The organism is Mycobacterium toneyamaense (genome assembly GCF_055384815.1).
Genome location: NZ_AP040333.1, coordinates 1296698 through 1408487 on the forward strand (window position 1 = coordinate 1296698; position 111790 = coordinate 1408487).

The 111790-nt window shown below is 67.3% G+C and carries 106 protein-coding genes (2 of these 106 cut by a window edge); 57 read left to right on the plus strand and 49 right to left on the minus strand.

Annotated features, from left to right (window positions below; translation table 11 throughout):
- On the minus strand, positions 1-65 hold the 5' portion of the coding sequence (locus tag ACZ5IQ_RS06385; protein ID WP_464480984.1) for an SDR family NAD(P)-dependent oxidoreductase. It extends 766 nt beyond the left edge of the window; only the first 65 of its 831 coding nucleotides appear in the window; the start codon lies at positions 63-65; its stop codon lies beyond the left edge, outside the window.
- Between the two features lie 29 nt (positions 66-94).
- Positions 95-931, minus strand: a complete 837-nt coding sequence (locus ACZ5IQ_RS06390; RefSeq protein ID WP_318986603.1) for an SDR family NAD(P)-dependent oxidoreductase — start codon at positions 929-931, stop codon at positions 95-97.
- A gap of 242 nt (positions 932-1173) precedes the next feature.
- Between ACZ5IQ_RS06390 and ACZ5IQ_RS06395 the strand changes: the two genes are divergently transcribed.
- Positions 1174-2085: a TIGR04222 domain-containing membrane protein gene (locus ACZ5IQ_RS06395; protein WP_318986602.1), complete on the plus strand. Its 912-nt coding sequence runs from the start codon at positions 1174-1176 to the stop codon at positions 2083-2085.
- Complete coding sequence (locus tag ACZ5IQ_RS06400) at positions 2082-3197, plus strand: MbnB/TglH/ChrH family RiPP precursor modification enzyme (protein ID WP_464480985.1); 1116 nt, start codon at positions 2082-2084, stop codon at positions 3195-3197. Before ACZ5IQ_RS06395 ends, ACZ5IQ_RS06400 begins: the two co-directional genes overlap by 4 nt.
- Here the strand turns inward: ACZ5IQ_RS06400 and ACZ5IQ_RS06405 are convergent.
- Positions 3172-6843, minus strand: a complete 3672-nt coding sequence (locus ACZ5IQ_RS06405) for a multifunctional oxoglutarate decarboxylase/oxoglutarate dehydrogenase thiamine pyrophosphate-binding subunit/dihydrolipoyllysine-residue succinyltransferase subunit (RefSeq protein ID WP_464481433.1) — start codon at positions 6841-6843, stop codon at positions 3172-3174. The two genes, ACZ5IQ_RS06400 and ACZ5IQ_RS06405, sit on opposite strands and share 26 nt — an antisense overlap.
- 207 nt (positions 6844-7050) lie before the next feature.
- Complete coding sequence (locus ACZ5IQ_RS06410) at positions 7051-7821, minus strand: hypothetical protein (RefSeq protein WP_464480986.1); 771 nt, start codon at positions 7819-7821, stop codon at positions 7051-7053.
- Positions 7822-7981: 160 nt separating this feature from the next.
- Here ACZ5IQ_RS06410 and ACZ5IQ_RS06415 point away from each other — a divergent pair, with 160 nt between their 5' ends.
- Both ACZ5IQ_RS06415 and ACZ5IQ_RS06420 read left to right on the plus strand, forming a co-directional pair.
- Complete coding sequence (locus ACZ5IQ_RS06415) at positions 7982-9268, plus strand: multidrug effflux MFS transporter (protein WP_371824521.1); 1287 nt, start codon at positions 7982-7984, stop codon at positions 9266-9268.
- Positions 9269-9453: 185 nt separating this feature from the next.
- A complete protein-coding gene (locus ACZ5IQ_RS06420; protein ID WP_464481434.1) occupies positions 9454-11205 on the plus strand; it encodes a DHA2 family efflux MFS transporter permease subunit in 1752 nt (583 codons plus the stop codon).
- A 94-nt stretch (positions 11206-11299) separates the two neighbouring features.
- Here the strand turns inward: ACZ5IQ_RS06420 and ACZ5IQ_RS06425 are convergent, their stop codons facing one another.
- The 4 genes from ACZ5IQ_RS06425 to ACZ5IQ_RS06440 are packed head-to-tail and all read right to left on the minus strand — an operon-like array spanning position 11300 to position 17222.
- Positions 11300-11893 carry a hypothetical protein gene (locus tag ACZ5IQ_RS06425; protein ID WP_464480987.1) on the minus strand — a complete coding sequence of 198 codons (594 nt, stop codon included), beginning with the start codon at positions 11891-11893 and terminating at the stop codon, positions 11300-11302.
- 48 nt (positions 11894-11941) lie between these two features.
- Positions 11942-13294, minus strand: a complete 1353-nt coding sequence (locus ACZ5IQ_RS06430; RefSeq protein WP_464480988.1) for an FAD-binding oxidoreductase — start codon at positions 13292-13294, stop codon at positions 11942-11944.
- Complete coding sequence (locus ACZ5IQ_RS06435; RefSeq protein WP_464480989.1) at positions 13291-13806, minus strand: hypothetical protein; 516 nt, start codon at positions 13804-13806, stop codon at positions 13291-13293. The genes ACZ5IQ_RS06430 and ACZ5IQ_RS06435 overlap by 4 nt, the downstream gene beginning before the upstream one ends.
- Positions 13803-17222: a TM0106 family RecB-like putative nuclease gene (locus tag ACZ5IQ_RS06440; protein ID WP_464480990.1), complete on the minus strand. Its 3420-nt coding sequence runs from the start codon at positions 17220-17222 to the stop codon at positions 13803-13805. The genes ACZ5IQ_RS06435 and ACZ5IQ_RS06440 overlap by 4 nt, the downstream gene beginning before the upstream one ends.
- Positions 17223-17233: 11 nt before the next feature.
- On the opposite strand from ACZ5IQ_RS06440, the gene ACZ5IQ_RS06445 reads away from it, so the two are divergent.
- On the plus strand, positions 17234-17614 hold the full coding sequence (locus ACZ5IQ_RS06445; protein ID WP_464480991.1) for a DUF2200 domain-containing protein: 381 nt from the start codon (positions 17234-17236) through the stop codon (positions 17612-17614).
- A gap of 51 nt (positions 17615-17665) precedes the next feature.
- Here the strand turns inward: ACZ5IQ_RS06445 and ACZ5IQ_RS06450 are convergent, their stop codons facing one another.
- Both ACZ5IQ_RS06450 and ACZ5IQ_RS06455 read right to left on the minus strand, forming a co-directional pair.
- Positions 17666-18343, minus strand: a complete 678-nt coding sequence (locus tag ACZ5IQ_RS06450; protein WP_464480992.1) for a DUF6461 domain-containing protein — start codon at positions 18341-18343, stop codon at positions 17666-17668.
- 51 nt (positions 18344-18394) lie between these two features.
- Positions 18395-18934, minus strand: a complete 540-nt coding sequence (locus tag ACZ5IQ_RS06455; RefSeq protein ID WP_464481435.1) for an LppP/LprE family lipoprotein — start codon at positions 18932-18934, stop codon at positions 18395-18397.
- A 111-nt stretch (positions 18935-19045) separates the two neighbouring features.
- On the opposite strand from ACZ5IQ_RS06455, the gene ACZ5IQ_RS06460 reads away from it, so the two are divergent.
- Together ACZ5IQ_RS06460 and ACZ5IQ_RS06465 are read left to right on the plus strand one after the other, a co-directional pair.
- Positions 19046-20977: a DEAD/DEAH box helicase gene (locus tag ACZ5IQ_RS06460; RefSeq protein WP_212812597.1), complete on the plus strand. Its 1932-nt coding sequence runs from the start codon at positions 19046-19048 to the stop codon at positions 20975-20977.
- A complete protein-coding gene (locus ACZ5IQ_RS06465) occupies positions 20974-22074 on the plus strand; it encodes an acyltransferase family protein (RefSeq protein WP_212812596.1) in 1101 nt (366 codons plus the stop codon). The genes ACZ5IQ_RS06460 and ACZ5IQ_RS06465 overlap by 4 nt, the downstream gene beginning before the upstream one ends.
- Here ACZ5IQ_RS06465 and ACZ5IQ_RS06470 read toward each other — a convergent pair.
- Entirely contained in the window at positions 22071-23174 is a 1104-nt protein-coding gene (locus tag ACZ5IQ_RS06470; RefSeq protein WP_464480993.1) for a DUF5685 family protein, read from the minus strand. The two genes, ACZ5IQ_RS06465 and ACZ5IQ_RS06470, sit on opposite strands and share 4 nt — an antisense overlap.
- A gap of 97 nt (positions 23175-23271) precedes the next feature.
- On the opposite strand from ACZ5IQ_RS06470, the gene ACZ5IQ_RS06475 reads away from it, so the two are divergent.
- Positions 23272-23997: a siderophore-interacting protein gene (locus ACZ5IQ_RS06475; RefSeq protein ID WP_464480994.1), complete on the plus strand. Its 726-nt coding sequence runs from the start codon at positions 23272-23274 to the stop codon at positions 23995-23997.
- Here ACZ5IQ_RS06475 and ACZ5IQ_RS06480 read toward each other — a convergent pair.
- The 9 genes from ACZ5IQ_RS06480 to ACZ5IQ_RS06520 form a co-directional block, all read right to left on the minus strand.
- Positions 23982-24566, minus strand: coding sequence for a TetR/AcrR family transcriptional regulator (locus tag ACZ5IQ_RS06480; protein WP_464480995.1), 585 nt, complete (start codon positions 24564-24566; stop codon positions 23982-23984). The genes ACZ5IQ_RS06475 and ACZ5IQ_RS06480 overlap by 16 nt on opposite strands.
- On the minus strand, positions 24566-25813 hold the full coding sequence (locus ACZ5IQ_RS06485; protein WP_464480996.1) for a cytochrome P450: 1248 nt from the start codon (positions 25811-25813) through the stop codon (positions 24566-24568). Before ACZ5IQ_RS06485 ends, ACZ5IQ_RS06480 begins: the two co-directional genes overlap by 1 nt.
- A gap of 91 nt (positions 25814-25904) precedes the next feature.
- Positions 25905-28169: a transketolase-like TK C-terminal-containing protein gene (locus tag ACZ5IQ_RS06490; RefSeq protein ID WP_464481436.1), complete on the minus strand. Its 2265-nt coding sequence runs from the start codon at positions 28167-28169 to the stop codon at positions 25905-25907.
- A gap of 68 nt (positions 28170-28237) precedes the next feature.
- Positions 28238-30058 carry an FAD-dependent monooxygenase gene (locus ACZ5IQ_RS06495; RefSeq protein WP_464480997.1) on the minus strand — a complete coding sequence of 607 codons (1821 nt, stop codon included), beginning with the start codon at positions 30056-30058 and terminating at the stop codon, positions 28238-28240.
- A gap of 3 nt (positions 30059-30061) precedes the next feature.
- Positions 30062-30745 carry a VOC family protein gene (locus tag ACZ5IQ_RS06500; RefSeq protein ID WP_464480998.1) on the minus strand — a complete coding sequence of 228 codons (684 nt, stop codon included), beginning with the start codon at positions 30743-30745 and terminating at the stop codon, positions 30062-30064.
- Between the two features lie 16 nt (positions 30746-30761).
- Positions 30762-31721 (minus strand): fumarylacetoacetate hydrolase family protein, encoded by a 960-nt coding sequence (locus ACZ5IQ_RS06505; RefSeq protein ID WP_464480999.1) that lies wholly within the window; start codon positions 31719-31721, stop codon positions 30762-30764.
- 111 nt (positions 31722-31832) lie between these two features.
- Complete coding sequence (locus tag ACZ5IQ_RS06510; RefSeq protein WP_464481000.1) at positions 31833-33131, minus strand: PucR family transcriptional regulator; 1299 nt, start codon at positions 33129-33131, stop codon at positions 31833-31835.
- An 83-nt stretch (positions 33132-33214) separates the two neighbouring features.
- A complete protein-coding gene (locus tag ACZ5IQ_RS06515) occupies positions 33215-34195 on the minus strand; it encodes an NmrA family NAD(P)-binding protein (protein WP_464481001.1) in 981 nt (326 codons plus the stop codon).
- A gap of 58 nt (positions 34196-34253) precedes the next feature.
- Positions 34254-35063 carry an SDR family NAD(P)-dependent oxidoreductase gene (locus ACZ5IQ_RS06520; protein ID WP_464481002.1) on the minus strand — a complete coding sequence of 270 codons (810 nt, stop codon included), beginning with the start codon at positions 35061-35063 and terminating at the stop codon, positions 34254-34256.
- A gap of 117 nt (positions 35064-35180) precedes the next feature.
- On the opposite strand from ACZ5IQ_RS06520, the gene ACZ5IQ_RS06525 reads away from it, so the two are divergent.
- A complete protein-coding gene (locus ACZ5IQ_RS06525) occupies positions 35181-35900 on the plus strand; it encodes a TetR family transcriptional regulator (protein WP_464481003.1) in 720 nt (239 codons plus the stop codon).
- A 123-nt stretch (positions 35901-36023) separates the two neighbouring features.
- Here the strand turns inward: ACZ5IQ_RS06525 and ACZ5IQ_RS06530 are convergent, their stop codons facing one another.
- On the minus strand, positions 36024-37436 hold the full coding sequence (locus tag ACZ5IQ_RS06530) for an FAD-binding oxidoreductase (protein ID WP_464481004.1): 1413 nt from the start codon (positions 37434-37436) through the stop codon (positions 36024-36026).
- Between ACZ5IQ_RS06530 and ACZ5IQ_RS06535 the strand changes: the two genes are divergently transcribed.
- The gene (locus ACZ5IQ_RS06535) at positions 37413-37838 is read left to right on the plus strand and encodes a hypothetical protein (protein WP_464481005.1); all 426 of its coding nucleotides are present in this window, start codon (positions 37413-37415) and stop codon (positions 37836-37838) included. The two genes, ACZ5IQ_RS06530 and ACZ5IQ_RS06535, sit on opposite strands and share 24 nt — an antisense overlap.
- On the opposite strand, the gene ACZ5IQ_RS06540 is transcribed toward ACZ5IQ_RS06535, so the two are convergent.
- Complete coding sequence (locus ACZ5IQ_RS06540; RefSeq protein ID WP_244872639.1) at positions 37825-38463, minus strand: TetR/AcrR family transcriptional regulator; 639 nt, start codon at positions 38461-38463, stop codon at positions 37825-37827. The two genes, ACZ5IQ_RS06535 and ACZ5IQ_RS06540, sit on opposite strands and share 14 nt — an antisense overlap.
- Positions 38464-38543: 80 nt before the next feature.
- On the opposite strand from ACZ5IQ_RS06540, the gene ACZ5IQ_RS06545 reads away from it, so the two are divergent.
- The 3 genes from ACZ5IQ_RS06545 to ACZ5IQ_RS06555 are packed head-to-tail and all read left to right on the plus strand — an operon-like array spanning position 38544 to position 41407.
- Positions 38544-39491 (plus strand): oxygenase MpaB family protein, encoded by a 948-nt coding sequence (locus tag ACZ5IQ_RS06545; protein ID WP_406804211.1) that lies wholly within the window; start codon positions 38544-38546, stop codon positions 39489-39491.
- Positions 39492-39523: 32 nt separating this feature from the next.
- Positions 39524-40351: a uracil-DNA glycosylase gene (locus tag ACZ5IQ_RS06550; RefSeq protein WP_464481437.1), complete on the plus strand. Its 828-nt coding sequence runs from the start codon at positions 39524-39526 to the stop codon at positions 40349-40351.
- Positions 40352-40354: 3 nt separating this feature from the next.
- Positions 40355-41407 (plus strand): LLM class flavin-dependent oxidoreductase, encoded by a 1053-nt coding sequence (locus tag ACZ5IQ_RS06555; RefSeq protein WP_464481006.1) that lies wholly within the window; start codon positions 40355-40357, stop codon positions 41405-41407.
- Here ACZ5IQ_RS06555 and ACZ5IQ_RS06560 read toward each other — a convergent pair.
- Genes ACZ5IQ_RS06560 through ACZ5IQ_RS06570 form a run of 3 tightly spaced genes read right to left on the minus strand, consistent with a single transcriptional unit; the run spans position 41404 to position 42785 of the window.
- Positions 41404-41850, minus strand: a complete 447-nt coding sequence (locus ACZ5IQ_RS06560) for a nitroreductase family deazaflavin-dependent oxidoreductase (RefSeq protein WP_212812586.1) — start codon at positions 41848-41850, stop codon at positions 41404-41406. The two genes, ACZ5IQ_RS06555 and ACZ5IQ_RS06560, sit on opposite strands and share 4 nt — an antisense overlap.
- Positions 41847-42293 (minus strand): HIT family protein, encoded by a 447-nt coding sequence (locus ACZ5IQ_RS06565; RefSeq protein ID WP_464481007.1) that lies wholly within the window; start codon positions 42291-42293, stop codon positions 41847-41849. The genes ACZ5IQ_RS06560 and ACZ5IQ_RS06565 overlap by 4 nt, the downstream gene beginning before the upstream one ends.
- Before the next feature lie 24 nt (positions 42294-42317).
- Complete coding sequence (locus ACZ5IQ_RS06570) at positions 42318-42785, minus strand: VOC family protein (protein ID WP_318986582.1); 468 nt, start codon at positions 42783-42785, stop codon at positions 42318-42320.
- Between the two features lie 27 nt (positions 42786-42812).
- Between ACZ5IQ_RS06570 and ACZ5IQ_RS06575 the strand changes: the two genes are divergently transcribed.
- Both ACZ5IQ_RS06575 and ACZ5IQ_RS06580 read left to right on the plus strand, forming a co-directional pair.
- Positions 42813-43640: an AraC family transcriptional regulator gene (locus ACZ5IQ_RS06575; protein ID WP_464481008.1), complete on the plus strand. Its 828-nt coding sequence runs from the start codon at positions 42813-42815 to the stop codon at positions 43638-43640.
- Between the two features lie 17 nt (positions 43641-43657).
- A complete protein-coding gene (locus tag ACZ5IQ_RS06580; RefSeq protein WP_464481009.1) occupies positions 43658-45034 on the plus strand; it encodes an amidase in 1377 nt (458 codons plus the stop codon).
- Here the strand turns inward: ACZ5IQ_RS06580 and ACZ5IQ_RS06585 are convergent.
- Together ACZ5IQ_RS06585 and ACZ5IQ_RS06590 are read right to left on the minus strand one after the other, a co-directional pair.
- A complete protein-coding gene (locus ACZ5IQ_RS06585; protein WP_464481010.1) occupies positions 45031-45993 on the minus strand; it encodes an esterase family protein in 963 nt (320 codons plus the stop codon). The two genes, ACZ5IQ_RS06580 and ACZ5IQ_RS06585, sit on opposite strands and share 4 nt — an antisense overlap.
- Before the next feature lie 76 nt (positions 45994-46069).
- Entirely contained in the window at positions 46070-46558 is a 489-nt protein-coding gene (locus ACZ5IQ_RS06590; RefSeq protein ID WP_406801830.1) for a DNA-deoxyinosine glycosylase, read from the minus strand.
- A 42-nt stretch (positions 46559-46600) separates the two neighbouring features.
- Here ACZ5IQ_RS06590 and ACZ5IQ_RS06595 point away from each other — a divergent pair, with 42 nt between their 5' ends.
- Both ACZ5IQ_RS06595 and ACZ5IQ_RS06600 read left to right on the plus strand, forming a co-directional pair.
- The gene (locus ACZ5IQ_RS06595) at positions 46601-47680 is read left to right on the plus strand and encodes an adenylate/guanylate cyclase domain-containing protein (protein WP_406801829.1); all 1080 of its coding nucleotides are present in this window, start codon (positions 46601-46603) and stop codon (positions 47678-47680) included.
- A gap of 67 nt (positions 47681-47747) precedes the next feature.
- On the plus strand, positions 47748-48548 hold the full coding sequence (locus tag ACZ5IQ_RS06600) for a glycoside hydrolase family 16 protein (RefSeq protein WP_212812578.1): 801 nt from the start codon (positions 47748-47750) through the stop codon (positions 48546-48548).
- On the opposite strand, the gene ACZ5IQ_RS06605 is transcribed toward ACZ5IQ_RS06600, so the two are convergent.
- Together ACZ5IQ_RS06605 and ACZ5IQ_RS06610 are read right to left on the minus strand one after the other, a co-directional pair.
- Positions 48549-50660: a heavy metal translocating P-type ATPase gene (locus tag ACZ5IQ_RS06605; protein WP_212812577.1), complete on the minus strand. Its 2112-nt coding sequence runs from the start codon at positions 50658-50660 to the stop codon at positions 48549-48551.
- Positions 50657-50860 carry a cation transporter gene (locus ACZ5IQ_RS06610; RefSeq protein ID WP_212812576.1) on the minus strand — a complete coding sequence of 68 codons (204 nt, stop codon included), beginning with the start codon at positions 50858-50860 and terminating at the stop codon, positions 50657-50659. Before ACZ5IQ_RS06610 ends, ACZ5IQ_RS06605 begins: the two co-directional genes overlap by 4 nt.
- 110 nt (positions 50861-50970) lie before the next feature.
- Here ACZ5IQ_RS06610 and ACZ5IQ_RS06615 point away from each other — a divergent pair, with 110 nt between their 5' ends.
- The 4 genes from ACZ5IQ_RS06615 (at position 50971) to ACZ5IQ_RS06630 (ending at position 52872) form a co-directional block, all read left to right on the plus strand.
- Positions 50971-51183, plus strand: coding sequence for a hypothetical protein (locus tag ACZ5IQ_RS06615; protein ID WP_212812575.1), 213 nt, complete (start codon positions 50971-50973; stop codon positions 51181-51183).
- A 79-nt stretch (positions 51184-51262) separates the two neighbouring features.
- Entirely contained in the window at positions 51263-51814 is a 552-nt protein-coding gene (locus ACZ5IQ_RS06620; RefSeq protein WP_212812574.1) for a hypothetical protein, read from the plus strand.
- Positions 51815-51879: 65 nt separating this feature from the next.
- The gene (locus ACZ5IQ_RS06625; protein ID WP_318986572.1) at positions 51880-52353 is read left to right on the plus strand and encodes a glucose-6-phosphate dehydrogenase; all 474 of its coding nucleotides are present in this window, start codon (positions 51880-51882) and stop codon (positions 52351-52353) included.
- Positions 52354-52356: 3 nt separating this feature from the next.
- Positions 52357-52872, plus strand: coding sequence for a methyltransferase family protein (locus ACZ5IQ_RS06630; RefSeq protein WP_212812572.1), 516 nt, complete (start codon positions 52357-52359; stop codon positions 52870-52872).
- 23 nt (positions 52873-52895) lie between these two features.
- Here the strand turns inward: ACZ5IQ_RS06630 and ACZ5IQ_RS06635 are convergent, their stop codons facing one another.
- Positions 52896-53885, minus strand: coding sequence for an IS481 family transposase (locus tag ACZ5IQ_RS06635; RefSeq protein ID WP_212812571.1), 990 nt, complete (start codon positions 53883-53885; stop codon positions 52896-52898).
- 367 nt (positions 53886-54252) lie between these two features.
- On the opposite strand from ACZ5IQ_RS06635, the gene ACZ5IQ_RS06640 reads away from it, so the two are divergent.
- Positions 54253-55491, plus strand: coding sequence for an HNH endonuclease (locus ACZ5IQ_RS06640; RefSeq protein WP_212812570.1), 1239 nt, complete (start codon positions 54253-54255; stop codon positions 55489-55491).
- A 151-nt stretch (positions 55492-55642) separates the two neighbouring features.
- Here ACZ5IQ_RS06640 and ACZ5IQ_RS06645 read toward each other — a convergent pair whose 3' ends face one another.
- Together ACZ5IQ_RS06645 and ACZ5IQ_RS06650 are read right to left on the minus strand one after the other, a co-directional pair.
- Complete coding sequence (locus tag ACZ5IQ_RS06645; protein ID WP_212814926.1) at positions 55643-57598, minus strand: ABC transporter ATP-binding protein; 1956 nt, start codon at positions 57596-57598, stop codon at positions 55643-55645.
- A 20-nt stretch (positions 57599-57618) separates the two neighbouring features.
- Positions 57619-59352, minus strand: a complete 1734-nt coding sequence (locus ACZ5IQ_RS06650) for an ABC transporter ATP-binding protein (RefSeq protein ID WP_212812569.1) — start codon at positions 59350-59352, stop codon at positions 57619-57621.
- A gap of 147 nt (positions 59353-59499) precedes the next feature.
- Here ACZ5IQ_RS06650 and ACZ5IQ_RS06655 point away from each other — a divergent pair, with 147 nt between their 5' ends.
- Together ACZ5IQ_RS06655 and ACZ5IQ_RS06660 are read left to right on the plus strand one after the other, a co-directional pair.
- A complete protein-coding gene (locus ACZ5IQ_RS06655) occupies positions 59500-60012 on the plus strand; it encodes a DUF3558 domain-containing protein (RefSeq protein WP_212814925.1) in 513 nt (170 codons plus the stop codon).
- Positions 60009-60548: a DUF3558 domain-containing protein gene (locus ACZ5IQ_RS06660; RefSeq protein ID WP_212812568.1), complete on the plus strand. Its 540-nt coding sequence runs from the start codon at positions 60009-60011 to the stop codon at positions 60546-60548. The genes ACZ5IQ_RS06655 and ACZ5IQ_RS06660 overlap by 4 nt, the downstream gene beginning before the upstream one ends.
- On the opposite strand, the gene ACZ5IQ_RS06665 is transcribed toward ACZ5IQ_RS06660, so the two are convergent.
- Positions 60545-61048, minus strand: a complete 504-nt coding sequence (locus ACZ5IQ_RS06665) for a SixA phosphatase family protein (RefSeq protein ID WP_212812567.1) — start codon at positions 61046-61048, stop codon at positions 60545-60547. The genes ACZ5IQ_RS06660 and ACZ5IQ_RS06665 overlap by 4 nt on opposite strands.
- 52 nt (positions 61049-61100) lie before the next feature.
- Here ACZ5IQ_RS06665 and ACZ5IQ_RS06670 point away from each other — a divergent pair, with 52 nt between their 5' ends.
- Genes ACZ5IQ_RS06670 through ACZ5IQ_RS06680 form a run of 3 tightly spaced genes read left to right on the plus strand, consistent with a single transcriptional unit; the run spans position 61101 to position 66404 of the window.
- Positions 61101-62240 carry a metallophosphoesterase family protein gene (locus ACZ5IQ_RS06670; protein ID WP_212812566.1) on the plus strand — a complete coding sequence of 380 codons (1140 nt, stop codon included), beginning with the start codon at positions 61101-61103 and terminating at the stop codon, positions 62238-62240.
- A complete protein-coding gene (locus ACZ5IQ_RS06675; protein WP_212812565.1) occupies positions 62237-64861 on the plus strand; it encodes an AAA family ATPase in 2625 nt (874 codons plus the stop codon). The genes ACZ5IQ_RS06670 and ACZ5IQ_RS06675 overlap by 4 nt, the downstream gene beginning before the upstream one ends.
- A gap of 37 nt (positions 64862-64898) precedes the next feature.
- Positions 64899-66404 carry a GMC family oxidoreductase gene (locus ACZ5IQ_RS06680; RefSeq protein WP_464481011.1) on the plus strand — a complete coding sequence of 502 codons (1506 nt, stop codon included), beginning with the start codon at positions 64899-64901 and terminating at the stop codon, positions 66402-66404.
- 3 nt (positions 66405-66407) lie between these two features.
- On the opposite strand, the gene ACZ5IQ_RS06685 is transcribed toward ACZ5IQ_RS06680, so the two are convergent.
- Positions 66408-67610 carry an acyl-CoA dehydrogenase family protein gene (locus ACZ5IQ_RS06685; RefSeq protein ID WP_318986564.1) on the minus strand — a complete coding sequence of 401 codons (1203 nt, stop codon included), beginning with the start codon at positions 67608-67610 and terminating at the stop codon, positions 66408-66410.
- Between the two features lie 78 nt (positions 67611-67688).
- Between ACZ5IQ_RS06685 and ACZ5IQ_RS06690 the strand changes: the two genes are divergently transcribed.
- Entirely contained in the window at positions 67689-68945 is a 1257-nt protein-coding gene (locus tag ACZ5IQ_RS06690; RefSeq protein WP_464481012.1) for an alpha/beta hydrolase, read from the plus strand.
- On the opposite strand, the gene ACZ5IQ_RS06695 is transcribed toward ACZ5IQ_RS06690, so the two are convergent.
- From ACZ5IQ_RS06695 to ACZ5IQ_RS06710, 4 genes are read right to left on the minus strand one after another with little or no spacing between them, the layout of a single operon-like run.
- Positions 68932-70608: an ABC transporter family substrate-binding protein gene (locus ACZ5IQ_RS06695; RefSeq protein WP_406775634.1), complete on the minus strand. Its 1677-nt coding sequence runs from the start codon at positions 70606-70608 to the stop codon at positions 68932-68934. The two genes, ACZ5IQ_RS06690 and ACZ5IQ_RS06695, sit on opposite strands and share 14 nt — an antisense overlap.
- On the minus strand, positions 70608-72443 hold the full coding sequence (locus tag ACZ5IQ_RS06700) for a dipeptide ABC transporter ATP-binding protein (protein ID WP_212812560.1): 1836 nt from the start codon (positions 72441-72443) through the stop codon (positions 70608-70610). The genes ACZ5IQ_RS06695 and ACZ5IQ_RS06700 overlap by 1 nt, the downstream gene beginning before the upstream one ends.
- Complete coding sequence (locus tag ACZ5IQ_RS06705) at positions 72440-73345, minus strand: ABC transporter permease (RefSeq protein ID WP_212812559.1); 906 nt, start codon at positions 73343-73345, stop codon at positions 72440-72442. The genes ACZ5IQ_RS06700 and ACZ5IQ_RS06705 overlap by 4 nt, the downstream gene beginning before the upstream one ends.
- Positions 73342-74316 (minus strand): ABC transporter permease, encoded by a 975-nt coding sequence (locus ACZ5IQ_RS06710; protein ID WP_212812558.1) that lies wholly within the window; start codon positions 74314-74316, stop codon positions 73342-73344. The genes ACZ5IQ_RS06705 and ACZ5IQ_RS06710 overlap by 4 nt, the downstream gene beginning before the upstream one ends.
- 223 nt (positions 74317-74539) lie before the next feature.
- Between ACZ5IQ_RS06710 and ACZ5IQ_RS06715 the strand changes: the two genes are divergently transcribed.
- The 7 genes from ACZ5IQ_RS06715 to ACZ5IQ_RS06745 all read left to right on the plus strand — a co-directional run bounded on the left by ACZ5IQ_RS06715 (position 74540) and on the right by ACZ5IQ_RS06745 (position 82855).
- The gene (locus tag ACZ5IQ_RS06715; RefSeq protein ID WP_212812557.1) at positions 74540-74785 is read left to right on the plus strand and encodes a hypothetical protein; all 246 of its coding nucleotides are present in this window, start codon (positions 74540-74542) and stop codon (positions 74783-74785) included.
- Between the two features lie 186 nt (positions 74786-74971).
- Positions 74972-75220: a hypothetical protein gene (locus ACZ5IQ_RS06720; RefSeq protein WP_212812556.1), complete on the plus strand. Its 249-nt coding sequence runs from the start codon at positions 74972-74974 to the stop codon at positions 75218-75220.
- A gap of 126 nt (positions 75221-75346) precedes the next feature.
- Complete coding sequence (locus ACZ5IQ_RS06725) at positions 75347-76051, plus strand: response regulator transcription factor (protein ID WP_212814924.1); 705 nt, start codon at positions 75347-75349, stop codon at positions 76049-76051.
- Positions 76029-77633: a sensor histidine kinase gene (locus ACZ5IQ_RS06730; protein ID WP_212812555.1), complete on the plus strand. Its 1605-nt coding sequence runs from the start codon at positions 76029-76031 to the stop codon at positions 77631-77633. Before ACZ5IQ_RS06725 ends, ACZ5IQ_RS06730 begins: the two co-directional genes overlap by 23 nt.
- A 14-nt stretch (positions 77634-77647) precedes the next feature.
- Entirely contained in the window at positions 77648-79546 is a 1899-nt protein-coding gene (locus ACZ5IQ_RS06735) for a glycosyltransferase family 39 protein (RefSeq protein WP_406775632.1), read from the plus strand.
- 94 nt (positions 79547-79640) lie between these two features.
- Entirely contained in the window at positions 79641-80897 is a 1257-nt protein-coding gene (locus ACZ5IQ_RS06740; protein WP_212812553.1) for a bifunctional glycosyltransferase family 2/GtrA family protein, read from the plus strand.
- A 59-nt stretch (positions 80898-80956) separates the two neighbouring features.
- Positions 80957-82855, plus strand: a complete 1899-nt coding sequence (locus tag ACZ5IQ_RS06745; RefSeq protein ID WP_371824522.1) for an ArnT family glycosyltransferase — start codon at positions 80957-80959, stop codon at positions 82853-82855.
- Between the two features lie 91 nt (positions 82856-82946).
- Here ACZ5IQ_RS06745 and ACZ5IQ_RS06750 read toward each other — a convergent pair whose 3' ends face one another.
- Positions 82947-83360 (minus strand): PaaI family thioesterase, encoded by a 414-nt coding sequence (locus tag ACZ5IQ_RS06750; RefSeq protein WP_110772304.1) that lies wholly within the window; start codon positions 83358-83360, stop codon positions 82947-82949.
- Positions 83361-83603: 243 nt separating this feature from the next.
- Here ACZ5IQ_RS06750 and cysD point away from each other — a divergent pair, with 243 nt between their 5' ends.
- Genes cysD through ACZ5IQ_RS06765 form a run of 3 tightly spaced genes read left to right on the plus strand, consistent with a single transcriptional unit; the run spans position 83604 to position 87146 of the window.
- Positions 83604-84554 (plus strand): sulfate adenylyltransferase subunit CysD, encoded by a 951-nt coding sequence (cysD, locus tag ACZ5IQ_RS06755; RefSeq protein ID WP_212812552.1) that lies wholly within the window; start codon positions 83604-83606, stop codon positions 84552-84554.
- 1 nt (position 84555) lies between these two features.
- Positions 84556-86403: a sulfate adenylyltransferase subunit CysN gene (gene cysN / locus ACZ5IQ_RS06760; protein ID WP_346416910.1), complete on the plus strand. Its 1848-nt coding sequence runs from the start codon at positions 84556-84558 to the stop codon at positions 86401-86403.
- The gene (locus ACZ5IQ_RS06765; protein ID WP_346416909.1) at positions 86400-87146 is read left to right on the plus strand and encodes a 3'(2'),5'-bisphosphate nucleotidase CysQ; all 747 of its coding nucleotides are present in this window, start codon (positions 86400-86402) and stop codon (positions 87144-87146) included. Before cysN ends, ACZ5IQ_RS06765 begins: the two co-directional genes overlap by 4 nt.
- A 251-nt stretch (positions 87147-87397) precedes the next feature.
- Here the strand turns inward: ACZ5IQ_RS06765 and ACZ5IQ_RS06770 are convergent, their stop codons facing one another.
- Together ACZ5IQ_RS06770 and ACZ5IQ_RS06775 are read right to left on the minus strand one after the other, a co-directional pair.
- Positions 87398-88552, minus strand: coding sequence for a DUF7802 domain-containing protein (locus ACZ5IQ_RS06770; RefSeq protein WP_346416908.1), 1155 nt, complete (start codon positions 88550-88552; stop codon positions 87398-87400).
- Entirely contained in the window at positions 88545-89471 is a 927-nt protein-coding gene (locus ACZ5IQ_RS06775; RefSeq protein WP_212812548.1) for a metal-dependent hydrolase, read from the minus strand. Before ACZ5IQ_RS06775 ends, ACZ5IQ_RS06770 begins: the two co-directional genes overlap by 8 nt.
- Before the next feature lie 109 nt (positions 89472-89580).
- Here ACZ5IQ_RS06775 and ACZ5IQ_RS06780 point away from each other — a divergent pair, with 109 nt between their 5' ends.
- Positions 89581-90195 carry a TetR/AcrR family transcriptional regulator gene (locus ACZ5IQ_RS06780; RefSeq protein ID WP_318986551.1) on the plus strand — a complete coding sequence of 205 codons (615 nt, stop codon included), beginning with the start codon at positions 89581-89583 and terminating at the stop codon, positions 90193-90195.
- A gap of 45 nt (positions 90196-90240) precedes the next feature.
- The gene (locus tag ACZ5IQ_RS06785; protein WP_212812546.1) at positions 90241-90519 is read left to right on the plus strand and encodes a hypothetical protein; all 279 of its coding nucleotides are present in this window, start codon (positions 90241-90243) and stop codon (positions 90517-90519) included.
- A gap of 38 nt (positions 90520-90557) precedes the next feature.
- Here the strand turns inward: ACZ5IQ_RS06785 and ACZ5IQ_RS06790 are convergent, their stop codons facing one another.
- On the minus strand, positions 90558-91058 hold the full coding sequence (locus ACZ5IQ_RS06790) for a hypothetical protein (RefSeq protein WP_346416904.1): 501 nt from the start codon (positions 91056-91058) through the stop codon (positions 90558-90560).
- Between the two features lie 42 nt (positions 91059-91100).
- Here ACZ5IQ_RS06790 and ACZ5IQ_RS06795 point away from each other — a divergent pair, with 42 nt between their 5' ends.
- A complete protein-coding gene (locus tag ACZ5IQ_RS06795; protein ID WP_406775631.1) occupies positions 91101-91697 on the plus strand; it encodes a cysteine hydrolase family protein in 597 nt (198 codons plus the stop codon).
- Between the two features lie 27 nt (positions 91698-91724).
- On the plus strand, positions 91725-92195 hold the full coding sequence (locus ACZ5IQ_RS06800) for an Rrf2 family transcriptional regulator (protein WP_212812542.1): 471 nt from the start codon (positions 91725-91727) through the stop codon (positions 92193-92195).
- 127 nt (positions 92196-92322) lie between these two features.
- On the opposite strand, the gene ACZ5IQ_RS06805 is transcribed toward ACZ5IQ_RS06800, so the two are convergent.
- Positions 92323-92943: a TetR/AcrR family transcriptional regulator gene (locus tag ACZ5IQ_RS06805; RefSeq protein WP_406775630.1), complete on the minus strand. Its 621-nt coding sequence runs from the start codon at positions 92941-92943 to the stop codon at positions 92323-92325.
- A gap of 77 nt (positions 92944-93020) precedes the next feature.
- On the opposite strand from ACZ5IQ_RS06805, the gene ACZ5IQ_RS06810 reads away from it, so the two are divergent.
- Both ACZ5IQ_RS06810 and ACZ5IQ_RS06815 read left to right on the plus strand, forming a co-directional pair.
- Positions 93021-93911 carry an alpha/beta hydrolase gene (locus ACZ5IQ_RS06810; RefSeq protein ID WP_346416901.1) on the plus strand — a complete coding sequence of 297 codons (891 nt, stop codon included), beginning with the start codon at positions 93021-93023 and terminating at the stop codon, positions 93909-93911.
- The gene (locus ACZ5IQ_RS06815; RefSeq protein WP_346416900.1) at positions 93911-94567 is read left to right on the plus strand and encodes a maleylpyruvate isomerase family mycothiol-dependent enzyme; all 657 of its coding nucleotides are present in this window, start codon (positions 93911-93913) and stop codon (positions 94565-94567) included. Before ACZ5IQ_RS06810 ends, ACZ5IQ_RS06815 begins: the two co-directional genes overlap by 1 nt.
- Here the strand turns inward: ACZ5IQ_RS06815 and ACZ5IQ_RS06820 are convergent.
- Positions 94539-94928 (minus strand): VOC family protein, encoded by a 390-nt coding sequence (locus tag ACZ5IQ_RS06820; protein WP_346416899.1) that lies wholly within the window; start codon positions 94926-94928, stop codon positions 94539-94541. The two genes, ACZ5IQ_RS06815 and ACZ5IQ_RS06820, sit on opposite strands and share 29 nt — an antisense overlap.
- A 75-nt stretch (positions 94929-95003) precedes the next feature.
- On the opposite strand from ACZ5IQ_RS06820, the gene ACZ5IQ_RS06825 reads away from it, so the two are divergent.
- A complete protein-coding gene (locus tag ACZ5IQ_RS06825; RefSeq protein ID WP_346416898.1) occupies positions 95004-96017 on the plus strand; it encodes a nitronate monooxygenase in 1014 nt (337 codons plus the stop codon).
- Between the two features lie 20 nt (positions 96018-96037).
- Positions 96038-96535: a DUF4232 domain-containing protein gene (locus ACZ5IQ_RS06830; protein ID WP_212812536.1), complete on the plus strand. Its 498-nt coding sequence runs from the start codon at positions 96038-96040 to the stop codon at positions 96533-96535.
- Here ACZ5IQ_RS06830 and ACZ5IQ_RS06835 read toward each other — a convergent pair.
- From ACZ5IQ_RS06835 to ACZ5IQ_RS06845, 3 genes are read right to left on the minus strand one after another with little or no spacing between them, the layout of a single operon-like run.
- Positions 96522-97403, minus strand: a complete 882-nt coding sequence (locus ACZ5IQ_RS06835; RefSeq protein ID WP_346416897.1) for a DUF4097 family beta strand repeat-containing protein — start codon at positions 97401-97403, stop codon at positions 96522-96524. The two genes, ACZ5IQ_RS06830 and ACZ5IQ_RS06835, sit on opposite strands and share 14 nt — an antisense overlap.
- A 20-nt stretch (positions 97404-97423) precedes the next feature.
- A complete protein-coding gene (locus ACZ5IQ_RS06840) occupies positions 97424-98068 on the minus strand; it encodes a response regulator transcription factor (RefSeq protein WP_212812534.1) in 645 nt (214 codons plus the stop codon).
- On the minus strand, positions 98056-99369 hold the full coding sequence (locus ACZ5IQ_RS06845; protein ID WP_406775629.1) for a sensor histidine kinase: 1314 nt from the start codon (positions 99367-99369) through the stop codon (positions 98056-98058). The genes ACZ5IQ_RS06840 and ACZ5IQ_RS06845 overlap by 13 nt, the downstream gene beginning before the upstream one ends.
- Before the next feature lie 184 nt (positions 99370-99553).
- On the opposite strand from ACZ5IQ_RS06845, the gene ACZ5IQ_RS06850 reads away from it, so the two are divergent.
- Together ACZ5IQ_RS06850 and ACZ5IQ_RS06855 are read left to right on the plus strand one after the other, a co-directional pair.
- Entirely contained in the window at positions 99554-100450 is an 897-nt protein-coding gene (locus ACZ5IQ_RS06850) for an LLM class flavin-dependent oxidoreductase (protein WP_406775628.1), read from the plus strand.
- Positions 100447-101694, plus strand: coding sequence for an amidohydrolase (locus tag ACZ5IQ_RS06855; protein WP_212812531.1), 1248 nt, complete (start codon positions 100447-100449; stop codon positions 101692-101694). The genes ACZ5IQ_RS06850 and ACZ5IQ_RS06855 overlap by 4 nt, the downstream gene beginning before the upstream one ends.
- Here ACZ5IQ_RS06855 and ACZ5IQ_RS06860 read toward each other — a convergent pair.
- On the minus strand, positions 101634-102125 hold the full coding sequence (locus ACZ5IQ_RS06860; protein WP_212812530.1) for a hypothetical protein: 492 nt from the start codon (positions 102123-102125) through the stop codon (positions 101634-101636). The genes ACZ5IQ_RS06855 and ACZ5IQ_RS06860 overlap by 61 nt on opposite strands.
- A 180-nt stretch (positions 102126-102305) precedes the next feature.
- Between ACZ5IQ_RS06860 and ACZ5IQ_RS06865 the strand changes: the two genes are divergently transcribed.
- Positions 102306-102947 carry a DUF1942 domain-containing protein gene (locus tag ACZ5IQ_RS06865; RefSeq protein WP_244872636.1) on the plus strand — a complete coding sequence of 214 codons (642 nt, stop codon included), beginning with the start codon at positions 102306-102308 and terminating at the stop codon, positions 102945-102947.
- 94 nt (positions 102948-103041) lie between these two features.
- On the opposite strand, the gene ACZ5IQ_RS06870 is transcribed toward ACZ5IQ_RS06865, so the two are convergent.
- On the minus strand, positions 103042-103293 hold the full coding sequence (locus tag ACZ5IQ_RS06870; RefSeq protein WP_212812529.1) for a hypothetical protein: 252 nt from the start codon (positions 103291-103293) through the stop codon (positions 103042-103044).
- Between the two features lie 183 nt (positions 103294-103476).
- Here ACZ5IQ_RS06870 and ACZ5IQ_RS06875 point away from each other — a divergent pair.
- The 8 genes from ACZ5IQ_RS06875 to ACZ5IQ_RS06910 all read left to right on the plus strand — a co-directional run.
- Positions 103477-104747 (plus strand): IS3 family transposase gene (locus ACZ5IQ_RS06875; RefSeq protein WP_110783669.1). Its coding sequence is split into 2 segments (ribosomal slippage): positions 103477-103750 and positions 103750-104747, totalling 1272 coding nucleotides; the frame shifts between segments, so codons are not numbered across the junction.
- A gap of 157 nt (positions 104748-104904) precedes the next feature.
- Positions 104905-105822 carry a hypothetical protein gene (locus ACZ5IQ_RS06880; protein WP_406776388.1) on the plus strand — a complete coding sequence of 306 codons (918 nt, stop codon included), beginning with the start codon at positions 104905-104907 and terminating at the stop codon, positions 105820-105822.
- 360 nt (positions 105823-106182) lie between these two features.
- Positions 106183-107274 carry a tyrosine-type recombinase/integrase gene (locus ACZ5IQ_RS06885; RefSeq protein ID WP_212812527.1) on the plus strand — a complete coding sequence of 364 codons (1092 nt, stop codon included), beginning with the start codon at positions 106183-106185 and terminating at the stop codon, positions 107272-107274.
- 333 nt (positions 107275-107607) lie between these two features.
- Positions 107608-107814 (plus strand): helix-turn-helix domain-containing protein, encoded by a 207-nt coding sequence (locus tag ACZ5IQ_RS06890; RefSeq protein WP_212812526.1) that lies wholly within the window; start codon positions 107608-107610, stop codon positions 107812-107814.
- The gene (locus ACZ5IQ_RS06895) at positions 107811-108134 is read left to right on the plus strand and encodes a DUF732 domain-containing protein (RefSeq protein WP_212812525.1); all 324 of its coding nucleotides are present in this window, start codon (positions 107811-107813) and stop codon (positions 108132-108134) included. Before ACZ5IQ_RS06890 ends, ACZ5IQ_RS06895 begins: the two co-directional genes overlap by 4 nt.
- 151 nt (positions 108135-108285) lie before the next feature.
- A complete protein-coding gene (locus ACZ5IQ_RS06900) occupies positions 108286-110214 on the plus strand; it encodes a hypothetical protein (protein WP_464481013.1) in 1929 nt (642 codons plus the stop codon).
- Between the two features lie 259 nt (positions 110215-110473).
- Positions 110474-110698 carry a hypothetical protein gene (locus ACZ5IQ_RS06905; RefSeq protein ID WP_464481014.1) on the plus strand — a complete coding sequence of 75 codons (225 nt, stop codon included), beginning with the start codon at positions 110474-110476 and terminating at the stop codon, positions 110696-110698.
- A gap of 23 nt (positions 110699-110721) precedes the next feature.
- Positions 110722-111790, plus strand: the 5' portion of a protein-coding gene (locus ACZ5IQ_RS06910) for an IS630 family transposase (RefSeq protein ID WP_036429724.1). It continues 23 nt past the right edge of the window; 1069 of the gene's 1092 nt are visible here — the first part of the coding sequence; the start codon lies at positions 110722-110724; the stop codon falls past the right edge of the window.

Genomic DNA, 111790 nt, shown 5'->3' on the forward strand with positions numbered 1-111790 from the left:
AGCGCCTGACCGATACCCGACCCGGCTCCGGTGATCACACAGACCTTGCCGGCGAATCCCTCCATGACCGCTCCTTTGCGTTGGGTGGTGGGTGTCAGTGCGAGCGCGACGGCATCACGCGGGACGTGACGCGGGAGAACAGATCCTGGTACGCGCCCGAGCCGGTGGCCCGGATGATGAGGTCCAGCAGCTTGGCGTCCGGTCCGACGAGCACGCGGGCGTGGCCCTTGCGGACGGCCTCCAGGATGATCTTGGCGGCGCGTTCGGGCGTGGTCTTGGCCAGCTTCGCGTCGAAGGTCTTCGCCAGTTCCTTCGGGTCGATGCCTTCGACCGCGGTGGAGTTGCGCGCAATACCGGTCTTCACGCCGCCGGGGTGCACGGTGGTGACCTTGACGGGGTGGCCGGCGAGCTTCATCTCCTGGCGCAGCGCCTCGGTGAAGCCGCGGACGGCGAACTTGGAGGCGTTGTAGGCGGCCTGGCCGGGGACGGCGAACAGGCCGAAGACGCTCGAGACGTTGACGACGTGCCCGTCGCCGGAGGCGATGAGGTGCGGCAGGAATTCCTTGGTGCCGTTGACGACGCCCCAGAAGTTGACGTCCATGACCCGTTCGATGTCCTTGAACTGGCTGACCTCGATGTCGCCGGTGAAGGCGATGCCGGCGTTGTTGTAGATCTGGTTGACCTTGCCGAAGTGCTCGGCGACGGCGTCGGCGTAGAGGGCGAAGGCCTCGCGCTCGGTGACGTTGAGGCGGTCGGCTTTGACGGGGGCGCCGATGGCCTTGATCCGCTCCTCGGTCTCGGCGAGGCCCTCCGTGTTGACGTCACTGATCGCCAGCTTGGCGCCCGAGCGGGCGAGCTCGATGGCGAGGGCCTGACCGATACCCGATCCGGCTCCGGTGACGACACAGACTTTCCCGGCGAAGCCCGACATGTTCACTCCCTTGTGGTCGATGCGCGTGCTGCTAGCGACAGTAGCCGGTACCGCCGGTGTCGGATAGCACCGGGTGGCGCTGCGAGAGCTGCGGTACCAAACGGTACCAAACCGCCCTCAACCTGTGAATCATGCTAGGAAATGGCCGGTGCGGGCCCATTTTCATCGACGCACGCCGCCCCTGCCGCGACGCTCGCTGCATTGCTTCTCTTCTTCGACCCGACGGCAGGGAGTTGATTCCGATGACAGCATCGTGGGGCCTGACCGGACCGCAGTTTCTGGGCGTCTATCTCGTCACGTATCTGCTTGCGCTGGCGTTGATGTACGGCTTCCGGGCCGTGTTGACGCGCTCGGGAACTGCGGAAACCGATGCCCCGAATCCGCGACCGCTACTGGACCCTTATGAGACCGCATATCTGGCCGGCGGGCCGGGCCGTACCGTCAGCACGGCGATCGCGAACCTGGCCTTGAGCGACCGGCTTCTGGTTTCCCGCGGCGGCACGCTCACCGTCGCCGCCGGCGCCACGCTGATCGACGACGTGGACGCTGCCGTCGCCGACGGCGTGTCCGCCACGCACCGCCGGAAGACGGCGATGAAGCGGCTGCGCAAGCATCCCCGGATCGTGGCGATCGGTGAGCGGTTGCGTGCCCGGGGCCTGCTTCTCGACAGCGGGTCGACCACCATCCTGCGGGCGTGTGCGCTGCTGCCGTGCGCGGTGTGGGTCGTCGGTGTGCTCCGGTTGATCAACGGCATCGAGCTGCACCACAAGGTCCTTCTGCTGTTCGTTTTCCTGGTGGCAACCGGTCTGTCGACACTCGTCCTGGTGCGCGCGTTCCTTGCCGATGCGGCACACCGCCCGTCCGCCGAAGGGCAACTCGCCCTGCAGGGCATGCGCAACCGGTATGAGTCCGGGGTGGCCCTGACCGAACCTGCGGCTGAGACCGGACGCACCGATGCGGCCCGTCAGGCACAGGTGGTCGGCGTCGCGCTGCTCGGGTTCGTCGCGCTGACCGACGACGATCTGCGTACCTCGTTGCTCGGCAGCGTCGGTGTCGCGGGCGGCGGCGGTTGCGGCAGCGGCAGCAGCTGCGGCGGTGGTGGTGGGGGATGTGGCGGCGGTGGCTGTGGCGGCTGCGGCGGGTGCGGCGGATGACCACCGGAGCTTCCGGGCCTGCCATCGGTATCGGCTGGCGGCCCGAGATCGACCTCACCATCGAGCGACTGCCCGGTGTCGAGTTCATGGAGGTGATCGCCGAAGGCATCCGGCCCGGCGCCCTGCCGGCTTCGCTGGAGGCGGTGCGTAGTCGCGGAATTCCCGTTGTGCCACATGGAATTTCGCTCTCGTTGGGCGGCGCGGAGCGTCCCGACCGCGCCCGGCTCGAGCACCTCGGCGACTGTGCGGCGGCCCTGGGTGCCCCGTTGGTCAGCGAGCACATCGCCTTCGTGCGCGCCGGAAACCGCGAAGCCGGGCATCTCCTGCCGGTGCCGCGCAGCCGTGCCGCGCTCGACGTCGTCGTGGCCAATGTCCGGATCGCTCAGGACGCGTTGGCCGTCCCGCTGGCCCTCGAACACGTGGCCTCCGTCGTGTCCTGGCCCGACGACGAGTTCACCGAAGCGCAGTTCCTGTGCGAGATCATCGAGCGCACGGGCGCGCTCCTGCTGCTGGACGTGGCCAACCTGTACACGTCCGCCGTCAACTTCGGCGCCGATCCGATCGCTGCGCTCGATACGTTGCCATTGGATCGGATCGCCTATGTGCACGTCGCCGGGGGAGCCTTGCGCGACGGCATCTGGCACGACACCCACACCGCCGACGTCGCCGAGCCGGTCCTGGATCTGCTCGCCGAGCTCGCGAGCCGAACCGTGCTGCCCGCCGTCATGCTGGAACGCGACGGCGCCTACCCGGCGCCCAGCGTGCTGACTCGGGAGTTGGCCGCCATCAGGTCGGCTGTCGGACGAGTCGGCGATGACGTGGTGCGGCCCTGGGTCGCGGGACCACAGCGGCGACCCGGTCGAGTGGGGGCCGAGCCGTCGGACCTGACCCGGCATGCGTTGGCCGATGCCGAGGACACGCTGCTGCAGGCACTGCTGGGGCTGTCCGGCCCGCCGGCGGGATTCGATGCCGACCGTGTTGCGGTGGCCGGCGCTGCATTGGCCCACAAGCGAGCCCATACTCAGCCGAAAATGAGCTTGGGTGCGAAATTCCGGCGGAAGTTCGCACCCAAGCTCAGGTTCGACGCTACGGGGCGAACGCCTCGTCGATGATCGCCTGCTGCTCGATGGCGTGCACCTTCGAGCTGCCCGACGACGGCGCGCTCATGGCCCGGCGGGAGATGCGCTTGATGCCGGTCAGCTTCTCGGGCAGCAATTCGGGCAGGCTCAGGCCGAAGGTCGGCCAGGCGCCCTGGTTGGCCGGCTCTTCTTGCACCCAGAAGTACTGCTGCACGTTCGGGTACTGGTCCAGCGTGGCGTTGAGCCGGCGCTTGGGCAGCGGGTACAGCTGCTCGATGCGCACGATCGCGATGTCATCGCGCTTGTCCTTGGCTTTGCGCGCCACCAGCTCGTAGTACAGCTTGCCGCTGGTGAGCAGCACCCGGGTGACCTTCGACCGGTCGCCGACGCCGTCTTCGTAGGTCGGCTCCTCGAGCACCGAGCGGAACTTGATCTCGGTGAAGTCCTTGATGTCGCTGACCGCGGCCTTGTTGCGCAGCATGGACTTCGGGGTGAAGACGATCAGCGGGCGGTGGATGCCGTCGAGACCGTGCCGGCGCAGCAGGTGGAAGTAGTTGGCCGGGGTCGACGGCATGGCGACCGTCATCGAACCTTCGGCGCACACCTGCAGGAACCGCTCGATGCGGCCCGACGTGTGGTCCGGGCCCTGGCCCTCGTGGCCGTGCGGCAGCAGCAGCACGACGTCGGACAGCTGGCCCCACTTGGCCTCGCCGGAGCTGATGAACTCGTCGATGATCGACTGCGCGCCGTTGACGAAGTCACCGAACTGGGCTTCCCACAGCACCATGGCGTCAGGGTTGCCCACCGAGTAGCCGTACTCGAAGCCCACCGCGGCGAACTCCGACAGCGCCGAGTTGTAGATCAGCAGCTTGCCGCCGGTCGGGGTGCCGTCGGTGTTGGTGGCCAGCAGTTGCAGCGGGGTGAACTCCTCGCCGGTGACGCGGTCGATGAGCACCGCGTGCCGCTGCGTGAAGGTGCCGCGCTGCGTGTCCTGTCCGGAGAACCGGATCAGCCGGCCCTCGGCGACCATCGAGCCCAGGGCGAGCAGCTCGGCGAACGCCCAGTCGATCTTGCCTTCGTAGGCCATCTCGCGGCGCTTCTCCAGCACCGGCTTGACGCGCGGGTGGACGTTGAAGCCCTCCGGCACCGCCAGGTGCGCGTCGCCGATGCGGGCCAGCAGCGACTTGTCGACCGCCGTCAGCAGGCGCTGCGGGATGGTCTGGTCGGTTTCCACCGACTCGCTGGGCGCGAGCTCGTGCTTCTCGAGCTCGCGGACCTCGTTGAAGACCCGCTCCAGCTGGCCCTGGTAGTCGCGCAGGGCGTCTTCGGCCTCTTTCATGGAGATGTCACCACGGCCGATGAGGGCTTCGGTGTAGGTCTTGCGGACGCCACGCTTGGTGTCGATGACGTCGTACATGTACGGCTGGGTCATCGACGGGTCGTCGCCCTCGTTGTGACCGCGGCGGCGGTAGCACAGCATGTCGATGACGACGTCCTTCTTGAACGCCTCACGGAAGTCGACGGCGAGGCGGGCGACCCAGGCGCAGGCCTCGGGGTCGTCGCCGTTGACGTGGAAGATCGGCGCGCCGATCATCTTCGCCACGTCGGTGCAGTATTCGCTGGAGCGCGAATCCGTTGGCGCCGTGGTGAATCCGATTTGGTTGTTCACGATGATGTGGACGGTGCCGCCCGTGCGGTAGCCCTTGAGCAGCGCCAGGTTGAGGGTCTCGGCGACCACACCCTGGCCGGCGAACGCGGCGTCGCCGTGCAGCATCATCGGCATGATCGAGAAGCGGCCATGGGCGTCGCTGTCGTCGTGCTCGTCGCCGACGAGCAGGTCCTGCTTGGCGCGGACCAGACCCTCCAGGACCGGGTCGACGGCCTCGAGGTGGCTGGGATTGGCGACCAGCGACACGTCGATCTCGTTGTCGCCGAACATCTGCAGGTAGTGGCCGGTGGCGCCGAGGTGGTACTTGACGTCGCCGGAGCCGTGCGCCAGCGCCGGGTTCAGGTTGCCCTCGAACTCGCTGAAGATCTTCGAGTACGGCTTGCCGACGATGTTGGCCAGCACGTTGAGGCGGCCGCGGTGCGGCATGCCGATGACCACTTCGTCGAGGTTGTGCTCGGCCGCCTGGTCGATGGCGGCGTCCATCATCGGGATGACGGCCTCCGCGCCCTCCAGCGAGAAGCGTTTCTGCCCAACGTATTTGGTGTGCAGGAAGGTCTCGAAGGCCTCGGCGGCGTTGAGCTTGGACAGGATGTACTTCTGCTCGCCGACCGTGGGCTTGTCGTGCTTGACCTCGACGCGCTCCTGCAGCCACTTCTGCTGCTCGGGTTCGAGGATGTGGGTGTACTCGACACCGACGTGGCGGCAGTAGGCGTCGCGCAGCACCGACAGCACGTCGCGCAGCTTCATGAACTGCTTGCCGGCGAAGCCGTCGACCTTGAACTCGCGGTCCAGGTCCCACAGCGTCAGGCCGTGGGTGTTGACGTCGAGGTCGGGGTGGCTGCGGAAGCGGGTCTTGTCCAGCCGCAGCGGGTCGATGTCGGCCATCAGGTGGCCGCGGTTGCGGTAGGCCGCGATCAGCTCGATGATGCGGGCGTTCTTGTGGGCGATCGAGTCCGGGTTGTCGATCCGCCAGCGCACCGGCTCGTAGGGGATGCCCAGCTCGCGGAAGATCTCGTCGTAGAAGTCGTCGTCGAGCAGCAGATGGTGCACGGTGCGCAGGAAGTCACCGGACTCGGCGCCCTGGATGATGCGGTGGTCGTAGGTCGACGTCAGGGTGATGAGCTTGCCGACGCCGAGCTCGGCGATGCGCTCTTCGCTCGCGCCCTGGAACTCGGCCGGGTACTCCATGGCGCCGGCGCCGATGATGGCGCCCTGGCCGCGCATCAGGCGCGGCACCGAGTGCACGGTGCCGATGGTGCCCGGGTTGGTCAGCGAGATGGTGACGCCGCTGAAGTCCTCGGCGGTCAGCTTGCCGTCGCGGGCGCGCCGGACGATGTCTTCGTACGCGGCGATGAACTGGCCGAATTGCATTGTCTCGCAACGCTTGATGGCCGCGACGACGAGCTGGCGCGAACCGTCCTTGTTCTGCAGGTCGATGGCCAGACCGAGGTTGGTGTGCGCCGGTGTGACGGCCGTCGGCTTGCCGTCGACCTCGGCGAAGTACCGGTTCATGTTCGGGAACTGCTTGACGGCCTGGACGATCGCGTAGCCCAGCAGGTGGGTGAAGCTGATCTTGCCGCCGCGGGTGCGCTTGAGGTGGTTGTTGATGACGACGCGGTTGTCGATCATCAGCTTCGCGGGGATGGCGCGCACGCTCGTGGCGGTCGGCACGTCCAGCGACGCGTTCATGTTCTTGACGACGGCGGCCGCGGCACCGCGCAGCGTCTGCGTCTCGGCGTCCTCCGCGGGCGCGGGTCCGGCGACGGCCTTGGCGGGGGCAGCCTTGGCAGGGGCGGCCTTGGCAGGCGCGGCGGCCGGGGCGGCCGGAGCGGCAGGGGCCGCGGCGGGAGCCGGCGCGGCCGCCGGAGCCGCGGGTGCGGCGGCGGGCGCCGGGGTTGCCACGGTTACGGAATCCGTTGTGTCCGTGATGGGTTCGGGGTTGTAGTCACGAAGGAAGTCGTGCCAACTCGGGTCCACCGAGGACGGGTCCTCACGGAATTTGCGATACATCTCTTCGACCAGCCACTCGTTCTGACCGAATGGTGAAGGTGATGTGCTCACGGCCGCTATTCGCCTCGTTTCCTTCTGTCCGACGAGCGCCGGACCTCAGCCCGGCGTACCCGCCCTCTGTTGTGTTGGCGGTCGCCCGCCCCCGTGCCGCCTAAGGCTAACCCGTCGGCCGATTCCGCGGACGGCGGAAGCCCACCTATTGGTGGATCAATCTGTGGAGGGTTTGCTATCCCGCGCCTCGGGCAGCACGAGCAGCGTCTGGCGCCACCGCGCGGGGGCGGGCCCGAACGCCGCGCGGGCGTTCTCGATGATCTTCTTGCTCATCAACCGGTTGCCGACGCCGCCGATCACCGCGCCGACGCCCACCGGCAGCAGCTTGCCGAAGGCGATGGCGCCGCGCTTGAGTGTGTACTTCTTCACGAAGAACTTCAGCAGCCGCGAATTCAATTGCGAGACAGCCGGTAGCGGTACGGTCGCCGCGCCGTCGGCCAGCCACGCGCCGCTGGTGCGGCCGGTGCCGAGCAAGTCTCCGATGGCGTGCTTGCCTTCATCGCCGACGAGAACGGCGAGCACCAGCGCGCGACGACGCTCCCGCTCGGTGACCGGGATGCCGTGCACTTCGGCCACCGCGAGGGCGAACACCGCGGTCGCTTCGAGGAACACCACGGTCTCGCCGGCAACCGCCGACATCGCGACGAGCGTGCCGATGCCGGGGAACGCCGCAGCCGATCCGACGGCGGCACCGCTGGCCATGGTCGCGGCCATGTAGTGCTTCTCGAGCTTGGTGATGATCTCGGCCGGGGTGGCACCGGGGTTGTGCTCCCGTAGCCGGTTCACGTAGGCGGCCACAGCCGGCGCCTGCACCCGGGCCCCGCCCTCGAGGATGTGCGAGAGCGCCTTGGCGGCAGCGCCAGGGTTCTCGGTGTGGGCGTCATGCTTCACAGGCAACTGCCCCTTCATGCTGGAGCGAGCACTCATCGGCCGGCCTCTCCATCTCCGTACACAGGAATTCAGGCTAACGCGTGGTCAACGATCGGCGTGCCATCTGAGTGCCCGGCACCAGCTGAGCCGGCGATCACATCTGAATGCTGCCGATTTGCCGGGAAGAAAAAACCGGTATGCATTGCTAACCATATTCATGGCAGCATCGCCCCTTGTGGATCTGACAGCGGTAGGCGACGCCACCGATAGTGGCGTGCCCGCCGAGGCCCCGGAGGTACGTCCGGCGCCGAGCCGTACCCGGATGATCGTGGTGCTGGGCCTGTTGGTCGCACTCGGCCCGCTGACCATCGACATGTACCTGCCGGCGTTGCCCCGCATCGCCTCTGAGCTGGGGTTGTCGTCGTCGGTCGCGCAGCTGACGCTGACCGGGACGCTGGGCGGCCTGGCCCTCGGCCAGCTGATCGTCGGTCCGCTGTCGGACGCGCTGGGTCGTCGGCGCCCGCTGGTCGCCGGCATCCTGCTGCACATGGCGGCCTCGCTGCTGTGCCTGTTCGCGCCGAACATCGAGGTGCTGGGCATCGCCCGCGCACTGCAGGGTGTGGGTGCCGCCGCGGCATCTGTGGTGGCCGTCGCTGTCGTGAGTGACCTGTTCGAAGAGTCGGTCGCGGCCGTCGTGATGTCGCGGTTGATCCTGGTCCTGGGCGTGGCGCCGGTGCTGGCGCCGTCGCTGGGCGCGGCCGTGCTGCTGCGCGGTTCGTGGCACTGGGTGTTCGCCGCGCTCGCCGTGCTGGGCGGCGCGATCCTGGCGGTGGCAGTGCTGGCCCTGCCCGAGACCCTCGCCGTCGCCGACCGGCGCCCGCTGCAACTGCGCGCCATCCTGCGGACGTACGTCGAGGTGCTGAGCGATATCCGTTTCGTGGTGCTGGTCCTCGTCGGTGCCCTGGGCATGTCGGGCCTGTTCGCGTACATCGCGGGGGCCGCGTTCGTGCTGCAGGGCCGCTACGGCCTGGATCAGCAGACCTTCGCCCTGGTGTTCGCGGCCGGTGCCATCGCGCTGATCGGTTCCACGCAGTTCAACGTCGTGCTGCTGCGCCGGTTCGAGCCGCAGAAGATCGCTGTGGTCGCCCTGATCGCCGCGTCGGTGTTCGGCCTCGTGTTCGTCGCGCTGGCCGTACTGCATGTGGGCGGGCTGGCCGGTTTCCTGATCCCGGTGTGGGCCATGCTGGCCGCGATGGGGCTCGTGATTCCGAACACACCTGCCGTCGCGCTGGCTCGTCACCCGGATGCCGCCGGCACCGCTGCGGCCGCGCTGGGTGCCGCCCAGTTCGGGCTCGGCGCGGCAGTGGCGCCGCTCGTCGGCGCGCTGGGCAACGGTGAGTTGGCGCTCGCGGGCGTGATGACGACGGGCGTCGTGGTCGCCCTGTTCGCACTGCTGGCCGTCGGCGACAAGGGCGAATCGGGACACGAACGCCACCGCCATTAGGTCTGTGGTCGCGGCGCCGAACTGCTGACTTGTTCGGATCCGCGACTGTCCGTAGCGTCGAAGTCGAGACCGGCACATCGGCCGGCCACCAGACTTGATACCGACTGCATGCATACGTTGATTTCCGCCGGAGTTCGTCGGTGAGTGCTGCGCAAGTGAGTCGGCCGTGGCATGCCCTCTGGGCCATGATGTTCGGCTTCTTCATGATCCTGGTCGATTCCACGATCGTTGCCGTCGCCAACGTCGTCATCATGCAGAAGCTCGGCACCGACTACGACGGTGTCATCTGGGTGACCAGCGCTTACCTGCTGGCGTATGCGGTACCGCTGCTCGTCGCGGGCCGGCTCGGTGACCGCTTCGGGCCCCGCAATTTGTACCTGACGGGCCTGGCGGTGTTCACGCTGGCGTCGTTGTGGTGCGGTTTGTCCGGCAGCATCGGGATGCTGATCGCCGCACGCGTCGTGCAGGGTCTGGGCGCGGCGCTGTTGACGCCGCAGACCCTGTCCACGATCACGCGAATCTTCCCGCCCGAACGCCGGGGCGCGGCCATGAGCGTGTGGGGTGCCACGGCCGGGGTGGCGACGCTGGTCGGCCCGCTGGCCGGTGGCGTCCTGGTCGACCACCTCGGCTGGCAGTGGATCTTCTTCGTCAACGTGCCGATCGGCATCGTCGGCCTGGCGCTGGCCTGGGTGCTGGTCCCGCAGTTGCCGACCGAACGGCACCGCTTCGACATCCTCGGCGTGGTGCTGTCGGGCGTCGGCATGTTCGGCATCGTGTTCGGCCTGCAGGAGGGGCAGACGCACGACTGGGCCTGGTGGATCTGGCTGGTGATCCTTGCCGGTCTGGGCTTCATGGCCGCCTTCGTGTACTGGCAGTCGGTCAACCCGGACGAGCCGCTGATCCCGCTCACGGTGTTCCACGACAACGACTTCTGCCTGTCCAACGTGGCCGTGGCCACCATCGGCTTCTGCGTCACCGCGATGATCCTGCCGGTGATGTTCCATGCTCAGGCCGTCCTCGGCCTGAGCGCGACGGAGTCGGCTCTGCTCACCGCGCCCATGGCGGTGGTGTCCGGGATGCTGGCGCCGCTCGTGGGCAAGCTCATCGACCGCTACCCGCCGCAGCCGATCGTCGGATCGGGCTTTTCGGCGCTGGCGATCGGGCTGACGTGGCTGTCGTTCGGGCTGACCCCCGATACCCCGCTGTGGCAGCTGGTGCTGCCGTTCATCGCCATGGGCATCGGCATGGCGTTCATCTGGTCGCCCTTGGCGGCCACCGCCACCCGCAACCTGCCGCCGCGGCTGGCCGGCGCCGGATCCGGCGTCTACAACGCGACGCGGCAGGTCGGTTCGGTACTCGGCAGCGCCGGCATGGCTGCCTACATGACGTCCCGGATCAGCGCCGAGATGCCGGCCGGCGGACGGCCCGTCGCCGGCGAAGGCACACCGGTGACCCTGCCGCCGTTCCTGCACGAACCGTTCGCCACCGCGATGTCGCAGTCGCTGCTGCTGCCGGCGTTCGTCGCGTTGTTCGGTGTCGTCGCCGCGCTGTTCCTGCGGGGTCAGGCGACGGCGGCGCCGCTGGTGCGGCCCCGGACCTCCGTGCCGGAACCGCCCGAGCCCAACTACTTTCCCGACGACGACGACTACGTCGAATACACCGTCGATCGCACCGAGTTCGACGCCGTGGACGATTCCGACCCGTGGGACTGGTACGACGCGCCCGCCGAACCCGACGAGGACTACGCGCACTACGAGTCCGAAGACCCCGACGAGCCGCGCACCTCACCTATCCCGATGCGCGTCGACCACTGGCACAGCCCGCGTCGGCCGGAGGCCATGAAGGCTGAGGCGCCTTCGGCACCGGGCCGGGGGCGGCATTACCGCGAAGACGACGAGGCCGACGACCCAGGCGTCTACGGTTTGCATTCGATGTAGTGCCGCACGGGGTGGCACCGGCTCGCGAACGTAACCGCAGGGCGATTTTCGGCCATCATTTGCGCCGTGGCGTTACCGTCGCGGCCGGCAGTGCTCAGTAGACGTGGCTGCCCTGCGCAGACAGCACGAAACCGTGGGTCTTCCTGTCCTGGCCCCAGGCCTCGCCGGGATTCTGGATTTCACAGGTGAGGGCGCCGTCGCCCGCCGTCGCGCACACTTCGTCGTTCTCGTCGACCGAGCCTTTGGCACCGGGGACGACGATCTTCTGGCCGGGGGCCAGCTCCCGGTAACTGGCCGGGTCGACGGGCATGCCACCGTTTTGCGTTTCCTTCTGCTTCACATCGGCCTGGCCGAAACTCGCCACGCTGCCGGCCGCGACTTCCACCTGGGTCACGTCCGCGGGTACGCCCGGCAGCTTCCCCCAGCACGTGATGCTGGAGTAGTACTGCCACGAGTTCGGTCCGTCGTACAGCTCGCAGTGCACGCCGCCGGCGGTCTTGAACCGGTACGACGACCAGCCGTAGTGCTTGGGCCCGGCGTAGTCGCAGAGGTGCACCGCGGCGTAGCCGTCGAACCCGGTGATGACCGCGGGCGCGCGGCTCGGATCGGTGGTGCCGCATGCCGGGGCGGCGTGGCCGTCGGGTGCTGAGGTGATCGCGAGCAGGGGCAGTCCGAGAGCAACAACCATGGCGAATCGGCGCACCATATTGACGCTACCGGAGCCTCTGGGACCGGATCAGCGGAACAGCACCGCGGGGTTGAGGTACCCGGTCGGGTCGAACGCCGCCTTCACCGTGCGCATGGCCGCGACGTCGGCGTCGGTGCGCGACATGGTCAGGTAGTCGCGCTTGCGGGTGCCGACGCCGTGTTCGGAGCTGACGTTGCCGCCGCAGTCGGCGATCAGGTTCATCATCGCGGTGTAGAGGGCTCGTTCGGTTTCGCCGGAGACGTTGCAGCGCACCAGGTTCAGATGCAGGTTGCCCTCGCCGATATGGCCGAACAGTACGGGGATGGCCTCGGGCGCGTGCGCTTCGGTGACCGCCACCGCCGCACGGGCGAACCGTGCGACCGAGGAAAGTGGCAGCGACACATCGAATTTCAGTGGCGGGCCATACCAGCCCAGCACCTCGCCGATCGATTCGCGAACCTGCCACAGCCGCTGGCTTGCGCCGGCATCGACGCCCACCGCGGGATCACCCGTCAGTTCGGCATCGCTCAACACGTCGGCCAGCAGGTCGGTTTGGTCTGCCTCGCCGGCCATTTCAACCAGCAGCTGCCAGGCGCCGCCGACGGCGGCGTGCACACCGAGGTGCTCCGCGGTCAGGGCGCTGGCGCGTGCGTCGACGAGCTCCAGTGCCGCGATGCCGTCGATGTCCCGGAGCCGTCGCCCGGTGGTGATCAGGGCGTCGAGGTCGTCGAACCCGGCCACCGCGGTCACCCGATGGGGCGGGACGGGGTGCAGCCGTAGGTCGAGGCCGGTGATGACCCCGAGTGTGCCTTCCGCGCCGACGAACAACGAGGTCAGGTCGTAACCGGTGTTGTCGCTGCGCACCTGGCTGTGCCGCCGCACCAGTGTGCCGTCGGGCAACGCCACCTCGAGGCCCAGAATCTGTTCGCGCATATTGCCGTAGCGCACGGTCCGCAGGCCGCCGGCATTGGTCGACGCCATGCCACCGACGGTCGCCGAATCGCGGGACGCGAGGTCGACGCCGAACACCAGGCCTGCGGCGGTCGCGGCGTGCTGTACGGCGGCGCAGGTCGCTCCGGCGCCGACCCGGATGCGACGTTCCGCGGTGTCGACAGCTCCGACCGCCGACAACCGTTCGGTGGAGAGCAGGATGTCGTCGTGCTCGGGAACGGTGCCGGCCACGAGTGACGTCCGCCCGCCCTGCACCGTGACGCAGGCGCCCGCATCGCGGCACGCACGCAGCACTGCGGCAACCTCGTCCTCGCTGCCGGGGCGGACCAGCGCCTGGGCGTGGCCGCGGTAGCGCCCGGTCTGGTCGACGACGCGTCCGGCGAGCACGTCGGGATCGGTCGTGACGTACCCGGTGCCGACGATCGATGCGAGCTGATCCAAGAGCGTCATGGCCGTGACACCGGCCGTCGACGGGCGATCTGGCCGGCGGCGTATGCGACAGCCGGTGGCGGGACGAGCGGCGCGGGGATGCCGATGCGGCCGGTCTTGGTCTGGAGGGTCACCATCGCGGCGGAGGGCCGGATCGCGATGACCGAACCCCAGTCGAGCGTCACCGTGCCGGTCGGGGTGGCCAGCATGAACCCCTGGTCGTTGAACCCGGAGGCCCACTGCGCGCCGGGAAACATGTTGTGGCCCAAGGCTCGATAGCTGCGGAACCAGGTCATCGCCGTGATGAGCCCGAAGAACACCAGCAGCAGGACGACCGCGATGCCAATGGCCGCCGGTATGGACCCGGCGCCGGCTGAGACTAAACCGATGCCGACGACGATGATCAACCACAGCTGCCACCGGGTCAGGGCTCGCTGGGTGGAGAGCCACGTGAAGCGCCGGCGATCGGACGGTCCCGCGGTCCAGACGTGGTGAACGGGCGGCACCGGTATGCCCGGCTGCGGCATGGTCATGCGGTCACCGACAGGAACGCGCCGAGTTCGATCATCCCGTCCGGCGTCGAGGGGAGATAGTCGGTCAAGAGCGCCGAGCGCACCACGTACGCAGCGTATTTGGCGCGGCTGATCGCCACGTTGAGCCGGTTGCGGTTCAGCAGAAAGCCCATGCCGCGGGGCACCTCGGCGATGGACGACGCCGTCATCGAGACGAACACCACGGGGGCCTGCCGCCCCTGGAATTTGTCGACGGTACCCACCTGGACGTCGCCGTAGCCCGCCGCGTCCATCCACTCGCGCAGCAGCACCACCTGCGCGTTGTACGGCGCCACGATCAGAACATCTTCGGGGCCAAGGGTTTTCGTGCCGTCCTCGTCGGTCCACTGCCTGCCCACGAGGCCGCCGATGGCGGTGATGATCGCCTCGGCCTCCTCGGGACTGTCGGTCGCATTACCCTCGTGCTCGACGGTCATCAGGTGCACGCCGGGTTCGATACCGGCCAATCGCCGTGCGCCGCTGACACTTTCGGCCGCCAGCAGCCGATTGTCGTAGGACAGCGCCGATACCGGGGCGCACACCGCCGGGTGCATCCGGTACGACACGTCGAGGAAATAGCCGCGTTCGGCGGGCAGGGTGTGGCGGCCCTCGACCAGCCAGCTCAGCGCCGACTCGTCGACCGGCTCGGGGTGGGTGCCCTGGCTGACCTGCGGCAGCTGCTGCGGGTCGCCGAGCAGCAGCAGATTGCTCGCCGCGGGTGCGACGGCAATGGTGTTGGCCAGGCTGAACTGGCCGGCCTCTTCGATGACGAGCAGATCCAGGCTGCCGCGCGGGACCCGGCCGTCGTTGGCGAAATCCCAAGCGGTCCCGCCGATCACGCAGCCGTTGTTGTCCTCGATGAAGCGCGCGTACTGGTTGTCCGGCACGTCGCTGAACGGTGCGCCCTCGGGGGCACGCTTCTTGCCGACGACCCGGCCGTCCACCCCGGCCTTGACCACGCTGCTCAGCACGTTCTCCACGACGGCGTGCGCCTGCGCCACGACGCCGATGCGCCAGTGGTCGAGGTTGACCAGGTCGGCGATGACCTTCGAGGCGGTGTAGGTCTTCCCGGTGCCCGGCGGGCCGTGCACGGCAAGGTACGACGAGTCCAAATCCCGCAGGGCGGCGACGATATCGCGCGCTGCGTCGCCGGTGCGGGGGAGCGGGCCGGTGGACCGGGTGCGCGGGGCGGACCGCAGCAGGATGTCGAGCGGCGCATTGGGCGGCAGCGACGGCAACCCGGCGGCGAGCTCGGCAGCCGTCGTCTCGATCGAGGTCCGCAGCGGTTTGGTGTTCGGCGGCGGACCCGGCGTCAGGGCGAAGGGCAGTTGGCCGAACTCGTCGCCGTCCTTGCCGGTGCGGTGCACGATCAGCACCTCGGTGCCGTCCTCGTTGCAGTCCACCACCGTGGCGGTACCGGCGGCGCGGATGTCGGGATCGTCGGAAAGTCCTGCCGGAGAAGGTGGCTCGTAGAGTGCGAACACCTCGGCGCCGGGCCGGAGCGAGCCGGCGGCGATCTCGCCGCGCAGCAACACCTGGCGCTGCGGCTTGCGGGCCTTGGGCGGAATGTTCCAGTCGACGGCGACGTGCGGGGTTGCCGTGGACACGAAAACGTCTGTGCAGTCGGCCCATTCGTCCACCGGGTTGTTGAGCCGGTCGAAATGCTCCCACCAGAACGGCTTTTCCTCGCGCTGGTGGTATCCGCGGGCGGCCGCGATCATGGCGACGGCCTGCTGCTTGTCCGAGCGAGCCGTGGTGCCGTCGCCCGCGTACTTCGCCAGCGCACGCTGAGTGGCGTCGTCGGCCGGCGCGGCCGCCTCCGGTTGCGCGGGGCCACCGACTGCCGGGCCGCGCGGCGCGATGCCCGCGGCCCATGCCACGCCGAGCAGCCACTCGCGCAGCCGCAACGTGGAGCGGCAGTCGTAGTGGTTGTAGTCCTCGATCTCCTTGAGGACGGTCGCGGCTTCCTCGTGTTCGCCGGCCGCCTCGAGTTCGGTGTAGCGCGCGTACTGCGTGATGGAGTCGGTGGCCTTGGTGACCTCACCGACACGCAGCTCACCGCCCATGTACAGCGGCTCCAGGTACTTGATGCTGTAGCTCTCGGTCCCGACGCGAATACTCTTGCGCACCAACGGCAGCAGGTCGACCAGCACACCGCTGCGCAGCAACTCGTCCACCTCGGCCTCGCCGACGCCGTAGCGCCCGGACAGCCGCAGCAGCGTGCTCTTCTCGTAGGCCGCGTAGTGGTAGATGTGCATGTTCGGGTACCGCTTGCGTTGCTTGCGTACCAGCGCCAGGAAATCGATGAGCGCCTGCCGTTCACTGGTCCGGTCGTGCGCCCACAACGGGTGGAACTGTCCCGTCGCGGTCAGGGTGCCCCACAGGTATTCCAGGCCCCAGTCCCGGCCGTTCTCGGTCCACAGCGGGTCGCCTTCGTAGTCGAAGAACAGGTCGCCGCGGTCGGGTTCGGGCAGCGCGGTGAGTGGCTGTGGGTCGATGACCTCGAACTGCGGCTTGTCGTCGATCGGCGGCGCGACCTGCAGCCGCGCCTGCCCGACGAGATTGGCCACGATGCGCGACGAGAGCCCCGGCACCGCGCCGCTGTGCTCGGCCAGCTGGTGCATGGTGGTGATGCCGGCGTCGAGCAGCCGGGCCCGCTGGCTCACCCGCATCCCGGCCACCAGCAGCAGGTCGTCCCGCTCGCGGACTTGGACTTCGCAGTCCTCGCACTGGTGGCAGGCCCGCAGCGTGGGCGTCTCCCAGGACACCGGTGTTCCACCGGTGCGGTGCTCGTCGAGCAGCCGCTGCAGCGCCGCGCGCCGCGGGAGGTAAACGGGAAGCAGCTCGGCCACCGGATAACTGGCGATGGTGCCGTCGCCGAGCACCAGATCCACCTCGGGGGCCACCGGCACGCCGGCCTGTGTCAGCGCGTCTGCGTAGGCCGCCAACTGCAGGAGCGCCTCGACCTTCACCGACCGGGCCAGCTTCGTGTCCCGCAGGCGGTAGCGGCCGTCCTCCAGGATCAGGAAGTCGGCGAATCCCAGGAAACGGCCGTCGAACATCGCGGCCTGATAGATCACCGGTGCCCGGCGGTCGACGGCGGCCCGGGTGGCTTCGGCCGCGGCCAGCAGCCCGGCGACGGTGTACGGGCGCGGCCGGCCGATCATCGTGACGTTGTCGCCGGACGCCTCCCGCAGCTGGTCCAGATGCCGCTGCTCATGCGCGTCGCCCAGTTCGGCGGTGCGGGCCAGCAGGTCGTCGTCCACGACGGCCTTCGGTCCCCAGCCCAGCAGCCCGTCGAACCGGCGCAGCAGCGCGTACTCGCAGCGCGCCGCGGCCGCGAGATCCGATGCGCTGTAGATGACCGGCGCAGCGTGATCGGTCGGACTGAGGAACACGTCGCCACCATATGGCAGCCCGCCGACAGACCGGGGTTACCTTGGCTGGAGTGAGCAGGATTTTCACCACGAGCGTCGCGTCGGTCTATCCCCACTACGTCAACAAGGTGGAGAAGAAGGGGCGCACGACCGCCGAACTCGACCAGGTCATCTGCTGGCTGACCGGATTCGACCAGGCCACCCTGGCTGAGCACCTGAAAGCAGAGACGACGTTCGAGGACTTCTTCGCCGCGGCGACACTGAATCCGAATGCCACCCTGATCACCGGTCTGGTGTGCGGCGTCCGCGTCGAGAACGTCGAGGACCCGTTGATGCGGAAAATCCGCTACCTCGACAAGCTGGTCGACGAACTGGCCAAGGGCAAGGCCATGGAGAAGGTGCTCAGGGCCTGATCCGGCCGGGCGTCATCTGGTTCCCGCAGGTTGGTGCCTCCGCACCGGGAATCACCAGCTCGCCGGGTGGCGCCACGAGGTTCGGAGAGCAGCTCCGTATCGTTGCTCCTCCTCGGTGCCGGGTGTCGCCACCCGCGCCACCGCGAAGTTGCTGCGCTCGAACAGGTCCGGCGTGCACCGTACGTCGGTGAGACGCTCGGCAAGCGCAAAACCGGCCGCGCCCAAGTCGATTCCGGCGAGCTCCACCGGGTCGGCATCCACCGGCACGCCTATCGCAGCAAGATCGTCACGTACTGCCTCCGGATCGGCGCCGAACCGCTCGGCCGGAAACAACAGGTCGAAATCGACCACGAGTTCCCCGTCGCGCCACCAATGGAACCGGCGGACCGCGTTGATATTGCTGAAGTGCGAAACAATCGTTCGGCCGGGGGACAGGGGTCCGATCAGTCGCTCGGTGACCCCGACGAAGCCGTTGATCTCGGCAATCAGCGTCCACGCGCCGCCGATCTCGGTCACGCCGATGAGGCCAGGGTCGAAACCACCGGCCTCATCGGCCACAGCCAGTTCGTAGAGCGCATCGATGCCCTGCACCGAATCCAGCACGTCGGCGCCGAGACGGTTGACGACCTCCGCCGCAGTGATGTCGCCGACGAGCGTCAGGCAGTGCGCCTCAGCCCAGTCGGGACGCCAGGTCTTCCACCACGAGTAGTCGTCGGCTGTGGCAGTCACTTCGTACCTCCACCCCACCTCTCGGCACAATTGTCTTCCTGGTGAGCGCAGCTAGTGCGTGTTGCCGATCAACTCGACACCGTTGCCGTTCCAGTGGAACCGCACGATGCTCTTGAGCCCGCTGCCCGGGTTGGTGTAGCTCAGGGCGACGGTGTCGCCGGTGGTCTGGGCGAGGTCGATGCCGTTGAACCCGTAGGTGTCGGGCACCCCGGTCGGGATCAACTGGCCCAGGTGGAACATCACGGCGCGGGTGTTCGGCTGTTCGGCGTTGGTGTTCGCTTTCACAATCACCACCGACAGTGGTGCGCACTGGTTGTAGTTCCCGGCCAGCGGTTCGGGGCTCCAGCCCTGCTTGCTGCGCGGGTCGGCAGGCAGCGTCGACACCGCTTTGGCGATATCCGGCGCCGTGAGGCTGACAGCACAGGGGTCGGCCGGGGCCGCGCTGGTCTTCGGACCTGCGGCGACGGTCGGCGCGGCGGTTTTCTTGGCGGCGGCCGGCGCGGTCGGCTCGGGGGTCTTGGAGGCGGTGGAGTCACCCGACCCACAGGCGGACAGGCTTGCCGCCGCGAGTGCGGCCACCGCGATCGTCATCAGTTTCGGTTCGGCGCAGCGCACCCGGCCACCCTATAAGGCGGACCAGGGGGAGTCCGGTCAGCCATGCTGGGCGTACCTGGCCTGATAACCCTCTAGACTCCTTGCATAATGACGACGTCTTCGCCCGAGGCCGACCCGGATTCGGGCGGCCCCAACACCACAGCTGATCCCGCTTCAGAAACCTCCGCCGAGACCGGCGCCGAGGTCACTTTCGCCGACCTGAACATCCGTCCGGAGGTGCTGCGGGCGCTGACCGATGTCGGCTACGAATCTCCGTCGCCCATCCAGGCCGCGACCATCCCCGCGATCCTGAACGGTTCCGACGTCGTCGGCCTCGCCCAGACCGGTACCGGCAAGACCGCCGCGTTCGCGGTGCCGGTGCTGTCCAAGATCGACCCCGCCAGCCGCAACACCCAGTGCCTGGTGCTGGCCCCGACGCGTGAACTCGCGCTGCAGGTGGCCGAGGCGTTCAGCAAGTACGGCGCGCATCTTAACGTCAACGTACTGGCGATCTACGGCGGCTCGTCCTACACGCCGCAGCTCGCGGGCCTCAAGCGTGGCGCGCAGGTCGTGGTGGGCACGCCGGGCCGCGTCATCGACCACCTGTCGAAGGGCAGCCTGGATCTCTCGCACCTGGACTACCTGGTGCTCGACGAGGCCGACGAGATGCTGCAGATGGGCTTCGCCGAGGACGTCGAGCGCATCCTCGCCGACACCCCCGAGTACAAGCAGGTCGCGCTGTTCTCCGCGACCATGCCGCCGGCCATCAAGAAGATCACCGCCCGGTACCTGCACGACCCGGTCGAAGTGACCATCAAGGCCAAAGCGCAGACCGCCGAGAACATCACGCAGCGCTACATCCAGGTGGCCGGCCCCCGCAAGATGGACGCCATCACCCGGCTGCTCGAGGTCGAGCCGTTCGAGGCGATGATCGTCTTCGTCCGCACCAAGCAGGCCACCGAGGAAGTTGCCGAAAAGCTCAGGGCCCGTGGCTTTTCCGCGGCCGCGATCAACGGTGACATCCCGCAGGCCGTCCGCGAGCGCACCATCAACGGGCTCAAGGACGGCTCGATCGACATCCTGATCGCCACGGATGTCGCGGCGCGCGGCCTGGACGTCGAGCGCATCTCGCACGTGCTGAACTACGACATCCCGCACGACCCCGAGTCCTACGTGCACCGCATCGGGCGCACCGGTCGCGCGGGTCGCTCGGGCACCGCGCTGCTGTTCGTCACCCCGCGCGAGCGGCACCTGCTCAACTCGATCGAGCGCGTCACCCGCAAGAAGCTCATCGAATCCCAGCTGCCGTCGGTCGACGACGTCAATGCCCAGCGCGTGGCGAAGTTCCGCGATGCCATCACCGACTCGCTCAGTGCGCCGGGCATCGAGCTGTTCCGCCGCCTGATCGAGGACTACGAGCGCGACAACAACGTGCCGCTCGCCGAGATCGCGGCGGCGCTGGCGGTGCAGACGCAGGGTGGCGAAGAGTTCCTCATGAAGGAGCCCCCGCCGGAGAAGCGGCGCGAGCGTCCGGACCGTGACGACCGCGGGGACCGTGGCGATCGCGAGCGCAAGCCGCGCTCGACGCGCGACGACCTGGCCACCTACCGCATCGCGGTGGGCAAGCGGCACAAGGTGATTCCGGGTGCCATCGTCGGCGCCATCGCCAACGAGGGCGGTCTGAACCGCAGCGACTTCGGGCACATCAGCATCCGGGTGGATCACTCACTGGTCGAGTTGCCCGCCAAGCTGAGCAAGGACACGCTCAAAAAGCTGGAGAACACCCGCATTTCGGGCCAGTTGATTCACCTGGAGCTCGACAAGGGTGGACGTTCCGGCGGTTACGAGGATCGTGGCGGACGCCCCGACCGGGGTTCGTACTCGGACCGCGGTGGTCGCCAGGACCGCGGCTCGGACCGGGGTTCGTACTCCGACCGTGGTGGCCGTCAGGGCGGACCGCACAAGGGCCGGGGCCGTGATGACGACCGGCGCGGTGGACACGGCGAAGGTCGAGGAGAGGGCAAGCGTAAGTACAAGTGACCCGGGTTGATTCGCTCACCGGGGTTCGTGCTGTCGCCGCTCTGCTGGTGGTCTTGACCCACGCGGCGTTCACGACCGGTAAGTACACCCAGACGTACATCGGACTGATGTACTCGCGCGCGGAGATCGGTGTGCCGATCTTCTTCGTACTGTCGGGCTTCCTGCTGTTCACCCCGTGGGTGAAGGCGCTGGCTCGAGCCGATGCCGAAAAGCCTTACGACGCACCGTCGGTGCGGCGTTACGCGTGGCACCGGGTGCGACGGATCATGCCCGCCTACGTGGTGACGGTGCTGGCGGCCTACGCGCTGTATCACTTCCGCACCGCCGGCCCCAACCCCGGACATACCTGGCTGGGGCTGCTCCGCAACCTCACGCTGACCCAGATCTACACCGACAACTACCTGTTCTCCTGGCTGCATCAGGGCCTCACCCAGATGTGGAGCCTGGCGGTGGAAGTTGCTTTCTACGTTGCCCTTCCGGTGTTGGCCTACCTGCTGATGGTGGTGCTGTGCCGGCGGCAGTGGCGGCCGGGCCGGCTGCTGGGTGCGCTGGGCGTCTTTGCCGCATCGAGCCTGGCGTGGCTGACGCTGGTGCACACCACGGATTTCCTGCCCGACGGCGCCCGGCTCTGGTTGCCGACCTACCTGATCTGGTTCGTCGGCGGCATGCTGCTCTCGGTGTTGTCCGTGATGGGGGTGCGGGCATACGGATTCCTGTGCATCCCACTGGCTTTGGTCTGCTACCTCATCGCGTCGACGCCCATCGCCGGTGCCCCGACGACCTCGCCCGCCACGCTGCCGGAAAGCCTGTGGAAGGCGGTGCTCTACGCCGCCATCGCCACGCTGGTCGTCGCGCCGCTGGGCCTGGGGAACCGTGGCTGGTACGCGTGGCTGCTGGGGAGCCGGCCGATGGTCTTCCTCGGTGAGATCTCCTACGAGATCTTCCTGGTGCACCTGGTCATCATGGAACTGGTCATGGTCGAGGTGATGCGCCAACACATCTGGACGGGGTCGACCTTCGCGTTGTTCACCTGGACGATGCTGTTCACGATCCCGGTGTCGTGGCTGTTGCACCGGTTCACGCGGGTGCGGAGCTAGGAACAGTCGCAGCAGTCGCAGCAGCCATCGCAACAGCAGCCGTCGCATTCACAGCAGCCATCGCAGTCGCAGCAACAGCCGCTGCAGTCGCACGCGAAGCAGCCGTCGAACCAGCCGGCCCTGCGCTGGACCTTCTCCTCGGGATTCTCTTCGCCCGTTTCGATCCCGACCAGGTCGTCCAGCGGAGCTTCGCCGAATGACGCGACCGGTGGCTCGGCGTCGGGAGGTACCTCCGTCGCCCGGTATCCCGCGTCGCTGAAGGTCCGGGACACGGCCCGCCGCAACTCGCGCGTCAGCAGCCGGTGCACCAGCCGCCCGTCGGTGAACTGCACGTCGGCCAGGGCCAGCTCGATGCCGAGCACCGCGTCGTCACACATGGTTCGGACGTCGCCGACCGGTGTCGCGGTGGCGGCCACCGGATTCCACTTTCCGTGCACCGCGTCGTCGTGCAGATCCTCGACCGCGTCGAGCAGGTGCGCGACCCGACCGAACAACTGGCCGACCTCGCGCAGCGGTGCGACATTCGCCGGCCGGCCGGCCAGGACCGCGGTGTGGCCGAACGCGGCGGCGACGGACGTCTCGGTGGGTTCGGTGACCGCGAGCAACGAACCACCCGGTGCCGCAGCGGCTTCCAGCGCCGCCTGCCGCCTGATCGCTTCCATCAGCACGCCGGTATCGAAGCCCAGCGCGGTACCGACATCCGTGCCTTGGCGCTCCCACCGGTCGGCGATCCGTCGGGCCGCGGGCCGCACTCCTGCTGCGGCGAACACCCCGTCGCCGTCATCGACGTGATCGCGCACCCGTGCCGCCGCGAGCACCAGGGAGACGACGGCCGCCAGCCGAACCGATTCGCCTACCGCGACATCGGCCTTGCGCATGCCGCGCAGCGGACAGCGGCCGGCCTCCCGGCGGCCGGGCGCCGCGGTGGACTGCGCCTCCACCAACGCCGACACGACGAGGCCGTCGTAGTTGGTGGCGACTCGGCCGCCCTGACCGTAGTCATCGCGAAGCGCGAGACAAAGGCCGCACAACTGGGCGGTCCAGACGGCCGCAAGTTCCTCGCCGAGCCGATGCCGGCAGGGCCGGAGGATGCCGAACACGGCTCGAAGATAGCTGTGGCCAGCACAAACCGCAGGCAATCAACCAACACCATCAATTAGGTTATGCTGCCCTAAGAGTCCAATCGGAGGGTGCAACATGACCGAGTCGAAGCCGTCGCGCGGAATCCAGGGCGCGCTGGTCAAACTGTGGCGGGGCGGCGATTACGAGCTGACCGTCACCGGCCGCACCCAGATCACCCCGCACTACCTGCGGCTGCATTTCACCACCGGAAACCTGCTCGCCGAGCGACCGGTGCACCCGACCATGTGGGTCCGGGGCTGGTTCCCCGACGGCGACAAGGCGCACCAGCGCGGCTACACGCTGGTCAACCCCGATCCGGTGGCCGGCACCACGGACATCGACTTCGCGCTGCACGACGGTCTCGCCACCCGCTGGGCGCAGGACGCCAAGCCCGGTGACACCCTCGAGGTGACGCTGCTCGGCAGCAGCTTCGAGCTGCCCGAGCCCGCGCCGGCCGGATACGTCCTGGTCGGTGACACCGCATCGCTGCCGGCCATCAACTCGCTGCTGCAGGCGATCGGCGAGGCGCCCATCCAGGTCTATCTCGAGGCGGGTCACGACGACGACCGCGATCTTCAGGTGGGCACCGGTGCGCCGGGGCTGACCGTCACGTGGGTCGACCGCAAGAACAACGGCGAGGCTCTGGTCGAGACCGTGCGGGCGTCTGCGTTCGACGCCTCCGATCACTTCGGCTGGGTGGCGTGCGACAACCGGACCACCCGCTCGGTGGTCAAGGTGCTGCGCGAGGGCTACCAGATTCCGAAGAAGGCGATCAAGGCGCGCGCCTACTGGGAAGCCTGATCGCTCGGAACCAGCTGGGACACAACGAATTCGTCGATCATCGCGCGTTCGTCGCCTTCGTCGGCGCCGGGGAACATCAACAGCGATACCAGGATCCGGACCAGCCAGCCGGCCCGGCGGTGCGCGGCTTCGGTCTCCAGCTCGGGCCACGACGCCGACAGGAACGCCGCCACCAGTCCGGTGATGACGTCGGACTGCGCGGCGACCTCGCCACCGATCGGTCGCTGGGTGGCGACGAACCACGATGACAGCGCCGGACTTTCCCGCACACTGCGCAGCGCGATCGCGACGCCGTCGAGCAGCCGGGTGCGCGGGTCGGTGATGTCGGCGATCTGCTCGCCGACATGGGCGAACACCCGGAACGCCTCGCGGTGCACGTAGGCCAGGTGGAGCACGTCGCGGTTCTCGTAGTACCGGTACAACGTGGCGCGGGAACACCCTGCCGCCCTGGCGATTTCGAGCATCCCGACGGTCGCGGCGTCCTGCTCGGCGAACAGGCGGTCGGCGGCGTCCAGGATGGCCTCCGCCGCGACCTCGGTGCGGCGGCCGGCCAGCCAGTCGTTTGCCATCAGCCGATCGTAAACGGCACCGATAGTGGGCGTCGCACGTAGCTGCCCCCGGCCCACTCGATGTTGTCCTCATCGACGGTGAATTCCGGTATCCGGGAGAGCAGTTCGGTCAGTGCGACGCGGGACTGCATCCGTGCGGCCGCCGCGCCCAGGCAGTGGTGCGCACCGTGGCTGAACGTCAGGATGTTGCGCGGGGCACGCGTCACGTCCAATTCGCCTGCGTTGGGGCCGTATTGGCGTTCGTCGCGGTTACCGGAACCGTAGAGCAGCAGAGCCTTGCGGCCGGCGGGGATGGTGGTGTCGCCGATGGTGACGTCGCGGGTAGTGGTGCGGGCCAGGCCCTGGACCGGTGAGGTGAGCCGGAGCAGCTCGTCGACGGATTCGGTGATGAGGTCCGGGTTCTCCACGAGCAGCCGGCGCTGATCGGGGCGCCGATGCAGTAGTTGCACCGAGCCGCCCAGCATCCCGGTGGTGGTGTCATTGCCGCCGGTGACCATGGTGAACGTGAACGCGAGGATCGACAGCACGCCGCTGATGTCGCCGTCGGCGCCGATGCCCGCGGCGACCAGGTGCGACACCGTGTCGTCTTCGGGCTCCTTGCGACGGCGCTCGATCAGCGCGGTGAAGTACCCCATCATGTCGCCGAGCGCGCTGCCCAGCGTCTCGAGCGCGCCGCCGAGGCCGCCCTCGGCGGTGTTGGCCGCGACGATGGCCTCGGTCCAGCCGTCGAACTGGTCGCGGTCGGCTTCGGGCACGCCCAGGTAGTGCGCGACGACCATCGACGGCAACGGCTTGAACAGCTCGGCCACGATGTCACCGCCACCGGCGGCCTTGAGCTTCTCGAGTCGCTGCACCACGAACTCGCGCACCTTGGGCTCGACGGCCTCCACCTGGCGCGGCGTGAAGCCTCGTGACACCAGCTTGCGGAATTCGGTGTGCACCGGCGGGTCCGTCATCACCATCGGCGGGTTGTCTTGCAGGCCAATGAGTTCCAGCTCGCCGTAGTTGACGGTCAAGCCCTGCGCCGAGGAGTACGTCTGGTGATCGCGCGCCGCGGTCCAGATGTCGGCGTGCCGGGACAGCACGTAGTAGTCGGCGCCGGGATTGTCGGCGGGCACGACATGGTGGACGGGGTCGTGGTCGCGCAGCGAGCGGTACATCGGCCAGGGATCGACCCACCCGGCGGAATCGGCAAGCTGGAACGCCACGGGGGAGTCGGATGTCTCGTGAGACAAAATCGCCGTCATGTCTTATGTGTACGTCGGCGGACCTGATGTGTCAATCCTTTTCCGGCTAGTGCCACCACAACTAGCGTGCTTGAATCGACGACGCACGGCACTAGGTATGGATGTCGAGTGCTGCGCGCACGATGCTGTCGGTATCGATGCCGTGGTAGCGATAGACCGATTCGAGGTCTCCCGCCTGTCCAAACCTGCTGACGCCCAACGACTTGCAGCGCACCTGGTTGATGGTCGCCAGGAAGGTCAGCGTATGGGGATGCCCGTCGAGGACGGTGACCATCGGCGCGGCACGCTCAGCCGGGAATACCTGATCGAGGATCCAACTGGGTGCGTCGTCGAGTCCGTCCCGGCTCTGCAGGGCTCGGTGGAGCAGGTCGGGGCTCGTCACGCACACGACTTCGGCGTCGACACCCATGTCGGCGAGCCGCTCGGCAGCCGCAATCGCCTCAGTGGCCAAGGCGCCCATCGTCACCATGCATACCGCGGGCCTGGTGACCGGCCGCAATGTGTACGCGCCGCCTATCACCTGCCGGCGACGCCGTTCGCGGGCGGCGGGGTCGGCAGGGATACCGGCCAACTCCTGACGAACGGGTCGCGTGGACAGCCGAAGGTAGGACGATGTTCCATCGGGCCGGCCCAACCGGCTGATGCAATGCAGCAGGATCCATTCGACTTCGGTCGCGAACGCCGGTTCATAACTGACGCATCCGGGTTGCTCAAGCCCGATCGACGGGGTCTTGATCGACTGATGCGCGCCGCCTTCGGCGGCCAGCGTGACCCCAGACGGCGTTCCAACCAGAATGGACTGGCCGCCGGCGTAGATTCCGAACGACCACGGCTCCAACGCGCGTTCGACGAACGGGTCGTAGAGGACGCCGATAGGAAACAGTGGCTGACCCCAGCGGCTCCAGGTCGTGCCCAACTCACCAAGCAGGCCAACCAGATTGACCTCGGCGATGCCGAGCTCCATATGCTGCCCCGTCGGGTGCTCACGCCAGTGCATGATGGTCTCGGTGTCGTCGGCGAACCAGTCGGGTCGCTCCGTCGGCGACCACACGCCCACTTTGTTGAGCCATCCGGCGAGGTTGGTGCTTGAACTGACGTCGGGGCTGACGGTCACGACACGCTGCGCAACCTCGGGGGCCTCTCTGGTCAGATCGAGCAGGGTGCGTCCGAGGGCGCTCTGGGTGTTCGAGACCGCCGGCGCGGTACGCCCGAGATTTATTGGCACCGAAGGTGGTTGGTGGCTCGGAACATCGACTCGATGCAGTCGTTCGGCGACTTGCCGGCACAACTGCCCAGCTGGCGATTGGGGATCGAAACGCCTGAACGGCCGGCGCGGATCCTCGCCCAGATTCTGGGCCAGCGCAGTGAACTGTTGGTCGGTCAGCAGCGACGAGTGATTCTGTGGATGCCCCTGGATCGGCAGGCCGTATCCCTTGACGGTGTATGCGAGGATGACCGTCGGTCTGGCGTCGTCGATCTGCGCGTAGGCCTCCTGCAACGCGGTGATGTCGTGCCCACCGAGGTTGCCGATTGCCTGCAGCAGGGTGGCGTCATCGACATCGGCGATCACGGCGCTCACCCCAGCGGCATGAACTCCGTTTCCGGGCAGCCGATCCCGCAATTCCCTACCCGAACAACGCAGTAGGCGTTGGTATTCGGGGTTCGGCATGGTGAGGATCCGGTTGCGCATGGCGTCGCCGCCGGGCCGGGCGAACAGCTGCTCCAGCAGCATGCCGAATTTGACGGTCAGCACCTGCCAGCCTGCGGCGGCGAACATGTCGTGCAGCCGCCCTGCCGCGATGTGGGGCACGACCCGGTCCAGGGATTGGCGGTTCATGTCCACGATCCACACGATTTCCCCCAGTTCCTGCACCGTGGGGTCCATCACCGCTTCCCAAACCGCCCCTTCATCCAGTTCGGCGTCACCGATGAGGGAGTACTGGCGTCCCGATCCGGTGGCACCGAATGCCGCGTCGACGTAGCGACGGGCGAGACCCGCCCAGATCGGTGCGGTCGCGCCTATCCCGACCGACCCCGTGGAGTAGTCGACCGGGTCGGGGTCCTTGGTGCGACTCGGATAACTTTGCACACCGCCGAACTCCCGCAAGGTCGTCATGTGTCTCTCGTCGAGAGCACCGAGGAGATAATTGATGCTGTGCAGCACCGGAGAGGCATGCGGTTTCACGGACACTCTGTCGCCGGCTTGTAACTGACTGAAGTACAGCGAGGTCATGATGTGCACCATCGATGCCGAAGATGCCTGGTGCCCGCCGACTTTCAAGCCGCTTGGGTTTGCTCGTACGCGATTGGCGTGGTGCACCATCGCGGTCGCCAACCACAGGACGCGCGACGCGATCGCATCGAGATCGGCTGTGGCTGTTCGGTAGTCCGCGCCGGAGAGCGATGCCGGCGGCTGTGGGTCCGTCACGATGTCTCGAGTCTCCTTTGCTCAGTCGGGCCGTTGGCCGGCGTCGGCACTGGCACGGGATACACGTCACTCCACGCCCGCTCGATGAACGTTCGTAACTGCTCTACCGTTTGCGGACCGGCGTCGGTGCGCCATACCACGTGGCCGTCCGGCCGTACCACGACGGCGCCACGGTCCCCGACCTCGAACAGAGCGCTGGCGGTTCGGTCATCGTCGCTGTTGCTGATCAGCGCAACGACGGTGAGAGGTATGGAGATTGACGTGCTTGCCAGCGCGTCGGCCCACCCGCTTGCGTCGGCGGTGAAAACCGTGAGGCCTCTGCGCGCGATCACATCATGGGTGGACAGCGCCGAACCGTCGGATCGACGGATGAACGTATGCGGTAACCGTGCGCCGGGATGGGTGGTAGGGCGATAGAACGCGACATCTCCTGCCGGGCACGGCCCTTCACCGGTGTCGATCAACGGACTGGCGTAGGCGTAGCCGAACTCCAACCCGCTGGCCACAAAATGTTCTTCTTGCCCCGGAATGGCGGCGGCCATCCGCTCGCGCAGGCGACGGCTGCGGGTACTGCTGCGCAGCAGGCGTCGCGTCCGCGATGTCTGAGCCGTGGTCAGGGCGTCCGCAACGCGAGCGATCACCGAATCGGGGACGCGATCCAAGGGCAGCTTGCCGATGAGTTCGGTCGCCTTGTTGAGCGAGCGGTTCGTCACGCCGAGCGGCGCGGTGACGTCATCGAGTTTGAAGTGGTTCTGGGTGCTCTGTTCGGCGAACCGTGTGACAACGGGACGCCGTTCGACCTCGTAAGTGTCCAGCAGTGCATCGCAGGCTCCGTCCTGCAGAACTGCGGCGAGCTTCCAGGCCAGGTTGTGGGCATCCTGCACACCGCTGTTGAGGCCGAAGCCACCGGTATGCGGGAATCGGTGAGCCGCATCTCCGATGAGCAGCAGTGATCCGGACCGGAAGCGGTCGGCGATCTGTTTGGTCATGGTCCAGGTTCCGGTCGACCGAATCCGATACTCGGAGGACCCGATTACATTGGGCAGCATACGGTTCCAGAAACGACGAGCGTCGCCGGCGATTGACTGAGCCGCATGCAGATAGGGCGTCATCAGGACGTAGTCGTCGTCGGCGTGGGCGATCATCACCCCGCTGAAACGCGGGTGGTAGATCCAACTGAGCAGCGGCCGGGGAGCGCCGTCGGGGTAAAGCCCGGGCGCGTGGAAGAAGACGCTGCCCATGTTGGCCAGCATCGGGCCGGTCATCGCGATGCCGGCGGCGCCCCGCAACGCGCTGTTTGCGCCGTCCGCAGCGATGATGAATCGAGGTGAGACGGTCACCGGATCGCTGCCCTGCCTTCGCAAGGTCAGGGCCTTGCCATCGTGGCCGGCACGCCACCCCCTCCTGAAGTCGATGAGGGGGTCGTCCTCGAGAGCTTTCCAGAGCTCGGGCATCAGCAGGTGTTGACCGATGTGGGAGATGAGATAGGGACTGTGCGTACGTACTTCAGCGAGCCGATCCGGTTGGGAGAGCAGATCGATCTCGCCGATGGGCGCCGATCGCACATCGGTGCACCACCGGATGACATTCACGGTGTCGATGGGCGGCGTAATCGACGCCAACGCGCGCCCCAGCGTGGGTGAGGCTTGGTTCCATATCTCCAGGGTGCGGGCGTTGATGACGTGTGCCGCCGGATGTAGGCGCGTTTCCGCACGCTCCTCGATGACGACGGTCGGAATGTCGTATCGTGCCAGCAACAGGGCAAGAGTCGATCCCGAAGCGCCGGCACCGACGATGACGATCGATTCATCGGTCATGTCTCACAACGTCTTCCATGTGATGGCGCGCTTGTTCGATCGTGGTTTGGTGCCCGGGCGGGTACCGGCTCCGCGCTTGAGCAGCTGTTCTCGATGCACCCCCGCGCGTAGCTGTTCGAGTAGATAGTCGGGGTCGATGTTCATGCCGATCGGGTTCTGGTCGAAGTCGGTGCTGTTGAAGTAGTCAGCGGTCTGCTGTGCCGTGGGGAAGTTCTCGGTCTGGAACTCCAGTCGGATGCCTTCTGGATCCTCGTAGTAGAGGCTCGTCGTGGGACCGTGGTTGATGGACCAGACCGGTGTGATGCCAACCTTCTTGAGCCGTTCATAGGTCAGCAGCAGCCCCTCCACCGAGGTGAAGGTGAAGGCGAGGTGGTCGATGCCGTAGGTCTTTCGACGCCATCGCGACAGCGGGAATATGTACCGCAGAGGCGGCGGCAGCTTGACCAACGCCAGCCGATGACTCTCGTGATCCCATGCGAGGAAGGCGATTTGGGCGTCTTCGTGGACGACGCGGGCCCCGAAGACCTGCCCATACCACTCGATCATCTCGGCGCTGCGCGCGGTCTTGACGACCCAGTGCGCGATGAAGTCGGGTACCAGGCGGTCGGGAAGTTGGTCCAGATCCGGTGCGGAGTTGGGGCTGTTTTCCTGGTCTGGCGGTTGCGATGGGCTCGGTGTGGTGCTCACGAGTTGTCCTCTGTTGTCAGCGTATTGGGGCGACGATGGTGTTTCGTTGGGTGCCCAGGTCGAGCGTTCCGGCCGCGTTCCGGATGGAGGCGGTCACGACATCGCCGGGCCCGAGGTAGGGCTTGCGCTGGTTGACCTTGACAAATGCCGCCCATAGCTTGTCCTCGGGGAGCAGAGCCGTGGCCAGGCGTCGGACGACGGGAGGCGGCGAGCCCGCCACGATGCCGTGTGGTGTCCCGGTCAGCAGTACGTCACCGGGATCCCAATTGCAGAACTCGCTCAGTTCGGTCAGAGTCTCGGCCGGTCGGTAGAGCATGTTCGCGGTGTTGTCGGCTTGCCGCAGCGATCCGTTGACCTCCAGGCGCAATTCGAGATCGTCGAGCAGCCGCAGATCCTCGGGTTCGAGGACGGCCAGCACGGGGCCCAGCGGGCAGAACCCGCGGTAGCTTTTGCCTTTCAGAAACTGGCCTTGTGGCAGCTGCACGTCTCGGGCGGACAGGTCGTTGCCGATGGTGACGCCGAAGACGTACTCATGCAAGTTCTCGGTGGTGACCGTCGTGGGCGCGTGCACTGTTCCGCGCAGAACCAACGCGAGCTCGATCTCGTAGTCGAGCAGAGTGACGTGAGCCGGTCGGGTGACCGGGTCACACGGACCGGTGACCGCAGCGTCGGTCTTGTCGAAGAACAGGTTGAAGGTGCGCCGGTCGGGGTCCATCCCGGACTCGATCGCATGTTGGCGGTAGTTGGCACCCTGGCACATCACCCGACACGGTGTGGTTATCGGTGACAGCAGTCGGACTTCGGCCGGCTTCACATTGCCGGGCGTTGTCGCCGCCGCTGTCCAATCGGACCTACCGCCGTCGATGAGGTCAGCGGTGCTGGGGTAATCGCCGGAGAGCGGCGAAATGACATCACCGGCGAGCACACCCCACGAGATTCGCTCGTTGTGCTCGTATCGGACGAGATGGACGACCATCGACAACTCCCGTGTCTGCCCGTCGTTTGACGGGCTCTGTGATGAGTCAACTGCCCGACGGCAACGCCACACCTGGTCCTGAGTCCAGAATTCGTGGGTCGCGGCTGGACTTCAGTCCGACTTCGGGTTCGCTGCTCCCAGAACGGCATCGCCGAGTTCCTCTGCGAGGGTGAGTGCGGCGTGTAGTTGCAGGCGGCGAACCGTCGCGGGACGGCCTCGAAGTAGCTCGGCGCGTTGCACGCGATAGGCGACGGTGTTGCGGGCGATGAGGAGGTCGGCTGCGGTGCCGGCCAGGCTTCTGTCGAGGTCGAGGTAGCGCTTGAGGGTGCGACGTACCGTGGCGACGGACTCGATGGTGTCGACCAAGCCGCCGAGTTCGCGGGCGACGAAGGCACGGGCTGCGGGCAAGTCAGTGCTGAGCATCGCGACGATATCGAGATCCTGGTACGAGAACGACGACGTGTCGCGGGTTGACATCGCGCCGACTCGCGCCGCCTCGGCGGCTTCCCGATGGCTGCGGCGGAACCCATCGACGCCGGCTCCCGCCGTCCCGATGGCGATACGAACGCCGGAAATCGGAGGCTCCGTCGGGACGGCCGGCTCCGGTGCGTGCGACGTCCGCGAACCCCACGCCCAAACACGTTGGGCCCCAACGGGAAGTGTGAGTGTCGCGGTGCACCCGGCAGCGGCGAGGGCCGCGGAGGCCGCGGTCCTGAGATGAAGCGGCTCGCTCGGCACGGTCGGGGAGGTCCAGGCGATCACCGCCACATGCCAGCGGTTCAGGTCGTAACCCAGGATCCGGATTGCCCGGTCCATCGGTACCGCGGTGCCCTGCAGAATGTCTTCCACGACTTCTGTGCGTCGGGCCACCGAACTGGTCACCCAGGCCTCACGTGCGCGGGCGTACTCGTCGGCCATCCGTTCGGTCAAAACCTCGACGATGCCGAACAACGTGTCGCTGATTCGCCGCATTTCGCTGAAGCGTTGTGATTCGGGCACGACACGTTCAGCGGCGTCGAGCATCACCTGCGCGGCGGTGGCGTGGGCGACGTGGATGCTGCGGAGCATGTGCTCGACGCCGATGCCGCGCGCCACCACCTCCATCGGGCCGGCCAACAGCTCCGGCATCGTCGTCACCGTCACGTCGTCGTCGAGGGCAAGTGTCGACAGCGCGCCCAATGCCACGGCCTCGCAGCCTTTGGCAATCTCGTCGGCCACTGCATCCACCGCCAGCTCAGGGATCGCGGCGGTGATGTTGGCCGTCATCAACGCGGCGAGTTCGACAGCCCAATCCACCGGACCGGGCCCCAACTGCTCGGCGACGACCTGCGCGCGGTCAGGCAGGACGGACGCGGTGGGGGTGGCGCGGTGCACGGAGGGTTGCAGCTGCGCGAACCAGGGCCGTTTCATCGGTAGAGACGACCTCCCGCCGGTGGGTTGTTCATCGGGCTCTGATAGTCACGAATGTCGTAGGCGGAGAAGCGGAAAGCGTCTCATGCCGTGGCGATCCCGTGCTCTGCGGCGACACGGCGCGCGAACTGTTCGTAGCTGGTGGCCGGCCGCGGCAACACCTTCGCCAGGTCATCGAAGTTGCCGGCGGGTAATCCGTGGACGTCGTAGTACGTCATCATCCGCACGTAAGTGTCCTGGGCGTCGGCCGGCCAACTACGGAAACCGCGGGCATTCGGTGCGGCCCGCAGCCCACGAATGATGTCGGGGACGGAACGGAATCCGGTCGACGCCAGTGATCGCACGATTGCACCGCCGAACGGTCCGACGGCCAGCAGTGGATTCGTCAACGACCCCGGCGGAATCCGAACGGCAGTCATGGGATGGCCAAGCACTCGGCTCCAGATCCGGGCCATCTCATGACGATTGAGTTCGACGGTGGACAGGTCGTACGTCTGGCCGATGTGCCCCTCGGGATGCGTCAACACATGGGCCGCCGCGGCAGCGATGTCTACGACGTCGACAACTCCCATCCGGCTCTCCGGTGAGGTGGGATACGGCAGCAGGCCCGCGCCGAAGAAGTCCCAGAAATCCAGGACGTTCTGCATGTAGTGCGAGGGGCGAAGGACCGTCACGGGCAGTCCCGAGTCTCGTAACTTGTTTTCCGCTAACAGTTTTTGGCGATGATGAGGTAATTCGGCGATATCGGGATGGATGACCGAGTGGAAGACGATGTGATCCAGCCGCTCGGCCCGGGCTGCCGCGATCAGTCTTTCGATCACCGGCAGCTCGTCGATGAGCTGGGTCGGAGCGGCGTGATAGATCTGGCTCACTCCATGCAGTGCCGACTCGAGGTCGCCGGGTCGTCGGAGATCGCCGATCACGACTTCGGTCGCGCCGTCGGCCTTCGATCGTCGTGCTTGGTCTTCGTTCTTGACGAAAGCCCGTACGGTGCGATCGTCGGCCACGAGACCCCGAACCAGCGGACGTCCGACACCGCCTGCTGCGCTGGTAACCAGAATCATGGTCTGCTCCTATCGTGGGGCGTGAATAGTGTTGCGCTGAAGTCCATTTGAGGCATGTCTAGCAATGGTTGGCGTCATTCAGATGCTGTGCCGGACGCAGCGAGCGAGCCAGGGCCGGCATGAGTAAGCGCCGGGGAACCAACCGGGCCAGTGCTGCTGACGCCGTATTGCCGGCTCCCGAGACCGCCGACGGGGGAGTGCGGCGGCGATCGAGTGCCCTCAGGCCGGCTGCGGCGACCTGGTCCGCGGTCTGCATTCGGCCCACCACCGTGGCGGTTTCGCCGATCACGTCGAAGAACTCGGTGCGAGTAGGGCCTGGAGCGAACGAAAACACCTTGACTCCGTGCCGTTTTGCTTCGTACCACAAGGATTGGCTGAAGCTGAGCACGAAAGACTTCGATGCCGCATACACGGACAGAGAAGGCACCGGTTGATAGGCGGTGGTGCTGCAGATGTTCATGATGGCGCCGTGCCCACGCGTGACCATCGCGGGCAGAAACGCATGACAGATGTCGACGACCGCCCCGATGTCGACCGCGAGCACCCGCGCGTAGTCACTCGCGTCGCCGTCAAGGAACGGACCTTGGGTGGCGAAACCGGCGTTGTTGATGACCAGGTCGATATCGCCGTCGACGAGGTCGCGCAATCGCCTGCCCGGTGCTTCCCCGGCCAGGTCGAAAGCGAATGGGGCGCAGGTGATCCCATACTCCACCTCGAGCTGGGCTGCGAGTGCGTCGAGCCGATCCCGCCGGCGCGCCACCAATACGAGGTCGCAACCGCGCTTCGCGAGCGCCCGGGCGAAGGCTTCGCCGATTCCCGAACTGGCACCGGTGACGAGCGCTCGGGAAGCGCGGAACGGCTTGACCATCGACCCCTCCATCGGTCTGGGTTGCTGTTTGTGCTCACCGCCGCGGCGGGGCGCATGCAACAAATGCGACTATTGCATATGAAATGCAAACAATGCAACACCACGTACGATCGGCGGATGGGTTCCAAGGCGCGCCGCAGCGATCCCGAGCGTCGCGCTGCCGTAGAACGCGTCCTCGGGGGGCAGCGCGCGTCGGTCGTCGCCCGGGAGTTGGGGGTGCACCCTGCCACGCTGTACCGATGGGTGCACGACGCATCCGACGGTGTTGCCGAGGCCCCCCTCACCGATGTCCGCTTGATGCACGCCACGCAGTCATTGCTGCGAGATCACGACTACAGCCAGATCACGGTCGAACAAGTGGCCCGGTATTCCGGCGTCGCGCTGCGTACCGCTTTCCATCATTTCGAGAGCAAACGTGAACTCTTCCGGGCCGCGATCGACAACGCGGCCACGGTCTTGATCGACGCCATGGGGCAGCGGTATCGAGACGCCGAATGGCCATCCGAGCCGTTACTGCAGTTGAGCTTGTTCCTTCGACTGTCGGCTGAAGCCATTTACGCCACGCCGGCTGCGCACGTCCTGTTTCGCGACCTCGGCGTTCCGCGGTCGGATAGCTTCGCTCTGCGCTGGCACGACACGTTCGAGCAGTCGGTTGCGCAACTGCTCAGTGGGGCGGCACACGCCGAGGCGATCGACAGCGACACCGACATCGCGGCAGCGGCCCACACGATCACCGGCGCGATGCGCGGCATACATGCCGCAGTATTCGATGGTGGCGACCCGGCGCAGGCGCTGAGAATCGTCGCCCGGCTCCACCTCACCGTGTTGCCTGGCTGAATTCCCTGAGGCGTGTCTGATCGAGGTGAATGATGTTGTGCCTGATGTCATTCAGATCATTCGGGCCGCTGCGATCTCTGTGATTTGTGGTCGTTGACCGAGCCGCAATCGACAGCCCGAAAATCAGATCCCCGCCCCCGGATTCAGGATGTTGTCGGGATCCAGTGCCGCTTTGATCCGGCGGTTCAGTTCCATGACCTCCGGGCCGAGTTGGCCGGCCAGCCAGGGCCGCTTGAGCCGGCCGACGCCGTGCTCGCCGGTGATGGTGCCGCCGAGCGACACGGCCAGGTCCATGATCTCGCCGAACGCGATGTTGGCCCGCCGGGTGTTCTCGGCGTCGTTGGGGTCGTGGACGATAAGCGGGTGGGTGTTGCCGTCCCCGGCGTGCGCGATCACCGAGATCAGCAGGTCGTGCTTGCGGGCGATCTCACCCACACCGTCGACCAGGTCCGCCAGCGCGGGCAGCGGCACCCCGACGTCTTCCAGGAGCAGTGGGCCCTTGGCCTCCACGGCCGGGATGGCGAACCGCCGGGCGGCCACGAAGGCCTCGCCCTCGTCGGGGTCGTCGGTCAAAAACACCTCTGTCGCACCGGCTTCGGTGAACACGCGGGCCATGAACTCGGTGTCCTCGACGCCCGCCGGACCACGGTCGTCGGAGGCCGCGACCAGCATGGCCTTGGCGCTGCGATCCAGGCCCATCTTGAGTTTGTCCTCGACGGCGTTGATGGCGACGTCGTCCATGAACTCCAGCATCGACGGGCGAATCCGGCCGGTGACGGTCACGACGGCGTCGGCGGCCGCGCGCACCGAGTCGAAGCTCGCCACCACGGTGCACCCGCGGTGCTGTGGTGGCAGCAGGCGCAGGGTCGCCTCGGTGACGATGCCGAGGGTGCCCTCGCTGCCGACGAAGAGTTTGGTGAGGCTCAGTCCCGCAACGTCTTTCAGCCGCGGGCCACCGAGTCGCACCGCCGTGCCGTCGGCCAGCACCACCTGCAGGCCCAGGATGTAGTCGGTGGTGACGCCGTACTTCACGCAGCACAGGCCGCCGGCATTGGTGGCGACGTTGCCGCCGATGCTGCAGATTTCGAACGACGACGGATCGGGCGGATACCAGAGGCCATGGGCCGCAACGGCTTTCTTGACCTCGGCGTTGAGCAGGCCGGGCTGCACCACGGCGGTGCGGGTCGCCGTGTCGACGACGATGTCGCGCATCCGTTCGGTGGTGAGCACGATGCCGCCGTCGACGGCGGTCGCCCCGCCGGACAGGCTGGTGCCGGCGCCGCGCGGCACCACCGCGATCTTGTGTGCGCTGGCCCACCGCAGGACCGTCTGCACCTCCTCGGTGCTGCGCGGTCGCACCACTGCGATGGGAGTGCCGGCGTCGGGATCCAGTGCGCGGTCCTGTCGGTAGGACGCGACGATGTCCAGATCGGTGACGACGGCGTCGGCGGGCAGGTCGGCGATGAGGCTCGGCAACGCGGTATGCACGCGGGCAAGTCTAGGAGCCCGGTGGTGACCAGCGAAGACTCGCGTCATGTGCCGTGGGCATTAATCCCATGTAACGGCGGTGTTACGAGTATCGTCAGCTATGTGTACAGCAAGGCCTTGTTGGCCGAGATGGGAGCGCTGCGCGACAGCCGTCGCGGAGCGCATGTGTCTGCGACCGCGATCGAGCTCCACGTGCGCGCCGTGAGCCATAGCGTGCGCACGCGCCGGCCGGCTTTCGTGGCCGACGAGGCGCTCGATCTGATCGCGTCAGGGTCGGTGACAACCGTTGCGGCACTCGAGCTTTGGATGGCTGGCCTCTGGCAGCGGGTGCCCGGCGGCTACTTGATCGACGACCGTGAACTGATCGCCCACCTGTCATCTGGTCCGGTGCGGCGCTGGGTGCGCCGGGTGTGGCTCAAGCTCAACAGTGAGTCGGTCATCCCGTTCTGACGGCACCCGCAGTTGCGCGGACGCCGCGTAATGCGGCAAACAACAGGTCGTTCAGCATGTCGATGAGGTGGTCGCGGTCGACGGAGATCGCCCCGACGAGGACCGCAGTGAGCGTCTCGGCGACCCCACCGATGACAAATTGCGCCGCCAGTTGCAGATCGATCGGCCGCGGGTCTGTCGCGGAGCCGCTCAGCCCGGCGACGATGCCCGCGAATCGCTGAGCTTCCGAGAGGCGACGCGGGCCGAGGACGGGTGAGGACGCGGACTCGATCAGGACGATGCGGCCCTTGCGCCGATCGGTCAGTGCGACGTCGACAAGTGCGCTGAGCGCCGCGCGCGACCGCGCGCGGGGGCCGCCCTTGGTGTCGGCGATCGCGGCGAGTCCACGCTCTTCCACTTCAGCGGTGATCTCGTCGAAAACCGCGATGTGCAGGTCCTCGATGCGTGGAAACGACTCGGCGAAGTAGCGCGCCGCCAGGCCGGCCTGCTCCGCTACGCCACGCAGGGTGGTCGCGGGGATGCCCTTGGTGCCCATCAGCTCCAGGCCTGCCGCGATGAAGCGACGCCGCCGATCGGCGATGCGGTCGGCGCCACTCATGCCGCCGTACTGCCGCGCCTCACTCACGCCACCAATCTTGACACACGCGTTGACAGATGGTTGCCTCATCTCATCTATCAACGCTTGATGACAGATTGGATGCGCGCATGACCATGACTGCATCGCCCGTGGGGGCCGGCGTGGAGCCGTGGCACCCGAGCCAGCCGCATGCCGAGCTGGCGGCCGACGTCCGGTGGTGGTTGGGCTCGCCGCTGAGTCTCGGGCTCTTCGGGCGCCTGGCACTCGACCAGGTGGCATACCGCCCGATCGCGGCAGCGGTCGATTGGTCGGGACGATTTCAGGAGAACTTCACCGACCGGGGTATCCGGTCGCTCGCCTTCGGCATGCTGATGCTGTTCGGCGACGAGGCCGACCGGCGTGGGGACACCGAGGAACTCAAACGGCTGCATGCCGGCGTGCGGGGAACCGGCAACGGTGAGTTCGCCGACACGCGGTTCAGTGCACTCGACCCCGAACTCTGGAATTGGATCGCCGTCAGCTCGCTGAATCTGTTCTACCGGGGCTACGTCGCGGTCCGCGGCGAGGACCTCGATGCCGAGCAGCGCGAGGCCGTGTATCGGACCCTGCGGTGGATGATGAGCTATCTGGAGCTGCCCAGCGCTCGGGCCAAACTGCCTGAGACCCTGGCCGACATGGAGGCCTACTACGACCGCGTCGCCGAACAGCACTTGGCGGACAACGCATTTCTGCAATATGCCGACGAGAGCTTCGACACGTTGCCCGTGCCGGACTTGCTGCCGAAGCAACTGCGGGTGCTCCTGCTGCCGCTGTGGAACGTGCTGACCCCGATCGCGTTGCGGGTGCCGAAGGTGTTGGGCCGGCGCCATGCCCACCCGAAGATGCGGGAGCTGCTCGACATTCGGTCGACGCCCTTGAACCGGCTCGAATACGCCCTGTATCTGAAGGCCTCTCAGGTGGCCTGGCGGTACCTGCCGCGCGCCGTCGTCCTCGATCCGCTGGCGTACAACCGCTACCGCTACGAACGGCTGCGGTCGGCCTACCATCGCGTGCAATTGGACAACTTCGCCGCTTAACCGCGCCGCCAAGAGGGCAGAATCTTGGGGTGCTGCCACATCCCCGAACCGGAGTGTTGTTCCCGTCCCCGGTCCCGGCCGGCGCGGGTTGGCCCGGGGACCCGGCCGACGCCGACACCCCCGTCGCCCGCACGGCGGCGCAGGTCCGGGCCAGGGCCCGTCGCTGTACCAGTCTGGCCGACCTCGACGCGCAGGTGTCGGTGTGCCGGGGCTGTCCTCGTCTGGTCACCTGGCGTGAGGACGTCGCCATGCACACGGTGGCGAAGCGCAAGGCCTATGCCGCCGAACCGTACTGGGGCCGGCCGGCGCCGGGGCTCGGCGTGGACCGGCCGCGCATCTGGGTGCTGGGTCTGGCGCCTGCCGCCCACGGTGCCAACCGGACCGGCCGGGTTTTCACGGGCGACCGGTCGGGCGACTTTCTCTTCGCTTCGCTGTACCGCGTCGGCCTGGCCAGCAGCGCCGAGAGTATCGATGCGGCAGATGGCTTGACCCTCAACGACATTCGGGTGGTGGCTGCGGTCCGGTGTGCGCCGCCGGACAATGCGCCGACGCCGGAGGAACGCCTCACGTGCGAGCCGTGGCTGAGCGCGGAGTGGCGGCTGACGGGTCAGGACGTCCGCGTCGTCGTCGCACTCGGTGGCTTCGCGTGGAAGGCCGCGCTGGAGCTGACGGGAGCGGGACGGCCGTATCCGAAGTTCGGTCACGGTGCGCTCGCGGCGCTGCCCGACGGGCGGCGGCTCCTCGGCTGTTACCACCCGAGCCAGCAGAACACGTTCACCGGCCGGCTCACTCCGGCCATGCTGGACGACGTGTTCAGCACGGCCAAGGGAATCGCAACCCGTCCCGACGAGTTGGATTAGATCGTGCAGTTGTCTGTCCTCGATCTCGTCCCGGTCCGTAGAGACCAGTCCACCGGCGATGCCTTCGCCGCCACCGTGCGCCTCGCCAAGGTCGCTGATCAGCTGGGCTACACCCGCTACTGGGTGGCCGAGCACCACAACATGCCCGCGGTCGCCGCCACCAGCCCGCCCGTCGTCCTGGGCTACCTGGCCGCGCAGACCACTCGGATCCGTCTTGGCTCGGGCGGTGTGATGCTGCCCAATCACGCGCCGCTGGCCGTCGCCGAGCAGTTCGCGCTCCTGGAGGCGGCAGCGCCGGGCCGCATCGACCTCGGCGTCGGCCGGGCGCCGGGTACCGACCCCGTCACCTCGATCGCGCTGCGCGGCCCGGCCGGGCGCACCGACGAGGACATTCAGCGCTTTCCCGAGTACCTCGACGACGTCGTCGCGCTGATGAGCCCCGGCGGCGTCAAAGTGTCCCTCGAGGGGCGAAACCTGTTGGACAAGAACTACATCCTGAAGGCCACCCCGTCGGCGGTGAGCCCGCCGAAACTGTGGCTGCTGGGCTCGTCGATGTATTCGGCGCACCTCGCCGCGGCCAAGGGGCTGCCGTACGTGTTCGCCCACCACTTCTCCGGGCAGGGCACCGAGGAAGCCCTGGCCACGTACCGCGAAGAGTTCCGCCCCAGCGAATTCGCGGACAAGCCAACCACGTTCATGACCGTCAACGCCTGCGTGGCCGAGACGCGCGACGAGGCCGAACAGCTGATCCGCCCCAACCTGCAGATGATGGCATGGCTGCGCACCGGCGAGCCGCTGCGTGCGCTGGATCTGGTCGAAGACTCGGAGCACAACCAGCTCACCGCCACGCAGCAGGCCATCGTCGCCGCGGGAATGGAGCGGGCCGTCGTCGGCGCACCCGCGGAGGCCGCGGACCAAATCCGCGACCTGGCATCGCATTTCGGTGTCGACGAGGTGATGGTCAGCCCCGTCGCCGCCGCTCGCCGGGGCTGCGATCCAGCCACCGCGCCGGCTCGCGAGACGACACTGCGGCTGCTCGCCGAGCAGCTGCTCTAGCGGGGCGTCAGCGCGACCACCGGGATCGGCCGGGTGGTGCGCTTCTGATATCCCGCGTACCGGTTGGCGTTGTTCTTGTTCACGATCTGCCACAGCCGCGCGTAGTCCGGGTCGTCCTTGCCGACCACGCGCGCGGTCACCGGGATCCGCTTTGTCCCGACGTTGATCTCGATGTCGGGTTTGGCCTTCAGGTTGAAGTACCAGCCGGGCGCCGTCGGCTCGCCGCCCTTGGACGCGACCACCAGGTAGGCGTCGCCGTCCTTCGCGTACGTCAGCGATGTGGTGCGTGCCAGGCCCGTCTTGGCGCCGACGGTGTGCAGCAGCAGGCTCGGCGGGACGCCGGGGAACTGGTGCCCGATCCGGCCTTCGGTCTTCTGGTAGATCCGGTCGTGCATCTTCAGCAACGGGAGACCGAGGTATTTCTCCCACAGGGGCATGCTCATGGCTGCAAGTCTGCCTGTGGATCAGACAGCCGCGCCACCGCCTCCAGTAGGATCTTTCCGCTGGTCTCCCGGTCCGGATCACGGCGCAGCAGCATCCCTTTGGCAAACGCCAGCTTGTCGCCCAGCTTGCGCGGGACGACGTGCAGATGGATGTGGAACACCGTCTGAAATGCGGCTTTGCCATCGTTGATCGCGATGTTGTTGCCGTCGGCGTGGAGGCCGGACTCGCGCGAGGCCTGGGCGATGCGCTGACCGAGCTTGGCCATACCGGCCACCACGTCCGGCGGGGTGTCGACGAGGTTCTCGTAGTGCCGCTTGGGGACCACCAGGGTGTGGCCGCGCGAGAACGGGCGAATGTCCAGGAACGCCACATAGTCGGCGTCTTCGTAGACGCGTACCGCGGGCGCCTTCCCGGCGACGATGTCGCAGAACACACAGGCCATCAGTTCACGGTAGGCCAACCGGGGTCAGACGTTGGAGGCCGCCCACTCCGACAACCGGCGGTCGCGTTCGGCGGCGTCGACCTCTTCGACGCGCGTCATCACCGCCCAGCGCTGACCGAACGGATCGACGATCGACGCGAACCGGTCACCGGTGACGAAAGTCTGTGTCGCTTCCCGGATCGTCGCGCCGGCCCGCTCGGCCCGGTCGACCACCGCGTCGACATCGGGGCAGTACAGCACCACCGAATGCGTGACCGGACCGCTGCGGGGCGGCGCCACCAGTTCGTAATCGGGGTTGGGATCGGACAGTTGCAGCCGGCCGGTACCGAAGTCCAGCTCGGCGTGGGCCACCTTGCCGTCGCTCGCGTCCATCTTCTCGATCAGCCGCGCGCCGAACACCTCGACGTAGAAGTCGATCGCGGCGGCGGCCCCATCGATCACCAGGAACGGGGTGAGGCTGGTGTAGCCCTGGGGAATTGGTTGCACGCTCATGGCACCCAGTTTCGTAGGGTCAATGGTGTGGCGGCTTGGAAAAACCCGACAACAGCTCCCAAGCTGGGTGTGGTCGGCCGTGCCAATACCGGCTCGGTGTTCGACCTGCAGCAGTGGCAGCCGTCCGCCGCGGCAGCGGTCTGGGTCGAGAACTTCTGGTCCGTCACTTGGGATTTACGGGACGCCGAGCCGTTCGACAGCACCGTCATCACCTTTCCCGCGGTGCACCTGACGCACGAGTGGGGCACCGACGAGGTCCGGCACGGTCACCGGTTGCCGGCGACGCTGGTGCACGGCGTGGTCGAGCGGGTGTTCACGACCACGCTGTCAGGGGCAGGTTCGGTGGTGGGCGCCAGGTTCCGGCCCGGCGGCTTCGCGGCCCGGTTCGGCCGGGACGCCGGCGCGCTGACGGGCCGCGTGCTGCCGGTGAGTGCGGAATTACTGGGCGCCGCAGTCCCTTTCGCCGACGATATCGACCGGGACGCAGCGGCGCTCGACGCCGCGATCGGCGACCACACCGATGTGGACGCCACGTATCGGGACCTGACGCGATTGCTCGACCGGGTTCGCGCCGATTCACAGCTGCACCGGGTCGAACAGGTGATGGCGCTGTCTCCCTGGAGCGAGCGGACCACGCAGCGGGTGTTTCGCCGGTACGTCGGGGTGCCGGTGAAATGGGTGCTGTGCCGCTACCGCCTGCAGCACGCGGCACTGCAGATCGAGACGGTGCCGGACCTCGACTTCGCCGACCTGGCAGTGCGATTGGGTTGGTACGACCAAGCGCACTTCATCAACGACTTCCACGCGATGCTCGGCTGCACGCCGGGGGAGTACGCCACAAAACACCGCCGATGATGGGTAATCTGCGCCGCATGGACCCTCGTGACCTGGCGTTCGCCGGCGCCGCCGAACAGGCCAGGATGCTCGCCGCCGGTACGGTGACCGCACCCGAACTCGTCGAACTGTACCTGGACCGGATCGCGCGCATCGATGCCGAATTGCGTTGTTATCGAACAGTTCTGGCCGACAGTGCCAGGGCCCAGGCGCAGGCCGCGCAGGCCCGGCTGGACGCAGGGGAACGGCAACCGCTGCTCGGCGTACCGATCGCCATCAAGGACGACACCGATGTGGCGGGCGAACTGACCACGTTCGGCAGCAGCGCGCACGGACCGGCCGCCACCACGGACGCCGAGGTGATTCGGCGGCTACGCGATGCCGGCGCGGTGATCCTGGGCAAGACCACGGTGCCCGAGCTGATGATCTGGCCCTTCACCGAGACACTGACCTACGGCACCACGCGAAACCCCTGGAATCCGGACTATGCGCCGGGCGGCAGCAGCGGGGGCAGCGGCGCCGCGGTCGCCGCCGGGCTGGCGGCAATGGCGCTGGGATCGGACGGGATGGGTTCGATCCGGATTCCCGCCACCTGGTGCGGGCTGTTCGGCATCAAACCGCAGCGCGACCGTGTACCCATGAGCCCGCACGACGATTCGTGGTGCGGCCTGGTCGCCTACGGGCCGTTGGCCCGTACCGTCGAAGACGCGGCCCTGTTCCTCGACGCCACCACCGACGGCGGCTTCGTGGCTGCCGCACGACGCGCACCCGGACGCTTGCGGATTGCATTGAGCACCAAGGTGCCACCGCTGGTGACGGCACGGGTGGGCGCCGAGCAGCGCGCCGCGGTGGAGCAGGCGGGCGAGCTGTTGCGCGAACTGGGCCACGACGTCGTCGAACGAGATCCGGACTATCCGCGGTCGGCGGTGTACGGCCACGCCCTGCCGCGCTACTTCCGCGGTGTCTACGACGACGTGTCCGCGCTGCCGCACCCGGAGCGACTGGACCGCCGCACCCGGTCCTTCGCCCGGATCGGTGGGTTGCTCTCGCAGCGGCGCATCGACGCGATCCGCGCCGCCGAACCCGCGCTCGCCGCTCGGGTGCAATCCGTTTTCGACAGTGTCGACGTGGTGATCACCCCGGGCGCGGCGACCGGACCGTCGCGAGTCGGGCAGTACCAGCGCCGCGGCGCCGTCTCGACGCTGGCGTCGGTCGCCGCGCGCGTGCCCTTCCAGGCCATGTTCAACGTCACCGGTCAACCGGCGGCCGTGGTGCCGTGGGGGCTGGACAATAACGGTGTCCCGACGTCGATTCAGTTGGTGGGCAGGCCCTTTGACGAGGCGACGCTGCTGTCGCTGAGTGCGCAGATCGAAGGTGCGCGACCCTGGGCGGGCCGGCGGCCTCCGGTCGGTTAGCGCGCGCCGAGCGCGGCCTGGATGTCCGGCTTCATCTGCAGGAGTTGCTGACCCCAGTAGGCCCAGGTGTGCGTGCCCGTCGGCGGGAAGTTGAACGTGGCGTTGTGCCCGCCCGCAGCCTGATACGCGCCCTGGAACTTGGTGTTCGACGCGAGCGTGAAACTCTCCAGGAACTGCTGGGGCACACCGCTTGTCGCGCCCGCCAGGTCGTCCGGCGTGCCGGTGCCGCAGTACACCCACAGCCTGGCGCCGGACGAGGCGATCCTGCCGACGTTGACCGTCGGGTCGTTGCGCGCCCATGCCGGATCACCGGGAGGCCCCCACATGGCACCGGGGTTGAAGCCGCCGGAATCGTTCATCGCCAGCCCGACCAGCGACGGCCAGAACGAGTCGGACAAGTTCAGGAATCCGGACAGTGAACCGGCGTACCTGAATTTGTCCGGGTGGTCCGCCACGTACATGAGCGCGGTCGATCCGCTCATCGACAGCCCGACGACCGCGTTACCGCCGGTTGAGATGTGCTTGTTGGCGGCCAACCACGCCGGCAATTCCCTGGTCAGGAAGGTTTCCCACTTGTAGGTCTGGGTGGTGCCGTTGCCGACGGCCGGCTGATACCAGTCGGTGTAGAAGCTCGACATACCGCCGACCGGCATCACGACGGACAGGCCCGAGCCGTCGTACCACTCGAACGCCGGGGTGTTGATGTCCCAGCCGTTGTTGTCGTCCTGCGCGCGCAGGCCGTCCAACAGGTAGAGGGCGTGCGGACCGCCGGCCTGGAATTCGACTTTTATGTCGCGGCCCATGGCCGCCGACGGGACGTTGAGGTATTCGACGGGCAATCCGGGTCGGGAGAATGCGCCGGCCGGCGTCGCTGCGATCAGACCACCGATCGTCAGCGCCGTCAGCGCCGCACCCAGATACTTGGTGAATCCCGGCAGGTTCTTGGCGATGCGTGACATGGGTAAACCCCCTGGGTCCGGATGCGGATACACACCGCATTCGCGCGGCATACCCCCATCGGCCGAGGTGAAACGTTCAGCGGACCACTTGCCATGCCGCGAGTTTGTCGGCGAACGACATGGTCAGCGCTCCGCTGCTCGAGGGCAGGCGGACGGCGGGCAGCGCGATGTCGGTGCGCTGAAACAGCGTGTACGCCGTCAGCCCGTTGACGAAGCCCCGCTCGATCGTCGGGTGCTGCGTCAGGAACGCGTCGAAATCGTTGAGCACCAACGTCTTCCGGTCGATATTGGCGTCCAGGCTGCCGACTCGCCGGCAACTGTGCACGACGTCCCACAGCGCCACCCCGGCGGCGGTGACGGCATCGAGGCGCTCGGCATAGGGCAGCTCCGCGTCGAACCCGATGAGCGCACCCAGCAGCCGCCAGAACTGGTTCCGCGTGTTGGCGTAGTACTCGCCGGTGTCCAGCGACTTCTCGCTGGGAAACGAGCCGAGGATCAGCACCCGTGGGTCGGCGCCGACAATCGCCGGCAGGCCCGTGCGTAGCGGCATCTCTGGCTCGGTCATGTGCCCATTCTGCGGGGCTGCCAGGCGCGATAGGTTGGCCGGGTGAGTGAACAAGCTGCCGAGCCGGTCGACCGTGCCGAGCTGACCGACTGGCTGCTGTCCGAGGGGTTCACCGAGGACCAGATCAACGAGTCGTTCGCGCCGATGCTGCTGCCTTCGCGGCGGGCGTTGGGTGATGACGGCACCAGGTTGTCGGCCCGGCAGATCAGCGAGCGGTGGGGCGTGAATCTGGACCTGCTGCAACGAATTCTGCATGCAGCCGGCCGGCCCCGGTCCGAAGATCTGGACGCTGAGCTGTTTCTGCCGGTCGACAGCGACCTGGTCGGCTACGCCCAGCGGTTTCTCCGGCTCGGCCTGCCGGAGGATCAGGTTGTCGCGGTCGTTCAGGTCATGGCCGAAGGTCTGTCCCGCACCGTCGAGGTCATGCGTTTTGCGGCGTTGTCCGCGATTCTGCAACCGGGTGTCAGCGAACTCGACGGCGCGAAAGCCACCGCGGCGCTGATCGGCGAGGCGGCACCGCTGCTCGGGCCGATGATCCAGGACATGCTCCGGACCCAGTTGTTGCACGCCATGCTGGAAGAGGAGGTCAGCGCCACCGAACGGATGGCCGGACGGCCGCTGCCCGGGTCCGGGCAGGTGTCGGTGGCCTTCGCCGATCTCGTCGGGTTCACCAGTCTGGGGGAGGAACTGCCGCCGGAGGATTTGGAGCAGCTGTCGCAGCGGCTGGCCGATCTTGCGCGCGATCTCGCCGAGCCGCCGGTGCGGTTCGTCAAGACCATCGGGGATGAGGTCATGCTGGTCAGCGCTGAGCCGGTCCCGCTGCTCAACATGGTGCTGCAGCTCGTCGACGCGGCCGAGAAAGACGAATTCCTGCCGCGCCTCAAGGCGGGCATGGCGACGGGCCCGGCGGTGAGCCGGGCCGGTGACTGGTTCGGCAGGCCGGTCAACCAGGCCAGCCGGGTCACGGGAGTGGCCCGCCCCGGGTCGGTTCTGCTGGCTGAATCCGCACGTGAGGCAGTCGGCGACGCACCGGATTTCGAGTGGTCTTTCGCCGGTGCACGACGGCTCAAAGGCATCCGTGACGAGGTGAAACTGTTCCGCGCCCGCCGCGGCGGGGAGTAGCTGCGGCACCGATGCCCCTCGTATACCGGCTTGCACGAAGGCCGAGACGCGGCTTACATGGGTAGGCATGCCAGACATTGATCGTCGCAGCATGCTGTCGATGGCGGGGCTGGGCCTGCTGGCCGCCACGCTTCCCAGGGCCGAGGCCCACGCTGATACGCCCGGAAAACTCATCTTCGAGGACAACTTCGACGGCCCTGCCGGATCGTCGCCCGACACCTCGAAATGGGAGATCGCGACGGCCCGTGAGTCGATGGAGAACCCGACGTATTGGGAGATGCCCGAACGCGTCGGCCAGTACCGGAACGACCGCAAGAACCTGTTCCTGGACGGTAAGTCCAACCTAGTGATCCGGGCGGCCAAGGACGGGAACACGTACTACAGCGGCAAGATTTTCGGCACCTTCAAGGCCGGCATCGGCCATACCTTCGAGGCCCGGATCAAGCTCAACTGTCTGACGCCGGGCTGCTGGCCGGCCTGGTATCTGGCCAACAACTCGCCCGGAATCGGCGGCGAGGTCGACATCATGGAGTGGTACGGCAACGGGAGCTGGGCCCACGGTACGACCGTGCACGTCAACCTCAATGGCGGCGAACATGTTTCGCACAACATCACGCCGGACAGCGCCTGGCACAACTGGCGCTGCCAGTGGGACGACGCCGGGCTGCGGTTCTGGCTGGACTACACCGACGGCGCGCAACCGTACTTCAATGTCCCGGCAAAGTCGTTGCCCAACTGGCACTTCAACGACCCCGGCTACACGCTGTTCCCGATCCTGGGCCTCGCCGTCGCCGGGTCCGGTGGCGGCGACCCGTCAGGGGGAACGTACCCGGCCGAGATGCTGGTCGACTGGGTGAAGATCTGGTAGTTACCTGCTCGGTTTGAAACTGCGGAGCCGCAGGCTGTTGCTCACGACGAACAGTGAGCTGAAAGCCATTGCCGCACTGGCGATCATCGGGTTCAGCATGCCCGCGGCCGCCAGCGGAATCGCCGCGACGTTGTAGGCGAACGCCCAGAACAGGTTGCCCTTGATGGTCTTGAGGGTGGCGCGGGACAGCCGGATCGCGTCGCCCGCCGCCCGCAGGTCGCCACTGACCAGGGTCAGGTCCGAGGCCTCGATCGCCACATCGGTGCCGGTGCCCATGGCCAGTCCCAGGTCGGCCTGGGCAAGGGCGGCAGCATCATTCACGCCGTCGCCGACCATCGCCACGACCCGGCCCTGATCCTGCAGGCGCTTGATCTCGTCGACCTTGTCCGCGGGCAGCACCTCGGCGATCACCGTCGCGATGCCGACTTCGGCGGCCACCGCGCCGGCCGCGCGGGCGTTGTCGCCGGACAGCAGGACCGGGGTCAGTCCCAGCTTCTCGAGGTCGGCAATGGCTTCGGCGGCAGTGTCTTTCACCTTGTCGGACACCACGATGACGCCGGCTGTGGCGCCGTCGATCGCGACCCACACCGGGGTACGGCCTTCCGCCTCAGCCGTGTGCGCAACGTTCTCCAACTCCGGGGTGGCATTGGTGGCCAGCCAGCTGTACCGCCCGACGGCGACCTCGTGACCGTCGACTACGCCGGTGACGCCGCGGCCGTCGTGGTTGACGAAGTCGGTGACCGTCGGTAGCGGCCCGTCGGCGGCGGCCCGGGCCGCGATGGCCTGGGCGATGGGGTGTTCGGATGCGTGCTCCAAGGCTCCGGCGAGCCGTAACACGTTGTCGGACTGGGCATGTACTGCCGCCACCGTCATTTTCCCGGTCGTCACCGTTCCGGTCTTGTCCAGCACGACGGTGTCGACCTTGCGGGTCGATTCGAGTACTTGCGGGCCCTTGATCAGGATGCCCAGCTGCGCGCCGCGGCCGGTGCCGACCAGCAGGGCCGTCGGTGTGGCCAGGCCCAGGGCGCAGGGGCACGCGATGATCAGCACCGAAACGGCGGCGGTCAGCGCGGCACTCACCGTGCCGCCGGCGACCAGCCAGCCGATCAACGTCAGCAGCGCCAGCCCGATCACCACCGGCACGAACACCGCCGACACCCGGTCGGCGAGGCGCTGCACGTCGGCCTTGCCGCTCTGCGCATCGGCCACCAGGCGCGCCATCTGCGCCAGCTGGGTGTCGGCGCCGACACGGGTGGCCTTGACCTCAAGGCGCCCACCGGCATTCACCGTTGCGCCGGCGAGCTGATCGCCCGGGCCGACCTCGACAGGCACCGATTCGCCGGTCAACATCGACGCGTCGACGGCAGACGTTCCCGTCACCACCACGCCGTCCGTGGCGATCTTCTCGCCCGGGCGGACCACAAAGACATCTCCGACAGCCAGGTCCTCGATGGGCACCCGGGTTTCGTGGCCGTCACGGAGCACCGCGACGTCCTTGGCGCCGAGATCTAGTAGCGCGCGCAGCGCGGCCCCGGACTGCCGCTTGGCACGGGTCTCGAAGAACTTGCCGGCGAGAATCAAGGTCGTGACGGTGGCGGCGACCTCGAGGTAGAGGTGGTCGCTGCCCATGGCCAGCATCCATACCGACCACAGGTACGACGTGAGCACACCCAGCGACACCAGGGTGTCCATCGTCGCCGCGCCGTGCCGCAGGTTGGTCCACGCGGCATGGTGCAGCGGCCAGGCGCCCCAGAACACCACGGGTGTGGCGAGGGCCAGCGCCCACAGCGCCCAGTGCGGGAATTGCAGGGCCGGAATCATCGACAGCGCGATGACGGGGATCGTGAGGGCCAGTGACGCCAGCAGGCGCGGCAGGTAGGCCGGTTCGGCGGGGGTATCGGCCTTGTCGACGCTCGCGGTGTAGCCGGTGGCCTCGACGGCCGCGACAAGATCGTCGGTGGTCACGCTGTCCGGGTAGGTGATGGCCGCCTGTTCGGTCGCGAAGTTCACGCTGGCGTGAACACCGTCGATCCGGTTGAGCCGCTTCTCGATTCGGGCCGCACACGACGCACACGTCATGCCGCCCACGGACAGGGTGACCGACGTGGTCATGCTGGTTGGACGACGTCGTATCCGGCGTCTTCGATGGCGGCGGCAACGGCGGCCCGATCGGCCTCGCCGTCCACTCGTACGGTCCCGGCCTTGAGGTCCACCTCGACGCCGGTTACGCCGGGCAGCGGCTCGACAGCTGAGGTGATGGACGCGACGCAGTGTCCGCACGACATTCCCTGAACTTCAAGTACCTGACTCATGCCTGGAGTATATACCCATAGGGGGTATAGGTAGGGCTGTGATTCGGGTCTCGGATTCGAGTGTTGGTTGAATCTCTTCCTTTAGTCGCCTCGGGTGGCATCCTGGTTCCATGGCGCGCAAAGAAATTGACCCGGTCCGGGCGAAGAGTGCCCTCGCGGTAGCGAAGGAACACCCGGGCATGCTGCTGTTCCTGGCGTCGCCGGTGATTGCCGCCATCGTCCTGGTCGGTGTCTTCGTCAGTCCGGGCTGGGCGGTGTTCCTGGCGTTGGTGGCGCTCGGTGTGGCCGTCTTCGGCGGTTCCGCGCTGTTGCGTAAGCGCTGATAGAGCCCTTTTTGCGGCGTACGTTCGCTTGGGGTGAAAGGCCGTTTCGTTACAGCTGTAACGGTGTAATCATGTAAGCATGAGGCAACGTCATTCTGGCCAGGACCGCCGCGGCGGCTGGCAACAAGCGCAGCAGCCCGACGCGGGCGACGCCGCCGACTGGTTCGCCGGCCGGCTCCCGGAAGAGTGGTTCGCCGGCGACCCGGAGGTCACGGTGGACCGCGAGGAGATCGTGGTCATCGGGCGACTGCCCGAGCCGGAAAATCCGGAAACGACCGCCCGGGCCTCCGGGCGCGTGGCGCGCTTCCGGGAAGAGACCCGGTCCGAGCGCATGCGGATCGCCGACGAGGCCGAGGCCCGCTACGGCCGCAAAGTGGCCTGGGGCGTATCGGTGGGGGAGTCGGAGCGAATCCTGTTCACCCACTTGGCTGTCCCGGTGATGACCCGACTGAAGCAGCCCGAGCGTCAGGTCCTCGACACCCTGGTCGACGCCGGCGTGGCACGGTCGCGGTCTGATGCGCTGGCGTGGTCGGTCCGGTTGGTCGGCGAACATGCCGAGGAGTGGCTCGCGAAACTGCGTGACGCCATGACGGCGGTCGACGATCTTCGCGCCGAGGGTCCGCAACTCTGATCAACCATTGACGTTCGCCGCCGCTCGGGTGCAGGCTCAAGGTACTGGCCCGATGGGAGCGCGTCATGAGCGATCGGTTGTTCAATTACATCGGCGAGATGCTGTGCGGCAGCCTGAATGCCGACCTCGCGTCGGCCCGGGTGCTCGCGCCGGGTGACTTCACGAAATTCCTCACGGATGACGTGCGACTGCATGCCATCCAGGGACGGTTGGCGGCCGAGGAATGGGGCACCGCGGAGCGGCATGGGCCGGTGCGGGTCCTGGCCACGCACATCATCATCACCGAGCACGGGCTGCTGTACGCGGCCGAGGTCGGCGGTCCGAATCCCGGCTACTACCTGGCGGCGCCGCGGACCTTGCTGGAACCCGTTGCCGACCACATCGCGGACAGCCCGCCGCCGTCGGGCACGGCCGCAGCCGTGGACTGCCGGATGGACCACGACCTCGCGTCCATCTGGCAGTTCGAGAGTGCGCTGCGGCATCGCCTCGAATCCGATCCAGTCATCCGGGTCCAACTGACGGCAGCGTTCGCGGCCTGAGTCATGGGCTCGACGGCGTCCCTGCGCCGCCAAAGCCTGGTGCGCAGTGCGGTTTTCACCGTCGTCGTGCCCGGCACCATGGCCGGCCTGATCCCATATTCGCTGACCGGTTGGCGGCGGATCGGTGACCTGTTCGGCGTGCCCGGCACATGGATCGGCGGCGTGGTGCTGATCGCTCTGGGCCTCCCGGTGCTGCTCGCGGCAATCTACAAATTCGCCAGTGATGGGCTCGGCACGCCCCTGCCGGCCGCGCCGACGCAGAACTTGGTCGTGACGGGCCCGCACCGGTACGTCCGCAACCCGATGTACCTCGCGGTCGCTGCCGTCATCGTTGGTCAGGCGCTGGTCCTCGGCCAGCCGGTACTGCTTTGGTATGCAGTCTTTTTCGTGCTTGGGACGGCCGCGTTCGTCTACTTCTATGAGCAACCCGCGCTGCTGAGGCAGTTCGGCGACGAGTACCGGCGCTACTGCGAGTCGGTACCTGCCTGGCTGCCGAGGGTCACGCCGTATCGGCCGTAGGTCTGTGGGTGGCGGCGCGGTCGCTAGGTGTACTGACCTGAGAGGTTAGGCACGCGACTGGCGGGTGGGTGGCCTCCGAGTGCGGTGTGGCCGCGGTGGTGATTGTAGGTGTGGAGCCAGCGTGGGTATTCGGCGCAGCGCTCGGCGTCGTTGGTATAGAGGCGTGCGTAGGCCCATTCGTCGGCCAGGGTGCGGTGGAATCGTTCTACTTTGCCGTTGGTCTGGGGTCGATAGGGCTTGGTGCGGCGGTGCACTATATCCCCGAGCGCATCACGGAAGGCGTGCGATCGATAGCAAGAGCCATTGTCGGTCAATACGTTTCGGACCGTGATCCCACATTGGTGGAACCAATTGTTGGCGCGGATCCAGAATGCGGCCGCGGTCTCTTTGCGTTCATCGGCGAGTATCTCGCTGTAGACCAATCGAGAGTGGCCGTCTATGGCTGTGTGCAGAAAGTGATAGCCGCGCAGCGGTTGTCGGGATTTGTTGAAGACGCCGCTGCTCTTGTCTTGGTTGGAGTTGTGGCCGCCTTTGGTGCGGCCAAGCATCCGCCAGCCGCCTCCGGCAGGGATTTTGCCGAGCTTCTTGACATCGACATGAACCAGATCGCCGGCCGCTGCAGACTCGATGCGGCGTACGACCCGGCCAGTAGGGCGGTCCAACCAACGCAGTCGGGCGATGCCGTAGCGGGTCAGCACCCGATGCACAGTCGAGGGGTGAATGCCCAGCAGGTAACCGATTTGGGCTGGGCCCCAGCGACGGGTCACCCGAACCTTGATGATCCGGCGTTCGGTCCGGGTCGGTGTCTGGTTGGGGCTGCGGTGGGGTCGAGAGCTGCGGTCAACCATGCCGGCCGGTCCCAGTTCGCGATATCGGCAGGCCCAACGCCGGGCGGTCGTGACGGCGACCTGGAACCGCTCAGCAGCCCGGCGTAGCGACCAGCCTTCATCGACCACACAACGGGCCAAGCGCAGACGACCGGTTTCTGACAGCGGGGCATTACGGTGGGACACGAAGACCTCCGAGAGAGTTGGTGCGTTCCTAGACAGCTCGCACTTCACTCGGAGGTCTTCTTCATGTCACCACGCCACGCCGTACCTAACGTCCATGGTCAGTACAGCTAGGCGAGTGAAACTTCCTGCTGCGCCTGCGTATTCGACACCTCGCGCCCGCACGTCTTCCCGCGCCGCCCGCCTGCGCATCCTCCCCGCCGGCATCGGCGCATTCGGTGCCGGGTCGACGGCACGCCCGGGCCACGGGACCGCAACCCAAGTTCGGCGGTCGCAACTGCCCTTCCGGGATCGCTCGAACCGTCACCGATGTCCTGATGGGGCGCAAAAAACTCCTTGCTGTTCGAACATTTGTTCGATACAATTGGGCATGGGAATCACACCGGATCTCACCACCAGCCTCGACGCCCTCCGCGGCATGCAGGTCCCCGACGACATGCCCGCGGGCGACGCGGTGGAGGCGATGACGTACGTGATGAAAATGCGCAATGTGATCGATCATCTGGCGGCGATGCTGACCGGGGTGCTGGATCGCTGCGGTGCCGCGGCGGCGCAGGGCCGGACGCCACGGGAGTTGTTGATGGCGTTGGGGTGTGCGCCGTCGGTGGCCGAGCGCTTTATCCGGGTATCGGGAGCCTTGCCGGCATTGCCCACGCTCGCGGCCCATGCCGCCGACGGTGCGATCTCCGGTGAGCATGTCGATGCGATCGTCAAAGGCATCAACCACATCCGCGCCCGCGCACCCGGTGAGGTTAGCGAGGAAGCCCGCTTCGCGCAGGTGACCGATCTGCTGGGGCAGTTCTTCTCCGGCGCCACCCCCGCCGACATCGACAAACGCGCCCGCCGGCTGGGCAACCGAGTCGCCGCCGCCGAAGGGGGCCTGCCGGCCGCCGAGGACCGGTCGATCAACACCGTCGAGCACCGCGTCACCTCCGATGGTCGGGTGCAGGTGCGCGCGGACTTGGACGTGGAGGTGGGCGCCAAGCTGGTCGCAGCGATCGAGGAACACTCGGCACCGCGGCCAGAACCCGACGGCAGCCCCGACACCCGCACGGCCTCCCGGCGCCGCGCTGACGCGTTAGAGGCGGTGCTGGACATCGCCGCCCGCGGCGGCGACACCGCATCCGCGCCGCGCACCCAACTGCTGATCACCGTCCCGGCGGATGCCCCGGATTTGGCGGCGTTGGAATTCATCGGATCGATCAGCACCATGACCCTGGAACGAATCTGCTGCGACACCACCGTCACCACGATCATCGTCGACGGCGAACAGGTACCCCTGGACATGGGCCGGGAGAAACGCCTGTTCCCGGCGCACCTACGCAAAGCCCTCTATCACCGCGATCAGTGCTGCATCAAATGCGGCGCCCCACCCGGACGCACCCACGCCCACCACATCATCCACTGGACCCACCACGGTGAGACATCACTAGCCAACGGGTGCCTGCTGTGCCCGGCCTGCCACGCCAACGTCCACCACGACGGCTGGGACGTCGTCATGGGCCTGGACAAACACCCCTGGCTCATCCCACCCGCGGCCGTCGACCCACACCGAAAACCCATCCCCGCCCACAACCGCCGCACCATGCGCCTCGACAGCGCCGCATAACACCTAAAGCATTGCGCACCTTGACAACTCAACAGTGACAACACATCGCGGGCCTGCCGCTACGGCGGCGGAGCGGCAGGCCCGCGCACCGGCCGAACACAGGCAACCTTCGGTGGACGGATGCCCGGTGGGTGGGCCTAGCGTGCGACCGTCAGGCCTGCGTCATCTTCCAGTAGGCCCCGCGTCGCTGGAGCAGCTCGTCGTGGGACCCACGCTCGACGATGCGCCCGGCCTGCACCACGAGGATCAGATCGGCATCTCGGATGGTGGAAAGTCGATGCGCGATAATGAAACTGGTCCGATTACGGCGCAGCTCCGCGGTGGCTTGGGCGATCAGCAGCTCGGTGCGGCTGTCGACGGAACTGGTGGCCTCGTCGAGGATCAACAGCTGGGGTTGCCGGACCAGCGCGCGGGCAATGGTGATCAGCTGCTTCTCGCCGGCGCTGATGTTCACGCCGTTCTCGTTGAGCCGCGTCTGGTACCCGTTCGGCAGCGTGTGCACGAAGTGGTCGACGCGCGCGGTACGGGCCGCCTCGATCACCTCGGCCTCGGTGGCGTCGGGACGTCCGTAGGCGATGTTGTCGTAGATGGTGCCGGCAATCAGCCATGTGTCCTGCAGCACCATGCCGATATGCGACCGCAGCTCGGCGCGGCTCATCGTCGCGATGTCGCGGCCGCCCAACAGGATTCGGCCGGAATCCGGCTCGTAGAACCGCATCAGCAGATTCACCAGCGTGGTCTTTCCGGCCCCGGTCGGCCCGACGATGGCCACGGTGGTGCCCGGTTCGGCGACGAACGACAGGTCCTCGATGACAGGGGTCCCGGGTACGTAGGAGAAGTTGACCCGCTCGAACTCGACGAGGTCCGGCGCAGCCGTGGAACTGCCGGCCGCGGCTTCGCCAGGGCCAGGTGCAACCGAACCGCGGTCCGCCGCAACCGAGCCCCGGTCCGGCACGGCCGAGCCACCGCCAAGCACCTGCCCAGCCACGAATCCGGCCTCTTCGTCAGCATCCAGGAACTCGAAAACCCGCTCGGCGCTGGCCATCCCGGACTGCATGGTGTTGTACATCGACGCGATCTGGGTCAAGGGCTGGTTGAACTGCCGCACGTACTGGATGAATGCCTGGATGCTGCCCAGGCTGATCTGCCCGGTCGCCACCTGGATACCGCCGACCACCGCGACGCCGACATAGCTGACGTTGCCGATGAACGTCGTGATCGGGGAGACCAGTCCGGACAGCGACTGCGCCCCGAAACTCGCCTGGTACACATCGTCATTCAGCTCGCGGAACTTCTCCTCGGCGAGTGCCCGGTGGCCATACGTCTTGACGACGGTGAAGCCGCTGTAGGTCTCTTCGATGTGAGCGTTGAGTCGGCCGGTGTTGCGCCACTGCGCCATGAACTGTTGCCGCGATCGTTTGGTGATGATGCGCGTCGCCAGCAAGGTGAACGGCACCGTCAGCACGGTGATCAACGCCAGCAGCGGCGAAATCCAGATCATCGCCGCCAGCACCGCCACCACGGTCAGCGCCGAGGTCAGCAGTTGGCTGACGGTGATCGTCAACGACGTCTGGACGTTGTCGATGTCGTTGGTGACGCGGCTGAGAAGCTCCCCGCGGGGCCGGGAATCGAAGTAGGACAACGGCAGCCGGTGAATCTTGTCCTCGACGTGGGAGCGCAGCATGAACATGGTGCGCTGCACGATGGTGTTGAGCAGTCGTGCCTCGGCCCACACCATCACCGCAGAAACCAGATACAGGAGCAGCGCGAGCGTCAGCACGTGGCCGATCGCAGTGAAGTCCACGCCCTGTCCCGGAACGACGTCGGACCCGGCGAGCAGGTCGGCAAAGGTGTTGTCGCCCCGGGCCCGCGCCGCTGCCACCGCCTGCTCACGGCTGATGCCCGCCGGCAGCCCGCGGCCCAGAACCCCATTGAACAACAGGTCGGTGGCATGGCCCAGGATGCGCGGTCCGATCACGCCGACGGCGATCCCGGCGATGCCCAACAGCATCACCACGATCACCCGACCGCGTTGCGGTGCCAGCTGTTTCACCAACCGCAGCGCCGTACCGCGGAAGTTCTCCGACCGCTGACCCGAAGCCAGCATGGCGGCCGACGGCGGCCGGGTCACGCCAGGCCTCCGGCCACAACCGCTTGCGAGTCGGCGAATTCGCGGTACACCGGGCACGACTCGATCAGTTCGGAATGCGTGCCGACGCCCACTACGTGGCCGTTGTCGAGTACGACGATCTGATCGGCGACGGCGACCGTCGAAAGGCGCTGGGCGACAATGATCACCGTGGCCTCGGCAGCCACCACGGACAACGCGTCCCGCACCCGGGCGTCGGTGTGGACGTCCAGCGCGGAGAAGGCGTCGTCGAACAGGTACACCGCGGGCCGCCGGACGACTGCGCGGGCGATGGCGAGGCGCTGGCGCTGTCCACCGGAGAAGTTCGTGCCGCCCTGTGCGACGGGCATGCCCAGCCCGTCGGGGTGGTCCGCCACGAAATCGGCCGAGGCGACATCGAGCGCCGCCCACATCTCGTCCTCGGTCGCATCGGCCTTGCCGAACCGCAGGTTGTCGGCGACCGTGCCGGAGAACGCATGCCCGCGCTGCGGCACCACCCCGATCATCGACCACAGCTGTTCGGGGTCGTAGTCCCGCACGTCGACGCCGTCGACCATCACGGAGCCGGACGTGACGTCGTACATCCGGCACAGCAGCGCCATCAGTGTCGACTTTCCGGAGCCGGTCGATCCCACGACGGCCGTCACCGTCCCGGGTGAAGCGGTCAGCGAAACGCCGTGCAGCACAGGGTCGTCGGCCCCGGGATACCCGAAGGTGGCTGCCTCCACCCGTACGTCCCCGCGCCGGACCTCCGGCACCACGGGCGCAGCGGGCGCCACGATCGACGGCTCGGTCGCGAGCACATCGGTGATCCGCTCGGCGCACACCGACGCGCGCGGCAGGATCACCAGCACGATCGTCACCATCAGCACGGCCATCAGGATCTGCATGAAGTACGAGAGGAACGCGATCAGCGACCCGACCTGCATCTGGCCGTGATCGATGCGGATGCCGCCGAACCAGATCACCGCAACGCTGGACAGATTCACCACGAGAGTGGTGGCGGGCAGCATCAGTGCCTGCCACCGCCCGACGGTCAGCGTGGTGTCGGTCAGGTCGTGATTCGCGTCCGCGAACCGGGCGCGTTCGGCGTCGTCGCGCGAGAAGGCCCGAACCACGCGAATGCCGGTGAGCTGTTCGCGCAGCACCCGATTGATGTTGTCGATCAACCGTTGCATGCGGCGGAACAGCGGCAGCAGCCGGGAGATGATCAGGTAGTTGCACACCGCCATCACCGGCACGCTGACGAGCAGCAGCCACGACAGGCCGGCGTTCTGGTGCACGGCCATCGCGATGCCGCCGATGCACATGATCGGCGCGGTGATCAGTATGGTGCAGGTCATCTGCACCAGTACCTGGATTTGCTGGACGTCATTGGTGGTGCGGGTCATCAGCGTGGGCGCCCCGAATCGCACGGCTTCGGCGTTGGACCAGCCGAGCACCTGGCGGAACACGGCCCAGCGCAGGTCGCGGCCGAAGCCCATGCCGGCGCGGGAACCGAAGTAGACGGCGCCGATGGCGCACAGCACCTGCAGCGCACTGACGCCGAGCATGACGGCCCCGAGCCGCCCGATCACGCCGGTGTCGCCGCGCGCCACGCCGTGGTCGATGATGCGGGCATTGAGCGTCGGCAGATACAGCGAGGCCAGCGTGCTGATCAGTTGCAGCGTCGCCACCACCGTCAGCTGCCGCCGATACGGCCTCGTGTACTGCCGCAGCAGTGCCCAGAGCATGCGGTTACTGTGGCACACCCGGGAATGCTTATAGAAAGACCAGGTCAGTCGGCATGTCGGTGGTTGACCTCAGAACCTGCCGCTACAGTGCATGGCGTGACCCGCAGACAGGTGAAGACTGCCGCCGCGACCGTGCTTGCCGCGGCGATGATTCCGGCGATGTCCGCCTGCTCGGACGACGGCAACGGCGGCACCGCTCAGGCGGGCGGCCAGTCGGGCCCCGCTGCCTCGGGCCCGGCAAAGCACGGCCCGATGTTCCCGGTGTGCGGCGGCGTCAGCGATCAGACCGTCAGCCAGCTGACCCAGGTCACCGGCCTCGTGAACACCGCGAAGAACTCCGTGGGGTGCCAGTGGCTGGTCAACGGTGGCATCCTCGGCCCGCACTTCTCCTTCACCTGGTACCGCGGCAGCCCAATCGGCCGCGAACGCAAGACCGAGGAACGGACACGGGCCGACGTCAGCGACATCAACATCAACGGCCACTCCGGTTTCGTCGCGCTCGGTGAGGACCCGATGATCGGCAAGAGCCTGTGTGAGGTCGGCATCCAGTTCGACGACGACTTCATCGAATGGTCCATCAGCTTCTCCCAGAAGCCGTTCCCCGAACCGTGCGACATCGCCAAGGAACTGGCCCGGCAATCGATTGCGAACGCGAAATGACACGACGGAAACTGGCTGGAGCGGTCGCCGTGATGTCGGCGCTGGCGCTGGTGGGTTGCGCGCGCTCGGTCGAGGGCACCGCGATGAAAGAAGGCGCCGGCGGCGGCAGCGAGCACTCGGCGGATTCGTACCCGAACCTGCTCAAAGAGTGCGACGTGCTGACCAATGACGTGCTGGCCAAGACGGTCGGCGCGGATCCGCTGGACATCCAGAGCACCTTCGTGGGTGCGGTGTGCCGGTGGCAGGCGCTGAACCAGTCCGCGGGCCTCATCGACATCACCCGGTTCTGGTACGAGCAGGGCAGCCTCGATGAGGAGACCAAGGTCGCCCAGCATCTGAACTACAAGTACGAGTCCAAAGCGATCGCCGGTGTGAAGTCGATCATCATGCATCCGAACGACCCCAACGGTTCGTGCGGCGTGGCCAGTGACGCTGCCGGTGTCGTGGGCTGGTGGGTCAATCCGCAGGGGCCGGGCGCCGACACCTGCGGTATGGCCACCAAACTGATGGAGCTGACGCTCGCCACCAACTCCTAACGGGGGATGTGGAACTGGTCCAGCGTGGCGCTGCGCAGCTCCAGCTGCGACCAGTGCCGGTCGGTGTGCAGAACCGCGATCGCTGACGTCGGGTACTTCATCGCGATCTGGCCGGCGGCGTCAGGGTCGCTCGTGTCGAGCGACGCCAGACTCAGCGCGAGCGACGACATGACCGGTTCGTGGCCGATCACCAGCACTGTGCTCGCCGCCTCCGGCGCGCCGTTGATGACTTCGATGGCGATGCCGGCCGTCGCGTCGTAGAGGCGTTCGACATAGGTCACGGGTGCGGTGATGCCGGTGCGTTCGAGCGTCTGCCGGGTTCGGGTGGCGGTCGAGCAGAGGACGGCGTCGACGGCCGGGAGATGTTCCCGAATCCAGTCGCCCGCCAGTGCCGCTTCGCGGATGCCGCGCTTGGCGAGCGGCCGGTCGTGGTCGGCGACCCCGTCCGGGTAGTCGGATTTCGCGTGCCGCAGCAGGATCAATGTTCGGGTTCCCGTCACCCGCCCACCGTAGATCCCCGGAGTTGTCAGTGCCGGGTTTTACACTCGCCGCATGCGTTTCGTCCACACCGCCGACTGGCAGCTCGGTATGACCCGGCATTTCCTGGGCGGTGAGGCGCAGCCGCGCTACTCGGCCGCACGTCGTGACGCCGTGGCGCGCCTCGGGGCGCTGTGCACCGAGGTGGGTGCCGAGTTCGTCGTCGTGGCGGGGGATGTCTTCGAGCACAACCAGCTCGATCCGCGTGAGGTCAGCCTGTCGCTGGAGGCCATGCGCGCCATCAAGATTCCGGTGTTCCTGCTGCCGGGCAACCACGATCCGCTGGATCCGGCGTCGGTGTACACCAGCACGCTGTTCCTGGCCGAATGCCCGCCGAATGTCACGGTGCTCGACGGCGTACACGATCTGCGGCCCGGGGTGCAGATCGTCGGCGCGCCGTGGCGCTCCAAGGCGCCCACCACGGACCTGACGGGCGACGCGGTGGCCGACCTGCCGGCCGACGGCGTCACCCGAATCGTGGTGGGGCACGGCGGGGTCGACGTCCTCGATCCCGATCCCACGAAACCGGCACTGATCCGGCTGGACGCCGTCGAGGCCGCGGTACGGCGGGGCGCGGTCCACTATGTGGCGTTGGGGGACAAGCACTCTCGCACCGAGGTCGGCAGCACCGGCCGGGTGTGGTACTCCGGTGCGCCCGAAGTCACGAATTACGATGACATCGAAGCGGATTCGGGCCACGTCCTGGTGGTCGACGTGGACGACACGGATCAGTCGGTCACGGTCGAGTCCCGCCGGGTGGGTCAGTGGCGGTTCGTCACGCTGCGCCGGATCGTCGACACGGATCGCGATATCGCCGATCTGGACCTGAACCTCGACGGCCTGCCGGACAAGGAACGCACCGTCGTCCGGTTGGCGCTGACGGGCTCACTGACCATCTCCGACAAGGCCACCCTCGATGCCTGCCTCGACCGCTACGCGCGCCTGTTCGCCGCGCTGACGACGTGGGAACGACACACCGACCTCGTCGTGGTCCCGGCAGACGGCGAATTCTCGGACCTGGGCATCGGTGGGTTCGCCGCGGCGGCGGTCGACGAATTGGTCGGCACCGCAAGCACTTCGGGCGGCGACGCCGACGACGCACGCGCGGCGCTCGCGCTGCTGCTGCGCCTGGTCGATCGGGGGAGTGCCGCATGAAGTTGCACCGGCTGGTCCTGACCAATTACCGCGGCATCACCCACCGCGAGATCGAATTTCCCGAGCGCGGCGTGGTGGTGGTCGCCGGCGCCAACGAGATCGGCAAGTCCTCCATGATCGAGGCGCTCGATCTGCTGCTGGAGTCCAAGGACCGCTCGACCAAGAAAGAGGTCAAGCAGGTCAAGCCGACTCATGCTGACGTCGGTGCCGAGGTGACGGCCGAAATCTCCACCGGCCCTTACCAGTTCGAGTATTACAAGCGGTTCCACAAGAAGGCCGAAACCCGGCTGACCATCCTCGCGCCGCGCCGCGAGCAGCTCACCGGCGACGAGGCGCACGACCGGGTGCGCGCGATGCTGGAGGAGACGGTCGACACCGAACTCTGGCGGGCCCAACGCATTCTGCAGTCTGCCGCCATGGTGCCGGTCGACCTCGCCGGATGCGACGCGCTGGCTCGGGCACTCGATGTCGCGGCCGGCCAGGCCGGTGCACTCGAGGGTGCGCTGTCGGGCAACGAGCCGCTGCTGGTCGACCGGATCGACGCCGAGTTCTTGAAGTACTTCACGCAGACCGGCCGCCCCACCGGTGTGTGGGCCGAGGCAACAAAAAGCCTGAAGGCGGCGCAGGCGGAGGTCGCGGCGCGTGCCGCCGCGGTGGCCGAGGTCGACGAGGCGGTCCGCCGCCACGGCGAGCTGACGAAGGAATTGGTAACGGCCACTGAGCAACTGGCGGCCGCCGAGGTGCGGCTGGCGGCGGCTCGGGAAGCGGCGACCGCGGTGGCTCGAGTCCGCGACGAGCTTGCCCAGGCGCGCGTGCAGGCGCAGGCGGCGGTGGCGACCGCGACGGCAGCACGCAGTGCTCTCGATGAGCGGCAGCGGCTGCAGGCCGACGTCGAGCAGCGGACCGCCGGCATCGGTGAACTGACCGCCGCCGCCGAGCACGCCGCGCAACAGCAGCTGACCGCGGCGCAGCTGCAGCAGGCTGCCGACACCGCCGTGGCGGTGGCGCGGTCCGTGGTGGAGGCCGGTCGCGTCCGCCTGGATGCGGCGCGGCAGGTGGTGGACCAACTGTCCCAGCGCGCTGAGGCGGTTCGGCTGTCCGGCCTGCTGGAGCGGGTGCAGGTTGCCGCCGACGAACTGGCGGCGGTCGCCGATCAGCTGGGCAAGATCACGCTGACCGCGGCGGGCATGCGCGCCATCGAAACCGCCGCCGCCGCGGTGGACCGTGCGGCCGCGGCCGCTGAACTCGCCTCGGCGCGAATCGAATTGGTGGCTCACGGCGACGTCGAGCTGCGCGTGGGTGACCAGGACGTGACGCTGTCCGCCGGGTCGGAGTGGGCCACGAGCGCGGGCGGCCGGACCGATGTCGAACTCCCCGGGCTGCTGACGGTGCGGGTGCTGCCCGGTACCCCGGCCGCGGACACCAGCGCCGTTCTCGACGCGGCGCGCAATGCGCTGGCGGCTGCGCTCCAGCCACACGGGGTTGCTGACGTCGAGGCCGCGCGGGCCCTGGACGCCCGGCGGCGCGAACTCGAAGCGGAGCGTGATCGGCTGACCGTCACCCGGCAGACGCTGCTGGCCGCCGACACGGTCGAGGCGCTCGCGGCTCGGCTGGCGGGGCTGCGGGAGCAGCTGGGCGACACCGATGCCATCGACGTCGGGGCGGCACGCGCCGAGCTGGAAGCCGCCGACGCCGAACAGCGCCGGGCGACAACCGAGTACGAGCAATGCCGCGACACGGCCACCGCCGCGGCGGCCGCGGTGGCGGCCGCGTTGACCGCGGCGACGGTCGCCCGCGAGAAGGTGACGGCGGCGACGGCCGCGCTCACCGAGGCCACCGAGCGACTGACCCGGCAGCGCGAGCTGGAGGACGACGCGGCCTTGACCCAGCGCGTCGCGGCGCTGGGGGAGCAGGCTGCCGCGGCCGCCGCGCGCGAACAGGAACTCGCCGCGGCACTGGCTGCCGCCGCGCCAGACGCCGTCGACGCGGAACTGGCGGCGGCCACCGCGGATTCGGCCCGGCTCGGTGCCCGGCGCCGCGAACTCGATGACCAATTGCGGGATGTGGCAGCGCAATTGAAGGTGTACGGGACACAGGGCCGCCAGAGCCAGCTCGATGCCGCCGAGATCGCGCTGCGGCATGCGGAGTCCGAGCATGCAGCGGTGGGGCGTCGAGCCCGGGCCGCTGAACTGCTGCGGACGGTGATGGGCCGGCACCGTGAGCAGGCCCGGCAGCGGTACGTGGCACCGTTCCGCACCGAGGTGGAACGGCTGGGGCGCATCGTGTTCGGTGACAGCTTCGCCGTCGAGGTCGACAGTGATCTGCGGATTTGCAGTCGCACCGTCGCGGGCACCACCGTGCCGTACGAGAGCCTCTCCGGTGGGGCCAAGGAACAGCTGGGAATCGTCGCCCGGCTGGCCGGCGCGGCGCTGGTGGCCAAGGAGGACACCGTCCCGGTGATCATCGATGACGCACTGGGGTTCACCGATGCGGGCCGGTTGACGCGCATGGGTGAGGTGTTCGACGCGGTCGGCGGTGATGGTCAGGTGATCGTGCTGACCTGCAGCCCCGAGCGTTATGCCAGCGTCGGCGACGCGACGCGCATCGAGCTCACCGCTTAGGCCCCTGGTAGGCCGCGTTTCGTGACAGACTGCGGCGGTGATCGCTGACTTCGTCGTCGTGGGGACCGGCTCGGCCGGTGCGGTGCTGGCTGATCGACTGAGCGCCGACGGCACCGCGCAGGTGGTGGTGCTGGAGGCCGGGGCCGTCGACAAGAACCAGTTCATCCGTATCCCGGCGGCTTTCGCGAAGCTGTTCCGCGGCGAGTTCGATTGGGATTACTCGACCGAACCGCAGCCCGAGCTCGCCGGCCGGCGCATCTACTGGCCGCGCGGCAAGACCCTCGGCGGCTCGTCGTCGATGAACGCCATGATGTGGGTCCGCGGCCTGCCCGCCGATTACGACGAGTGGGGCGAGCTCGCCGGCGAAGAGTGGTCGTACGCGGCCGTGAAGAAGTATTTCGACCGGATCGAGGCCGGGCCGCTGGTGCTCAGCCCGCAGCGCAGCCCGCGCGGCGTCACGGCCGCGTGGCTGGAGGCCGCCGAGCAGTCCGGTTACGAGGGGTTCGTCGAGACCCGGGTGTGTCAGCGCCGCGGCGCGCGGTGGAGCACCGCCGACGCCTATCTGCGGCCGGCGTTGCGCAGGTCGAACCTGCATCTGCGCACCGGCGCCACGGCAACCCGCGTGCTGATCGAGGACGGGCGGGCGGTCGGCGTCGAGTACGAGGCGGACGGCCGTCGTCAGATCGTCCGGGCGCGCCGTGAGGTGATCCTGTGCGGAGGCGCGATCAACAGCCCGCAGCTGCTGATGCTGTCCGGGATCGGTCCGCGCGAGCATCTGGCCGAGCACGGCATCGACGTGGTCTACGACGCGCCGGGCGTCGGGTCGAACCTGCTGGACCACCTGGTCGTGCTGCTCGGGTTCGACGCCCATTGCGAGACCCTGATCAGCGCGGAAAAACCGGTGCAGCTGCTCAACTACCTGGCCCGCCGCCGCGGCATGCTGACCTCGAATGTCGGTGAGGCATATGGCTTCGTCCGCAGTGATCCTGAACTCGCGCAGCCCGACATCGAGCTGATCTTCGCCCCGGCACCGTTCTTCGACGAGGGCATCGGCGACGCCTACCCGCGCGACGCGGTGGCGATGGGGCCGATCCTGGTGAAGCCCAAGAGCACCGGCACCATCCGGCTGGCCTCGGCCGATCCATTGGCCAAGCCGATCATCGACCCGCGCTACCTGTCCGACCCCGAGGGTGCGGACCGCAAGGCACTGCTGGCGGGTTTGCGGATGCTGGCGGACATGACCCAGGCCCCGGCGCTGAAGGGACTGCTGGGCGACATTGCCCGCCCGGTGGGTGCGCACGATCTCGACGACCGCACGCTGGAGCTGGCACTGGCCACCACGTCGCACACGCTGTATCACCCGACCACGACTTGCCGGATGGGCAGCGACGAGGCCAGCGTGGTCGACCCGCAGCTCCGCGTCCGTGGGGTCGCGGGGCTGCGGGTCGCCGACGCTTCGGTGATGCCGACCATCATCCGGGGCCACACTCACGCCCCGAGCGTGCTGATCGGTGAGAAGGCCGCCGACCTCATCACCGCCTGAGGGTCAGAAGTAGGCGTTGGCGGGAATCGCGGTGCCGTGCAACAGGTTCTGCCCGACCACCCGAGCCTTGTAACCGACGGGGTTGTGCAGCGTGATGGTGCGGATGTTGCGCCAGTGCCGGTCGAGGTTGCGTTGCCGGCTGGCCGCGCTGGCACCGCCGAGCTCCAGGAGCTTGGTGGCGGCGCGCGGCGCGATGTCGTCCAGGTGCACCTTCACCTTCGCCGCCTGCAGCTGGGCCGTCGCGACCAGTGCCGCGTCGGGCACACCGTCCGGACCGGTCGAATCGATGGCCGCTCCGATCGCCGCCGCCGCATCCAGCACTGCGGCCCGAGCGATGTAGGCGGAGCTGGCCAGTTCGCCGAGCTGGCGCTGCAGCAGCGGGTCGTCGGTCGGTGATGCGGCAGAGGCGTGGCTGAAGCTGCGCTCGCGAGACCGCAGGAGCGTGATCCCGTCGTCCACGATGTTCTCCAGGATTCCGGCCACCACGGCGTGGATGTACAGCTGCAACAGGGTGTACTGCACCGACGGCACGGGCTCGGCGTCGTACCGCGTGTCCGTGAGCACTTCGTCGGGCAGCACCGTCACGTCCTGGAACCGCGTGGTGCCGGTGCCGGTACGGCGCTGACCGAAACCGTCCCAGTCGTCGATGATCGTCACGCCGGCGCGATCGGCCGGGACGATGACGGTCGCCACCGAATCATGATCGGTGGTCGCTGTCACGGTAAGGTAGTCCGAGAACAGGGTTCCGGTGCTGTAGAACTTCTCGCCGGTCAAGATGAATCCGCCGTCGTGGCCCGGCGTCAAGCGGGTGTTGAACACCAGGCTGCCCACCGCGTGGGAGCCCTTCTCACTGAACGCATTGCCGAACACCTTGCCGTTGGCCACCTTGTCCAGCCAGGCCCGGGACCCGGGCTGGTCCAGGGTGCGCAGCCGCTCCTCGACGAACCAGAAATGCGTACGGAAGATGTGCGCCACCACCGGATCGGCGCGGGCGACGTCGATGACGGCGGAAAACAGTTGCGGCACCGTGAGTCCGGCTCCGCCCAGCTCGGTGGGCAGGCGCAGGGTGCCGAATCCGGCCCGCTTGAGCGCGGCCACCTGGTCGAATGGATTCACGTCGTCCAGATCGCGGTCTTTGGCGCCCGCTGCGATATCGGCCAGCAGGTCGGTCCACGTTGTCGTGTCGGGGAGGTCGAGGATGGTCATGTCCCAGTTCTACGTACCAGGACAGTCACAGGCACGGCTTACGCTCGCGCCGAACCAAACGCGGCAGAATGAGTGTCGATGACCATGAACGCCAAGCGCCGCAAGGCGCACGACAAGCTCGCGGCGCTGCCGGGGGTACGGTCGGTGCGGCGACCCGTCCGGTCAAGTGGCGCAGAGGAATTCGATCTGTTCTACGTGCGGACCGGGCCGCTCAGCGAGCATCCGCTGGTGGTCATTCCGGGCGGGCCGGGTGCGGCGTCCATCGGGCACTACCGCAATTTGCGCCGCCGGGCGACGGCCGCCGGTCTGGACGTCATCATGGTCGAGCACCGGGGCGTCGGCATGTCCCGACACGACGACGACGGCGCCGACCTACCCACTGAGGCGCTGACCATCGAGGCCGCGGTCGACGACATCGCGGCGGTCCTGGACGACGCCGGCGTCGAGTCCGCGGTGATCTACGGCACGTCGTACGGCAGCTACCTGGCCGCCGGCGTCGGCGTGCGCCATCCCGCCCGCGTGCATGCCATGGTGCTGGACTCACCGCTGCTGTGCGCCGACGACATCGACGCGGTGCGCGAGGCCACCCGGGCCGTGCTGTGGGACGGCACCGAACCGGCGACGGAGGGGCTCGCCAAGAGGGTGCGGGACCTGGCCGCCGACGGGCAGCTGACGCCCTGGGTCGTGCAACTGGCGACGGGTCTGTACGGCCTGGTCGGCCCGGAAGTGCTGGAGCAGCAGCTCGAGTTGCTGCTCACCGGACGCGGCCTCCTCTGGGGCGCCATCGGGCACAGCACCAAGCTGCTGTTCGAGAGCAAGACGCCGTACCGGCATGAGCCCGACCTGGTCGAGCACATCGGCTACCAGGAGCTCAACTATGCCCCCGAGCCCGACGGCCTGCCGCTCGACCCGGCGCTGGCATACCGCGAATCGGCCACCGGCGACCCGGATTTCGTCGCCGAACCTTTCGACCTGGTGGCCGCGATGCCGGGATTCGACTGGCCCACCGTGGTGATCTCCGGCGGCCGGGACTTGATCACGCCGCCGGCCATCGCCCAGCGGGTCGCCGAACTGATTCCGGACGCTGTGCTGCTGGAACTGCCCAGCGCCGGACATAGCGTGCTCGACATGCGTGAGGGTGCGGCACTGACCATCGCCACTGCGGTGTGTGCCGGCGAATATGCGGAATTGCCGGACCGGGCAACGGAATTGGACAATATGCCGCCGGACTTCACGGTGCGCCTGATGGTCAAGGGCATCGCGACGGCCGCGGCCGCCGAGTCGCTGGTGCCGGCCGGGCTGCCGCGGGCCATCAGGCAGCTCAGGACTTGGTGAAGCCGATCGTCATGTAGTTCAGGTCGCCCAGGCCCGCAGGGCCGTAGTTGGCCAAAGTGCTTCGGACCGCCGCATTTCCGGGCGACTGGGCGAGCGGCAGACTGAACGTTTCGGCCCACAGCATGCGGTCCAGCTGGTTGGCCAGGGCCTGCGCCTTGACGGGATCGAGTTCGTCGAGCGTCTGCTCGATCTTGGCGTCGATCTCGGGCGTGCCGATCTTGCCGAAGTTGCTCTCGCCGCCCGAGGCATAGATCTGGGTCAGACCGCTCAAGGGGAAGGCGTCGCCCTGCCAGGCGAAGGCGGCGATATCGAAGTTACTCGGAATGATGTACTGGCTGAAGAAGTCTGCGCCGGAGGACACCACGAGTTCCAGCTTGACGCCGATATCGGCGAGGGTTTTCTGCGTCAGCTGCCCGATCTGCCGGCCGCTCGGGGCGTCGTAGAAGACGATCCGAACGTTCAACGGCTTGCCGTTTTTCTCCCGCACCGAGCGGCCGGCGGGCAGCTTCCAGCCCAGCGCGTCGAGTTCGCGCCGTGCCGCCTCCGGGTCGAAAGGCGTCCCGCCGCTGTTGTTCTGGTAGCCCGCCTGCCCCGCGACGTAGATGTGGTTGTTGAGTGGCACCGGGTTGTCCACCAGACCGTGCTGCAGGACGGTGACGATGGTCTTCCGGTCGATGCCCATGGCGATGGCGTGGCGCAGTGCGGGGTCGGCGAGCGGCGAGCCGGGCGCGCCGTTGAAGGTCAGGTGCGACCAGGTGGGTCCCGGCGCGGTGCGGATGTCGACGCCTTTGGTGCGTCGGGCGCGCACCATGTCGTCGATCGAGCCCAGCCCGGTGGCATCGATGGCGTTGTTCTGCAGCGCCGGGATACGAGCGGCGTCGTCGAGCACGAGGAACGTGATGCTGTCCAGCAGCGGCCGGGTGCCCCACCATTTCGGGTTGCGCGTCAGCGTGATTCGCTGCGCGCCGCGGTCGACGTTCGAGACGACGAACGGGCCGGCCGACGGCCCGGGCTTGTTCAGCTGTCCCTTGTTGAACACCTCGGGATCGGTCGTCGAGACCTTGGGCAGCAGCATGCCGTTGCCCGCGAACATGCCGCGCCAGTCGGCGTACGGGCGGGCGAACGTCATGACGGCCTGCCGGTCGTCGACGCCGCGGGTCACCGAGGCCACCCGCTCGCTGCCGTTGGGGCTCGCGATCTGGAACCGGGGGTCTTTGCCGGTCGTCGCGGTGACCTGGGCGGCGATGTCCTCCCAGGTGATCGGGGCGCCGTCGCTCCAGACGGCCTTGGGGTTGATGGTGTAGGTGACGACCTGCGGATTGGTGCCGGTGAGCTGGATGTCCGTGAAGTAGTCGTGGTTGACGGTGGTCGAACCGTCGGGTCCGACGATGAATGCCCGGGGCAGCGTGGGCCGCAGGATCGCGGCGGTGTCGACGGTGTTGCCGTCGATGTTCAGCGTGTTGAAGTTGTCCGGGAACGCGGTGAGCGCCAGCCGCAGATTGCCGCCTTCCCTCAGGGTCGCGGGGTCGTGTGGGTTGAGGTCGTTGGCCGCACCGAGTTTCGGTGCGCCGGCGCTGGACCCGCGGTACTCGCTCGAGCAGCCGGCCATCAGGGCGATCAGGGCGATGAGGGCCACCACCAGTTGACTGCGACGGGACGTCATCATTCCCCTCCCGGCTGCGGCACGGCATCGAGCAGCCGCTGGGTGTATGGGTCCTGCGGGGCGCTGAAAACCTGTGCGGCATCGCCCTGTTCGACGACGGCGCCCTTGTACATCACGGCCACGGTGTGGGCCAGGTGGCGGACCACCGAAAGGTCATGCGAGACAAACAGATACGACAGGTCGAAGCGCTCTTGCAGGTCCAATAGCAGGTTGATGATGCCGGCCTGGATCGAGACGTCCAGCGCCGACACCGGTTCGTCGAGCGCCAGAATCTTGGGCTGACGCGCCAGGGCCCGGGCGATGCCGATGCGCTGCTTCTGGCCACCGGAGAACTCGGCAGGGTAACGGGCGGCGTCCTCGTGCCGCAGCCCGACGATGCCGAGCAGTTCGGTGACGCGGTCGTCGATCCGGTTCTTGTCGAAACCGCCGACCCGCAAGGGTTCCGACAGCACATCGAACACCGGAAGCCGCGGATCCAGCGCCGCCACGGGATCCTGGAACACCACCTGCAGGTCGCCGCGTAGCTCGCGGCGCGTGTCGCGGGTCAGGCCGGCCACATCCTGGCCGAGCACCGTGATCGAACCCGACTGCGGCGCGGTCAGATTCAGGATCTGGTGCAGCGTGGTGGTCTTGCCGGAGCCCGATTCACCGACGATGCCCAGGGTCCGGCCCTGCCGCAGCTGCAGGCTGACGCCGTCGACGGCACGCAGCTCGCCGACGTTGCGCCGCAGCAACCCGCCACTGAGCTTGAACGTCTTGACGAGGTCGTTGACCGCGAGCACCACCGGCCGCTCGGCGCCGTCATCCGCGACGACCTCGGGTTCGGTTGCCACCCCGTAGATTTCGGCTGCGCTGCGGCCGGTCACCTGGTCGGTGTGGATGCAGGCGGCGGCCTGTCCGGGCGCGACCTCCAGCAGCGCGGGTTCGGCCGCCCGGCAGTCGTCGTCGGCCAGCGGGCAGCGGGGCGCGAAGGGGCAACCCGGCGGGAGTGCCGCCATCGACGGCGGCGCGCCGGGAATGGGCACCAACCGCGAGCCCTGCGGTGCGTCGAGCCGGGGCACCGAGCCCAGCAGGCCGACCGTGTACGGCATCACCCGGTCGCGGTACAGGTTCGCCACCGGCGCGGTCTCGACCGCCCGGCCGGCGTACATCACCATTGCGCGGTCGGCGAATTCGGCGACGACACCGAGATCGTGCGTGATCATCAGCACCCCGGCGCCGGTGACGTCGCGGGCAGTGCGCAGCACGTCGAGGATCTGCGCCTGCACGGTGACATCGAGCGCCGTGGTGGGTTCGTCGCAGATGATGAGATCGGGGTCATTGGCGATCGCGGTGGCGATGACGACGCGTTGGCGCTCACCGCCGGACAGCTCGTGCGGGAACGCGCGGGCGCGGGCCGCGGGCTGCTTGATGCCGACCAACTCCAGCAGTTCGACCGCCCGGCCGCGCGCGGCCCGCCGGCCCATCGAACGGTCGTGCACGCGAAGGGCTTCGGCGATCTGGTCGCCGACGGTGTACACGGGCGTGAGCGCCGACATCGGGTCCTGGAACACCGTGCCGATCACCCGGCCGCGTACCTGGGACATCGCGTCGTCATCGAGCCCGACGAGCTGCTTGCCCTGCAGTTTCACCGAACCGGTCACCTGGGCGTGCTCGGGCAGCAGCCCCACCACCGCCATGGCGGTCGCGGACTTCCCGGCGCCGGACTCACCGACCAAGGCCAGCACCTCGCCGGGCGCGATGTGAAAGTTCATGCCGCGCACGGCCGAGACGTCCTCGTCAGACGTCTGGAAGGTGACGGTGAGGTCGCGGACCGCGAGCAGCGGCGCGCTCATCGCTTCACCACCCGCCGCCGACGGGGCCGGGCCGAGGGATCGAGCGCGTCGCGCAAGCCGTCGCCGATCAGGTTGGCGCACAGCACGATCAGCACCAGGACGCCGGCCGGGAACAGGAACACCCAGGGGAACGTGGTGACCGACGGGGTGCCGTCGGCGATCAACGTGCCCAGGGACACGTCGGGCGGCTGCACCCCGAAACCCAGGTAACTCAAACCGGTTTCGGCCAGGATCGCGATGCCGACGTTGAGGGTGGTGTCGATGATCAGAATGGACGCCACGTTGGGCACGATGTGCCGGGCGATGATCCGGGCGTGGCTGACACCCATATACCGTGCGGCCGTGACGAACTCGCGTTCGCGCAGGCTCATGGTCAGACCGCGCACCATGCGCGAGCTGATCATCCACGAGAACGCCGCCAGCAGGACCACCAGCCACAGCACCGTGCTCTGGTGCCGGATGCGAGGCGTGACGATCGCGATCAGGATGAAACCGGGGATCACGAGCAGCAGGTCGACGACCCACATCAGCACCCGGTCGCGCCAGCCACCGAAGTAGCCCGCCACCGAGCCGACCGTCGCGGCGATCACCGTCGAGATCACGGCGACACAGACGCCGATCAGCATCGACTTCTGCATGCCGCGCAACGTCTGCGCGAACACGTCCTGGCCGAGGGCATTGGTGCCGAACAGATGCCGGCCGTCGGGAGGCTGCAGCAGCGCGTCGAAGTCCATGTCGGTGTACGAGTAGGGGAGCAGCGGCGGCAGGGCGTAGCAGCCAACGAACAGCGCCACCAGCAGCACCAGCGACACCACCGCGGGGCGGTTGCGGACGAAGCGCCGCGCCACCAAGGTGCGGCGCGATGCGAAGCGGGCGCGCGGCAGCCCGAACTGGACGCTCATGAGACCCGCACCCGGGGGTCGAGGGCGGCGTAGACGACGTCGGACAGCAGGCCGCCGATCAGGATCGTCGTCCCGGAGAACAGGGTGAACGCGGCGACGATGTTGGCGTCCTGGCCGTTGATGCCCTGCACCATCCATTCACCCATGCCGTGCCAGCCGAAGATCTTCTCGACGAACACCGCACCGGTGACCAGGCCCGCGACGCCGTAGGCGAACAGCGTGGCCATCGGGATCAGCGCGGTGCGCAGGCCGTGCTTGAAGAGCGCCTGGCGCCGGGTCAGGCCCTTGGCGCGGGCGGTCCGGATGAAGTCCTGGCCGAGTACGTCGAGCATCGCGTTGCGCTGGTAGCGGCTGTATCCGGCGATGGCGCCGAGGGCCAGGGTGGCGGTCGGCAGCACCAGGTGCTGCAGCCGGTCGACGAATCCGTGCCAACCGCCGGCCGCGTAGGGCGAGGTCTCGCCCGTGTACTGGAACAACTGGAAGCCCAGCACCTCGTTGACGCCGAGCGCGCCGAGAATCAGCATGTTCGCGATGACGAACGTCGGGGCGCTGAGAATCAGCAGCGCCAGCACGGTGATGGTGCGGTCGGAGAAGCGGTACTGCCGGATGGCGCCCCACGCCCCGATGATCACACCGATGATGGAGCCCAGGATCGACCCGATGGCCACCAGCCGCAGGCTGGTCCACACCCGTCGTCCCAGTTCTTCTGAAACCGGTTGCCCGGTAACGGTTTTCCCGAAGTCCCCATGTACCGCGCCGGACACCCAGTTGGCGTAGCGCGGCAGCAGTGGCTTGTCGAGACCCAGGTCGTGGGCCTTGGCGTCGATGACGGATTGCGGTGGCCGCGGGTTGCGCTGCAGCAGGCTGTCCAGCGGGTGGAAGGTCACCGACGTCAGCGCGAAGGTCAGGAACGTCGCCAGCGTCAACAGGATCGCGTAGTTGACCAATCGGCGGATCAGGAACCGCGTCATGGGTTGCTCGCTGGAAACCGCATCTGGACAGGTTAAGAGATCCCGGCGCGCTAGCGCGGGATTGGCACCTGATGGCCGCCGCCCTGTTCCCGGGCTGGTGACCCGACCAGTTCTGATTCTGTGGAATACCTGACGGCCGAGACGACTTGAAATGTTTGACCGGCTGCGGGCCCCAACGGTGTGGCGAAATCGTGGCGGATCGCGTCTAGGTGGGAGACCCGCGATGAGTCAAAACAAGCATTCTGAAATCAACAAGAAGTGGGCCGCCGGCGTCATCGCCGGGAGCATGGCTGTCTGTGCGATGGCCGTGGCGTTTGTCGGGGCGCAGGCGCAAACTCTGCAATCGACATCGGCCAACGGCACCTCGGTCAGTTCGGTCGTCAGCGCCACGACGGTCGGGCCGATCGTCAGCGCCGCGCCGGCCATCACCGGACCCGCTCCGCTGTACCCGGGGCAGGATCCGGGCTGATGAGGTCTGGGTCGTGGCGGACAGGCCTCCGCCGCGGCCCAAACTCCCGCGCTGCGGCTATGCAGGCGAACTGCCAGAAGCGATTCAGTGTGTTGCCAGATTGGCGGCGTTGACTCGAAGGCATGAAAGGCCGCGCCCCGACGGTGCGGCGCAGCGCAGTGGTCCCAAGTACACGGGAGGCAGACCATGAGTCGACCAGAGACTTCTGGCATCACCTTGAAATGGGCAATCGGCATCATCGGTGGAAGCGCGGCACTAGGCGCCGCGGCGGTATGTGCCGGGGTGCTGGCGGGCCCCTCCGAGACGACGTCGGCCAACAGCACGTTGATCACGTCGACCAGCACGACCGCACCGGTCACCTTTGCGGCGCCGTCGATCACGGGCAAGGCTCCGCTGTGGGCCGGGCAGTCGCCGGACACCAACCCCCAGGGTTAGCCACTCGGCCCAATTCACAGCTCGCGCATAGATTCGCCACAGTCGCGCCCCACACCGGTGCGAATAATGGAATCTGTGACAGGTCCCAGCAGCACCGCCCGTGACAGTGAAGCCCCGCGTGTCGTCATGCACCGGGCCGACGGCAAGCCGATCAGCGTCCTCGTGGTCGACGACGAGCCCGTCCTCGCCGAGCTCGTGTCCATGGCACTGCGGTATGAGGGCTGGGACATCGCCACGGCCGGCGACGGCGCGACGGCGATCGCGCTGGCCAAGGACAACCCGCCCGACGTGGTGGTGCTGGACGTCATGCTGCCCGACATGAGCGGGCTCGATGTGCTGCGCAAGCTGCGCGAACAGATCCCGGGCCTGCCCCTGCTGCTGCTGACCGCGAAGGATTCGGTCGAGGACCGCATCGCCGGCCTGACCGCGGGCGGCGACGACTACGTGACCAAACCGTTCAGCATCGAGGAAGTGGTGCTGCGGCTGCGCGCGCTGCTGCGCCGCACCGGTGTGGCGAATGAGGCCGGTGACGCGCAGATCGTCGTCGGCGACCTGGTGCTCGACGAGGACAGTCACGAGGTGACGCGCGCCGGCGAACAGATCACCTTGACCGCTACCGAGTTCGAACTGCTGCGGTACATGATGCGCAACTCCAAGCGGGTGCTGAGCAAGGCCCAGATTCTCGACCGCGTGTGGAGCTACGACTTCGGCGGCCGCTCCAACATCGTCGAACTCTACGTGTCGTACCTGCGCAAGAAGATCGACAGTGGCCGCGAGCCCATGATCCACACGCTGCGCGGCGCCGGATATGTCCTCCGACCCGCTCGCTGAGGCCGGCACGCGCATCTGGCAGCCGCGCACCTGGTCGCTGCGGGTGCGGCTGCTGGTCACCCAGGTTCTGCTGCTGGCGCTGGTCATCGTCGGCGTCGGCGCCGCGACCGAGTTTGCGCTGCAGCGCTTTCTGCTGCATCAGCTGGACGACCAGGTGCTGGAGGCGGGCCGGCGCTCGGCCGCCATTTTCGAGCTGCCACCGCCGCCCATGGCGCCGCCGTTGACCGGTGGGGTGCCGCGGCCGTCGATGGATCCGCATTTCCGGATGCGCTTCGACCCCGAAGCCGGCCCCGGTCCCGGCTTCCTCAACGCGCCCGGACAGGCCGTCGGCACCATCGGAGCGGTGGTGTTCCGTGGCCAGGTCGACGCCGGTGTCATCACCTCCGAGGGCAGTCGTGACTCGGTGACCACCACGGCCACAGCACAATTGGCGCAGGTGCGACCGGATCGGAAGATCCGCACCATGGACATCGACGGTGTCGGAACGTACCGGGTCATCGGCCTGCATCCCCGGCACGGCGGTCCGCAGACCATCGTCACCGGCCTGCCCACCCGGCACGTCGACAACACGCTGTTGTGGGTGCTCGGCATGTTCTGTGCGGTGGGCGCGCTGGCGCTGATCGGGGCGACGGTGGTCGGGGTGTGGATCATCCGCCGCCAACTCGCCCCGCTGTCACGGGTTTCCGCGGCCGCGCGCGATGTCGCCGACCGGGAACTGGACCGCGGTGAAGTCCAGTTGCCGACGGAGATCGTGCACGTCGATCCCGTCGCCGCGCACACCGAGGTCGGCCAGCTGGGTTCGGCGCTCAACCGCATGCTGGACCGCATCGCCGGCGCGCTCGCAGCCCGTCATGCCAGTGAGACGCGGGTGCGCCAGTTCGTGGCCGACGCCAGTCATGAACTCCGCACGCCGCTCGCCGCAATCCGGGGCTATACCGAACTGGCGCAACGCAAGAGCGACGAACTGCCCGCCGATGTCGCGCACGCCATGAACCGCGTCGAATCCGAGACGGTCCGGATGACCCGACTTGTCGAGGACATGCTGCTGCTGGCCCGTCTCGATGCCGGCCGGCCGCTGGAGATGGAGGACGTCGACCTGTCCCAGCTGGTCGTGGACGCGGTCAGCGACGCCCACGTCGCCGGCCCCGACCACAACTGGTCGCTGGATCTGCCGGAGGAACCCGTCACCATCGAGGGCGATCCGGCGCGGCTGCACCAGGTGCTGGTGAACCTGCTGGCGAATGCGCGCACGCACACGCCGGCGGGTACGTCGGTGACCATCGCGCTGTCCGCCGATGCGGACGCCACGGTGATCAGCGTCGCCGACGACGGCCCGGGGATTCCAAAGACGTTGCAGCCCGAGGTGTTCGAGCGGTTCGCCCGTGGCGACTCGTCGCGGTCCCGGCAGGCCGGCAGCACCGGCCTGGGGCTGGCCATCGTCGCCGCGGTCGTGAAAGCGCACGGCGGCACCATCAGCGTCGACAGCCGACCCGGCGCGACGGTCTTCACCGTGCGCCTGCCCGCGGGCCCGGCGGCCGCAGGCTCACAGCCGCTGCACAGCATTGCCTCGACGTCCGCCTAATCAACGCTCCCACAATGAGACTGGTGACTCGCGAACTACGCCGCCGCCCGCTCGGCGAACAACTCCAGCTCGGACTCCTGCTGGCGGGTACCGCTGTGTTGTACCTGTGGAACCTGTCGGTGAGTGGGTGGGCCAACAGCTTCTATTCAGCGGCCGCGCAGGCCGGTGCCAGTGACTGGACCGCAATGTTGTTCGGCGCCAGCGACTCCGGCAATGCCATCACCGTCGACAAGACTCCCGGCGCGCTGTGGGTGATGGACCTGTCGGTGCGGCTGTTCGGGCTCAGCTCCTGGAGCATCCTGGTGCCGCAGGCCCTGATGGGTGTGACGGCGGTGGCGGTGCTGTATGCCGCGGTGCGCCGCGCCGCCGGGCCGGCCGCCGCCCTGCTGGCCGGTGTGGTGTTCGCGCTGACACCGGTGGCCACCTTGATGTTCCGGTTCAACAATCCCGACGCGCTGCTGGTCCTGCTGCTGGTGATCGGTGCCTACTGCGTGCAGCGTGCCTGCGAAGAGGACGCGGGCCGTTGGTGGTTGGTCGCCGCCGGGGTGGCCGCGGGGTTCGCGTTCCTGGCCAAGATGCTGCAGGCGTTCCTGGTGCTGCCGGCCTTCGCGGCCGCGTACCTGGTCGCCGGGCCGTCTCCGGTGCGTACCCGGCTGTGGCGGCTGCTCGGCGGCACCGCCGCGATGGTCGTCTCCGGCGGTTGGTACCTGGCGCTGGTCGAGCTGTGGCCGGCCGCGTCGCGCCCGTATGTCGGCGGATCGCAACATGATTCGATCATCGAACTGGCACTGGGCTACAACGGTGTGGGCCGGCTGAACGGGAACGAGCCCGGTGGCCTGGGCAACCCGAACTTCGATGTCGGCTGGGACCGGCTAATCGGCGCCAGCATGGGCAGCTACGCCGGTTGGCTGCTGCCCGCGGCACTGATCTGTCTGGTCGCGGGACTGGTACTCACGCGGCGCGCCCCGCGGACCGATGCGACGCGGGGCGCCCTGATCCTGTGGGGCGGGTGGCTGGTGCTCACCGCCGCGGTGTTCAGCTTCGCGAACGGCATCGTGCACCAGTACTACACGGTCGCGCTGGCGCCGGCCATCGGCGCGTGCGTGGGTATCGGATCGGTTCTGTTGTGGCGCAACCGCACTGCGTTGGTGGCCCGGCTGACCATGGCCGGCACCGTGGTGGCCACGGCGGCGGTGGCGGCGATACTGCTGGGTCGCGCTGACATCAGCTGGTTGCGGACCTCGGTGCTGATCGTGGGCGCCGTCGCCGCACTGCTGTTGCTGGCGCCGCCGCGATTCGGCCCCGCACGCCTGGTGGTGGCCGTCACGGTCCTGGTGTCCCTAGCGGCACCCACTGCGTATTCGATTGCCACCGCTGGTGTTTCGCATACCGGGGCGATGCCGTCCGTGAGCGGGCCCGGCGGACACGGTTCGGGGTGGGGGCCGCCTCCTCCCGGGCGCATGAAGGCCCGGGGCCCCGCCGGTGGGCCGGGTCGTGCGATGGGCGCTCCGCCGCAAGGCTTCCGGCCGGGCGGCGGGCTCTTCGAGTCTCCCAAGCCCAGCGCTGCCGTCAGCGCACTGCTGAGCGCCGACGCCGCGAACTACCGCTGGGCGGCCGCCGTCATCGGCTCCACCAACGCCGCCGGCTACCAGCTGGCGGCCCGCGTCCCGGTCATGGCGATCGGCGGCTTCAACGGCACCGACCCCGCGCCCACGCTCGCGCAGTTCCAGCAGTACGTCGCCGCCGCACAGATTCACTACTTCGTCGAAGGCGACATCAACATGGGCTGGGGACACCACGGCCAGGACGATGACAAGCAGGAATCGCGGCAGATCGCCACCTGGGTCAGCGCACACTTCACCGCCACCACTGTGGACAACACCGTCGTCTACGACCTGACCCGGCCGCGCTGATCCCGCGGTGCGGGCGGTCGGCGGCTCGAAACACATAGCTGGCCCATAGCTTCAGCCCATGGCGGCCTAAAGCTGCGGTCCAAAAATCAATGTCATGACGAACCTGGTCGAGCGCGACGCCGAGCAACGCTTCACTACGCGCCCAAATGCCGCCCTCGCCGCACGCGCTGCCGGCGTCCCGGTGCTGGACATCGTGGTGCCCGTCTACAACGAGCAGGTCGCGCTGCCCGGCTGCATCCGCCGCCTGCACCGCCACCTGGAAGAGCACGTCCCGTACCCGGTGCAGATCACCATCGCCGACAACGCCAGCATCGACGCCACCCCACAGGTTGCCGCCGAGCTGGCCCTCGAGTTCGACAACGTCCGCGTCGTGCGGCTCGAGCTCAAGGGCCGCGGCCGCGCGCTGCACGAGGTGTGGTCGCACTCGCAGTCCCCGGTGCTCGTCTACATGGACGTCGATCTCTCCACCGACCTGGCGGCCCTCGGCCCGCTGGTGGCCCCGTTGATCTCGGGCCACTCGGACCTGGCCATCGGCACCCGGCTCGCCCGGTCTTCCCGCGTCGTGCGCGGGCCGAAGCGGGAGTTCATCTCGCGCTGCTACAACCTGATCCTGCGCGGGGCACTGTCGGCCAAGTTCTCCGACGCCCAGTGCGGCTTCAAGGCCATCCGGGCCGACGTGGCCCAGGCGCTGCTGCCGCTCGTCGAGGACACCGGCTGGTTCTTCGACACCGAGCTGCTCGTGCTGGCCGAGCGCACGGGACTGCGCATCCACGAGGTCCCCGTCGACTGGGTCGACGACCCCGACAGCCGCGTGGACATCATCGCGACCGCGGCCGCCGACCTCAAGGGCGTCGGCCGCCTGCTGCGCGGCTTCGCCAACGGCAGCATCCCGGTGAACACGATTGCCGCCCAGCTGGGTTCGTCGACCAAGGCGGCCGCGCCCGGCTCGCTGCTGCGTCAGGTCGTCCGCTTCGGGACCATCGGCGTCGCCTCGACGCTGGCCTACCTGTTGCTGTTCATGATGATGCACACCGCGCTCGGCGCGCAGACCGCCAACCTGATCGCCCTGCTGCTCACCGCGATCGTCAACACCACCGCCAACCGGCGGTTCACGTTCGGCGTCCGCGGTGGGGGAGCGGCGAGTGCGACCCGGCACCAGTTCGAGGGATTGATCGTCTTCGGTATCGCCCTGACCATCACCAGCGGGGCGCTGGCCGGGCTGCACGTGTTCGCGCCGCACGCCCACCATCTCCTCGAGCTGAGCGTGCTGGTGGCCGCCAACCTGGTTGCCACCGCAGTGCGGTTCGTGCTGCTGCGCGGTTGGGTGTTCCACCCGCGGCGTCAGAGCTAGAGCGTCCACCCAGTGCGCGAATTGACCTGCCTACCAACCGCTTCAGAGGAGACCCGCTCGTGATCGCCACCGCGCCTGCCAAGGCTCACCTGCCGAAGGCTCGCCGCCGCCCGGCCGTGTGGGGACGCCCGGTCTGGGAACGGACCGCGCTGCTGACACTGCTGGCCGGGACGGCCGTGCTGTACCTGTGGGCGCTCGGCTCGTCGGGCTGGGCCAACTCGTACTACGCCGCCGCGGCCCAGGCCGGCACCCAGAACTGGGAGGCGCTGCTGTTCGGATCGTTCGATGCCGGCAACGCGATCACGGTCGACAAGCCGCCGGCCGCCCTGTGGCTGATGGGCCTGTCCGGCCGGCTGTTCGGATTCAGCGCGTTCAGCATGCTGCTGCCGCAGGCCCTCATGGGTGTGGCGTCGGTCGGGATGCTGTACGCGACGGTCCGTCGCACCAGCGGCGCGGCCGCCGGACTGCTGGCCGGTCTGGTGCTGGCGGTGACTCCCGTTGCGGCCCTGATGTTCCGGTTCAACAACCCCGACGCGCTGCTCGTGCTGCTGCTGATCAGCGCGGCCTACTGCACGGTGCGGGCCATCCAGTCCGCCGAATTCGCCGTGTCCGCGCGGTGGATGACGCTGACGGGCGTCATCGTCGGCTTCGCCTTCCTGACCAAGATGCTGCAGGCCTTCCTGCCGGTACCGGGTCTGGCCCTGGCATTCCTCGTCGCCGCGCCGTTCAGCGTGGGACGCCGGATCAGCGCGCTGCTGATGTCCGGTGTGGCCGTGGTGGTTTCGGCCGGGTGGTACATCGCGCTGGTCAGCCTGTGGCCGGCCGACGCCCGTCCATACATCGCCGGGTCGACCGACAACAGCCTGCTGCAGTTGGCGTTGGGCTACAACGGCATCGAGCGGATCACCGGCGGTGACCGTCCCAGCGGCGGCCCAGGCGGCCCCGGCGGCGGCATGCGGGACAACCTTTTCTTCGGCGGCCACGCCGGCATCACCCGGCTCTTCGGCCCGTCGATGGGCGTCGAGGTGTCGTGGTTGCTGCCCGCGGCGTTGCTCGGTCTCGTGCTGCTGTTGTGGACCAGTCGCCGCGCCGCGCGGACCGACCTGGCACGCGCGGGTGTATTGCTCTGGGGCGGTTGGCTTCTGGTGACCGGTGCGGTGTTCAGCTTCATGGACGGCACGGTGCACCCGTACTACAACGTCGCGCTCGCCCCTGCGGTCGCCGCGTTGGCCGGCATGGTGGTCGCGCAGCTGTGGCAGCGCCGGGAGACGTTGTCGGCACGGCTGTTGCTCGCACTAATCTTGGTCGTTTCGGCCGGGTGGGCGTTCGCGCTGCTGTCCCGCACCCCGGACTGGATGCCCGCCCTGCGGTGGACCATCGCGGTGGTGGCGGTCCTGGCGGCGGTGGCCGTCGTGGCGGTCGGGGCGCGCTCCGGACGGGTCACGGCCGTCGTCGCCGGTATCGCGGTCGCCGCGGCCCTGGCCGGGTCGGCGTCGTTCACGATCTACAACGTGGCCGCGGCCCACAGCAGTGGCCCCGGCTCGATGTCAGGTCCGCCGCGGCCCGGCGGTGATTCGTGGCCGGGTGGTGGCCCGGGTGGTCCGCACCGCGACGGCCCCAACGCCGAACTCGAGAACCTGATCCGCGGTGCCGACAACCGTTGGGCCGCAGCGACGGTCGGGTCCTTCCAGGCCGGCGATCTGGAGTTGAGCACCGGCAAGTCGTTGATGGCGATCGGCGGATTCTCCGGCGGGGACAACGCGCCGACCCTGGCGCAGTTCCAGCGGTACGTGGAGGACGGCCAGATCCACTACTTCATCGCCGGCGATCACAAGGGGCCCGGCGGCCCCCGGCGTGAGCGGGGTAGTGCCGCCGAGATCACCGCATGGGTGACGGGGCACTTCGCCAAGCTCGACGTCGGTGGCGCGACGGTCTACGACCTCGAGGCGCCCCACTGATCGGAGCACGCGTCTATGCCTCGGATTGCAGTCAGCAGGTGACTGCGATCCGAGGCATTGCGTTTCGTTGGCCTCGATCGGGCGGCCTCGCTCAGCCGATCTTGTACGTGCCGACGGCCTTGGCCACCGGGTCGCCGCCCGGTGTCTCGATCTCGACCTCGCAGTGCACCAAGGACTTTCCGCGGTGCAGCACGCGCCCGACACCGATCAGGTCGGTCGACCGGGCGGGCGCCAGGTACTGGACCGACATCGAGATCGTCACCCCGCGAAGCGATTCGGGTTCGCGTTCGGTCGACCACGCCGCCGCCATGACCGTGACATCGGCCAGTGCGGCGATGGCGCCGCCGTGCACCATGTCGGCCAGCGTGGTGTTGGTCGGGTCCCACGGCATCCGCAACCGGACCTCCGGGGCGTCGAGTGCTTCGGCGACGATGCCCAGCTTGGCGACGAGCGGTGACTGCGGGATGAACTGCGCCATGACCTCGGCGCCGGTACTCGGGCTCATGTCATGGAAGTCTGCGCGCGGCGGGTAGTCGGTTCAATTACCTGGCAGGTAGTGATGGCGACCCGGCGTGAAGCGTGGGGTGGGGTGCTCCTTCGGGCAGAGACGGCGATCGGGAAGCCGGCAGCCGCCGGCGGCGTTGTTCCACCTGATCTCGGTGGTTACAACCGTTGACACTGCGCCACCGGGCACGTAAATTCCGACCATGGTTCTTAACTTGACCAGTTCTACCAACTTTACGGGGAAATGATGACCGTCACTCCCGACGCCGCCGAGGCGTCCAAGGTGGACCAGCGGGCCGCCAAATACGAATTGAGCCATCTGCGATCGCTGGAGGCCGAGGCCATCCACATCATCCGCGAGGTCGCCGCGGAGTTCGAGCGGCCGGTGCTGCTGTTCTCCGGTGGCAAGGACTCGATCGTGATGCTGCACCTGGCCATCAAGGCGTTCGCGCCGGGCCGCCTGCCGTTCCCCGTCATGCACGTCGACACGGGCCACAACTTCGAAGAGGTCATCGCCACCCGCGACGCCCTGGTCGAGAAGTACAACCTGCGCCTGGTCGTGGCCAGCGTGCAGGACGACATCGACGCCGGACGCGTCGTCGACAACGGTCCCTCGCGTAACCCGCTGCAGACTGTGTCGCTGCTGCGCGGCATCCGCGAGAACAAGTTCGACGCCGCCTTCGGTGGCGCCCGGCGCGACGAGGAGAAGGCCCGCGCCAAGGAGCGTGTCTTCAGCTTCCGCGACGAGTTCGGCCAGTGGGACCCCAAGAACCAGCGCCCCGAGCTGTGGAACCTGTACAACGGCCGGCACCGCAAGGGCGAGCACATCCGCGTCTTCCCGCTGTCGAACTGGACCGAGTACGACATCTGGGCCTACATCGGCGCCGAGGAGATCGCGCTGCCGAGCATCTACTACGCGCACGAGCGCCAGGTCTTCGAGCGCGACGGCATGCTGCTGGCCGTGCACGAATACCTGAAGCCGAACGACGACGAGCCGGTCATCACCAAGACCGTCCGGTTCCGCACCGTCGGTGACGTCACCTGCACCGGTTGCGTCGAGTCGGAGGCTTCGACCGTCGAGGAAGTCATCGCCGAGACCGCGGTGTCCCGACTGACCGAGCGCGGCGCGACCCGCGCAGACGACCGGATTTCTGAGGCCGGCATGGAAGACCGTAAGCGGGAAGGCTACTTCTGATATGGCAACGTTGCTTCGTATCGCCACTGCTGGCTCCGTCGATGACGGCAAGTCCACGCTGATCGGCCGGCTGCTCTATGACAGTAAGGCCGTCATGGAGGACCAGCTGGCCGCCGTCGAGCGCACCTCCAAGGAACGCGGCCACGGCTACACCGACCTCGCACTGGTCACCGACGGCCTGCGCGCCGAGCGGGAACAGGGCATCACCATCGATGTCGCCTACCGCTACTTCGCCACGGCCAAGCGGAAATTCATCATCGCCGACACCCCGGGTCACATCCAGTACACCCGCAACATGGTCACCGGCACCTCGACGGCGCAGCTGGCCATCGTGCTGGTCGACGCCCGCCACGGGCTGCTGGAGCAGTCGCGCCGGCACGCCTTCCTGGCCTCGCTGCTCGGCATCCAGCACATCGTGCTGGCGGTCAACAAGATGGACCTGATCGATTGGGACCGTGAGCGTTTCGAGAAGATCCGCGACGACTTCCACGAGTTCGTGGCCCGCCTGGACATCCAGGACGTCACCACCATCCCGCTGTCGGCGCTGGCCGGCGACAACGTGGTGACCAAGTCGGACAAGACGCCGTGGTACGAGGGTCCGTCGCTGCTGAGCCACCTCGAAGAGGTGTACATCGCCGGTGACCGCAACCTCATGGACGTCCGCTTCCCGGTGCAGTACGTCATCCGCCCGCAGACCCACGAGCACGCCGACCACCGCAGCTACGCGGGCACCATCGCCAGTGGCGTCATGCGCCCCGGCGACGAGATCGTCGTTCTCCCAACGGGAAAGACCAGCACCATCACCGCGATCGACGGCCCCACCGGGCCGCTCGAGGAGGCCTTCGCGCCCATGGCGGTATCGGTGAGTCTGGCCGACGACATCGACATCTCGCGCGGCGACATGATCGCTCGTGTGCACAACCAGCCGCACACCACGCAGGAATTCGACGCCACCGTGTGCTGGATGTCCGACGACGCGAGCCTCGAGCCGGGCCGGGACTACATCATCAAGCACACCACCCGCACCACGCGGGCCCGGGTTTCGGACCTGGACTACCGGCTGGACGTCAACACCCTGCACCGCGACAAGAGCGCAACGGCGTTGAAGCTCAACGAACTCGGCCGCGTCACGCTGCGCACGCAGCAGCCGCTGCTGCTCGACGAGTACTCGCGCAACGCCGTGACGGGCTCGTTCATCCTGATCGACCCGGACACCAACGGCACCGTCGCCGCGGGCATGGTGCGTGACACCACGCCGGCGGCCAACCGGTCGGCCAGCCCGAACGCGGTGCGGCACGCCAACCTCGTCACGGCCGAGGACCGGTTGTCGAAGGGCAGCACGGTGTGGTTCACCGGCTTGTCCGGCTCGGGTAAGTCGTCGGTCGCCATGCTGGTGGAGCGCAAGCTGCTCGAATTGGGACGTCCCGCATACGTTCTCGACGGCGACAACCTGCGCCACGGGCTGAACTCGGACCTGGGCTTCTCCATGGCCGACCGCTCGGAGAACCTGCGCCGCCTGGCCCACATCGCCACGCTGCTGGCCGACTCCGGCCAGATCGTGCTGGTGCCGGCGATCAGCCCGCTGGAAGAGCACCGTGAGTTGGCGCGAAAGGTCCACACGGACCAGGGATTCGAGTTCTTCGAGGTGTTCATGGACACCCCGCTGGCCGACTGCGAGGCCCGCGATCCCAAGGGGCTCTACGCCAAGGCGCGTGCCGGTGAGATCACGCACTTCACCGGTATCGACAGCCCGTACCAGCGGCCGAAGAACCCGGACCTGGCGCTGGTGCCGGGTGATCTGGATGCTCAGGCGCAGCGCGTCGTCGACATGCTGGTGGCGCCGCGATGACCGATCACGAGGTTGCCGAGCGGCTGGCCACCCGCGCGGGTGACCTGCTGCTGGACGTGCGGGCCGAGTTCGCCACGGCCGACGCTTCCGAGCGGAAAGCGGCGGGGGACAAGCGCTCTCACGAGTTCCTGATGACGGAGCTCGCACGCTTGCGTCCCAATGACGCGGTGCTCTCGGAGGAGGCGACGGAGGAGGAACGGGCCAACAGCGCCCGCCTGACCTCCGACCGGGTGTGGATCATCGACCCGCTCGATGGCACCCGCGAGTTCTCCGAGCTGGACCGTGACGACTGGGCCGTGCACGTGGCGCTGTGGGAATCCGGCGAGCTGGTCGCCGGCGCCGTGGCGCTGCCCGCGCAGAACACCACGCTGCACACGCCCGAGGTGGCCGCGCCCTTCGCGGTCGACGGTCCGCCGCGCATCGTGGTGTCCCGCACCCGCCCGCCGGCCATCGCGCTCGCGGTGCGTGACGCCCTTGACGGAGTCCTGGTCGAAATGGGCTCGGCCGGAGCCAAAGTCGCGGCCGTGATCCAGGGCCGGGCCGACGTCTACGTCCACGCCGGTGGTCAGTTCGAGTGGGACTCCGCCGCGCCGGTCGCGGTGGCCCGCGCTGCCGGCCTGCACACCTCGCGGATCGACGGTTCGCCGCTGGTCTACAACCGCGAGGACCCGAAGCTGCCCGACCTGGTGGTGTGCCGGCCGGAACTGGCCGAGCGGGTGCTGGCGATCACCGCGACGCAGTAGCTCTCGCGACATCGACGAAAATGGCTGTGGGGACGCATGTTCCCACAGCCATTTCGCGCATCTCGGACGACTGCGTCCAGCCATGCAGACTCCGTAGCGGGAAAAATCCCTCAGTGCAGCCGAAGTGGTGATGTGCCGATGGTTATTGAAGCCAGGGACTGTTGACGGCCCGAAAACGTCCCTGGCTTCAACAATGACAGTCGAGAGTGCCTCGTGATTGAAGCTACGGATTTCTCTTGGGGCCTATCGAGCTACGCCGACGCGGTAACCGGCAGCGGCGCATTGGCTTTCGCTGGTGCAACGGTGCGAACCGCGACGAGGCAGGCGATCGCGATCGCAAAGCACGCCGCCGTGTACCACAGGCTGCCGATCGGATCCCCGTGCGCGGTAACGCCGTTGACCGCGCCGAAGTAGGCGGGCAGGGCACTGAGCCAGAGCGCCGCCATGACGACCAGGTAGGCGACGGCGTAGCCGATCAGCCATGGCGGGCTCACGTAGCGCGGTTCGGTCGGGCTGGCGACGGTGCCGCGCAGCCGGCGCCATTGCGTCACCAGCGCCCAGACCGCCACGGCGCACACCGCCACGAGTTCCGCCGCGTAGGCAATACCGCCCGCGGTGCTGCTGCCGGTGACGCCGCCGATCACGGTCGCGGGCAGCGGCAGGATCGCGGTACCCAGTGAAGCCAACACCCCGGCAACCACAGTGCGCCAGACGATTTCGAAACCGGTGAAGCGGCGGCCCCGATCAGCGTGCCGGCCCACGAAGAACTGCACACAGAGCGCCAGCGACATCGGCCACAGCGCGGCGAAGACGACGACGCTGGGCAGCGGTACGGAGTCGAACATCGGCTGGTTCATCGGGTTGTGCACCGACCATTCCCACCACCGCAGCTGCGGGCCCAGATGGTCGAAGATCTCGTAGAACGCGTGGTGGACGAACCCGACGCAGACGGCGCCGACCAGGGTGCCGTACCGCCGGAAAACCCCTAGGCTGCGCACGATTTCGAAGGCGACGGTCGCCATCATCGGGTAGATCGCGACGATGTACAGCGGCAGCCGGCCCCACAGGAAGTCCAACGTGAACACGTTGTGCGCGAACATGGTGTCGACGCGGTCGGCGATGCCGAAGGCTGCGGGGAAGTACAGCGGCGGCTCGATGATCAGCAGGTAGGCGACGGCGCCGAACCACAGGGCGATGTTGGTGGCGTCACCGTGGCGGCGCAGCCGGATGATCGCGTAGACCAGGGTCAGCACCGCGCCGGTGATCACCGTCAACTCCAGGACCGGCAGGGTCCAGTTCTCCAGCTGCAGGGGATTGCGGACCTCGAGCAGGCCGCCGGCCGTGTCGCAGGAAAAGCCAAGGCGCCCGGCGAGATCGGCGAACGTCGGGGAACACAGGTCAGACATGGGCGCTCTGCTTTCCGGCGGTGTACCAGTGGGTGACGTCGTAGCCGGCGTCGTAGCGATCGAACCATTCGGCCGCGAGTGCGGGCAGCTTCTCGTGCTCCGGGTTGTGGCCCGGAATCTGGCTGCGGACGATGCCTGACAGCGCCACCAATTGCTCGCGGACCGGCAGGTCGTGGAACGCGCTCGTGAACGGCCCGAAGTCCGGGATGCGGCCCAGCTTCTTCAGGATCGTGTTCTTGCGGCGCTCGAGCGCGAACGCCGACAGCGCGTCGACCTTGCGGACTTCCAGCGGCAGATGCTTGTTGAACCCGTTGCACGCCATCCGCACGCAATCCATCACGTGCTTGAAGATCGACGGCGCCACCCGCATGCGGTACCACGGATCGTCGACCAGGCCGTTGTAGATGATGAGCGCCGAGCTCCGGTGCTCGACCTCTTCGACGAAGTGCCACAAGAACAGTGACGCGACGCGGTCGTCGCCTGGCGCGAACAACGTGTCGTCGTGGTCGAGCATCAATTTGAAGACCGGCGTGAACGTCGCCTCCAGGTCGGCGGTGTAGGCCAGCCGATATTTGAGGGGCTTGTTGGCGACGAGGTCGTCGAACGCGGCGATCACCTCGTCGAGGGTCTCCTTGAGCTCCGGGTGGGCCTTGATGAGGCCGCGCGCATGGGCCCGGTGGGCCATCGAATGCTGCCCCTCCTGGCGGACGAAGGCGTCGGCCTCTTCGGCGATCACCGGGTCGGTCAGCAGTGGCTTGGCCTCGGCCATGGTGCTGACGATCATCTTCTCGAACGCAATCGCCAAGAAGGACACGGCATTTGCCATTGCGGAGAACGCGGGGTTGGTCTCGTTCCAGAGGAAGGGCACGGGGTGGTCCGCGAAAGCGAACCGCATCTTGCGGACCTGGAGATCGGTCACTGGGCACCTCGATCAGTAATCATACAAACTATGTCGCCTGTGTATGGTTACAGTGTTGGCGAACATCCGTCAATGCCCGGCGCGGTGCCGGCCGTGTACCGTCCGGCGGATGGCACGCAAACGTCGCGGTTGGGGAGGGGAGCCGCCCGCCGATGACGACGAGGCGACCCGCCGCATCGTCGCCGCGGCAGTCGAGCTGCTCGCGACCACGGGCACCGCGATCACGATCGCCGACGTCGCCGAATCGCTCGGCGTCATCCGCCAGACGGTGTACCGGTACTTCCCGACGGCCGACGAGTTGATGCGCGCCGCCGCCATCGCCTCGGTCGCAGGCTTTTTGGATCAGCTCAGCGAGCACGTGCGGGGGATTCACGATCCCGCCGACGCGATGACCGAAGGCGTGCTCTACACACTCGACGCCGTGGCCCGGACACCGCACCTCGGCATCCTGATGTCGGCGCCGTACGTCAGCGCGCACAGCAGTGACATGGCGTCTGCCGAGGCGCAGGACTTCGGCATGCAGATGATCACCCGGTTCGACGTCGACTGGGCGAGCTACGGATACGACGACGCGGCGCTGCGCGAGCTGGTCGAATTCACGCTGCGCATCATGCTGTCCTACTTCCTCGCGCCGGCAGGGGACGGGCGCACTCCCGACGAGTTGCGGGCGTTCATCCGGCGGTGGCTGGGCGCGGCGATCCTGGGGCAGGAATCGGCCCGCTGATCGATCGGTGGCGATAACAGCCGGTCAGGGCTAGTTTGTGTTCGTATGCGTACTCATCTGTCCACTCGTCGTCTGATGGCCGCGGCCGGCGGCGCCGCCCTCCTTGCCATGGGCGTGCTCACCGCGGGCTGTAGCAACAACGGCGGGCAGTCGCCGTCGACCACCACCACAACGACGACGACCTCGTCGCCGTCTCCATCGGCGACGCCGACGGAGAAGAGCATCAGCCCCACCGGAGGCAACCTGTTCAGTCCGGCTGTCACCGCGCCGGGCGCACCGAGCGTCGCACCCGGTCTGCATCCGGGTCTCAACGGCAACAACTAGCCTCGGGCGGGGGACGTCGAAAGCGATTCCCGCCGAAGCTAATTCGTCGGCAGGGTGGGCGGCCCGGCCGGCGCCGGATCGTTGCCGACGTTCGGGCACGCGACTTTGAGCTGGTGCACGAGCGTCGTCATCGGGTGGTATCCATCCATGAAGGTCTGGTCGGGACGCCAGTCCGGTGGGGCACTCGGCCTGCCCCGACTGACCATGTCGAGTTTGTCTGCCAGTGCGGTTACCTTGTCACGCAAGGTCATATCGGTGATCGAGGCCGCGTCACTGCGCACTGCGGCCGCCGCGGTGGCAGAGTCACGGGCAATGGCGGCGGCATCGGCGGAGCGGGTCAGTCCGAACTGAATGGCGGGCAAAGCCTCTGACCAATGCCGCACTGCTTGGTCGACCTGCCGGCAGTCGGCGCTGGCCTCTTGCTGCGGCGGTGCACTCGAACTGTCCGCTTTGTTGATGGCGATGAGAACCAAGATCGGCACGGTGACAGCCAGCAGCGCCAGCAGGATCTTCGGCCTCGACCAGTCCGGTAGCCCCACCAATTCAGCCTAACTGCCACCGCACGCCACTAGGCTCACAACATGACTCGCCCCACCCTGCGTGAATTGTCCAGCCTGCCTGTCGAACCGGTCGGCCTCGCGGACTCGACCCTGGTTCTGATCGACTGCCAGAACACCTACACGCAAGGGGTGATGGAGCTCGAGGGTGTGCAGGACGCTCTCGATGAGACTGCCGCACTGCTCGACCGTGCCCGCACGGCCGGCATCCCCGTCATCCACATCCAGCACGACGATGGGCCGGGCTCGCTGTACGACATCGGGGGCGAGTCCGGTGCGATCGTCGACCGGGTGGCGCCGCGCGGCGACGAGCCGGTGATCGTCAAGCAGTTCCCGAACTCGTTCGTGCAGACCGATCTCGATGAGCGGCTCAAGGCGTTGGGCGCGTCGAACCTGGTGCTCGCCGGCTTCATGACGCACATGTGCGTGAATTCCACCGCCCGTGGCGCGTTCAGCCTCGGGTACGCGCCGACGGTCGTGGCCGCCGCGACGGCGACGCGCACCCTGGCCGGGCCCGACGGTCAGGCGGTGCCGGCCGCGGCGCTGCAGGCGGCGAGCCTCGCCGGCCTGGCCGATCTGGTGGCGGTGGTCGCGCCCAACGTCGCAGCTATTCCGGACTAATCCGGCCCGGAATGGCATGATTGGCTGATGCGGATGTCAGCCAAGGCGGAGTACGCCGTCCGCGCCATGGTCGAACTGGCCGCCGCCGACGCCGGTGCGCTGGTCAAGACCGAGGACCTGGCCAAGGCGCAGGGCATCCCCGCGCAGTTCCTGGTCGACATCCTGACCAACCTGCGCACCGACCGTCTGGTGCGCAGCCACCGCGGCCGCGACGGCGGCTACGAGCTGGCCCGGCCGGCCGCGGACATCAGCATCGCCGACGTCCTGCGTTGCATCGACGGCCCGCTGGCGAGCGTCCGCGACATCGGACTCGGCGATCTGCCGTACTCCGGGCCGACGGCCGCCCTCACCGATGTGTGGCGCGCCCTGCGCGCCAGCATGCGCTCGGTGCTGGAACAGACCAGCCTCGCCGACGTGGCCACGGGCAAGCTTCCAGACCACGTCAGCACGCTGGCAGGTGACTACCGCACCCAGGAAGCCCGCCGCGGCCACAGCTAGCCCCCATTTACAACTAGCCCTCATTGCCGCTACAGCTAGTCCTCATTGCCGCGAGCGGCCGTGTTTGTACGCCGACACACCGTGATTCGCGTGCAGTTACGTCGCGCTCGCGGCGGATGAGCGGCCGCTACCTGCCCGCCGCCGCGATGCCCGCGATCAGCATCCGCAGCCCGCCGTCGAAGTCGTCCTCGACCGACACGGTCGCGGCCACCTCGGACAGTGCGGCGATGTGCGGGTACCGGACTCCGGCTGCCGACCCGATCCGGGCCGCAGTCTCGGCGGCGTCGCCCGAGAACGGCCCGGCCAGCTGGGCCTGAGCCGAGCCGGTCACCAATCCCAGCACCGCGTGAAACGCGGACAGCCTGGCAGCGTCGGACAGGCCGGCCCGCTCGAGCGCGCCGACGAGCGCGTCGGCGGCAGCGAACCCCGTGGCCGACGCCATTCGCCGGGTCAGGACGAGGGGGATGGCGGCCGGGTGGGCCCGCACGCCGCGCCACACCGCGGACGCCGTTGCATGGACATCAGCGGCCCAGTCGTCGGTGGGTTCGGGCACCTCGATCCCGGCGGACACCGCGGCGACGACGAGTTCTTCCAGGCCCTCTTTGTCGGCGACGTAGTTGTACATCGTCATCGGCCCCGTGCCGAGTGCCGCGGCCAGGGACCGCATGCTGAGCGCCGCCAAACCGGATTCGTCGACGATTCGCAGTGCAGCGGAAGCGATTTCGTCCGTGGTGAACCGTGCGCGCATGAGCACCCCCTTGACGAGTACGTCGTACGTGTTGAAGTGTAGACGATACGTACAGCGTACTTATGTGAGGAGTTCAGATGACATCAGCGATCCCGGTCGAGCAGTTGCACTTCGTCAGCGGTGGAGACCGTTGCGCCGCGTGGCTCACGTTGCCGTCGACCCCTGGTCCGCATCCCGCCGTCGTCCTGGTGCACGGTCTCGGCGCCACCCGCGACATGATGCTGTCGCAGTACGAACAGCATTTCGCCGCCGCGGGCATTGCCACCTTGTCCTTCGACTACCGGTTCAACGGGGCCTCCGAAGGCGAACCGCGGCAACATATTTCGATTCCTGAACAATGCCGGGACGTCGACGCCGCAATCGATTACCTACAGCGGCACCCGCAAGTCGACGCCGACCGCATCGGCTTGTGGGGCACGAGCCTCGGCGGCATGAACGTGGTGCGGGTGGCCGGCAGCCGCACCGACATCGCCGCCGCGGTGGTGCAATGTCCCATCACTCACGGGCCGGCATCGGCCCGCAGCGTCGGCATCCGGGGTGCGCTGCGGCTGACACCGGCGATCGTCCACGACGCGGTGCGTGCGCTTCTCCGGCGCGGACGTCGCTACGTGCCCATCGTGGGACAGCCCGGGACCGACGCGCTCGTGACGGTGCCCGGAGCCGAGAACGGGTGGCGGTCGACGGTGCCGGCCGGCACCGCGTTCGACAATCGGATCACCGCGGTCGACGCCGCGCTGCTGATCACGAGATCGGCGCTGCGCCATGCCGCGACGGTCCAGGCGCCCCTCCTGGTGTGCGTCTGCGATGACGAGACGCTGATGGATCCGCGGTACGCCCAAGCGGTGGCCGAGCGAGCGCCGCGCGGGATCGCGCGGCACTACGCATCCGACCATTTCGCGATCTACCACCCGCCGCTGGTGCGGCGAGTACTCGACGATCAGCTCGCCTTCCTGACGGAGCACCTCTGATGTCCGCGCGTGATGCGTTGCGCGCCAACGACGAACGATTCGCCGACGTCGTTGCCGGCCTGACGCCGCAAGAATGGGCCGCACCGAGCCTGTGTGTGGAGTGGAGCAACCGCGACGTGCTGGGACATCTGGTGGTCGGATGCAGTCATCCCGTCGGCGCGTTCGTGGGGGAGATGATCCGGCACCGCGACTTCGACCGCGCCAACACCGCCACTGCCACCGAACGCGCACGGGGCCGCAGCGCCGAACGCCTGCTGGACGATTTCCGAGCCGTCAGCGCCCGTCCCGCCGGCGTCGGCCGATACTTTCCGGCCCGGCTACTGCTGGGCGACCACATCACCCACGAGCTGGACATCCTGTTCGCCGTCGGCCGGGAACCGGACATCCCGGCCCACCTGCTCAACACGGTCCTGGACACCCAAGTCGCCTTCCCCAACCCGTTCGTCCCCGCATACCGCAACAGCCGGGGTCTTCAGCTCAGCGCCGTCGACACCGGCTGGCGTCACGGCACCACCGGGCCGGCGGTGGAGGGCACGGCCGCCGAGCTGATCTCGGTGCTCGGCAACCGGCCGAAGGTGTTGCCCCGGTTACGCGGCCCGGGCGCCGTGACACTGGCGGACCGGGTGCTCAGCCGCCTGAGCCGTACGGCCGGGTGATGATCTCCAGGTAATGCCCGCTGGGATCCTGGAAGTAGACGCCCCGGCCACCGTCGTTGCGATTGATCTCGCCGGGATGCTGGCCGCGCGGATCGGCCCAATATTGCAGTCCGCGTTCACGAATCCGGCCGTAGATCGCGGTGAACTCATCCTCGGACACCAGGAACGCGTAATGCTGCGGGACGACATTTGTCCCCTCTGGGACCTGGGCGAAATCCAAGCTGACGCCGTGGTTCAGTTCGACGGCGAGGAACGGCCCGCCTTCTTGGGCGGGAGGCAAACCGAAGAGCTCGGTGAAGAAGGTGGCCGCGGCCGAGCGGTCGGTCGAGTGGACGATGGTGTGGTTGAAGGTGATGGCCATATTCCTCCGTTCTACCCGTTCACGAGCGTCGCGTCACTGCCGCGGTGTGCGGCCCCTGCCTGTCATGATCTAAGTATGGCGTTCGACCTGCGTGAGCTGGCAGTTCCGGTGATTGTCGCGCCGATGGCCGGTGGGCCATCGACGCCCGAGCTGGCCGCTGCGGGGTCGGCGGCCGGTGGCCTGGGATTCGTGGCAGCCGGCTACCTGACGGCGCAGACGCTGGCCGACCGCATCACCGCCGCACGCGCGCTGACCACCGGCCCGCTGGGCGTGAATCTCTTTGCCTCGCAGCCCAGTACCGCACAGCCCCGCGAGATCGAGCGGTACGCGACCGAACTCGCTGCCGAAGCCACCCGCTACGGGGCGGCGCTCGGCGATGCGACATTCAACGATGACGACTGGGCGGCCAAGCTCGACGTCGTCGCCGACCTGCGGCCCGACGTCGTGTCCTTCACCTTCGGCGGGCCAACCGCCGACGAGTGCGCGCGGTTGCGGCAGGCCGGTATCACCACCGTCGCAACGGTCACCACCGCGGACGAAGCCGCGCAGGCCGCAACCACTGGGGTGGACGCCCTCGCCGTGCAGGGCCCCGGCGCCGGCGGCCACCGCGGCACCTACGATCCGCTGGCCGCGCCCGCCACGCAGCCACTCACCGAACTGCTGGCCGACGTACTCGCCACCACCGAACTGCCCGTCGTCGCCGCGGGCGGCCTGATGACCGGCGACGACGTCGCCGCCGTGATCGCCGCCGGTGCCGTGGCCGCACAACTCGGCACGGCATTTCTGCTCGCCGAGGAGTCTGGCTCCAGCCCGGTGCACCGCGCCGCACTCGTCGATCCACGGTTCACCGAAACCGTTGTCACCAAAGCCTTCTCGGGACGGTACGCCCGCGGGCTGCGCAACCGGTTCATCGACGAACACGACGAGCAGGCGCCGCTGGGCTATCCCGAGGTGCATTACCTCACCAGCCCGCTGCGCAAGGCGGCGGTGGCAGCCGGCGACCCGGACGGGACAAACGTCTGGGCGGGCACCGGATTCCGGAAAATCCGGTCGGGTTCGGTCGCCGACATCATGGCCGGGCTCGCGTGAGCATCGGGAAAGGAGCAGGCATGCGAACCGTTGTCGCGATCCCGTTGGCGGTGGCCTGCGCCTGGCCGATCACGGTCGCTCATGCCGACCCCGTCCAGGTACCGCGCTGTGCCACTGCGCAACTGACACCGAGCCTCGGCCCGCCCGACGGTGCCGCCGGGACGACGTTCTATCCGGTGATCCTGAAGAACTCCGGGGACGCCCCGTGCAGCATGTCGGGTTATCCGGCGGTGTCGTTCATTGCCGGCTCCGACAACCATGTGGTCGGCGTGGCCGCCAGTCAGGATGCGGAGACCGTCATCGGTGTCGTGGTGATCGAACCCGGCCAGTCCACCGCGGCGAACCTCGGCATCGTCAACGCGGGCAACTTCCCGGCCGACTGTAATGCCGTGCCGGTCAGCGGATTGCAGGTCAACCTGCCGGGTGACACCGAGCCCATCATCATCGGCCATGCTGATACCGCTTGCGCCAGTACGGCTTACCCGACCTTGCGGGTGGGGCCGTTCACCGGCGCGTAGTGACGGTGATGCTGCCATCATCGGTCCGTGCGGTGATCTGAGCGACGGCGCGGGCCGGATCCTCGGTCTGCGGCACGCGCACCTGCGCGTGGTCGCCCGCCTGTGCCCGCACCAGGTACGGCCCACCGGTCGGCACGGTGATGTCGATGTCGGAGTCCCGGTTGGTGACCTCCACGGTGCGCGGAGCGACCTCTTTGAAGTCCACCGCGATGTGGCCATCGGTCGAGTCGGCGATGAACGCGTCGGTGACGACGATCGGCTCACGCGTCTGCACATCGCCGCTCTGGGTGTGGATCTCGATCCGGCGGGCGTTGCCACCGAGGATCACCGCGCCGTCGGTGTTGTGGACGGTCAGCTGATCCAGATCGGTCAGACTCAGCATCACGCCGACCTGCTGCTTGGTGGTGACCGAAAGCCGGTGTGCGACATCGGGAGGCAGCGTCACCATGATCTCCCCGGGCGGCCCGAAGTCGAACAGCGGCGACGGTGTGCCGGTCACCGTGAGGCTCACAGCGCCACCGTTGCGGGTGACCTTCAGGGCCTGGTGATCGTCTTTTGCGGTATTGAGCAGCCGCATCCGGACCCGTGGCTCATGGGCATTGCGGTCGCTGGCGATCCTGATGGCAGTCGGCAGATCGCCGGTGTCGATCGTCAGGGAGCTGAAATCGGCCGGCAGGGTCTCGGTTTCGGCCGCGACGCGCACCGAGCTGATGCCCCAGGCCAATCCGCCGATCCCGGCGGCCGCCGACAGCGTCACGACGAGGGCGGTCACCACCAGCAGCGAGCGCATCGCCGACCGGCCGCCCGGGGTCAGCGCGGGCGGCGTGGCGGTGTCGGCCGGCGGTGCGGTATCCAGATTCGAAGTCATGGGAAAGTCCTTTTCTCTCTTCAGGATTCGAGATAGCGCAAGACGGCGAGGACCCGCCGGTTCTCGCTGTCGTCGGGCGTCAGGTCCAGCTTGGTGAAGATCGATGCGATGTGTTTCTCGGCGGAGCCGATCGAGATGTGCAGCAGCCCTGCGATGGCCGAGTTGGTCTTGCCTTCTGCCATCAGCTGCATGACTTCCTGCTCGCGCGGGGTGAGCACGGCCAGGGTGGAGCGGCGGTGGGTGCGCACCAGGATTTGGGACACCACCTCCGGGTCCAGGACGGTGCCACCCGTCCCCACCGTGGTGACGGCGTCCAGGAATGCCGGGACGTCGGCGACGCGGTCCTTGAGCAGGTAGCCGAAACCCCTGGTATCCGAGGCGATCAGGTCAGCCGCGTACCGTTCCTCGACATAGTGCGACAGCACCAGCACCGGTGACTCGGGATTCTGGCTGCGCAGCAGCGCGGCGGCGCGGATGCCTTCGTCGGTGAAGGTCGGCGGCATCCGGACATCGACGATGACGAGGTCGGGGTTGTGCTCGTTGACGGCCCGCAGCAGCTCGGTGGCATCGGGCACCCCAGCGAGCACGTCGTGGCCGGCGTCGATCAGGATGCGCTCGATACCCGCGCGCAGCAGGGCCGAATCCTCGGCGATCACAATGCGCATGGCAGTACCGCCGTCACGGTCGTCGTTCCGGTTTCGGGGCTCGAGACGGCGAAGGTGCCCCGCGCCGCGCGCACCCGCTCACCGAGTCCGCGCAGGCCCGTCGTGTCGTCGCCGGTCGTCTGGGCCCCGCCGATACCGTCGTCGAACACCGAGATGTGGAGCTGGTCGGTGGGCTCGTGGTAGCGCACCGTGACCACGGCGTGGGTGGCCTGGGCGTGCTTGGCGATGTTGGTCAACGACTCGGCGACGACGAAGTACGCGCACGACTCCACCTCGTCGGAAAAACGTTTCGGCAGTTGCAGTTCCAGCGTCACCGGCACGCCGGCGGTTTCGGTGCGCTGCACCACCGCCGACAGTGCGGCGTCCAGGCCGCGGTCGGCCAGGATCGTCGGCGCGATGCCGCGCACCACATTTCGCAGTTCGAGGAGCGCGGCCTTGGCGTCGTCGTGTGCCTCGGCGATCAGCTTGCGGGCCTCGGGCAGGTCCGAGTCGAGCTTGGTCTGGGCCAGCCCGATCGTCATGGCCAACGACACCAGCCGGGGCTGCACACTGTCGTGCAGGTCGCGTTCGATGCGGTGCCGTTCGGTGGACGCCGACGACACCGCGCCGCGACGGGCCTGGTGCAGGGCGCTGACCTCATGCTGCAGCGCCGCCGTCGGCGATGCCGGCAGGAGCCACCGGTCGACGGCGGCGTCCACCCGGGGACCGAACACCAGGATGCCTGCGGCGGCGGCCAGCGCGATGATGGCCAGCAGCCAGGACAGCGGCGGGGAGATGAAGCTCAGTCCGGCAGCGGGATCGCTGTTGTGGATCGCGGTCGCCGCGGCAGGACCGAGCAGCGCGAAAGCCAGCAAGGAGAAGGCCAGCCCGACCGCGAAGATGTCGAAGACCATGCGCAGGTAGCTGTGCGCCAACACCTTCCAGAACCGGCCGCTGCTCACGTCCAGCCACAATTGGTGGGCCCATCCTTGAAAACCGCTGTAGGGCGTCAGCTTTCGGTAGGGGACGGCGATGCCGAAGCCGAACACCGCCTCGCTGCGCACCCGCTCGACCCGGTCGGTGGCGCGGACGGCGTAGACGAACACCACTCCGCCGAACACCGTCCCGATCACCGAGGGGATCGAGGTGACGGCGAGGATGAGCAGGGACAGCGGTATCCAGAACCAGATCATGCCTGCGAACGCGCCGACGATCATCGACGACGTCGGGACGACACCGAGGTCTGATGTGCGCGGCACCGGCGGCGTCGTTGTCGGATGTGTCGGCTCGGCCGACGCGGGGTCTGTAGCTGTTGCGACCATGCCTCCAACTTAGGCACCGGCGAAGCCCCGGGACACGGCGTTTTCCCGCGACATCTCTGGGGGTAAACCCCACCGGTTCGCCCTGTACCGGGCCTTGCCGGTCCGCTCATGGACGGAGTCCGGCCGGCCGACCCGAACCCTCGCGCTGGACGCGCATGCCAGAATCGGCTGTGTGCAGATCGGGATGACGATGCCAGTGATGGAGCCCAACCTCGATGCGGCAACGCTGACGGCCTGGGCAAGAGTGATCGACGGCGGGCCCTTCTCGTCCCTGTGCTGGGGTGAGCGCATCGCGTTCGACAATCCCGATTCCCTGACGCTGCTCGGCGCCCTGGCGGCCTGGACCGACCGCGTGCGGCTCGTCACCACGGTGATCGTCCCGCAACTACATGATCCGGTGATGCTGGCGAAAGCGCTTGCCACGGGCGACATGCTCAGCGGTGGACGGCTGACGGTCGGCCTCGGCGTCGGGGGACGGCACGAGGACTACAACGCCGTCGGTGCCGACCCGAAGACCCAGACCATGCGCGGCATGGCCGAGCGGGTCGCGCTGATGAAGCGCGTCTGGGCGGGGGAGAAGCTCACCGAATCCGTGCTGCCCGTCGGCCCCGAGGCCGTCCAACCGGGTGGCCCCCGATTGCTGGTCGGCACCATCGGCCCGAAAACCATACGCAGCGCCGCCAATTGGGCGGACGGCATGGCCGGCACCACGCTGGACCTCAACGTGGAGCGTGAGAGCGAACTGTTCGACGTCGCCCGGGAGGCGTGGGCCGAGGCGGGAAAACCCAAGCCGCACTTGGCCACGTCGTTCTGGTTCGCCCTCGGGGAGAAGGACGAAGCGCGCAACCAGGTGCACCGGCACCTGCGCCGGTACATGAACTGGATTCCCGAGGAGTACGTCGACGCGATGGCGCCCACCACGGGCTGGGCCGGCACGGAAGACGAATTGCTCGACGTGCTACAGAAATTCGATGACATCGGCACCGACGAGGTGCATCTCATCCCCACCAGTTCGGACATCGACCAGCTGCGCCGGGTGGCCGACGTGGTCAAGGACTTCACCGGAGAGGCAGCGCTATGAGTCGTGCGACGGACGTGCTGGCCGGCTTGCCCGAGGTGCGGGTGTGGCAGGAGGACCTGTACCGGGACCTGCACGAGCACCCGGAGTTGTCACACCAGGAACATCGCACCGCAAAGCTGGTGTCGGACAAGCTGACCGAGATCGGCTATGAAGTGACAGGCGGAATCGGCGGCACCGGCGTGGTGGGCATTCTGCGCAACGGTGACGGTGCGTCGGTCCTCATGCGCGCCGACATGGACGCGCTGCCCGTCGCCGAGGCCACCGGGCTGCCCTACGCCAGCACGGTGCGCGGCACCGACGCCGCCGGCAAGGACGTGCCCGTCATGCACGCGTGCGGCCACGACACCCACGTCACCTGTCTGCTCGGCGCGGCCGCGCTGCTGGCCGACGGGCGAGATCACTGGCAGGGCACCGCGATTGCGTTGTTCCAGCCGGCCGAAGAGGTCGGCGGCGGTGCCGCCGGCATGGTCGCCGACGGGCTGGCCGACGTCGTCGGCACGGTCGACGTGGCGCTGGGTCAGCACGTCGCTCCGGCTCCGGCCGGATACGTCGGCACCCGCAGCGGGCCGGTGATGGCCGCGGCCGACAGCATCCGCGTGACGGTCTACGGCCGCGGCGGCCACGGGTCCATGCCCAACGCCACCATCGATCCCGTTGTGCTGGCCGCGATGATCGTCGTCCGGCTCCAGACCATCGTGTCGCGCGAGGTCGCGCCGATCGAGACCGTCGTGCTCACCGTCGGCAGCATCAATTCGGGCACCAAGAGCAACATCATCGGTGACCACGCCGTGCTGGAACTGAATCTGCGCACCTACGACGAGGCGGTGCGCACCGCCGTCATCGCGGCCGTCAAGCGTATCGTCATCGCCGAGTGCCAGGCGTCGGATTCCCCGAAGGAGCCGGAATTCGAGTTCTACGACCAGTTTCCGGTCACCGACAATGACGAGGCCGCCACCGCCCGGGTTCATGAGGCGTTCGTCGAGCAATTCGGCGACCGTGTGCTGGCCATCCCGCAGGCCTCCGCGAGTGAGGATTTCAGCGACATCCCGCGGGCGCTCGGCGTGCCGTACACCTATTGGATGTTCGGCGGCATCGATGCCGCCGAATTCAGCCGTGCTGCCGAAGCCGGCCGGATCAGTCAGGACATCCCGGTGAACCACTCGCCGACGTTCGGCCCGGTGATTCAGCCGACGCTCGACACCGGCACCGAGGCGCTCGTGGTGGCCGCGCTGTCCTGGTTGTAGTCCTTTGGGCGGTAGGCGATTTCGAATAGGCATGCCGCCAGGACGCACAGTGCGATGGCTTCGATCATCTGGATGACGAGCATCGTCCATGTGGTGTGGGCGACGGCGACGAAGAACTGCATGTTGGGGATGACGACGAACAGGCCGCCCCAGATGCCCCACCAGGCGGCCTTGCCCAGCCCGCGGCCGGGGTACAGCCGCAGGAACAGGAAGCACAGCATCGTCAGCTGCAGGACGTACGTGAACCCGAGAAACGGGAACAGGTCCATGATTTCGGCGAGCGGGCGCTGCGGGTAGTCGGCCGCCGGGTAGCTGTTGCCGAAGAGTGCCGGTCCCGCAGTCTTGTGGAATACGACGTCGAGGATGAACGTCAGAATCGATACCGGCAGCGCCACCGCCAAGAAGCGTCCCCACCCGAATTGCTTGCCCATGACATCCTTCCGATCTCGAGATTCGGCTTGTTCCTATCCCGCTCGGGCATGCAGCGGATGCCGGTGTCCCGGCAGCCGGGCACTGAACGTCCGAATGATCTGCGCGAAGTTGCGTTTGACCAGCGGTTCGGCGGGTAACCTCCGCGTTGGACACTGCCTCGGTGTGGGACGGGAGTAACGGTGAAGATCAAACTTGTGGCGCCCGTGGGGATCGCCGCGATCGTGTTCGGTATGGCCGGCATGACGGCGGGCTCTGCTTCGGCGGCCAACAACATCAAGCCGTTCGGACAGCAGGAGACGCTGAACGAGATCGGCTACACGGTCAAGGGCCTGAAGCCGAGTTCGGACCCCGTGCCGCACAACGGCCAGCTCTACTCGGCGACCGTGACTGTCGAAGGGGTCGGCGGCTGGGCCAACCCGATCACCGCGTTCTTCAACGCCCGGGCCGAGAGCGGGGCGAACTACCGCGTGATCGGTGGCGGTCTGCCGTCGGCACCGCCCGGCGGGACGTCGACCGGCAAGCTCTACTTCGACGTCGTCGGCGACGTGCCCAACAGCGTCGTCTACAACGACGGTATGCAGGACCTGCTGGTCTGGGTGCCGCGCGGTCCCGTGGGCGATGCATCTGAGGATGTTTCCGACACCCCCGTCGGCACCAGCGAGATCATCAGCACCCCACCCGCGGAGAGTGCACCGCCGGCCGAGGGCACCCCGACAGGGGGCAATCTGTTCACCCCTGAAGTTATGGCGCCGCCGCCGTTCGAGCTCTCCGAGTCGGACGTGGCGTCACCGGGGTATAACTCGGGTAGCGGCCGTCGCTGATTTCTACCGACAGCAGCCGCACGAATCCTGGCGGACGCCGGGCGGGCCCGTTCGCCCAGTTACCCGTACCGATGACTACAACCGGCCTGGCGTGTCAGGGTTCGACGACGCTAGACAGATGGACGTAGAACTCGTTTGGCGGTTCGATTGAACTGTCTTCGCGCTGGTTGGAGATGATGATGATGTGGTCGCTTCCCGGTTTCCGACTAGCTGCTTCAAGACGCCTACTTGAGTCGTAGACGGCTTGCCAGCCCTCCGAAAGGGCTGCGGCCAACTGTGCGCCTGAGATAGCCGCACTTGGCTCGTGCTTACGCAGTTCGGCGACGATTCGATCATCAAGGCTCATAGCGTGACCCTAACTCGCGTTCGTTCGTAGACGTTGATCGCGTCGATAGCTTGCGCGGTTGATTCCGCCGCAGCCATCGGGGTTACTCGGATCCCACCTGATTGATCGCGTCGAACGCTCGTGAAGCACTGAACCACCCCGGGTTTGATGCACACCTTCTTTCGAGGGAAGGTCGTTTGCATCATGCCAAGGAAGTACGACGACGAGTTCAAGGCCCGAGCGGTCCGGTTGGTCACCGACCATGCCGAGGAGTACGACACCCGCACGGCCTGCATCACCGCGGTCGCCAAGCGGTTGGGGGTGTCGTATGAATCACTGCGCCGCTGGGTCAACCAGACCGAGGTCGACACCGGCCAACGTGACGGGGTGCCCACCGACGTCGCCCGTGAGAATAGAGAGCTGAAGCGCAAGAACCGCGAGCTTGAGGAAACCATCGAAATCCTCAAGGCGGCAACAAGTTTCTTCGTGCGGGAGAGCGACCCGCGACACCGTTGATTTGTGCGTTCATCGCCGAGCATCGTGCTCGGTTCGGGGTCGCTCCGATCTGCCGCGTGCTCACTGAGCACGGCTGCCAGATCGCCCCGAGAACCTTCTACGCCTGGCTGACCCGCCCCCCATCCGCTCGGGCGCTGTGGGACACCGTCATCACCGAGGTGCTCGCCGGCTTCTACGAGCCAGACGAGCACGGCCGACGCAAACCGGAGTCACTGTACGGGGCTACCAAGATGTGGGCTCACCTGCACCGACAAGGCATTGTGGTGGCCCGCTGCACCGTGGAGCGCCTCATGCGGGCCAACGGCTGGCGCGGGGTTACCCGCCGCAAGAAGGTCCGCACCACGATCGCCGATCCCGCCGCGGCGCGGGCGGCCGATCTGGTCAAACGCCGGTTCCGGGTGCCCGCGCCCAACGTGCTGCTGGTCGCGGACTTCACCTACGTACGGCTGACCAACGGAACGTTCGTCTACACCGCATTCGCCATCGACGCCTACGCGGGCCGGATAGTGGGATGGACCTGCTCGGCCAGCAAGGAGGACCGGTTCGTGCGTCAGGCGATCCGCCACGCCGCCCAACTTCGTATCGACGAGGGTAATCCATTGTTGGGCAACACTATTCACCATAGCGATGCGGGCTCTCAATATACGTCTGTGCGGTTCGGCGAGACCCTGGCGCTGTCTGGACTGGTGGCCTCAATCGGGACAGTCGGCGATGCCTTCGATAACGCTCTGGCGGAGACGACCATAGGGCTCTACAAGACTGAAGCCGTCCGCGATGACTCGCCGTTTCGGCGCGGCCCTCTGAGCCGTCTGACCGACGTGGAGCTGCTCACCGCCGAGTGGGTGCACTGGTACAACGCCGACCGGCTCATGCACCGCCTCGGTCGCATCCCACCCCTGGAGTACGAAGCCGTCCACTACGCTACAAACGCGGCCAACTCAGAGGCTGCACACCAGTAACCGGTGTGCATCAAACCCGGGGCGATTCAGCACCGCCTCCGTGCTGGTCGGTGTTATCACGGCCAACGAGCGGGCACAGTGGCTGGCTGTCTGTGCAGGACGGGATCAGGGGTGCTCGCGGCCAGGGTGTCGGGCCAAGGTGCGATGATCCTGGCTCATGGAGACGGGCATCGGCCAAGAGCACCTTTACTACGCCTGCAAGTTGTTTGGCGAATTTCATTACGAGCCTGGCAATACGACTCCCAAAGGTACCGCAACGGGTTTTGTCGTTCAGGGCCCCGATAAACGGACATTAGGGCTCGTTACTAACAGGCATTTTATAGAGCCCGGTTGGTCTGATGAGCTCAAAGAGGGAACAAAGCTCACAAAGCTGCGTGCAAGTATATGGCTTACGTCGGACGATCGAATTGAAACCGACATCGTCGCAGAACCCATATTCCACGATGATCCGACAATCGATGCTTGTATCTTTCCTTTGCTTCCGGGTCACTTACTACGCGTGGATTTGTATGGAATTGCTGGACGAACCGAGGGCGCTCACAAGTGGGCTGACGGTTTGAAACAGGGCGGTGATGCTGCAATTCAATTGAAGCATTATGTGAGTTGGGGGCATCTCGATATTTCAGCGTGGTATTGGAACACGGTTGCTCCTTGTGAATCATTGTTCTTTCCAGGTTATCCCGCTTGGCACGATAAGAGTGCAGATCGGCCAATTATGAGAACGGGCGCAATCGTAAGTGATCCGAAAGAAAGTTGGCGGCTATACGCTGACGGACCAAAGCCTGGTGATGGCTCACTGCAAGTCTTGTTCGATGCCTTTTCTAGCGATGGCAACTCAGGCAGTCCAGTCTTTGTGAGTCAGCGAGGATTTCGCAACGCAGGCGAGATGAGCCATTATGTCGGTGCGTATCGCCCCATGATACTTGGCGGGATCAATGCTGGTCATATCGAAGACCATAAATCGCGGCATGTTGGTCTTTCGCGTATGCACAAAGTTTCAGTGATAGTCGATCTTGCGCGCAAGATGGTTGATTCGTTGCCCAACTCTGGCCCTCGGGACGGCTTATCGCTATGACCTTCGTGGTAATCAGTTTGTGGCTACGCGGTTTAGGGCGGGTGGTGGCAAACAGATTTGGGCCGGCTACGTCGGACCGGATAGGTAGGCCGTTTGGGCGATCCGTTAGAGCAACCTTCAAAAGTACCGCCTAGCAGCTGTTTTAGTTCCGCTAGTTAGAGTGCCCCCGGCAGGATTCGAACCTGACGAGACACCCTTAGCTGTAACCGGCTCTATACTGGGGTTTATGGGCGTTGAACAGCCAATATGATCGAAACTCGGCTACGAATTTGTGTAGCGCTTCCGGGCGTTGCGTAAGGTTGATGTTGCACGTTTATCGCACCGAGAAAACCGGTCTGGGGTCGAAGGGAAGGCGCGCATATGGCACGCAAGCGGCGCGGATTCGGACGGCTTCGCCAACTACCGTCCGGACGCTGGCAAGCCGCCTACATCGGACCTGACGGCAACCTGCACAAGGCGAAGCGCACGTACGCCACAGAGACCGACGCCGAAGGCTGGTTGGCGGATGAACGCCGCAAGATCGACCTAGAGACGTGGGGCGCCGTCGAACGGTCGGACGGCATCACGCTGCGCGCCTACGCCGATCAGTGGATGGAGTTGCGCACGCTGAGGCCGCGGACGCGCCAGCACTACCGCTCGATGCTGAATCGGCTCATTTTGCCGACGCTGGGAGACGTCAAGCTGGTGACGCTCACCCCGGCCCGCGTGCGCCAGTGGCACGCGAGCCTGGGCGCCACCCATTCGACCCGCAATGCCCACGCTTACGCCCTGCTGCACGCGATCTGTTCGACCGCCGTGCAAGACGAAGTGCTCGACGCCAACCCGTGCCGCATCCGGGCTGCGATGCAGACCAAGCGGAAGCGGGATGTCGACGTGCTCACCCCGGCTCAGGTCGACCGGCTAGCCAGTCTGATGCCTGAACATCTGAGCGCCAGCGTCATCATGGCGGCCTGGTGTGGTCTGCGGTGGGGTGAGACATCTGAGCTACGGCGGAAGGACGTCAACGGCGATGCCAGTGTTTTGCGCATACGGCGTGCCGTGACCTACCGAAAAGGCGCGTTCGACGTCGGCGAGCCGAAGACGGCGGCGGGTATCCGGGACGTCGCGGTTCCGCCGCACGTCCGCCCTGTCATCCTGGCGCACCTGAATGACCATGTCGCGGCCGCGCCTGAGTCGCTGCTATTCCCGATGCCGGACGGCGGACACATGCACGGTGACAACTACCGGCCCTTCTGGGAGAAGGCACGCGAGGGTATAGGCAAACCGACACTGCGTGTCCACGATCTGCGGCACGTCGGCGCGGTGCTAGCTGCACAGTCAGGTGCTACGACGGCCGAGCTGATGCACCGACTTGGGCACACAACGCCCGCAATGGCATTGCGATATCAGCATGTCGCGGAAGGGCGAGACGCCGAGATTGCCGAACGTCTATCGAAATTGGCCGCGGGGTAAGGGCTGACCGAGCCCGAAAAGTTGCTCAGCGGGTCGGTGTGCGCTCAGTCGCACCCGGCCCGTTGTGCTGTCTGCACGGGAGACGATTTGTCGCGACTATCGCAGTGGCGCCTCGCGGTGCCTCGGGTATGTTTCGCGACGTCTGGGCGATCCAAATAGACCCTTAAAGCTATTGCGACACAACATGAATCAAACAACAGAAACGGTACGAAACGTTCGGCGTTTCGCCCGCCATTGGTGCATCCTGCGCCTTATGAACACAAGGATGCCAACCAGTGCGAGTTGTAACCGACGTCGCACCGGCGTTTACCGCGTACCTTCGGCGGACACGGCATGAAAGCGCCGAAGATGACGAATGCGGTTGCGCGCCAATGGATAGGTCTACCGGAAGCCGCCGAGCTGTGCGGAGTCCACTATCGGACGCTGCGAAAATGGATCGCCGAGGGCAGGTTGAACGCGGTTCGGGTCGGCCCCAAGTTGCTGAAAGTCGATGCAGCAGACCTGGATAAGCTAATGAAGCCGGTTGGTGGCGCAGTGTGAAGCGGCGTAGCGCGTGGCTGGCCATAGCGACTGCTGTCATCCTGACACCGGCAATAGCGCACGCCGACACAGGAAGCACCGACCTTGACCGGCTTATCAACCTGCTGCACGCCGATGGGCTGACGCGGCTCACTTCACCGAACGATGTTCGCGCAGCGGCTGTTTCAGCGTGTGTGCTGCTGGAGGCAGGGTGGAGTGAGGACCGCGTGGTGTCGGCAGCGATGGTGTCGGCGTCGACACCGGAGTGGGTCACTCGCGACGACATGGCTGCTGCCGTGTCCGACTTCGCCGAGGTCTACTGCCCGGACGCGGCCGGGTGAGGAAAGCGAAAAGGCCGCCCCGGACCAAGGGACGGCCTTCCCGGACAACTACGGACCAGACAACAACAACGCGCTCAGTCTACCGCGATACAAGCCGGGGCAGTCGGCGTGTCGGGCGTATTTACAAAGGGGCGCAGTAATTTTGACCAACTTGAGTCAAGACCCTAACGAGACGCCGGCGGTTCCGCTGACGACGATCCATGTCAATCCGGAAGACCCAGACCTACCGGCGCACGGAGCCCGCGGCGTCCGGGATGAGAGGTCGTTCCTGCAACGCAAGGCCGAGCGCGACGCCGCAAAGGCGGCATTGGCAGCGGCAAACGGTGATACCACGTACGAGTCGGCGTGCTCGGACATCCCACCACCGTCGCCACCTGTCGACCGGCCGCCGACCGGTGGGTACCGATCCCCGGACGACCCGTACGTGGTGCGCGCGATGGAGCTGGAGCTAGCCGAGCTGGCCAGCCTTGCTTCTGACTCGCACCGGCGAAACAGCACGCTCAATACCGTCGCCCTGAAGCTGGCCAGGCTGAGCGTTCCGCGCGACCAGCTCCGCGCCGAGCTGATCAAGGCGTGCAACGCCAACGGCCTGGTGCGCGACGACGGAATGGGCTCGGTGCTCAAGACGATTCGGTCGGCGTTCGGCAAGGCCGACCGTGAGGGACAGCGCGTGGTGCCGGACATGGAGCCACTGGGCACCGTCACCGAGGTCGACCCGTCGGCAATCGTCAGTGAAGGCCAAGAATCTATCCGCGAATTGCCGGACGTAGCTCCCATCACGCTCGACCAGGCGCACGCGGTGTCCCGAAAGTGGTTAGGTGAGGACTACGACACAGACGCCCAAGACGCGGTTCTGGCCGCTGCCGCGGCTGAACGACTGCCTGGTGATCCGTTGTGGTTACTGGTCATTTCGGGCAGCGGCAACGCGAAGACTGAAACCGTGCAGGCGCTCGACGGTGTCGACGCTGTGGTTATCAGTGCGATCACTTCGGATGCTGCATTGCTGTCGGCGACTCCGAAACGCGAGCGCTCCAAGGGCGCAACGGGTGGCTTGCTGCGGCGCATTGGCTCCCAAGGCGTACTGGTGATCAAAGACGTGACTTCCATCCTGTCGATGAACCGTGATCTTCGTGCGAAAGTGCTTGCCGCTCTGCGTGAAATACACGATGGCAGATGGTCGCGTGAAGTCGGCACCGACGGTGGCAACGTCTTGCATTGGAGTGGCCGAATCGTGGTGATCGGTGCTTGCACGACGGCGTGGGACAGCGCTCACTCCGTCATTGCTTCGATGGGTGACCGTTTCGTACTTGTCCGGATGGATTCGACCACGAAACGGATACAAGCTGGCCGGAAAGCGATTGGTAACACCGGCCACGAGGTCGACATGCGGGCAGAGCTGGCAGAGGCCGCGGCCGGTGTCATCGCCGGGATGAATACCGACCCTGTCAGCCTGTCCGAGGCTGAATCGGAAGTGCTGCTGAACGCCGCCAACCTGGTGACGCTGACCCGTACCGCCGTGGAGTACGACTATCGCGGCGACGTGATCGACGCGCACGCCCCGGAAATGCCTACTCGGTTCGCCAAGCAGTTGGCGCAACTGGTCCGCGGCGGGGTGGCTATCGGGATGGATCGCACGTCGGCGCTGCGGCTGGCCATACGGTGCGCGCGGGACTCAATGCCGCCGCTGCGGCTAGCCATCTTGGATGACCTGGTCGTGCATCCTGATTCGACCGCGACGGACATTCGCAAGCGATTGAATAAGCCGCGAGCGACGGTGGATCGACAGTTGCAAGCGCTACATATGTTGGGCGCGCTCGACTGCACCGACACCGAGACCCATCGGGGCGGGCGGTTTGTCACGACCTGGTTCTACCGACTGGCCGACGACATCGAACCATCGGCGCTGGACCCCAGCACGGCGGTACCAGATTTGTCGGTCCAGATGATTCCGGTGCCAGATTTGTCACTCCATATCCCTAGACCCCCAGAAGAATTGGGTAGCAGTGAGGGCGAAGACGGTTCCGAGCTATGGGCATCAACTAACAAATCTGGCACCGCCCTGGATGGGGCGGACTCATGAATGTCACTGACATCACTGGGCGCGCCCACAGGTCGGGTTCCGACCCCCGATGGCTGGCCGACTTCATCGAGCAGACACCCGGCGGCGTGCGACCGAAACAGGCCGAGGCGCACGGGGCGAGACTCGGCCACAACAGAAACGCCACCTACCGAGCATTCCGCCGCCTGCGCCGGGCCGCTGTCGCCCGCTCGGTCAGTCGGCACACGTGGCCGAACACGACGACTTGGCTACCGGCCGAGGCCGACGCGGAAGCCACGCGATGAACGCACCCGTCCACCTCACCGAGCTATGGCCAGCCGAAGACCCGGACTCGGCACCGGTGCCGGACCAGGTATGGCTACTCGGCCTGATCGCCGAGCACGGCGGCATCCGGCCGCGTGACGCAATCGGTTTGGCCGCCGAGCTGGGCGCCGGTGCGTCGGCCGTCCGCCGTTGGTATCGCGACTTACTGAGCGCCGGACTAGTGTCCTGCGCCGTAAATTAGTTGATTAATTGTAGAATTGGCGGGTGGGAACCAGGGGTAGGCCGGTAGTCGAGTTGGTGTTGACCGACGACGAACGTGAGACGTTGCAGCGGTGGGCCCGTCGATCGAAGTCCTCGCAGGCGTTGGCCCAACGTTGTCGGATCGTGTTGGGTTGCGCGGCAGGGAAATCCAACAAGGAAGTCGCCGCTGATGAAGGTGTGTGGCCGCAAACGGTCGGCAAATGGCGTGGACGGTTCCTGGAGGCGCGACTGGAGGGTCTGGCCGATGAGCCGCGTCCTGGTGCGCCGCGCAAGATCACCGACGAGGCGGTCGAGCAGCTGATCGTGGCCACGTTGGAGCGTCAACCCAAAGGCGCCACGCACTGGTCGCGGTCTTCGATGGCGGCTGAGACCGGGTTGTCGAAGTCAACGGTCGGACGGATCTGGAAGTCGTTCGGCCTCAAGCCGCATCAGGTGGACACCTTCAAGATCAGCAACGACCCGCAGTTCGTCGACAAGGTCCGTGACGTCGTGGGGTTGTATCTGGACCCGCCGGAGAAGGCACTGGTGCTCTGCGTCGATGAAAAATCGCAGATCCAGGCCTTGGATCGCAGCGCGCCGGTGCTGCCGATGATGCCCGGCATGCCCGAGCGCCGCACCCATGACTACGTGCGGCACGGAATCACCACCTTGTTCGCCGCCCTGGATGTGGCCACCGGCGAGGTCTACGGCTCGATTCACCGCCGGCACCGCGCGATCGAGTTCAAGAAGTTCTTGACCAAGTTGGACAACACCGTGCCCGCTGACCTGGACGTCCATCTGATCTGCGACAACTACTCGACGCACAAATCGCCGACAGTAACCAAATGGCTTGCCGCCCATCCCCGATTCCACATGCACTTCACCCCGACCTACTCGTCGTGGCTCAACCAGGTCGAGCGGTGGTTCGGGTTACTCACCGACCAGAAACTGCGCCGCGGCGTTCACCGCTCAATTCAGGCCCTCGAGAAGGACATTCGCGAGTGGATCGCAGACTGGAACGACAACCCCCGCCCGTTCAACTGGACGAAGACCGCCGACGAGATCTTCGAACGACTCGGTTCATATCTTCAAC

Bases quoted from the DNA above. Each gene is read 5' to 3' on its own strand.
- ACZ5IQ_RS06390 (WP_318986603.1), bottom strand. From the start codon at position 931: ATGTCGGGCTTCGCCGGGAAAGTCTGTGTCGTCACCGGAGCCGGATCG.
- ACZ5IQ_RS06395 (WP_318986602.1), top strand. From the start codon at position 1,174: ATGACAGCATCGTGGGGCCTGACCGGACCGCAGTTTCTGGGCGTCTAT.
- ACZ5IQ_RS06400 (WP_464480985.1), top strand. From the start codon at position 2,082: ATGACCACCGGAGCTTCCGGGCCTGCCATCGGTATCGGCTGGCGGCCC.
- ACZ5IQ_RS06405 (WP_464481433.1), bottom strand. From the start codon at position 6,843: ATGTATCGCAAATTCCGTGAGGACCCGTCCTCGGTGGACCCGAGTTGG.
- ACZ5IQ_RS06410 (WP_464480986.1), bottom strand. From the start codon at position 7,821: ATGAGTGCTCGCTCCAGCATGAAGGGGCAGTTGCCTGTGAAGCATGAC.
- ACZ5IQ_RS06415 (WP_371824521.1), top strand. From the start codon at position 7,982: ATGGCAGCATCGCCCCTTGTGGATCTGACAGCGGTAGGCGACGCCACC.
- ACZ5IQ_RS06420 (WP_464481434.1), top strand. From the start codon at position 9,454: ATGATGTTCGGCTTCTTCATGATCCTGGTCGATTCCACGATCGTTGCC.
- ACZ5IQ_RS06425 (WP_464480987.1), bottom strand. From the start codon at position 11,893: ATGGTTGTTGCTCTCGGACTGCCCCTGCTCGCGATCACCTCAGCACCC.
- ACZ5IQ_RS06430 (WP_464480988.1), bottom strand. From the start codon at position 13,294: ATGACGCTCTTGGATCAGCTCGCATCGATCGTCGGCACCGGGTACGTC.
- ACZ5IQ_RS06435 (WP_464480989.1), bottom strand. From the start codon at position 13,806: ATGACCATGCCGCAGCCGGGCATACCGGTGCCGCCCGTTCACCACGTC.
- ACZ5IQ_RS06445 (WP_464480991.1), top strand. From the start codon at position 17,234: ATGGCAGCCCGCCGACAGACCGGGGTTACCTTGGCTGGAGTGAGCAGG.
- ACZ5IQ_RS06455 (WP_464481435.1), bottom strand. From the start codon at position 18,934: ATGACGATCGCGGTGGCCGCACTCGCGGCGGCAAGCCTGTCCGCCTGT.
- ACZ5IQ_RS06460 (WP_212812597.1), top strand. From the start codon at position 19,046: ATGACGACGTCTTCGCCCGAGGCCGACCCGGATTCGGGCGGCCCCAAC.
- ACZ5IQ_RS06475 (WP_464480994.1), top strand. From the start codon at position 23,272: ATGACCGAGTCGAAGCCGTCGCGCGGAATCCAGGGCGCGCTGGTCAAA.
- ACZ5IQ_RS06480 (WP_464480995.1), bottom strand. From the start codon at position 24,566: ATGGCAAACGACTGGCTGGCCGGCCGCCGCACCGAGGTCGCGGCGGAG.
- ACZ5IQ_RS06485 (WP_464480996.1), bottom strand. From the start codon at position 25,813: ATGACGGCGATTTTGTCTCACGAGACATCCGACTCCCCCGTGGCGTTC.
- ACZ5IQ_RS06495 (WP_464480997.1), bottom strand. From the start codon at position 30,058: ATGACCGATGAATCGATCGTCATCGTCGGTGCCGGCGCTTCGGGATCG.
- ACZ5IQ_RS06505 (WP_464480999.1), bottom strand. From the start codon at position 31,721: ATGGTCGTCCATCTCGTCCGATACGAGCACAACGAGCGAATCTCGTGG.
- ACZ5IQ_RS06510 (WP_464481000.1), bottom strand. From the start codon at position 33,131: ATGAAACGGCCCTGGTTCGCGCAGCTGCAACCCTCCGTGCACCGCGCC.
- ACZ5IQ_RS06515 (WP_464481001.1), bottom strand. From the start codon at position 34,195: ATGATTCTGGTTACCAGCGCAGCAGGCGGTGTCGGACGTCCGCTGGTT.
- ACZ5IQ_RS06520 (WP_464481002.1), bottom strand. From the start codon at position 35,063: ATGGTCAAGCCGTTCCGCGCTTCCCGAGCGCTCGTCACCGGTGCCAGT.
- ACZ5IQ_RS06525 (WP_464481003.1), top strand. From the start codon at position 35,181: ATGGGTTCCAAGGCGCGCCGCAGCGATCCCGAGCGTCGCGCTGCCGTA.
- ACZ5IQ_RS06530 (WP_464481004.1), bottom strand. From the start codon at position 37,436: ATGACGCGAGTCTTCGCTGGTCACCACCGGGCTCCTAGACTTGCCCGC.
- ACZ5IQ_RS06545 (WP_406804211.1), top strand. From the start codon at position 38,544: ATGACCATGACTGCATCGCCCGTGGGGGCCGGCGTGGAGCCGTGGCAC.
- ACZ5IQ_RS06560 (WP_212812586.1), bottom strand. From the start codon at position 41,850: ATGAGCATGCCCCTGTGGGAGAAATACCTCGGTCTCCCGTTGCTGAAG.
- ACZ5IQ_RS06565 (WP_464481007.1), bottom strand. From the start codon at position 42,293: ATGGCCTGTGTGTTCTGCGACATCGTCGCCGGGAAGGCGCCCGCGGTA.
- ACZ5IQ_RS06570 (WP_318986582.1), bottom strand. From the start codon at position 42,785: ATGAGCGTGCAACCAATTCCCCAGGGCTACACCAGCCTCACCCCGTTC.
- ACZ5IQ_RS06580 (WP_464481009.1), top strand. From the start codon at position 43,658: ATGGACCCTCGTGACCTGGCGTTCGCCGGCGCCGCCGAACAGGCCAGG.
- ACZ5IQ_RS06585 (WP_464481010.1), bottom strand. From the start codon at position 45,993: ATGTCACGCATCGCCAAGAACCTGCCGGGATTCACCAAGTATCTGGGT.
- ACZ5IQ_RS06590 (WP_406801830.1), bottom strand. From the start codon at position 46,558: ATGACCGAGCCAGAGATGCCGCTACGCACGGGCCTGCCGGCGATTGTC.
- ACZ5IQ_RS06600 (WP_212812578.1), top strand. From the start codon at position 47,748: ATGCCAGACATTGATCGTCGCAGCATGCTGTCGATGGCGGGGCTGGGC.
- ACZ5IQ_RS06605 (WP_212812577.1), bottom strand. From the start codon at position 50,660: ATGACCACGTCGGTCACCCTGTCCGTGGGCGGCATGACGTGTGCGTCG.
- ACZ5IQ_RS06610 (WP_212812576.1), bottom strand. From the start codon at position 50,860: ATGAGTCAGGTACTTGAAGTTCAGGGAATGTCGTGCGGACACTGCGTC.
- ACZ5IQ_RS06615 (WP_212812575.1), top strand. From the start codon at position 50,971: ATGGCGCGCAAAGAAATTGACCCGGTCCGGGCGAAGAGTGCCCTCGCG.
- ACZ5IQ_RS06620 (WP_212812574.1), top strand. From the start codon at position 51,263: ATGAGGCAACGTCATTCTGGCCAGGACCGCCGCGGCGGCTGGCAACAA.
- ACZ5IQ_RS06625 (WP_318986572.1), top strand. From the start codon at position 51,880: ATGAGCGATCGGTTGTTCAATTACATCGGCGAGATGCTGTGCGGCAGC.
- ACZ5IQ_RS06630 (WP_212812572.1), top strand. From the start codon at position 52,357: ATGGGCTCGACGGCGTCCCTGCGCCGCCAAAGCCTGGTGCGCAGTGCG.
- ACZ5IQ_RS06640 (WP_212812570.1), top strand. From the start codon at position 54,253: ATGGGAATCACACCGGATCTCACCACCAGCCTCGACGCCCTCCGCGGC.
- ACZ5IQ_RS06645 (WP_212814926.1), bottom strand. From the start codon at position 57,598: ATGCTGGCTTCGGGTCAGCGGTCGGAGAACTTCCGCGGTACGGCGCTG.
- ACZ5IQ_RS06650 (WP_212812569.1), bottom strand. From the start codon at position 59,352: ATGCTCTGGGCACTGCTGCGGCAGTACACGAGGCCGTATCGGCGGCAG.
- ACZ5IQ_RS06655 (WP_212814925.1), top strand. From the start codon at position 59,500: ATGATTCCGGCGATGTCCGCCTGCTCGGACGACGGCAACGGCGGCACC.
- ACZ5IQ_RS06660 (WP_212812568.1), top strand. From the start codon at position 60,009: ATGACACGACGGAAACTGGCTGGAGCGGTCGCCGTGATGTCGGCGCTG.
- ACZ5IQ_RS06670 (WP_212812566.1), top strand. From the start codon at position 61,101: ATGCGTTTCGTCCACACCGCCGACTGGCAGCTCGGTATGACCCGGCAT.
- ACZ5IQ_RS06675 (WP_212812565.1), top strand. From the start codon at position 62,237: ATGAAGTTGCACCGGCTGGTCCTGACCAATTACCGCGGCATCACCCAC.
- ACZ5IQ_RS06685 (WP_318986564.1), bottom strand. From the start codon at position 67,610: ATGACCATCCTCGACCTCCCCGACACGACAACGTGGACCGACCTGCTG.
- ACZ5IQ_RS06690 (WP_464481012.1), top strand. From the start codon at position 67,689: ATGACCATGAACGCCAAGCGCCGCAAGGCGCACGACAAGCTCGCGGCG.
- ACZ5IQ_RS06695 (WP_406775634.1), bottom strand. From the start codon at position 70,608: ATGACGTCCCGTCGCAGTCAACTGGTGGTGGCCCTCATCGCCCTGATC.
- ACZ5IQ_RS06700 (WP_212812560.1), bottom strand. From the start codon at position 72,443: ATGAGCGCGCCGCTGCTCGCGGTCCGCGACCTCACCGTCACCTTCCAG.
- ACZ5IQ_RS06705 (WP_212812559.1), bottom strand. From the start codon at position 73,345: ATGAGCGTCCAGTTCGGGCTGCCGCGCGCCCGCTTCGCATCGCGCCGC.
- ACZ5IQ_RS06710 (WP_212812558.1), bottom strand. From the start codon at position 74,316: ATGACGCGGTTCCTGATCCGCCGATTGGTCAACTACGCGATCCTGTTG.
- ACZ5IQ_RS06715 (WP_212812557.1), top strand. From the start codon at position 74,540: ATGAGTCAAAACAAGCATTCTGAAATCAACAAGAAGTGGGCCGCCGGC.
- ACZ5IQ_RS06720 (WP_212812556.1), top strand. From the start codon at position 74,972: ATGAGTCGACCAGAGACTTCTGGCATCACCTTGAAATGGGCAATCGGC.
- ACZ5IQ_RS06725 (WP_212814924.1), top strand. From the start codon at position 75,347: ATGCACCGGGCCGACGGCAAGCCGATCAGCGTCCTCGTGGTCGACGAC.
- ACZ5IQ_RS06730 (WP_212812555.1), top strand. From the start codon at position 76,029: ATGTCCTCCGACCCGCTCGCTGAGGCCGGCACGCGCATCTGGCAGCCG.
- ACZ5IQ_RS06735 (WP_406775632.1), top strand. From the start codon at position 77,648: ATGAGACTGGTGACTCGCGAACTACGCCGCCGCCCGCTCGGCGAACAA.
- ACZ5IQ_RS06740 (WP_212812553.1), top strand. From the start codon at position 79,641: ATGACGAACCTGGTCGAGCGCGACGCCGAGCAACGCTTCACTACGCGC.
- ACZ5IQ_RS06750 (WP_110772304.1), bottom strand. From the start codon at position 83,360: ATGAGCCCGAGTACCGGCGCCGAGGTCATGGCGCAGTTCATCCCGCAG.
- cysD (WP_212812552.1), top strand. From the start codon at position 83,604: ATGATGACCGTCACTCCCGACGCCGCCGAGGCGTCCAAGGTGGACCAG.
- cysN (WP_346416910.1), top strand. From the start codon at position 84,556: ATGGCAACGTTGCTTCGTATCGCCACTGCTGGCTCCGTCGATGACGGC.
- ACZ5IQ_RS06765 (WP_346416909.1), top strand. From the start codon at position 86,400: ATGACCGATCACGAGGTTGCCGAGCGGCTGGCCACCCGCGCGGGTGAC.
- ACZ5IQ_RS06770 (WP_346416908.1), bottom strand. From the start codon at position 88,552: ATGTCTGACCTGTGTTCCCCGACGTTCGCCGATCTCGCCGGGCGCCTT.
- ACZ5IQ_RS06780 (WP_318986551.1), top strand. From the start codon at position 89,581: ATGGCACGCAAACGTCGCGGTTGGGGAGGGGAGCCGCCCGCCGATGAC.
- ACZ5IQ_RS06785 (WP_212812546.1), top strand. From the start codon at position 90,241: ATGCGTACTCATCTGTCCACTCGTCGTCTGATGGCCGCGGCCGGCGGC.
- ACZ5IQ_RS06795 (WP_406775631.1), top strand. From the start codon at position 91,101: ATGACTCGCCCCACCCTGCGTGAATTGTCCAGCCTGCCTGTCGAACCG.
- ACZ5IQ_RS06800 (WP_212812542.1), top strand. From the start codon at position 91,725: ATGCGGATGTCAGCCAAGGCGGAGTACGCCGTCCGCGCCATGGTCGAA.
- ACZ5IQ_RS06805 (WP_406775630.1), bottom strand. From the start codon at position 92,943: ATGCGCGCACGGTTCACCACGGACGAAATCGCTTCCGCTGCACTGCGA.
- ACZ5IQ_RS06810 (WP_346416901.1), top strand. From the start codon at position 93,021: ATGACATCAGCGATCCCGGTCGAGCAGTTGCACTTCGTCAGCGGTGGA.
- ACZ5IQ_RS06815 (WP_346416900.1), top strand. From the start codon at position 93,911: ATGTCCGCGCGTGATGCGTTGCGCGCCAACGACGAACGATTCGCCGAC.
- ACZ5IQ_RS06820 (WP_346416899.1), bottom strand. From the start codon at position 94,928: ATGGCCATCACCTTCAACCACACCATCGTCCACTCGACCGACCGCTCG.
- ACZ5IQ_RS06825 (WP_346416898.1), top strand. From the start codon at position 95,004: ATGGCGTTCGACCTGCGTGAGCTGGCAGTTCCGGTGATTGTCGCGCCG.
- ACZ5IQ_RS06830 (WP_212812536.1), top strand. From the start codon at position 96,038: ATGCGAACCGTTGTCGCGATCCCGTTGGCGGTGGCCTGCGCCTGGCCG.
- ACZ5IQ_RS06835 (WP_346416897.1), bottom strand. From the start codon at position 97,403: ATGACTTCGAATCTGGATACCGCACCGCCGGCCGACACCGCCACGCCG.
- ACZ5IQ_RS06840 (WP_212812534.1), bottom strand. From the start codon at position 98,068: ATGCGCATTGTGATCGCCGAGGATTCGGCCCTGCTGCGCGCGGGTATC.
- ACZ5IQ_RS06845 (WP_406775629.1), bottom strand. From the start codon at position 99,369: ATGGTCGCAACAGCTACAGACCCCGCGTCGGCCGAGCCGACACATCCG.
- ACZ5IQ_RS06850 (WP_406775628.1), top strand. From the start codon at position 99,554: ATGACGATGCCAGTGATGGAGCCCAACCTCGATGCGGCAACGCTGACG.
- ACZ5IQ_RS06855 (WP_212812531.1), top strand. From the start codon at position 100,447: ATGAGTCGTGCGACGGACGTGCTGGCCGGCTTGCCCGAGGTGCGGGTG.
- ACZ5IQ_RS06860 (WP_212812530.1), bottom strand. From the start codon at position 102,125: ATGGGCAAGCAATTCGGGTGGGGACGCTTCTTGGCGGTGGCGCTGCCG.
- ACZ5IQ_RS06870 (WP_212812529.1), bottom strand. From the start codon at position 103,293: ATGAGCCTTGATGATCGAATCGTCGCCGAACTGCGTAAGCACGAGCCA.
- ACZ5IQ_RS06880 (WP_406776388.1), top strand. From the start codon at position 104,905: ATGGAGACGGGCATCGGCCAAGAGCACCTTTACTACGCCTGCAAGTTG.
- ACZ5IQ_RS06885 (WP_212812527.1), top strand. From the start codon at position 106,183: ATGGCACGCAAGCGGCGCGGATTCGGACGGCTTCGCCAACTACCGTCC.
- ACZ5IQ_RS06890 (WP_212812526.1), top strand. From the start codon at position 107,608: ATGAAAGCGCCGAAGATGACGAATGCGGTTGCGCGCCAATGGATAGGT.
- ACZ5IQ_RS06905 (WP_464481014.1), top strand. From the start codon at position 110,474: ATGAACGCACCCGTCCACCTCACCGAGCTATGGCCAGCCGAAGACCCG.